Source organism: Legionella taurinensis, assembly GCF_900452865.1.
Classification (GTDB): Bacteria; Pseudomonadota; Gammaproteobacteria; order Legionellales; family Legionellaceae; genus Legionella_C; species Legionella_C taurinensis.
The window spans coordinates 2,299,480-2,414,822 of record NZ_UGOZ01000001.1 but is presented as its reverse complement, the minus strand read 5'-3'; the positions used below and the strand labels follow the sequence as shown (position 1 = coordinate 2,414,822).

Below are 115,343 nucleotides of genomic sequence, written 5' to 3'. Positions count from 1 at the left end.
TACTTTAACGATAAGGCAAAACCACTTATCGATGAAGCGTCTAAAAATAGAATAGTACTCCCTGAACAGCAATCCATCAGTCCCAATAAAATAAATTACCTCAGTCTCTCCGATAAAGCACGAGCACAATTTCTTGAAGAAACCAAAGTGGATCGGTACTTTCTATTCAATGAATCTCAGGATCTTTATCTAACCCGAAAACAAGGTTTATGTGCCTCATTGTTAGTTAAAGGTTACACCTCCAAGCAAATCGCTAAAGAGGTCAATATTTCTCATCGAACGGTAGAAGGGTATTTTCTTAAGATGAAAAATAAACTCGAAGAGTCACTCAAAAGAACATTATCAAAAAATCAGATTATTCAAATATTGCAGCAGGCTGAAATTTGTTAATGACAGTCGTTATGATGGGCAGGGTCCACGGCTCTCGCCCAGTAACTAGCTAGGGCAGAGTCATTTTTGACCATGGAAAGCGCGTTTGTTACGAGACAATATAAAAAACTGAAGAAAAGTACCCGCAGCAATCCTGCAGGAACCAGGATTTCATAGCGCTGAAGATCAATTGGGAAGCAAGTATAACCCTGCAGAAACAAGGAAAATTTGCTTCAATTAATAAAAACGAGCGCTACGCTGAAATTATCAAAAATAAATTCATCCTCTTTAAACACCGTATTGCGACGGAGGCAGAAATCCTTCTAAAGGAAGCAGGCAAACTAAGCCCACTTGGTGGATTTTGTTACCGGGCTCTTTAAATCCAACCCATACAGTGATACAACTTGATCATAATGGTTTCTAACTTGCCAAGTGGTGTATCCATCGAGGCATGCGTTTATGGTTAAGCTTAATGAAAAAAGGAACATTTTTTACGCCCTGTCCTGCGCTTAAGCGAGGCGAGCGTCTTGATAAAAGGAAACACGAAGGCATGCGTCATACCTGCTTCATTTCGCCAGCGGACAGGCGTTATGAATTCATGGGTACCCTCGATGCAGAGGAGGCGCGGCAGCTACACCAGCAAACTGGTTTGGAAAAAACGGGAAAGGTGGAGTTGGGGCGCGGCTCATTTGGACGGGTTCGGTTAGTCCGTGATGAAGACGGCAGGTACCTTGTCATTAAAAAAATGAAAAAGGGCTATGGCGGTGCTCAGTCCAAATTCAATGTCATGGAAATTGCCGAGCTTGAGAATCATTTGATTGAGCACCTGAAGGGCATTGATGGGGTAATCTTTCCCTTGGAGACTTTTCTTGTGAATGATAAAACGGGGAATGAGGTGATTGTCAGCATCATGCCGCTTGCCGATTTGGGCGATGCTGAAGATCTCACGGAACGCCTCTATAAACGAGGACGCGCGGGTTGTCCTTTACCCCACTCTCTGCAGAGTGCACTACTACGCTGCGATTATCAGGCCAATCCCATCAGAGCGTCAAAGACCCCTGTCGTCGGAGTTAATACCGCATCGCCCGACTTTAACATCGTCACGGAATATGAACTGCCTGAGAATCTGATCAAATTATTCAGTGAGCCGCATACAGCCACGTTTTTTAATCCCCATGCCGAAGATCCCTGGATAGAGAGGGGATGTCAGGCAGAAATCAGCTTGACCTCTCATCAAAACCTGCGTTTGAAAACGAGTAATCTGCTGCTCATTTACATTGCCAGGGAATTGACCCGAACCTTATCGACCCTGCACGCACGCGATATTTATCACCGCGATGTACAGCTTAAAAATGTGTTGTTAACCCGCGAGGCAGCGGTGTTGTTAACCGATTTTGGGTGTGCGGTTCATTATGGGTCACAGGATTTTTATAAAAGTTCGGTATTATCGAAACCGCTTGCACCCGAATTATTCCAAAAGGACACCGATCTCGGCGATGTCAATGCCAGCCGCTCCATCGACGCATGGCGCCTGGGGATGCTGTTATCTGCTTTCCTGGAGGGTTCGCAAACACTGGATTATGTGCTGAGGTCCGCCTACCCGGGCAATGTCATTTACTGGGGGGGGGAACTGCATTTTCCAAATGAGTTATCCTCCTTTATGGAGGTGCTTCATCAGCGCATCAAACAGGAACTGCAAAACCTCTTCGTTAATAACAATGTCCCCTTGCTGATGCGTAAAATCATTGCGGGCTTGTTAAATCCCTACCCTGAAAACAGGCTGGGAATAGCGGAAGTCATTCAGTTGTTAAATAAACTGCCCACGATTGAAAAAACCATGGTCAGGGATTTGTTAAACGAATTAAACGGAAGCGAAAGGCCTGTCCCTGCCGAAATGGACACCCAGCCTGCCTTTAACGAAAGTGTCCATTGTCAGGGGCATCATTCCTCTTTCAATGTTTGACAGTACTGCGACTTTTTGGCAGTCTAGGACCCTTCAAGTGATAGGGAGAATGACTGAATGAAAACCGCAACAGGATTAGCAGCCGCCTTATTGGCTTTATCCGCCGAGGCTTCCGATTTGTCTTCCTTTGCGGAGGTGGCTGACGCGGTGAAGCAGGGGAAGGCCTTGAGTTTTGTCACAGCATTAAATGCCTGCGAATCGGATATTCCTTCCGCCGATGTCACTACCGCGATCACGCCGAATGCCGTCATGCTCGTAAATGGTAGCAAAGTGACCGCCTCGGATCGGCATTTTACTTTAAATGATCCTTCTCTGCCGGGCGAAGCCGTGTTTGGCTACAGTAAATTTGAACTCCATGCCAGCGGCACTGCCACGGTCAAAATCACGCTGATGCGTGCTGTCGATTACAGCAAAGTCCGAGAATTTCAAATGCGCTGTGAGCTGGGCAAGGGATTTAAAGTGTTTGTAAAATAAGTCGGCAGTTGGGAAACGGAATGCTGACTCGTTGACGAGAAGGGATGGACGTCAGGGTTTATGTCAGTTGAGTTTATGAACAGGAAGCATCCCCACCCCTGGAGTGGAGATGCTGGCAATCCATTCTAATGGTTTGGTGCAATCTGTACAGCATGATCTTCTGCTGTACGTTTAACAAACTCTCTAAAGAAAGTCCGCGCACTCTTACCGGAGCGATTTGTCAAATCTGCCCAAGGGGTAACATGACCGTTTTGCTGTGGAGCTGCTTCCATTTTCCTATCGCTCTTGATTCGTTCTCTGGCTTCAATCAACTTTTCTTTTGCGCTGAGCAACTGATGCTTAGCGAGTGGATCGCCTGACTGAATGAGTTTATCGAGAGTGTTAATTTCTTTATCAAGCGCGGCTTTTTTCTTGCGACGTTCTGCACTCAACTCGTTATGGATGGAGGCATAATGAGGAATGGTGATGTCATCACGACTGTCATGCCGGCTATTTTTTCGCGTTCTCACGACGATATAGTCTCTATAGGCTTCAGGAATGCTATTAAATGCACTACCGGCATTCATTTCCCATTTAACTAAAGAAACGCCTAATTTTATGAACGGTTTAAGCAACCATCCAGCTATTATTCCACCTGTGGTGTTTGTATGACCATTTTCTGGGTTACCTAGTTCATTCCGCTTTAAACGGAGTTGCCCTACGACAAAATTGGTAATGGAAGAGAACGAACGGCTATTGAACACATTGATGGGTTGCCCCAGTTGATGAAAATGTTTGGCGACCAAAGAGGCTATTCCCGCACCCAATGAATGACCCTTCAGGGTAATGTTTTGTGGTGAAACACCTTGATCCAACAGCCGTTGGACCTGGGCAATGCCATCAGTGACCAAATCGCTTTTTGACTTGGGTTTGCCTTGGCTTTGCCTGACACCGCGAAGATTAAAGCCCACGACATTCGCTTGAAGTGCCTTCGCATCTTTCTGCATCTCAGGAATGATGTCTTCATAACACATTGCATTCCCTACCAGATTGATAATATACCTCTGGTATTTGGGCGCTTTGTTTTGTTGCGTACCGTGTTTTATTTCAAATGTATCCAACTTGGCGTTATCGTGAGTAATGACTGTGTGCTTCTCACAGGTCAATTGATTCTCTACATCATTATAAGTACTCACAGTCCCATCACTTACTGCTACAGAACTAAATTCCCTTTTTTGCGCCGGCAGTACTTGCTCGCCAGCCCATTCACCCAGCAAATGATTCATTCCTAATTTGAGTGTGTCCCACCAAATAATAGGGGGAAAAAGAAGGCGGGCAGCAATAAACTTAGCCCATGTCCAACCACTGTACCGAGGTTTTGGAGCATTATAAGTGGCCATAAGGAAATTCCAGGTTGAATGTAAGTGCTCAGATTGTAAAGAAAAGACATTAAGGGAGTCTTAAATGCACATTACTATTTCATTCCATTTCGCTCGATACGTCTTCACAGGTGAACTGACAAACAATTAGAGCGCATTCCGGTAGCGAATTGTACCCTCAGTGTCGCTGTCCTTTACCTCGTCGGCGGGAGTCATTTGCATCAGGGCCTCTTTAGCCCGCTCAAACAACTTAATTCGCTCAATGATTTCGCGGCAGATACCGGCAGAGCCGCCAAGGCAGGCCTCGCCCTGCAGTTGAAAAAGGGTCTTTAAGCTGTTTTTAAGCCCGTAGTGCTGCAATTGCTGGGGTACGCCTGGAAATTGATCTATGGCCTGTTGCTCTTCAGCGGATAAGGTTTGGTAATGGGTTTTAAACTGCTGAAAAGCCATTCCCCGCCCTAAATCATGGATACTGATGCCGTTGTCCTGTAAATCCTCTAACTCTTCTTCGGTGTATTTCTGTTTGATTTCCTTGATGAAGAGGGGATCCTCAATGACCTGGGCGCTGTGATTTACCAGGAATGCCATGTGGTGAATGGTTTCCGCGCTGATTAATGATGCTGACCGTTGGCTCTCATGAACAAAGCGCTCAATAAACCTGGCGATAACCGCGCTTCGCTGAATGAGTTCACTCATTTCACTGACCGAAAAGGCAGACCGGGGTATATTGTAAAAATTAACCAGTTGGTTATGCTCTTTCACATAGGCGTCAATTTCAGCGAGACTGAAAGCGAATCGTTGACCCAGTGGATTGGCATTTGAAATAAAAAGTTCCCTGGGTGGAATGTCGCTGACCCAATCGGCTTCCGTGGTTTCCTCGTTGGCCACAACCACGGCCTCTCCCTTGTATTGAAGTTCAGGCATTTAAAGACCCCTGATGTGAGCGTATTCAATGATGTTATCATGCTGGTGAAAAATTAACCATAATGGCCCTGGCTGATTAACTCAGCTCAGGCCGGTTTTTAAAATAGCTTAAGGCTTCAGGATTGGCCAATGACTGCAGGTTATTAATGGTTTGACCATGCACCACTTGCCTGACCGCCACTTCGACAATTTTACCGCTCATGGTTCTCGGTATGTCAGGGACTTGAAGAATCACCGCCGGCACGTGGCGGGGAGAGGCATGGTGGCGAATGGTTTGTTTGATTTTAGCCTGCAGTGCCTCATCCAGCGTCAGACCCTCCCTTAATTTGACGAAGAGGACGACGCGCACATCATCTTCCCAAGTCTGGCCAATGACAATGCTGTCGACGACTTCGGGGATGCGTTCGACCTGACGGTAAATTTCTGCGGTACCAATGCGAACACCGCCGGGATTTAATACGGCATCGGAGCGTCCATAAATGATCAACCCGTGGTGCGAGGTTATTTCAGCGAAGTCCCCATGCGCCCAGACATTGTCAAAGCGATCAAAATAGGCATGCCGATAGGCTTTTTTGTCCGCATCGTTCCAAAAATAAATCGGCATGGAGGGGAATGGCCTGGTGCATACCAATTCACCGCGCTCGCCGGTGACGGTTTTCCCGTTTTCGTTGAATACTTCAACCGCCATGCCTAAGCCAATGCATTGCAATTCACCGCGATGAACGGGTAACAGCGGATTGCCCAGAGCAAAGCAGGAGACAATGTCAGTGCCGCCGGAAATGGAGCAAAGTTGTACGTCTGCTTTGATGTACTCATACACAAAATCATAATTTTTCGGCAACAGGGGAGAGCCGGTAGACAGAATCATTTGCAGGGAGGGAAATTGCAAGTGTTGATTGGGCCTGGCATCTGCTTTTTCCACCGCGGATAAAAACTTGGCGCTGGTACCAAAGGCGGTGATCTTTTCCTGCGAAATCAATTCAAACAGGCGGTAGGGGCTGGGGTAGGAAGGCGCTCCTTCATACAAAGTCAGGGTAGCGCCAAGCGCCAGTACTGACACCATCCAGTTCCACATCATCCAGCCGCAGGTGGTGTAAAAACACAGGTTGCTGTTTTCATCGAGATTGCAATGCAGGGCCAATTCTTTCATGTGTTGCAACAACGTTCCGCCTGCGCCATGGACGATGCATTTGGGTTTGCCGGTTGTTCCTGATGAAAAAAGAATATACAAGGGGTGGGCAAAAGGCAGGGAAACAAAGTCACAACGGGCGCTTTCCACTAAAAAATCATCCCAGTTGACAATCGGAACCGGTGTTTCAACGACAGGCTGGCTGCCGATAACAGGGCAGAGGATAACCTGTTTTAGCGAAGGGATTGCATCGCAGACAGCCTTGATTTTATCGGAAGCGTCATGCTGTTTGCCCATGTACTGATGGCCGTCGCTGATGAATAACACCCGCGGTTCCACCTGACCCAGGCGATCGATGGCTGCCTGGGCGCCAAAATCAGGAGAGCAGGACGACCAGATGGCGCCTAAGGAGGCCGTAGCCAGCATGGCAATAATCGTCATGGGCACATTGGGCATGATGGCAGCGACCCGATCCCCGGTTTTGATGCCGGCTTGTTTTAAGCCGGCGGCACAGCGGGCGACGGCATCATAAAGCTGCCGATAACGGATGACTTGCCGTTCCCCCTGTTCATTCAGGCTGACTAACGCAGGATGATCGTCGCGGCGTTGCAGCAGTTTTTCTGCAAAATTAAAGGTTGCGCCCTCAAACCAGCGGGCATCGAGGAATTGCTCGTAGTCATTCACTGTTTGGGTGGCCGGCGTATCAAACGCAAGCCCCAAAAAATCACACAGCGTTGGCCAGAACAGGGCCGGTTCAGTGATGGACCAGTGGTGAAGCGCCTGGTAATCGCTAAAGGGCTGTTGATGCTTTTTTTCGGCAAAGCGCATGAAATGCCACAGGCGGCTTGATTCAGGGTGTTTAGGCTGCCAGACGATGCTGCTCATGTTCGATTTCCTTTCGTAAAGTCCTCAAGGCCAGAAGTAACATGGTACGATACTCCGGGCCTCTCAACCAAATTATTGGCTGCGTGGTTGTTGCTGGGTAATGCAATGGATTCCACCGCCGCCGGCAAAGACATCGAGTGCGTCAATCTGGCTGATACGATGGTTGGGGAAAAGTTCGCTAAAAAGTCGAAAGGCTGCCTTATCCTGCTTTTCATGGCCAAACGCCGGCATGACAATGCCGCCATTCGCTAAATAAAAATTGATGTAGGACAAGGTCAGGCGCTCACCGTTCATCCAGGTGGCCGGGGGTTGCTCCACAGTGTAGACGTCAAGGCGGCGTCCTTGTGCGTCAACCGCTGTTTTTAGCGTTTCCAGATTGTCATGCAGGATGTGATAATTTTCATCATTGCGGTCGTGAGTAATCAGACACAGTACTTTTCCGGGCGCAATAAAACAGGCGATCTCATCCACATGACCATCGGTCTCATCGCCCACAAGGCCTTTGTTGAGCCAAATGGCTTTTTGGGTACCGAGGTATTCATGGAGGTACGATTCGATGTCCTGTTCAGTCAGATGCGGATTGCGGTTGGTGTTGAGCAGGCACTCACGGGTGGTCAGCACCGTCCCTTCGCCATCGACATGAAAAGAGCCGCCTTCCATGACGAAGGGGGCTTTAAATGAACGGGCCGTTGTTGCGTTGATGATGGCGCCGGCAATGCGGTTATCCAGGGTATACTCGTCGTAATTGCCGCCCCAGGCATTGTGAATCCAGTCCACACCGGCCAATTGCTTATTGCCATCCAGCAGGAAAGTCGGTCCGGTATCCCGGGTCCAGGAGTCATTGATGGGTAAAGACATCAATCTTATTTTTTTATCGCAAAGGACCTTTGCCCCGGCTTCATCACCGGGGTTGACAATCATCGTCAGGGGTTCAAAGGCGGCAATGGCATTGGCGACTCTGGCATAGGCGTGACGGGCGCGTTCAAGGCCTATCGTTTCCCAGGTTTGAAGGTGGCAGGGCCAGGCCATCCAGCAACCGGCATGAGGATACCATTCAGGCGGCATCATGAAACCATCATGTTTTGGAGTCGACATAATTATCCTTTGTTTTTATTGCCATCGAGATACGTTTGCTGGGTAAAAATACTGCGTAATTCATTCAAATACAATTGAATGGTCTCATCCGGCAGATCGGTATTCAGTAATTGCTTTTCATAAGACAGCAGCAGTTTTTTAGTGTCAAAATGCGCGTAATTGAGCACGTTGGTCACGGTGTCGCCGCTGACTAAATCTTTGATTTCAAATTGACCATTGCCGTTTAGTTTAACGTCCAGTGAATTGGTATCACCGAAAAGATTATGAAGATTTCCTAAAATTTCCTGATAGGCACCCACCAGGAAAAAGGCAATGGCGTAGGGATTATTGGGATCATAAGGCGGAAGCATCAGGGTAGTATAAATCCAGTCGCGCCCGGTGTATTGCTTTAAGGTGCCGTCAGAGTCACAGGTTAAATCCTGCAGAATGCTGTGCATGCTCGGTTCTTCGTTAAGATGCGAGATCGGTGTCACCGGGAAGATTTGTCCTATAGCCCAGGCATCTGGCATCGATTGGAAGAAAGACAGGTTGCAGAAAATTTTTGCCGCCAACCGTTCATTAATCATTTCCAGCAATTCGCTGTCGGCCGGGGTATTTTCATCGAGCGGCTGTTGTTGAATTTCAAGGCAGATGGCAGTGAACAGTTCTTCGACTTTTGCTTTTTCTTCAAGCGTCATGACCCCGTGTTTGAACATGGAGTGCGCCTCATCGAGCGAATGAGAAGCGTAGTTAAACACTTCGCTTGGCGTGCTGTCGGCAATGGAGAGGTAAGTATTCCAGATGTCGTGGATGACGTGAGAGTCATCGGGAGCAATGCGCGGCAGCGTCGGTTTTGGTTTAATCTGTTCCACATCGGTGATGTTGGTGACCAGCGTGGCATGGTGTGCGGTTAGCGCACGGCCTGATTCGGAAATGATGTGGGGTTCCGGCATGCCGCTTTCTTCGCAGAGATGACGCATGGCTAAAAGGATATTGGTCGCGTATTCCTTAAGACTGTAGTTCATCGAGCAGCCGGTGCTGGAGCGCGTGCCTTCGTAATCCACACTCAGGCCGCCGCCGACGTCGACGGTTTCAATGAAGGCGCCCATTCGCCGTAACTCGACATAATAACGCGCCACCTCCAGCATGCACTGGCGGATATCGAGGATGTTGGCAATCTGTGAGCCCAGATGGCAGTGCATTAATTGCAGGCAATCGAGGTAACCGCGGTCTTTTAATTGATTGACAATGGTTAAGACCTGTTCCGCATTCAAACCGAACTTGGACTTCGCACCGCCGGTGTTTTCCCATTTACCGGCGCCTTTGGTCACCAGGCGGATGCGGATGCCGATCCTTGGGCGAATGCCCATTTTGGCGGATTCCTTCAGAATGGTTTCCAGTTCGGATTGCTTTTCAATCACGATAAAAACCTGATGGCCCATCTGCTGGGCAATTAAGGCGGTACGGATGTAGCAGGCGTCTTTGTAGCCGTTGCAGATGATCGTGGACGGCGTTTCGCCTAACAGGCCGATGACCGCCACCAGTTCGGGTTTGCTGCCGGCCTCAAGTCCGACCTGATGCTCGGGGGCTTTAAGCAGTTCCTTAACCACAGAACATTCCTGATTGACCTTGATGGGATAGACCAGCGTGTAGCGTCCCTGGTAATCAATTTCTTCAATGGCCTGTGTGAATGCTTCATAAATTTTTGCCACGCGATCGTGGAGAATGTCTGTAAAGCGAATCAGCAGCGGCAACTGCAGCCCGGCTCGGTTCGCCGCATTCACAATCGCTTTCAGTTCAACGCCGGTTTCATCCGGGTGTTTACTGATTTCGATGTTACCCTGCTGATTGACTGTGAAATAACCTTCACCCCAATGTGAAATATTATAAAAATTGCTGTCCGTTGAGGTTTGGTGTGTCATCAGGTTAATTCTCCTTTGAAAAAGCCGCGGGGCTTAGCCAGCGCATGGTAAGTGTTCGGTTCACGTTGATTGGGAAAAGGAAACAGACGGCCCCACAAGTCGCGCTGACTGAAATCGAGTTGGGCAACCAGGACGGCCGGCTCATTGCGAGGGGCTTGAACCAGGATCTCGCCCAGCGGATTACTGATGAAACTGCTGCCATAAAATGCCAATTCGTTTTCACAGCCGATGCGGTTCACAGCCACCATAAAGGTATTGGCCATGATTCCCTGAGCCACCATAACTTTTTGCCACATGGGCTGGCTGTCAAATCCAGGGGCTGTGGGTTCGCCGCCGATGGCGGTAGGGTAAACCAAGACCTCTGCACCTTTTAAGCCGTAAATTCTCGATAATTCTGGAAACCATTGATCGTAGCAGGTGGGCAAACCGAAACGATGCCCGGCAATGGCATGAATGGGATAGTCGGAATCACCCGGCTTAAAATAATAATCTTCATGGTATTTTTCACCGCTGGGAATGTGTTGTTTGCGGGTGACGGCAATAAGCTTGCCCTGCTCATTGAAGGCCACCGCGGTATTGTACCCGGCTTGTTCAAACAGTGAGGCGGTAATGCAAACCCCCGCTGTTTTGGCCATCTCGCTGACAAACTGCGCCGTGGGGCCTGTGTGAATGTCTTCCATGTATGGCTTGCCATCCACGTCGTTGCGGGTACAGAAATAAGGCGACAGGGTTAATTCCTGCAGGCAAACCAGTTCGGCGCCTTTTTTGGCTGCCGTGATGATGCCCGAAGCAAGGCGGTCGCGGTGTTCGTCTGGATTTTCATACCATTTTTCCTGCACCAAACCAATTGTCAATGTGTTACTCGTCATCATGTCTCACCGATAGATAGTTCAAAGAGGGGCGGCGTGGGGCGTGAAGCGGGCGCCGGTCGTTTTTGTTGTGTCGTGTTTTATCGTCCAAGCGAGGTATATTAGAATAAAAAAAAAGTTTATTGAATAACCAGTCGGCGTTTTTTGCCTTCAGGTCGTTCACTTTGGCGATAAGCCTGATGAGAGGCGCTGTTTTGTCGCAGGTGTCTTTTTAACAGGGATTGGCTAAAAGAGCATTGGCAACCTTGGACTGATTTTTTCTTGACATGGCTTTGCAAATCATGTCGCCGGCATGGACGATTTTGTAAATGTCGACTCCGGTTTCAATGCCTAATCCGTGCATCAGGTAAAGCACATCTTCGGTGGCCACATTGCCGCTGGCGCCGCGGGCATAAGGGCAGCCGCCGAGGCCGGCGACGGAACTGTCAAAACAGGTAATGCCGCATTGCAGGGAGGTATGGATGTTGGCAATGGCCTGACCGTAGGTATCATGGAAATGCATGGCGATTTGCTTCGCCGGCAGGTGCTTTAGAATCGCCTCAAGCAGCAGAGTGGTTTGTCTGGGGGTTGCTACACCAATGGTGTCACCCAGACTGATTTCATAAATACCCATCTGTGCCAATTCGCGGGCGACGTCCAGCACCTTTTCAGGGGCAATGGCCCCTTCGTAGGGGCAACCCACAACACAGGACACATACCCGCGGATTTTGATTTGATGGGCCTGGGCTAAGGGGATTATCTCGGCAATGCGTGCGAGGCTTTCTGCGATGGAGCAATTGATGTTCCGGCGATTGAATTCTTCGCTGGCTGCGGTAAAGACAGCAATTTCTGTCACTCCCGCCTCGATCGCACGCTGCAGCCCCCGGGTATTGGGAACCAGCGCGGAAAATTGCACGCCGGCGGGTTTATCGATGCCGGCATAGACTTCAAGGTTGTCAGAGAGTTGTGGAATGGCTTTGGGCGAGACAAAACTGGTGGCTTCAATCCGTTTTAAGCCGCTTTGACTGAGTTGGTTAATCAATTCAATTTTTTTTCGTGTCGACACAAAGGTAATTTCATTCTGCAGTCCATCGCGTGGACCTACCTCAACGAGGGTCACTTGGTTTGGGTAGTTCATGCTGATTCCGGTTTTGTAGACATGATGAACTCGGTTCATTTCATTTTGAGTGAAGCGAACCGACCTGTAAATGCCTGATTAATCCTGTAGTGCCAGTAACTGTGCGCCTTCCTGAACCTGGGAACCGACTTCATAATACAATTCCGCCAGGGTGCCGTTTTTCGGTGCATGAATGGTGTGCTCCATTTTCATGGCTTCAAGCACAATCAGGCGCTCGCCTTCTTTTACCTTATCACCCTTGTTTTTAAGAATGGCGACTACCGTGGCGGGCATGGGGGCAGTCAGTTGCCCCTTGGGACCCGCCTGCTGGCCTAAATCGTCCCAATGGTAGGGACTAACAATCACCGGACCGCCGTTGATGTAGCAATACAACTTACCCTGGTAGTGATTAATCCAGGCCGATTGCTGGTGTCTGCCGTCGTCCAATGTTAACCAATCACCATCAAGACCTGCGGTTAACGTCAGGGGCGGCTCGTTTTCCAGAGTCACCTGAAACTGCCTTTCATTTACGGCTTCGATTTTAAGGCAATAGGCCTGCTCGCCTGTCACGTAACGGCAGTACCAGTGGCTGCGTAAATTGGACTGCCAGGCAACACTTTGACGCAGTAAGGGATCCTGATGACCATGCAATTGCAGATAGTCATAGGCGGCAGCCATGAGTAAAGCCTGTTTTTTATCCGGTGCGGTCAGATGAATGGCTTGCTGTTGCAGGAAATCCGTGCTTAGGTTGGCAGCAATGAACGCGTCATTGGCAACAATGGCCTGCAGAAAGGGAATGTTGGTCTTAACGCCACCAATGGCATAATGGCTTAATGCCCGCTGCATGTGTTGAATGGCTTCATCCCGCGTGTTTCCCCAGGTAATTAATTTGGCAATCATGGGGTCGTAATACATGGTAATGCTGGACCCGCAGGTCACACCACTGTCGATACGGATGTTGTTCCCGTCAGGCTCTTTTAGAAAATGAATTTCGCCGATGGAGGGAATAAAACCCTGATGCGGATCTTCCGCATAGATGCGGCATTCCAGCGCATGACCCGAGTGGCGAATGGCGTCCTGAGCTGCTGGAAGGGGGGCGTTGGCGGCAATTTTAATCTGCCATTCCACCAGATCAAAACCGGTGATTTTTTCGGTGACCGGATGTTCCACCTGCAGGCGGGTATTCATTTCCATAAAATAAAAATCGCTGTCGCCATCCACCAGGAATTCAACCGTGCCTGCGCCACGATAATCAATGGAGCGCGCCACCTCACAGGCCGCTGTCGCCAGTCGTTGACGCAAGTCATCATTTAAACGGGGGGCCGGGGCTTCTTCAATGATTTTTTGATGACGCCTTTGAATGGAGCAATCGCGCTCAAAAAGATGGACGACTCCCCCATGATTGTCGGCCATCACCTGCACTTCCACGTGACGCGGGTTTAACACCAGTTTTTCGATGATCATCGTGTCGTCGGCAAAACTGGCCATGGCTTCACGGCGGGCGCCGGCCAGCGCCTGCAGAAAATCAGTGTCCTGATGCACGGCACGCATGCCTTTGCCGCCGCCCCCGCTTGCGGCTTTAAGCAATACCGGAAAGCCAATGCGTCGGGCTTCGTTCAGCAGGTGCGCATCGTTTTGCTCGCTGCCGTGATAGCCCGGCGTCAGGGGCACGGAGGTTTTTTCCAGTAACTGCTTGGCCAGCTGTTTGGATGCCATGGCTTCCATGGCCGAAACACTCGGGCCAATGAACACAATACCGGCCTGTTCGCAGGCACGGGCAAATTGCGGATTTTCTGATAGAAAACCGTAACCGGGATGAATGGCTTCAGCACCCGATGCTTTGGCGGCTTCGATAATGGCATCGATATTTAAATAACTGCTTTTGGCGCTGGCCTCACCCACGCAATAGGCTTTATCCGCGAGACGCACAAACGGGCTGTTTTGATCGGCAAGCGAATAAACGGCAATGGTTTCAATGCCCATTTTTTTAGCGGTTCGAATCACCCGACAGGCAATTTCGCCGCGGTTAGCGATAAGAATTCTGTTAAACATGAAAATCCTTAATTCCAGTTGGGGGTTTCTTTGTTAAGGAAGGCGCGAAGCCCGCGCTGACCTTCCGCAGAAACCCGTTTTTTTGCAATGATTGCAGCTGTTTTTTCGATTAATGCCTCATCGATGGGTTTGCCGTCAACGCAGTCAATCAGTGTTTTGCATTCTGAGACAGCTAGCGGGGCCAGTGTTGTCATCGTTTGGGCATAAGTCAGGGTATAATCCCACAATTGATCCTCATTAATACAATGATGGACCAGATTAAGCTGTTTGGCGCGCTCGGCATCGATCATTTCCGCACTCATGAACAACCATTTGGCCACGCGTGCGCCGACGGCGTTGACGACGTAAGGGCTGATGACCGCGGGGATCAGGCCAAGCTTAACCTCGGAAAAGCAAAAGCGCGCGGATTGTGCTGCGATAGCAATATCACAGGCCGCCACTAAACCGGCACCGCCGCCAAAAGCGGCCCCCTGGACCATGGCGATGGTGGGCTTATTGCTCGTGTAGAGGGTGTTCATCACGCGGGCAAGGACCAGGGCATCCTTGACGTTTTCCTCTTCGGTGTAATGAGCCATTCGCTGCATCCAGTGAGCATCGGCACCGGCTGAAAAATGCTTGCCGTTGGCCTTTAAAATAAGGGCCCGGGTGTCAGGGTTGGCGATGGCCTCATCCAGGGTTTTCTGCAAATCGTGGAGCAGCGTGTCATCGAACGCATTGTGTTTCTCGACGCGGTTTAACGTGATCACCGACACGTGATCCTGGCATTCATGCAACAGGTGGCTCATGGTTTTATCCTTACATGCGAAATACGCCAAAGCGCGTCGCTGAAATGGGGGCATTCAATGCCGCGGACAGACTTAAGCCCAACACCATCCGGGTGTCTTCAGGGGCGATGACCCCGTCATCCCATAAACGGGCGCTGGCATAATAGGGATGGCCCTGCGTTTCATACTGGGCGCGAAGTTCAGCTTTAAAGGCTTCTTCAGCCTCCTCTGACCAGGGGGTGCCTTGTTTGGCATGCTTGTCGCGATTCACCTGCGCCAGCACATTGGCGGCCTGCTCGCCGCCCATGACCGAAATGCGGGCATTGGGCCAGCTCCATAAAAACCTCGGCTCGTAGGCGCGTCCGCACATGGCGTAGTTGCCGGCACCAAAACTGCCGCCGACAAGGACAGTGAATTTGGGCACATTGGCATTGGCAACGGCAGTCACCATTTTGGCCCCATGTTTGGCGATGCCGCCGGCTTCGTATTTGCTGCCTACCATAAAGCCGGTGATGTTCTGTAAAAACAGCAGGGGAATACCGCGCTGGGCACACAGTTCGATAAAATGAGCGCCTTTTAATGCGCTTTCACCGAATAAAATGCCGTTGTTGGCCACAATGCCAATAGGGTAACCATACAGATGGGCAAAACCGCAAACCAGGGTGGTGCCGTACAAGGCTTTGAATTCATCGAATTCGGAGGCATCGACGAGACGGGCAATGATTTCACGGATATCAAAAGGTTTGCGCGGGTCCGCAGGGACGATGCCGTTGAGTTCGTGGGCGGCATACAGGGGTTCGCGACTGTCAATGCGGGCTAACTGCTCCGGCTTTTTGCGATTCAAAAAGGCAATGGCCTGACGCGCCAGAAACAGGGCATGGGCATCGTTTTCAGCGTAATGATCAGCCACACCGGATTGACGGCAATGGACATCGGCGCCGCCCAGTTCTTCGGCGCTGATCACTTCACCGGTCGCCGCTTTGACCAGCGGCGGGCCACCTAAAAAAATGGTGGCTTGATTGCGGACCATGATGGATTCGTCGGCCATGGCCGGGACGTAAGCGCCGCCTGCGGTACACGAACCCATAACCACGGCAATCTGCGGGATGTTTTCGGCAGACAACGTGGCCTGATTATAAAAAATGCGGCCAAAATGATCGCGATCAGGGAACACGTCATCCTGCCGTGGTAAAAAGGCGCCGCCGGAATCCACCAGATAAACGCAGGGCAGGTGGTTGGTGCGTGCGATGTCCTGAGCCCTTAAATGCTTTTTAACCGTAAGCGGATAATAGGTGCCGCCTTTCACGGTGGCATCATTGACCACAATGATGCATTCTGTGCCATTGATTCGTCCAATGCCGGTAATGATGCCGGCCGCGGGGACGACGTCGTCATACACCTGATAGGCTGCAAGCTGCGATAACTCCAGGAACGGGCTGCCGGGATCCAGCAATTGCTGCAGCCTCTCGCGTGGCAACAGCTTGCCATGCTTTAAATGCCTGGCACGCGCCTTGTCATCGCCGCCCCGGGCGATTTGCTCGACAAGACCGCGTAACTGCAAAACCAGGGCGTCCATAGCGGCTGCGTTTTGTTTAAACTCCGTGCTTGCCGTATTAATCTGACTGACAATTTTTGCCATGATAATCCTTAATGAATCAGTATGTTGCTCAATACAATAATTAACCAAAGACACCAGGTCAGCTCAAGCAGATAAGGCATGGGTTTGCCTCGAATCGGACGATAAATGAGTGCTGGGACTGAGGCTAAAAGGATAGGAATCAAGGTCAGCAGAATCACCTTGCGAATCAATAAACCGATGCCGGTGTGACTAAACACGGCGGCGAGCTTGAAATTCACGTAGGCATAAAACATGTCGATATACACAATCAGCAGATGGGCGTATTTGGCAAAGACAATGACCAGAATGCTTAAAGCAAGATAGATAAGACTTTGACGAAGCATGTACATCCTTTGTTATTTTTATTTTGACGATGCCCGCAACCGTCAAACCGATGCGGGCATCATCCAGTGGAGTAGGGCAGCCACTAAACCAGTTCAATGGCCATGGCCGTTGCTTCTCCGCCGCCAATGCAGAGAGCGGCAATGCCGCGGGTCTTCTGGCGTTGTTTCAGCGCATGGATGAGCGTGACTAAAATGCGTGCACCGGATGCGCCAATGGGGTGGCCCAAAGCACAGGCGCCGCCGTGAATATTGACTTTATTGTCATCCAGTTCAAGCTGGGTAATGGCCGCCATGGCGACTACCGCAAAGGCTTCGTTGATTTCAAAAAGGTCAACTTCATTTTTAGTCCAGCCGGCTTTGTTCATGACTTTACGAATCGCATCCACGGGAGCGGTGGTAAACCACTCGGGTGCCTGAGCATGGGTTGCGTGAGCAAGGATTCGGGCCAAGGGCTTTACGCCACGTTTTTTAGCCTGTTCAGCGGTCATGAGGATAAGGCTTGCCGCGCCATCGGAGATGGAACTTGAGTTGGCCGCAGTCACCGTGCCGTCTGCTTTAAACGCCGGACGCAGCGTGGGAATCTTGTTTAATTTGCCAGCATCGGGGCTTTCATCTTTGGATACGGTGACTTCCCCTTTACGGTCTGTGATAGTAACAGGTGCGATTTCGTCAGCAAAGCCATTGTCCTGTTGCGCCTGCAGGGCACGAGTCAATGAACGGGATGCGTAGTCATCCTGCTGAGCCCGGGTAAAACCAAAATGTTCAGCTGTCTGCTCGGCAAAACAACCCATTAACTGGCCGCGCTCATAGGCATCTTCCAACCCATCGAGGAACATGTGATCTTTCAGCTGACCATGGCCAAGACGGTAGCCGGAGCGGGCTTTTTCAAGCAGGTAAGGTGCATTGCTCATGCTTTCCATGCCGCTGGCCAGCACGACATTGGCGGAGCCGGCTTTGATTAAATCATGACCCAGCATCACCGCTTTCATGCCAGAGCCGCACATTTTATTAATGGTGGTTGCCCCCGTGGAATCAGGAATGCCTGCGCCAATGGCGGCTTGGCGTCCAGGCGCCTGCCCGATGCCTGCCTGTAATACGCAGCCGGTGATGACTTCATCAATATCAGAGGGAGAAATGCCAGCCTGTTCGAGTGCTGCACGATGAGCAATGGCCCCTAATTCCGGTGCTGTCAATGCTGACAAAGCGCCCAGCATGTTACCCATGGGGGTGCGTTTGGCAGCAACGATGACGATATCATTCTGATCCATACTCATTTTCCTTTTCCTTATGAAGTTTCTTTAAATAGTTCACGGCCAATTAACATGCGCCGTATCTCGGAGGTACCTGCGCCAATTTCGTACAATTTGGCATCCCGTAACAAACGCCCTGTGGGGTATTCATTAATATAGCCATTCCCGCCCAGAGTTTGAATAGCCTGCAGTGCCATTTGTGTGGCCTTCTCGGCAGTATAAAGGATCACGCCGGCGGCATCGATGCGGTTGACCAACCCCTGATCACAGGCCTTTGCTACGGCATAAAGGTAGGATCGCGAGGCGCTTAATTCCGTGTACATGTCAGCCAGTTTACCCTGAATAAACTGGAATTCGCCAATCGGCTGCCCAAATTGTTTACGCTCATGGACGTAGGGTATGACCACATCCAAACACGCCTGCATGATGCCTACGGGTCCGGCCGCCAGGATGGTCCGCTCATAGTCAAGACCGCTCATCAGCACTTTGGCGCCCTTATTCAGTTCGCCAAGAATATTTTCAGCCGGTACCTGGCAATCTTCAAACACCAGCTCGCAGGTGTTGGAACCGCGCATTCCCAATTTATCGAGTTTTTGCGCCGTTTTGAATCCCTTCATGCCTTTCTCAATCAGAAAGGCGGTAATGCCTTTGCTGCCAGCCTGCTTGTCTGTTTTGGCATAAACCACCAGAACATCGGCATCCGGGCCATTGGTAATCCACATTTTAGTGCCATTGAGAATAAAATGATCACCTTGAGACTGGGCGTGCAACTGCATGCTGACGACATCAGAACCGGAGTTGGACTCACTCATGGCCAGCGCGCCGACAAACTCCCCACTTATAAGTTTAGGCAAATAATGACGCTTTTGCTCGCGGTTGCCGTTCAGATAAATCTGGTTGACGCAGAGGTTGGAATGAGCGCCGTAACTTAAGCCGACCGAGGCTGAGGCGCGCGAAATTTCTTCCATGGCAATGGCGTGAGCCAGATAACCCATGTTCGCCCCGCCGTATTCCTCACTGACCGTAATGCCTAGCAGGCCCATGTCGCCCAGTTTTCGCCAGAGGTGATTGGGAAAGGTGTTTTCCGCGTCAATCTGCGCGGCAATGGGGGCGATTTCATGTTGCGCGAACTGATAAACGCTGTCGCGTAACAGATCATAAGTCTCGCCAAGGGCGTGGTGTAATCCAGTATGCATAGTTGACTTCCTGTTACTTAAACAAATAGGCTAGACTATACCCAATCAAATTCAAGTTGCAACTTCATTTTTAGCAGGCATTGTGCATTAAGGGGCAGGAGTTATGAACAAGCTGGTAATCTGGGGCCATCATGTCGATGAATACAAGGAAATGTTTGATTTAACTGACACGGATCTTCAGGGGAAAATCCTTGAATTTGGCTGCGGCCCCAGTGCCATCAACGCTGAATTGACAGGGAAAGCCAAACAATGCGTCAGCTGCGATCCCCTCTTTAGCCTGGACATGGATACGCTTAATTCCAAAGTGGCGTTGATTTTTGCCGACATGCTTAACAAGGTGACTGAGGAAAAGGAAAAGTTTGATTTCAGCCGTTATGAAAACAATCTCGAAGAACTGGTTGAAAAAAGGCGAAGCGGTCTGTCTGCGTTTTTCGCGGATTACTTGCGAGGCAAAGAAGAAAAACGCTACATCGGCATTACAGAAATCCGGCTGCCTTTTAACGATTTCACCTTCGACTATGCCTTAAGTTCGCATTATCTTTTCGCCGAACTGGAGAATCAAGATGTTGCGTTTCATGCTCAGGCCATTCAGGAACTGGCGCGAGTCGCCAAAGAAGTGCGTATTTTCCCTTTAATTGATCGCCACGGCCAGCCTTCGCCTCTGCTTGGCCCCGTGCTGCTTGAGCTGCAGCAGCACAACTTTGGCGTGGAGGTTCGCAGCGTCAATTATCACCTGCAACCCAGCGGCAATGCCATGCTTCGCGTCTGGGCACAGGAATGCCCTGTTTAACCGACCCGTGCAGGCAATTCAGCCCGAAGCGTTTCGTCTTCGTGGCCTTCCTCCTGCACATCGCCCTCACTGTCTGACAATTGCGCCTGGCATTGCTTTTCCAGTTCAATGAGACTGGTCAGGGTGTCCATGACGTTTTTAAGGGGGGTCCGTTCGTCCGGATTAAAACGAATCATGCCATGCAGCATCTCGTCTAAGGGGGCCGCTATGTCGGAGGGCACGGACATCCCGGTAAACAGCTTAAGCTTTTGTTTCTTACGGTGTTGGTAGTGTTTTTCAAAACTGTCGGCTTTTTTTTCATCGATGTGATCCATGGAACTGTCGCCCCAAAAATCGGCCAGAGCCATGCCCAGTGAAAAAACATCGCCCGCCACACTGATTTTAATTTTAAAGAATGCCTCTGGCGGTAGAAAGGGAAGGCTGCCTTTGATGGTTTTACCCTGGGTTTTACTGCTGGGGCAGGAAAAGGCAAAATCAATTAATTTGACGGTCAGGGGCGAGAGGGAAACCATGATGTTTTCGGGTTTAATATCCCGATGAATACGGCCTTTCGCGTGGAGTTCATTGACGGCTTTGACCATGGCTAACGACAGTTCCAGGTATTCAAGCAGGCTTAATTCAATTTTGCCCTTGATAAGACGCCCTTGCAGTTTAAATAAGTCCATGTCGCCCGCCTTTCGCATGCGCAGGAATCCAAACGCCTTGCTGAATACCGGTTCTTTACACCGTAAAGACTCATCGCCCAGCTGCGTACGCAGCGCTTCTTTATGAATCCGCTTTTCCGGCATCCGGCTTAGGGCAATGCGTTTGATGACTTGTTGCTTTTCCGGCGCCCGTTCCTTAAACGACATGTCATTTTCGCTCTTAATCTTGCCAAGGCTTAACATCACTAACCCATAACTGCCGTTTTCAAACGGTGCATCCAATACCTCCGCATGAATGCAGGTGGCAGTTTTTTCAGTAATGAGCAGCGGGTGCACCAAAAAAATCTCCTCGGTGTTTTCCCCATAAGACAACACGTGTTTCCCAGCGGCGATTTGAGTATCCTCGGCCTGAGTCATTAAATCAAAAAGCAATTTTTTGCCAGCAGCATTGAGTTGGGTGGGATCAATCGTAATCATGGGTATCCTGTTTTTAAGCCAGGGTTTCTGGCGTGGTCTTAAAGGGGGTATTATATTACCTTGTTTTGCCTTCGATTGAATGACTGGAGTTTGATTAAATGTATTCCCTGCTTCGTCCACTGTTGTTTAAACTGGACACTGAGCGTGCGCATGCGCTGGCCCTGCATGCCCTGCATTGGCTGCCTTCCGCTTGTTTTAAAAAACCAAAACCCAGGCCCATTAAGGCCTTAGGTCTTGATTTTCCTCACCCCATTGGCCTGGCGGCTGGGTTTGATAAAAATGGCGAACACCTCGACGCACTGGCTAAACTGGGTTTTTCCTTTATTGAATTGGGCACGGTAACGCCCAGGCCGCAACCGGGTAACCCAGCGCCCCGTCTTTTTCGCCTGCCTAAAGCCAAGGCCATCATTAACCGCATGGGGTTTAATAACCAGGGAGTGGATGCCTTGGTTGGGCATGTTGCCCGGGCGCGCTATCAAGGCATTCTCGGCATCAATATTGGTAAAAATAAAGACACGCCGCTGACACAGGCTGCACAGGATTACCGGTACTGCCTGCAAAAGGTGTTTAAGCAGGCATCCTATGTGACCATTAACATCTCATCCCCCAACACACCCGATTTACGTCTGCTCCAGCGTGGGGATTTTTTTATTGATTTACTGACGCAGTTGACCGACGAACGCAAGCGTCTGGAAGATCAATACCAGCGCAGCGTCCCGCTGCTGGTTAAAGTGTCTCCGGATGAAAGCGACGACGCGTTGAAACAGATGGCTGACGTGGTGGTCAGTCGGGGAATGAATGGCATCATCGCCACTAATACAACATCTGGGCGAGAGGCAGTGGCGTCCCTACCCCATGGTCAGGAAGCAGGCGGCTTAAGCGGGCAGCCCCTGGCTTCGCGTTCGACCGCCTGTTTACGCCTTTTAAACGAAGTGGTCGGCAAAGACGTCTGTTTGATTGGTGTTGGCGGCATCGACAGCGGTGAAATAGCACGGGAAAAGCTGGCGGCGGGCGCTTCATTGCTGCAGGTTTACACTGGCTTGATTTATCAGGGGCCAGGGTTAGTCAGCCGTCTGGCGACCGCCCTGGATGCTTAGGCAGACTGCTACACTTAAGAGGAAGGGGAAAAAGCAAAAGGAGGTTCCCATGACCCGCTATACCAGCAACCCTCAGCCTTATGCCGTTGATCGCAAGGACAAAAGCGACGACAAACCAAAAAGCCGGCTCGACGGCAGTGAAATTGAGGATCGGAAACGTGACAAAGCGGCTTTGGAAAAACGCAACATCAAAACCAAATGAGCTGAATGAGCCCCATGCACCATCGGCATGCAGTAGCTCATCGAGCCTGTGGCTGGGAATAGCCTTGTGGGGCGGCTATACTCATGCACAGCAACGAGGATGCCATCTTGAAACAAAACAGGGATTGTTATGATTGCGTAATCATTGGCGGCGGGCCAGCGGGTTTAACGGCAGCACTCTATTTAGCCCGCTTTCGCCGTGATTTTAAAATTTTTGACAGCGGCGAAAGCCGGGCGGCCCTGATTCCTGTTTCTCATAACTACCCGGCATTTGTAGAGGGGGTAGCGGGCGTCAGGTTACTGGCGTTATTGAAAGCGCAGCTGGCCTGCTATGAAACCACGGTCACAACTGAGAAAGTGAGGCAACTAAAAAAGAAGGACGGGTCATTTGAAGTCTTTACAGACAGTGCCTGCTATCTCGCCAGCACGGTCCTTTTAGCGACCGGGGTTATCGATATCAGCCCTGATTTACCGCATACGGAAAAAGCCATTGCCGAAGGATTATTGCGCTATTGCCCGGTCTGCGATGCCTATGAAGTCAAAAACAAGCGCATTGGTGTGATTGTTCAGGATAGAAAAGGGTTGAACGAAGCCTTGTTTGTGAGGCATTACTCGGACGACGTGCTGGTGCTGACGCAAAAAAACACCGTTCTGACAGACTACGACAAACGGCGCATGAGGCAGGCGGGTATCCGGCTGCTGTCTCAACCTGACATTCATTTGGATTTCAAGCACCGTTCCATTGAGATTCAAGCGGAACCAACCCTCCGTATCGACACCCTCTACGCGGCCCTGGGGACCATTCAGCAGAATAAACTGGCCCTTGATCTCGGTGCGCGTGAAAACAAGGGTGATCTGCTGGTCAACCGGCACCAGGAAACCTCCGTTCCGGGCCTGTATGCAGCAGGGGATATTACGGCCGGTTTAAATCAACTGGTTGTCGCGCAAGGACAGGCAGCCATTGCGGCAACGGATATCCATAACCGCTTGAAAAAAAGGCGCTAATGGCGATAAAACCGTGGAATACTTGGCGCAGGCTCGGGTTTAAGGGTACAATTTGGCTTTTTTAAGGTCAAAAACAGTCCATCTCCATGAATAATCAAGCGCCTGCCAGTTCCAAAGCCTTGTACCGCCGCCTCCTGACTTATGTTAAACCCTACTGGATGGTGTTGGCGCTGGGGATCATTGCAAACATTTTATACTCAGGCATCGATGCCACCTTTACCTACCTTATGCGTCCCTTTCTTGATAAAAGTTTTATCAATGTGGATATGGCTTTTGTTCGGCAAATCCCTTTACTCGTTCTGCTGGGGGTTTTATCACGGGCCGTGGTCAGTTCGCTTGGCAGCTATTGCATGACCTGGGTATCCCGATCCGTCGTGCAGGTCTTAAGGCAGCGGGTGTTTGCTCATATTATCCGTTTGCCGGCGGATTATTACGATGAAGCCACGTCCGGTCAACTTCTATCCAAAATTCTCTACAACGTGGAGCAGGTGGCCCAGGTCAGTGCCGATGCACTCACTGATTTTATCCAAAACGCTTTTTTAGTCGTCGGGCTTTTAACCGTGATGATGGTCATTTGCTGGCAGTTTTCCCTGATGTTCCTGCTCACCGTGCCTTTCGTGGGGCTGATTGTCAATTACACCAACAAGCGGGTCAGGCGTATCAGTCACAGAGTGCAGAAATCCATGGGGGAAGTGACTGAAATTGCCAGTGAAGCGATTGACGGGTACCGGGTGGTGCGTATTTTTGGCGGTGAAGCGTATGAAATGGCCAAATTCAATCGTGCCACCGAAGCCTCGCGGGTCAATGACATGAAAGTGGCCGTCAGCAAGGCCATCAATGTGTCCGGTGTGCAATTTGTGCTGGCGATTGGCATTACTGCCATTCTGTATACAGCCATTCACCTGGCGGCGGTGATCCCCATTTCTGCCGGCTCGTTTGTGGCGATTATCGCGGCCATGCTGCAATTAATCAAGCCGATGAAAACCCTGACCACGCTCAATGCCACCATTCAAAAGGGACTCGCCGGTGCTGAGAGCGTTTTTGCCATGTTAGACAGTCCGGTTGAAACGGAGCAAGGCAGGGCATTGACGTCAAGGGCACAGGGTGAAATACGCTTTGAGAAGGTGGGTTTTGCCTACCGCCAGGGTCAGGTGATTCTCAATAACATCAATCTCCTTATCCCAGCGGGCCAGACTGTGGCGCTGGTGGGACATTCCGGTAGCGGTAAAACCACGTTGGCGAGCCTCCTGCCTCGCTTTTATGAAGTGACTGAAGGGCAGATCTGCCTGGATGGCGAACCCATCCATCAATTGAAGCTGAGCAGCCTGCGTGAGCAGATGGCTCTGGTCAGCCAGCATGTGACTTTATTCAACGACACCCTGGCCAATAACATTGCCTACGGCCGTTTTGATGTGAGCCGTGATGACATTGTGGCGGCAGCCAGACTGGCGTTTGCTGATGAATTTATCCAGCGCCTGCCGGAAGGGTATGACACGCGGGTGGGCGAAAACGGCTTCCTACTTTCAGGCGGACAGCGTCAGCGTCTGGCCATTGCCCGGGCCATTTTAAAAAACGCACCCATTCTCATTCTTGATGAGGCCACTTCCGCGCTCGACAGCCAGTCGGAGCAGGCGATTCAGTCCGCGCTGGAGCATGTTATGAAAAACCGCACCACGCTGGTCATCGCCCATCGCCTGTCCACCATTCAGCGTGCGCACAAAATCGTGGTATTGGATAAAGGTCGTATTGTGGAACAGGGAACCCATCAGGAACTGCTTGAACGCAATGGCCATTATGCGCAACTCTATCGTGCGCAGACCTTGCACCATGCGCACGAAGACAGGGTGACTTAATGCCGGCCATGCTTGAAAAACTATGGTATGGGGGGTACCGAGCCTACTGGTTACTGGTTCCCTTCGCCTGGCTTTATCAAGCTGCCAGTGCCTGCCGCCGCTTTTTTTTGCAACGGTTTCGCCAGCAGCAGTTTCAGGTTCCTGTCATCGTTGTGGGGAATCTTTCCGTCGGGGGCGTGGGTAAAACCCCGTTAGTGATTGCCATAGCCCGGCAATTGCAGGACAAAGGCATCAAAGTCGGCATTGTCAGCCGCGGTTACGGTGCCCGCCTGGCTGCTTTCCCTCATGAAGTGACACCCGACAACACCGCGGCAGAGGTAGGGGATGAGCCCCTGCTTATCCGAGAAAAAACCGGGTGTCCCGTCGTGATTGCCCCGAAACGGGTTGAAGCCGTTCGTTACCTGCTGCAACACCACCACCCGCAGGTGATTGTAAGCGATGACGGGTTGCAGCATTATGCCATGGGTCGCGCCATTGAAATCGCAGTCATCGATGGCCAGCGCGGTCTGGGTAATGGCTGGTGTCTGCCGGCAGGGCCGTTGCGTGAGCCGCCAGGCCGACTCAAGGAAGCCCAGCTGGTGGTCGTTAATCAGGGAAGCTGGCCCAATGCTTACCCCATGACGCTGACGCCCGGCGCCTTAACCCACCTGGTTTCCAGACGGCCCGTTGCAAAAGAGGAACTTACCCTGCCCATCGCCGCCATGGCCGCCATTGGCAACCCGCAGCGCTTTTTTTCAACTCTGCAACAAATGGGCTTGATTTTTCAGCAATATTCTTTCCCTGATCATCACTTTTTTACGGCAAATGAGCTACAATTCTCCGAATCATCGGTCATCATGACTGAAAAGGATGCGGTGAAATGCCATTCCTTCGCAAGGGAAGGCTGGTATGTCTTACCGGTTGAAGCCACCTTACCTGATTTATTCTGGCAAGCCTTGTGGTCACAAGAACAATTAAAAGGGTTAATTTCCACATGAGACACGTTAAATTATATGGATTCCTGCTTCTTGGGTTATTCATGACCGCCGCATTCCCAAGCGACAAGACGGCCGCACCCAAGCCGGAGGAAGCCGCGCCGCCTGAAACGCCGGTGGCCAATATTCTCTCCTTAAGCGCCAAGCAGGCTGACTGGGTGTTTTCCGGCGCCGTGACCAATGAAAGCGGCGATCGCTACAATTATTACTTTGAGTTGCAACGGAATGACCAGCAATTCCATGCCCAGGCGATTTTAGTCGATGCCCAGAGCGGCGAACTGGTGCTGCATGAGCAAAGCGACAGCTTAATTGACGATCCTGAGAGCAGCCAATGGCGGGTAGGCAAGGCGTTTCTGCGCTTTAATGCCATCAATAACAGTTGGATTTTCGGGGTCAAAGGGAAAGACAGAGGGTTTAATTTCAAAGTGGACATGCTGGGGCTTTCCGGCACCAATTATTCCAGGCAACAGGACATCCGCAACGGCATTGAATTGCTGATTAATCAGACGGGTCGTTTAAACGGTCATTTACAAACCGGTGAAAACAATCAGGAGCAGTTCGTCACGGCGAAAAAAGCCTGGTTTAGGCAAGTGTGGGTCAGCAAGCCGCAAACCCTTGGCCATCCCATGACCGCGGTGCTGTGTGAATTCAATGACGGCGGCGGGTTTTACGCGGTCAATCTTAAAGAGGCCGATGCCCTACGCGGTGCAGTGGCTGGTTTTCGAAATGAAGAAGGCACTGCCGTGCCGGTGTCGCAATTTGTGACAGTCAAAAAAGACAAAAGCGGCTTATGGGTTATTCATATTCCTTCGCCGAAGCTGACGTTAACGCTGAAGGACATGCTGGAGCAACTCAATACCGGTCATCAATTGGTCGCCGGTCTGGTGAAAGGGGTAAAGCCTGGTTTTTGCGCCATCAGCCTGCAGGACATCGGGCAAACCCCTGCCTCACTTCCTCAAAAAACGGCTTAGACCCCGTTTTTATCCGGTAGTAACAACGCAAGTCCTGCGGCAATGATTAAGCCGCAGGGTACAATGACCAAGGCCCATTGGTAATCAGCCAGGGTGTAGGTCTCGCGGCTGCCACGCAGAAAATCAAGAAAATACCCCACCAGCGGTTGCAGTAAGGGCGCGGTTAACATGGCCAGGGTATTGGTAAAGCCTGTGCAGGTGGATAAGGTGTTCTGTGGAGCCAACTCATTGGCAATGGAATAAGACAGCATGTAAGCGCCGCAGCAGACACCAATCAAAAACATAAGCCACGCCATGCTCACTGAAGACTGGATGGGCATGAACAGGGCAATGAGTAAAAAGACGGCGGTGGACAGGCAGGAAAACAACATGAGCGGGGTTCGGCGATGAAAATAACCGGCCAGGTAGCCGAAAAGCGGGCAACTCACCGCCGCGCCAAGAAAAACAAAGGCATCAACGAAACTGGCTTCCTTAAGGGTTAAATTCAATTTGATTTGTAAAAACGGAATAGCCCACAATGCCCCAAAAACGGTGATGACAGTAAAGCTTAACCCTACAAACAACCCATTAAACCAGGCTTTGGGCGATTTAAGAATAAAAAGCAGCGGTTTCAGTTGGGCTAAGCGGATGGCTTGCCGAGGTTTCGGTGGAATAAGCTGCCAGCAGCAGAATGCAATGACTATCCCGCCCGTGCCTGCGCAGTTAACAAAAAAACGCCAGCCCCAATGCGTAATGAGCCCCCCAAGGCATATCATGCCGAGCATGGTCATTAAAAAGCCTAAGGTTTCTGAAAGGCCAATCATGAAGGCAAATTGCCGGATTGGGAAATGCTCGCGCAGCAAAAGGGAAAGCCCCACAAAAGCAAAGGAAGAGCCGGCTCCAATCATCAGACGGCTCAAAACCAGTGCCCATAATTGTTCGCTATGAGCAAAAAGAAAGCATCCAAGACTGCAGAGCAGGGCATTGACGGTTAAAAGGAAACGAGGGTTAGCCCGGTCAAAAAGAATGCCGACCGGTATCTGCAGGCTGGTGTAAACATAGTAAAACGAACTGCTCAAGAAACCTGCCATGAGGGCTGATAGTTTCATTTCCACCATGATGGCACCGATGATGACGCCCGATGACAATTGCAGAAAAAATTGAAACAATACAAAGGAAACCCCTACCAGCCAGATTAAAATGCGCCGGGTCGACAGGGAAAGCGGTATACTAAGAGAAGACATTAATCTCAATTCAGATTAAAAAAGTGCTGAATATACCCCCTAACTTGGCATCGAGCAATGTTTACGAGGAAATATGAACTTACGTGATCTGCAGTATTTTGTGGTTTTAGCCAAAACCGAGCATTTTGGCGAAGCCGCAAGGCAATGTTTTGTCAGCCAGCCGACGTTAAGCATGCAGATTAAGAAGCTGGAGGAAGAGTTGGGCGTGCAGTTGTTTGAGCGCGATAACAAGCGGGTGATGCTCACCGATTCTGGACGTTTGCTGCTTGGGCGGGCTAAGGCTATTCTCTCGCAGGTTGCCGAAATGAAAGAGATGGCTAATGCCGCGCGCGATCCCTTCGCTGGTGAATTGCATCTGGGCGCTATTCCTACAGTGGCGCCTTACCTGTTGCCGCTGATTATGCCGGGTATTCAAAGCCATTTCCCGCAATTAAAAATCTGGCTGATTGAGGATAAAACCCATCATTTAGTACAGCGCCTGCAGGAAGGAACGCTCGATGCCGCCATCATGGCTTTGCCAGTGCCCGGGGATTTCGAGCATCACTTGCTTTTCGAAGAACCCTTTTATTTTGCCTGTTCGCCCGATTATCCTTTACCCACCGGACGGCCTGTCCAACTTGAGCAGTTAGCCGGGCAGCCGATCATGCTTCTTGAAGAAGGGCATTGCCTGCGTGAACAGGCCATGTCGATTTGCCAGACCGTCAAAGCAGAAACCACGGTTGATTTTACCGCTACTAGCCTTGAAACCCTGAGGCTTATGGTGCAGGCAGGCCGAGGCGTCACCCTGATGCCCGCTCTGGCGGTGCTGGGTGTTGCCGAGAGCGAATTAAAAATTCTGCCTTTCGCCAACGCCAACGCTTCTCGCCGCATGGCGTTATTCTGGCGCGGCAGTAGCGCCAAACGACGTTGCCTTGCGGCCATGGCTGAGGTGATTCATGACAGAATGACCGCGATCCTGCCGATTGAGCGCCCGTGATTTTTCAAAACACCTGTTGCTGTCTGACGCCTTCTCTTGCTAGAGTGGAAGCTCCCTTTCTTTGCTGATTTTCTATGTCGCAACCTGCTGAAATTAAACATCTTCGCGTTGGCTTTGAGACGGCTGAAACGACCATTACGGCGGTCGATGACATCAGTTTTAATCTAATTCCCGGCGAGACCATGGCTCTGCTTGGCGAGTCAGGTTGCGGTAAATCCTTAACGTCGCTGGCACTTATGCGTCTGTTGCCGCCTTATGGGGTGTATGGTCAGGGCAGCGAGGTGCAGGTGCAGGGCGAGGATTTGCTAAGGCTACCGGAATCCATGATGCGGCAGTTACGGGGACGGCGATTGGCGATCATTTTTCAGGAACCGATGACGGCGTTAAATCCCGTACTGAAAATAGGAGAACAATTGGCTGAAGCCTTGCGGCAAAGTAATAAAAAATGTAACCACGCGTCCTTGCAAAAGCGCATGGTGTCGCTGTTGAAAGAAGTCGAAATTCCAGAACCCGAGTTACGCTTAAACCAATACCCTCATCAATTGTCAGGCGGACAAAAGCAACGGGTTGTCATCGCCATGGCACTGGCTAATCATCCTGAAATCCTGATTGCTGACGAACCCACAACCGCGCTGGATGTCACCATCCAGGCGCAGATCCTGCAATTGCTTAAAAAACTTCAACAGGAGCATCAGATGAGCATGTTGCTCATCACACACGATTTAAGCGTGGTGAAGGCCGTGGCGGATCGTGTGAGTGTGATGTATGCGGGTCAATTGGTTGAACAAGCCACGGTTGATGAGTTTTTTAGCCAGATTAAACACCCTTATTCGCAGCAATTGTTTGCTTCTTTACCGGAGTTTAATAAGCGGGGGCATCGTTTACAGACGATTGCGGGGAGTGTACCGACTCTCGATGCCATGCCCTCTGGCTGCCGTTTTCACCCGCGTTGCGCTCATCGTTTTGCCCCTTGTGATGTCATTGAGCCTGCCCTGCAGGAAGTGGATCAGCGATTGGTGCGTTGCCATCTGTATCCTGAGCACCATGAGCCGCCGCCGCTTCAGGACGTGCAGCAACGCTGGGAAAAACAGACGGTGGCGGACGAGGTGATTCTTCGTGCTGAAAACCTCCGTGTGGACTTTATTCTGGGCAAGCGCCTTTTTCATAAAAGTCAGGTGCTTCATGCCGTGGATAATCTGTCGCTGACCTTGCGCCGTGGTAAAACCCTGGCCTTGGTCGGCGAATCCGGTTGCGGTAAAACAACGGCGAGCCGTGCCTTGTTGCGGCTGTTGCCGATTACTTCAGGCGAAATAGTTTACCGTGATCAGGATATCCGTGCGCTGCGGGGCAAGGCATTACGCGATTACCGTAAAAAGGTGCAGATAGTCTTTCAGGATCCGTTTTCATCCATGAACCCGCGCATGACGGTCGGGGAAATCATCGCGGAGGGCATGCAGGCTCAGGGAATGGCGGCTAAACGAATTGCAGAGAGGCAGCGTTGGCTACTGGAGCGGGTGAATTTGCCGCAGCAGAGCCTCGATCGTTACCCGCATCAATTTTCAGGCGGTCAGCGGCAACGCATCTGCATCGCCCGTGCGTTAGCCACTGAACCTGACGTTGTCATCTGTGACGAGCCGACCAGCGCGCTCGATGTTTCAGTCCAGGCTCAGATTTTAAATCTGCTCAAAGAGTTGCAGCAGGAGTTGGGCATGGCTTATTTGTTTATTACCCATAACATGGCCGTGGTGTCCTACATGGCCGATGACGTCATGGTCATGCGTAAGGGGCGCTGCGTGGAAGAGGGATCCTGCGAAGCGATCTTTAAGCACCCGCAGCAGGCGTATACTCGGCAATTGTTAGCCAGTGTGTTGCAAATTTAAAGTGTTAAGGGGCATTGAACCAGCCACCCGTTTTGCCGGGAATCAGCAATGTGGCAGGTGGTTTTTCACCACGCATTATTTCCTGAAAAACATTCTGCTGTAACGCTCAGAATCGATCATTTCTTAATGCTTTGCAATAAATCGGCGCTTTTGGTGCTGGTATCCGGGCGATGAGACGAGAAAAAACGATTGCGATGCATGCTCATCAACGCGCCATTGTCTATTTTTTTGCCATTAATTTCTAACGTGGACTTTTCTTTTTCCCATTGCTCAACAAGGCCTCGAATGCCATCCAGAGAAGTAATGTCTGACTCTTTAATTTTGGCATGCAGGGCTTTTAAGCTTTCAATCTTGGCCGAGGGATCCAGCATGAGGTGCTGATGCCACTGACCAAGCTCAGCAATCCGTCTGCTTATGGCTTCCATTGCGTCCATTTTTTTGGTTTGGGCCGGTAGAGAAATGGCCTCTATCGCTGAATGAAGTGTATCGGCCTGATCGAGAGGCACAAAGACGCAGTCAAAACGCTGCCCTTGATCCTCGATGGTTTGGAATTGACAGTCAGGCAGCGTGGTTTTAATAAAGGTAAAATCGTTGCAAGGCAAGGATTGCTGACCGACAGTGTATTGAGGAAAACGAATGGCAATGGCTTTATGATTGAATGTGTCAGCGGCCATACGCACTAAAATGTCTGGTTTTCCTAATCGCTCGCGTAAACCCTTTTCATACTCAAAGATTGTTTCATCATTGATTTCCTTACTCTTTTTGTAGCTGTCATCCAGACACATGATCATACGGAATTCAAGATGGGGCTTGATTTCGTCGACAGGGCGCGAATCGACAACCACATTGCCTGAGTTAAAATCAAGCACATGGGTTTCTAATTGATGGATACCGGTGGCATCGCGATAGAATCCGCCGTCTGGATGGTCCCCATTCTGGGCATCGGGCGGCAATCCGTCAGCTTGATTCAGTTCGTTAGGTATGACGCCGGTCATGATATTACGGGGGGCATCATCCAGGGGAGCTAGACGGGAGTTGGTGTCGCCGAGAATAATGGATACGTCACTGCGTGTATTGGTTAACAACGCTTCATATGTTTTTTCGTGACCGTCAGGGAAAGCACTGTAAATACCCCAGGTATTGTGAAAATCAAGGGTTAACCCCTTGTTATCCTTATCTTTAACCGTCACTGAGCGTATTCTCGTTTTACGATCCAGTTGAGTGGACTGTTCTTCAAAACGTTTTTTGGAGTAGCATGTGACCAGTCCGGTGTTAAACTCAGCCTTGATCTCCCAGTCGTCCCCCAGCGCGGCGCGTAAATCCTCGACCACCGACTCACCGGCCTCTTGCAGGAATAGAACCTCCGCCTTGTGTTTTTTTATCCCCTTGGCTAAACCGGTAATAATCCGCTGATGACGTTTGGGTGTGTCTTCTTTAGCATCTTTTGCATGAATACCCGAACACGCTGAAGTCCCAAGAATATTAAGCGATATCATGACCAAGGGTTTTTTGCCCTTACCCAATGGAACCTGGGTCAGAATGGGTAAATGATCCGAGTAAGCAAGGTCCGGATTTTTCTGTACTTCATCAAGTGTTGGGAAAAGCGGATGCAAGCGCGGTGGCATGGTTGCTCTTAAGGTATTAATACGGTAGTTAAAGTATATTAGAATTTAAACCCGGATGATGAATCAATAGTGTAAAATAAGCCCCAAAAAATGAAAATAAAACATCAGGCCGTACCGGGATAGACCGGTACGGCAGGGTAATCAGTGACTGATTAATTGCGTAATGAACGCAGGCAAGTCCTGTAATTTAATGGTGGAAATGGTCTCGCTGTTGCGGGCCTTGTATTCCACCGATTCGTCTTGCAGGTGACGTTCACTGATGACTAAACGGTGCGGAATGCCAATTAAGTCGCTGTCGGCGAACAAAACGCCGGGCCGCTCGTTGCGGTCATCCAGTAAGACATCAACGCCTTTTGCCTTAAATTCCTCGTATAATCTCTCCGCGGTTTCACGAACCTGTTCGGATCGGTTGGCATTGACTGGGATAAGAACCAGTTGGAAAGGGGCCATGGAGGGCGGCCAAATGATGCCGCGTTCGTCATGGTGTTGTTCGATGGCAGCGGCGACCACGCGGGACACGCCAAGCCCGTAACAACCCATGATCATGGTCTGTAATTGCCCTTCTTCATTCAATACCGCTGCTTTCATCGCTTTCGCGTATTTGTCGCCCAACTGGAACACATGACCGACTTCAATGCCGCGGCAGGCACGCAGGCGGCCTTTACCATCGGGACTTAAATCGCCTTCTTTGACGTTGCGCAAATCAAACGTTTCGACCGACGCCGCATCACGCGCCCAGGAGGCATTGAGGTAATGCTTGTCGGCATGATTCGCACCACAGGCAAACGAGGGCAGTGCAAACGCGTGATGATCCACAATGACGGGGATGGATAGATTAATCGGTCCTAAGGATCCAACCGGGGTTTTTAATTGTTGTTTAATGGTTTCATCATCAGCAAAGCGAAGCGGCGATTTAACCAGGGGATGCTTGGCCGCCTTGATTTCATTCAGTTCATCATCGCCCCGTAGCACCAGGGCCACCAACGGATGGTCATGGCCTTCAACAATCAAGGTTTTGACCATTTCTTCCGGTTGAATGCCAAGCAGGGCCGCCACCTCGTCAATGGTCTTTTTGCCCACGGTATCCACCAGCCGAAGGGCTTCCGTGTGCGCATGCCGTACAGGGTCGGGTGTTAAACTGGTCGCTTGTTCGACGTTGGCTGCATAGTCGCTTTGATCACTGTAGAAAATTAAATCTTCACCGGAATCCGCCAGCACCTGGAATTCATGCGACGCGGAGCCGCCAATAGCGCCGGTGTCGGCCTCGACCGCACGGTATTTCAAACCAAGGCGGTCAAAAATTCGGCAATAGGCAAAATACATGTCATCGTATGTCTGTTGCAATGATTCCTGCGTCAGGTGGAATGAATAGGCATCCTTCATGATGAATTCACGCGCGCGCATCACCCCAAATCGCGGCCTGATTTCATCGCGGAATTTGGTTTGAATCTGGTAAAAGTTGACCGGTAACTGCTTGTAAGAACGTAACTCGTTGCGCATGATGTCGGTGATGACTTCTTCGTGTGTCGGGCCATAGCAATAATCCCGGCCGTTGCTGTCTGTCATGGTTAACAGCAGGCCGCCAAAGGTATCCCATCGCCCGGTTTCCTGCCAGAGTTCGGCCGGTTGAATGGCCGGCATCAATACTTCCATGGCCTTGCTGCGATTCATTTCTTCACGCACAATCTGTTCTACCTTGCGCATGACCTTTAAACCAAGCGGCATCCAGGTGTAGAGTCCTGATCCCAGTTTGCGGATGAGGCCGGCTCTAAGCATTAATTGATGAGAGACAATTTCTGCATCGTTCGGGGTTTCCCTTAGGGTGTTTAAATACCATTGCGACACACGCATAGCAACTCCTGATGACGATTAATTTAAAAACGGTCATTATATACTCCCACAGGCAATAACCCTAGCCACGGAGAAAATGAATGAACACCCTACTGCTAATGCAGACTTTTTGCAAGGTGGCAGAATACCGCAGCTTTCATGCGGCGGCCAATGCGCTGGGTATTTCACCGGCGGCAGTCAGTAAACAGATTACCTCGCTCGAAGACGCCCTGGGGGTGACTCTGTTTGAGCGCACCACGCGTAAAGTGGCCTTAACGGTCATCGGGGAAGCGTATTATGCCGAGGCGCAGGCTGTGCTTCTGGCGCTTGAGCAATCAAATAACCTGATTGCCGGATACAAAGCGCAGCCGGAGGGATTACTGCGGGTCATGAGTTCGCGCTATTTTGCTGAGCACATCATTTTACCCCGTATGCCGTCCTTTAGTCAGCAATACCCCAAAGTACGTCTTGATTTGCAGATTGCGGAAGAAGTACCGCATCTGCTTCAGGAAGGTCTGGACGTGGTGTTTGGCATGTCAACCGCCGTGGCCTCCAATGCGGTGCAGAAAAAAATCACCACCACGCGCTATGTGTTGTGCGCTTCACCGCATTACTTACAGCAATACGGTCATCCGAAGCGGATTGATGATTTAAAGCTGCATCGTTTTATTACCCATAAAATGAGGACGCCGAATGGCAGTTGGACTTTTCCGGGTGGCGAAACCGTGGTTTTTGAACCGGCCGTGTACGTTAATGACGCGGCCACCATGGCGGCCTTAGCTGTGAGGGGGATGGGTCTTGCGTTTTTGCATCATTATCAGGTGGCTCAACAGTTGGCAGACGGGCAGTTGCTTGAGGTATTGCCTGAGCAAAGGCTCCCCGTCATTGCGGTCTTTCTTTACTATCATCCGGGCCGCTTTTTACAGCCCAAGATTAAGTCGTGGGTTGAGGCGATGACTCGTGATATTCCTGCGTTTCTCTAGCATGTGCAGTGTCGGCATCGTGAAGTAATTGTTTAATTTTTTCACCAAGAACGGGACCGGATTTGTGGCTGAGCTGCAATAACTCAGTGCCAAAATCGTCAAACTGGACCTGGCCACTTTCCACATCATACACCGCGCCAATCAGAGCGATGCTGTCTTCATCAATCATGCCGCGCAGGATGTCGCTGCGGGTATAGACCTGTTGCAGGGTATTGGCGATGTTTAATGTCGTCACGTGCCTCACAAATTCACCGTTCTGTCCATTTCGTAGTTCGCGGGTAACCGACTCTGCCTCGACAGCGGGTTTGATTTTATCGAGTAATTCCGTGATATGGCCTTTCTTAACGCCATCGCAGGCGGACTGGATTGCCCCGCAGCGGGTATGGCCCAGTACGACAATGAGCTTTGCACCCACGACATTACAGGCGTATTCCATGCTGGCTAAAATATCATTATTAATGACATTGCCGGCAATGCGAATACAGAATAAGTCGCCAAAGCTCATGTCAAAAATGGTTTCCACCGGAACGCGTGAATCAATGCAACCAAGAACAACGGCAATGGGGTGCTGGGTCTTGGCTGTGTATTGGATATCAATCTTGGTGGTACGATGGATGCGGGTATCGCTTAAGAAACGCTGATTACCTTCACGCAACACCACCAGCACTTCGGCGGGAGAAAGGTTGCTTTGTACGTCATAGGTCGTGACATTAATAAAGTCAATGTAATTATGAATGTCGTAATGATCTTTAAAGCCAGTCAAATTCAGGGAGATTTGCTTTAAAGGAGCCTGTTCCTGTTGAAATTCCTTGATGAGTTCAATGATTTCCTTGTCGATGTAAGTGGAATGACGGGCATCAATAATCAATTGTGAATTGCGGGGGATGGAGTCTAATTCGGCAATCAGCGAGGCTTTGTTCAGGAAGCTTATCTGCTGGGGCAGGATAAGGCGGCTGGTGACGCCATTGGGATAAAACTCCTTGACGATGTCAAGGCGTGCCTGGCTGTTGGACTTAAGGATGTAGTAAAGGCTCACTGCCAACCCGATCATGATACCGGCCAACAGATTGAACACCACAATACTGAACACGGTGGCAATAAACGGAATGAATCGATCCATTCCCTGAGCATAAATCTGACGGTAGATGGCCGGCTTGGTTAATTTGTAACCGGTAAAAATCAGAATAACGGCCAGGGATGACAAGGGGATTTTGTTGAGTAATTCAGGGATTAACACGACCGCAAAAAGAAGGAAAAAGCCGTGAAAAATGGTGGACAATTTCGAGCGGGCGCCCGCTTGAATGTTAACCGATGTTCTGACAATAACCGAAGTAACCGGGATGCCGCCCACTAAGCCTGCGACTAAATTTCCTGCGCCCTGGGCAATCAATTCCTGATCCTTGGAGCAATAGCGGTGTTTTTTATCCAGCCTTTCCCCGGCTTTGACGTTCAAAAGACTTTCCAGTGACGCGACGATGGCGATGACAAAGGCATACAGATAAACTTTGGGGTTTTTCCAGGACGCCCAGTCAGGGAAAGTAAACTGACTGAAGAGGTTCGTGTAGCCGTTGGTATGAGGGATGTTCACCAGGTGCGGGTTATCCTGCACCAAGGATGACTGCGTCAGATTGAACAATTCATTGATGAGGATGCCGGCGGCCACCACAATAATCGGTGCGGGTACATTTTGCAGCAACTTAAATTTTGTCTTATCGAAAAAAATCAGGATGGCAAAGGAAATCAGGGAAATCAGACAGGCCCCGTAATTAATGTGATACGACAAGTCGTAAAACGGATTTAAGTTAAAGCCCTCGGTGGTTTCAAGCAGGTGTGCTTTTAATTCAGTCAAGTCCGTGGAGTGGGTAAAGGTTAAGGGCAGTTGTTTGATGATGAGCAGAATACCAATAGCACACAATAAGCCCTGAACGACATTGGACGGCACATAATCCGCGACAAGTCCAGCGCGCAGACCGCCAACGATGATTTGTAAAATCCCGGCTAAGGTCAGGGCCAGGAGAAAGGTATTAAAATCGCCCAGTTGTGAAATGGCGGTCAATACGACAGCGGCCATACCGGCAGCAGGCCCGCTGACGCTCACTTGCGAGCCGCTTAATGAGCCTACGACAATACCGCCGATGATGCCGCTTAAAATACCGGAAAAAAGAGGCGCTCCTGAAGCCAGAGCAATCCCCAGACATAAAGGAACCGCTACTAGAAAGACAACAATCGCTGCAACAAAATCAAATTTGAGATGTCTGCTTTTATACACGCGGAACTTGCGCAGGCCGTTTGTCATTGCTTCAGTCATATGCTTAAACCTCGTCAAATTAACCCAAAATAACCCGAAGTGTATAATTAAAGAACTTTACAGTAAAGAAAAATTTCTTTACATACGAATGACACTTCAATCAACAGGTTACAGGGAAAAGCAACGGTTGTCATGCTTAAAGCGCCGTTTCAATCGCTTCTTCGCTCGGGAGTTCATCATGAGAAAAAACAGCTTCTGTTTCCCTTACCGCGTCAGTGACTAATTCGTTCTCCAGGTGTTTAAACTGCCATAAATCCTGATCCATCAGTTGGCTGGGCTTGATGCTTTGCAGGGCATGCAGAATATTACTGGGTACTTTGGGGTTTTCTTCAGCCAGCTCATCAATCAGTCTGCCTACCCGCTTGCGCATTAAGTTTTCCTGAGAACCGCACAGGTTGCAGGGGATAATGGGGTAAGCCTGCTCTTTGGCAAAGGCAATGATGTCGCGTTCCTGAACATAACAGAGGGGACGGATAACAATGTGTTTTTTATTGTCGCTTAACAATTTGGGCGGCATGGAGCGTGTATCGCCATTGTAAAGAATGGACATCAGCAATGTGCGGATTAAATCATCACGATGATGGCCGAGGGCGATTTTGGTGTAACCCTGCTCTTCTGCGTAACGGTAAATAATTCCTCGCCTTAAACGCGAACACAGTGAACAATAGGTTTTTCCTTCCGGGATTTTTTCCTTGACGATGCTGTATGTGTCACGGGTAAGGATTTCGTGCGGAATGTTTCTGTCGGCGAGCCATTGGCGTAGGCGGCTGTCATCCCAGCCAGGCTGGGCCTGATCAAGCGTAAAAGCAAAGACATCAAATTTATTGTTTGAGCGTTTGCGCAGGGTATGGAGTAGGGTCAGCAGAGTGAAGGAATCTTTACCGCCTGACAGGCAGACCATCACACGATCGCCGCGTTGGATCATATTAAAATCAGCAATAGCCTTGCCTGTGTAATGCAATAATTTTTTTTCAACTTGAGACGGAGTGGAGGACATCATTTAACAACCTAATAATAACTAGTGGTGGGTATCTGGAACCGTTTGCGACGGCGGGAAGCCGGCAACACGCGGAGTGGAGAGCCAGGAATTGATTTCCTCCAGATCATTCACGTTCAGCGTGCCGGCCAGGTACTTAAGCTGCAGCATGGCATTAATCAGATTGTATTGATCCCGGGCTAATTGCTCCTGAGCTTCGAACAGGCGTTGTTGAGCGTTAACAACGTCCACCATGGTCCGTGTTCCTACTTGGAACTGGGCTTCGGTACTTTCCAGCGAATTCTGTTGAGAGATCACAGTCTGGCGGTCAGCCTTCACCTTGCTGATGCCGTCGACAATGGTGTTAAAAGCAATGCGGCTGTTGACTACGACGTCACGGTAAGTCTGCTCCAGTTGTTCACTGGAGGTTTGATAATCGTATTGAGCCTGACGCGTTTGCGATTGAACAAGACCGCCTTGAAAAACAGGAAAATTCAGGGCCAGGGCGACATTGGCCGTCGTTTGGCGTTGCGGCACAAAGAAAGACGTTGAACCGCCGCTGTTGTGGGTTTGAAGGGCATTGCTCTGGATTGCGAGCGTAGGCCAGGCGCCTGCTGCATTGGCGCGGATGTTTTCATGGGCAGCCTGCAAACCGAATTTGGCAGAAAACAGGCGATAATTTTGTTTGAGTCCGGTATCCACCCATTCATCCACATTGTCAGGTTCCGGTCTTATCAAAGGAATACGGCTGTCACGCAGAGGGGCTAAAAATTCGTACACGTGATTGGTTAATTTCCGCAGATTCTCGTTCTGATTTATCTGGTTGTTGCGTGCGGAAATGACTTCGGCGACGGATTGATCGTAAGCAGCTTTCGCTTCATAGACGGAGGTAATGGCGTCGAGACCCACTTTAAACCGTTGCTCTGCCTGCTCAAGCTGGCGTTTGTTAGCGCGCTTTTTGGCTTCAGCAAAATTCAGCGTGTCCTTGGCAAACAGGACATCAAAATAGGCTTTGGCCGTACGTACGATCAGGTCTTGGGCTGCGTCATTAAACGTGGCCTGCGCCGCTTTAACAGACGCTTTGGCCTGCTGCACACGAGACCAGGCCTGGTAATTGAATACCGCCTGGGAGGCTCTTACCGTCCATTGATTGCTGTTAAAGGTTTCCTGAATGCGGGCCACTGTTGTCACATCCTGGACGTTTCGGCCCGTCGTGCCGCCAACAGTTACCTGAGGATACAAGGCGGCGCGTGCCTGTGGAATGGCCTCGCTGCTGGACATGTAAGTACTGTATGCTTCTTTAAAGGTTGGATCATTCTCCAGAGCCTGCTGGTAGATATCCATCAAATCCGTGGCGTGAACGGATTGAGTGATACCGGTAACCAACGTCAAGCATAAAAGTAATTTTTTCTTCATGCGTTCAGCGTCCTAGAAAACAAATTCTTTGGGTTTTAATTTGTCAATTAATGGTGGAAGATTGGTTTCAAACAATAACCGATCCGACCAGTTGCCCTGATGATCCAGCGTGTACAGGCGGCCCTGCATGACCGGAGCCCGGCCAACAATGGCAAAGAGTTTGCCGCCCGGTAACACCTGGAGGCGATGTGTTTCGGTCACCGCGTCAACTGCACCGGTCAGCAGGACAACATCATACGGGGCTTTATCCAGCCAGCCGCGGCTGCCATCGCCGGTGATGAGTTCAACATTATGGCAATGGTATTTTTCGAGTTTTGCACGGGCGTCATTAGTGAAATCGGCATAATAATCCACACTGATGACCTTCTGGCAACGGCGGCTTAACAGTGCTGTCAGGTATCCGGAACCCGTTCCCACTTCCAGGACGGTTTCGTGACCATCCAGGGCTAATGCCTGCAGCAGGGTGCCTTCTTCCAGCGGGGTCATCATATTTTGTCCGTGAGCCAGTGGTATCTGCATATCGGAATACGCGAATTCTTTCATGGCTGGCGGCACGAACTCGTGTCGCGGAAACATGTCAAAAAGATCGAGAATGGCTTCTTCAAGGACATCGCCCGTGCGAAGCTGCTGTTTGACCATATTAATTCGTGCGTTTTGGCTGCTCATCAGTACTTACCATTACCTTAGCTGTTTAGGTTAAAGCGTTGCAGACATTTTAGCAAGAATTGCGACAAGGTGCGATGGTTCAGGTGTCTATTTGAATTATTAAGTAGTTTTTGACATGAGATTAGGGTTTACCCTCCGTTATACTATTTGAAATTGTATGGAAGGCTGCGTCATTATTAATGACCGCAGGGTATGGCAGGGTTGGCCAATGCGGCTATACAGCCTCAGTTCGACGGTTTAAGGTCAGCGCCTTCACCCGCATCCGTGTTGTTTATGAACAAATTCCGCATGATTTCATGGTGAATTTGTCTAAAATTTGCTATCATTTCTCAATTTTTTAAACTTGGGAGAGTGTTGTGCTTGAACAATTTACTGAATACCTGCAATCCGAGCTTGATACGCTAAAAAAAGAAGGGTTGTACAAATCAGAACGTGTGATCAGCAGTCAGCAGCAGGCAGCCGTTGAAGTACAAGACAGAGAAGTCATTAATTTATGTGCCAACAATTACCTGGGGTTGGCCAATCATCCGCAGTTGATAGCCGAAGGTCAAAAGGCCTTGGAAAAATACGGCTACGGCATGGCGTCCGTGCGTTTTATCTGCGGCACCCAAACCCCGCATAAGCAACTTGAGCACGCCATCAGCCGTTTTCTTGGCAAGGAAGACACTATTCTTTATTCCTCCTGTTTTGATGCCAATACCGGGCTGTTTGAAACCCTGCTTGGCCCGGAAGATGCCATTATCAGCGACGCGTTGAATCATGCCAGCATCATTGACGGTATCCGTTTATGCAAGGCCGCCCGCTACCGCTATGAAAACAACGACATGCGCGATCTTGAAGCCAAGCTCATTGAGGCCAAAAATGCACGTTTCCGCCTGATTGCGACGGACGGCGTCTTTTCAATGGATGGCATTATTGCAAATCTGCAGGCCATTTGTGAGCTGGCGGATCGTTACGATGCCATGGTGATGGTCGACGATTCCCATGCCGTCGGTTTCATGGGCGAGACTGGGCGCGGCACTCCGGAGTATTGCGGCGTGGCTGATCGAATCGACATTGTCACCGGTACGCTCGGAAAAGCCCTGGGCGGCGCGTCTGGCGGGTACACCAGCGCGAATGCCGTCATTGTCGACTGGCTGCGTCAGCGTTCGCGGCCTTACCTGTTTTCCAACACCCTGGCGCCAGTCATTGCCGACACGTCCATCAAGGTGCTGGAACTGCTCTCGGCCAATCAGGATTTAGCCAACAGGCTTAAACGTAACGCCCGCTATTTCCGCGACGGAATGAGTCAGCTAGGCTTTACCCTGGTACCCGGCGAACACCCCATTATTCCGGTCATGCTGGGCGATGCTGCCCTGGCGGGTGAAATGGCTGCACGCCTGCTTAAGGAAGGCATTTATGTCGTTGGCTTTTCTTACCCGGTAGTGCCGAAAGGCAAAGCAAGAATCCGCACCCAAATGTCCGCAGCCCATGAAATCGCGCATCTGGATAAAGCCATTGCAGCCTTTGGAAAGGTGGGTAAGGAATTAGGGGTTATTTAATCAGTTTGTGTTGTTAACGCATTAGGTGAAGGTCGATGAAATCATTAGTCAAGGCAAAAAGAGAACCCGGTATCTGGATGGAAGATGTACCCGTGCCGGAGTACGGTGTCAATGACGTATTAATCAAAATTGAAAAAACAGCCATTTGCGGCACCGACATTCATATTTATTCCTGGGATGAATGGGCTCAGGCCACCATCCCTGTCCCCATGACAGTCGGTCATGAATTTTATGGGGTCATTGCGGAAGTCGGTTCAGAAGTGAAGGGCTTGAAAGCGGGGCAGCGTGTCTCGGGTGAAGGCCACATTACCTGCGGCATGTGCCGTAATTGCCGTGCGGGCAAGCGTCACCTTTGCCGCAATACCCTGGGTGTCGGTGTCAATCGTCCCGGGTGTTTTGCCGAATACCTTTCCCTGCCTGCCAGCAACGTGCTGGTTCTGCCGGACAATATTACGGCGGATCAGGCGGCCATTCTCGACCCGTTCGGCAATGCCACCCATTGCGCCCTGGCGTTTGATATGGTTGGCGAAGATGTATTAATCACCGGCGCGGGCCCTATTGGCATTATGGCGGTCGCTATCGCTCGCCACATCGGGGCGCGTCACGTGGTGATTACCGACGTGAATGATCATCGTCTGGAATTAGCCCGCAAAATGGGCGCTACGCGAGCTGTCAATGTGAAATACCAGAACATCAAGGATGTGATGGAGGAGCTTGGCATGACCGAAGGGTTTGATGTCGGCCTTGAAATGTCAGGCAATCCCATGGCTTTAAATGACATGGTTCGCGCCATGAACCATGGCGGTCATGTGGCGATCCTGGGTATACCGCCGCAGGAGACCCCGATTGATTGGAATCAGGTGATTTTTAAAGGCTTGGTGATGAAGGGTATTTATGGTCGTGAAATGTTTGAAACCTGGTACAAGATGATAGCCATGCTGCAAAGCGGTTTGAACATTGCGCCGGTGATTACTCACCACTTCCGTGTTGATCAATACCAGGATGCGTTCCAGATTATGGCGTCAGGCCAATCGGGCAAAGTCATCCTGGACTGGAATTAAGCCATTCACAGGTGTATGGCTTGAGTAATTGAGGTTTTTGGTTTAACGTGCGGGCCAGCGTTTGATAATAAGCGGGGAATGAATGTCGGATTATATTTTTACAATGAATCGGGTCACCAAAGTCGTTGATAACCAGCGGATTATTCTCAAGGACATTTCCTTGAGCTTTTTCCCGGGCGCTAAGATTGGCGTCCTTGGATTAAACGGCTCTGGTAAATCCACCTTGTTGCGCATCATGGCGGGGGTGGATACCCAGTTTAATGGCGAGGCACGGCCAAAACCCGGCACCAAAATTGGTTACTTAGCCCAGGAACCAGAACTTGATTTAACCAAAACCGTGCGCGAAATCGTGGAAGAGGGTGTGGGCGAGATCAAAGAAAAATTGCGTCAATTTGATGAAATCAGCATGCGCTTTGCCGAACCCATGAGCGATGACGAAATGAATGATCTGCTGGCTAAACAAGGCGATTTGCAGAATTACATTGAAACGCACGGCGGCTGGGATTTAGACCGACGTCTTGATGTGGCTGCTGACGCGTTACGCCTGCCGGACTGGAACGCAGTCATCGATAAATTGTCAGGAGGAGAGCGCCGCCGCGTGGCCCTTTGCCGATTGTTGCTATCCAACCCCGACATGCTGCTTCTCGATGAGCCGACCAACCACCTCGACGCGGAAAGCGTGGCCTGGCTTGAGCGTTACCTTGAAGAATTCCCTGGTACGGTCGTGGCCATCACTCACGATCGCTATTTCCTCGATAATGCGGCGGAATGGATTCTTGAGTTGGATAGAGGGGAAGGCATTCCTTACAAAGGCAATTACACCGCCTGGCTTGAGCAGAAAGAAGCTCGTCTGGCGATGGAAGAAAAACAGCAGGCCGCTCATGAGCGCGCCATCAAAGCCGAACTGGAATGGGTTCGCACCTCACCCAAAGGCCGTCATGCTAAAAACAAAGCGCGCCTGGCCCGATTTGAGGAAATGAATTCCAAAGAATTCCAGAAGCGCAACGAAACCAACGAATTGTACATTCCGCCGGGCGAACGCTTGGGCGAACTGGTTATCGAAGCCAACCACGTCCGTAAAGCCTTTGGCGATCGGTTGTTGATTGACGATTTGAATTTCAAACTGCCCAAAGGCGGTATTTTAGGTATCATCGGTCCTAATGGCGCGGGTAAATCCACTTTCTTAAAAATGCTCACCGGCAGAGAAACCCCCGACAGCGGTGAAATCATCGTGGGTGACACGGTGAATCTTGCTTACGTCGATCAGATGCGTGATCACCTCGATGATAACAAGACAGTCTGGGAAGAGATCTCCAATGGTCACGACATCATGCAGATTGGCAGTTTCCAGATGCCGTCGCGTGCCTACGTGGGGCGGTTTAATTTCAAAGGCTCCGACCAGCAGAAAAAAATGTTCCAGCTTTCCGGAGGGGAACGAAATCGGGTGCATTTGGCTAAATTGCTTAAGAGCGGCGGCAACGTGCTTCTGCTTGACGAACCCAGTAACGATTTGGATGTGGAAACCCTGCGCTCACTGGAAGAAGCCATTTTAAATTTCCCGGGATGTGCGATTGTCGTGTCTCACGATCGCTGGTTCCTGGACCGGATCTGCACTCACCTGATGGCGTTCGAAGGGGATTCCCAGGTTGTCTTTTTTGAAGGCAATTACAGCGACTACGAAGCGGACAGAAAGCGCCGCCTGGGCGATGAGGCTGTCAGACCCACCCGTATCAAGTACCGTCGTTTAAGTGCCTGACAGGTGTAATAAGAAAAATTAGTCTAACCGGGCCTGAAAAACAGGCCTGATTCCAAGCGGGAGAATCGTTTACCATGAATAAGTTGTTTTGGGCAGGCCTGTCTGTTGCCTCTGTGGCACTCACCGGGTGCGTGGAAATGGATGAGTCCACTTTGATCACCGATGATAATGGTTATGTGCATCGCACCATTCATTATTTAAGGGATAAGCGCGGCCGTGATTATTTTCCTTTAAAAGCCCCGGCTACCGGCAAAAAACAATTTATTTTTGACCCCAAAGCGTATGCCTGGGCCGCTTATGATGAAGAGGGCAACCGTGTGATGACCGGCGCCGCTTCGGGTGGTCAGGATTTCTGTGAAGACGTGGGTGAGCCTTGCCGTACGGTGACAGGCACTTTCCGGGTTTACAATAAGCGCGGTCTGGAATGCCGTTCCGGTGAATACCCTGTGGACACCAAGGGCGGGGCAAAAATGCCTTATTGCATGTACTTCTACCAAGGCTACACTGTCCATGCGGCGTATGAAGTTCCCTATGGCAACTCCAGCCATGGTTGCGTTCGTGTATTCCCCAGTGCGGCCAAGTGGTTGAATGAGCAATTTATGACTATCGGCACACAGGTTACCATTCTGCCGTATGCCGATGAAGATGAGAAAAAAGTAAATTAAGCCTGAATTTTCAGTCTTAAATCCACCACGTCAGCGTGGATGCGGACCCGTCCAGTCGTAAATGGGATGGGTTGGTTATTCACGTTGACCGTATTATTAAACAGGGTTTTGGAAAAGACCCGGGCGTACAACAATTCCACCGTCGCATTTTTACCAATTCGGTAATCAGCGGCTAATCCGCCAAAGTAAATGGTATCGGACGGAAAATTAATGGTCCGCAGGCGATCCTGCTCAGGCCCGTTATCCTGAATGGCAATGAACGTTAAACCCAGTTTCTCAGACATCTGACGACGCAGTGCGCCGGCAAAAGCCCAGGACGGATCGTATTTCATGACAAAGGTGAAATCAGGACCTATGGGCGGCGGGGCGGCGGTATTGCGTATTTTAGCAAACTGATTCGCATTCCATTCCGTACGAAAAGCCTGCAAACTCACCAGCCACTTGGGATTGAAAATGTGCACGTAATTGATAATGGTCGTCGCCGGCATGCGGAAATTAAATTGCAGGTTGGGATTGACCATGCCATTAAGCAAACTCTCGCCTTTGGTTTTTTGTTTGATCGACGCGTAATAGGCAAGACCAAAGAAATTGGTCTGGTTAATCATGTAATACAGACCGGTGTTATAACCAACCCCAAAACCGGCGGTGCGGTTAATCAGGGTGCTCGATTGGGTGGGGCTAATGGGCAGTGCCCAGTTGGTTTCATTGTTTTTCAGGAAATTGAAGTTCAAGCCGCCGCCTGCATACAGTTTGGGCGTAATGCTGTAAGAGAAACGGGGGCTGACGTCGACATCGGTCATCAGCGTTTCAGTGGAAGCATAGCGGGTAAAGTCACGGGCTCCCCAAACCAGGTTGGAATGGAACGGCTCGGTGATATCCACCGCAAAAACCATTTTACTGTCGACACGCTTGGCAATGCGGCCATAGGGAAGAAGACTGACCCGTTTCGAGTCGCTGCTGCCATTGCCATATTGAAAAGTATTGAAATTTAACACGCTTCCTGAAAAGCGGGCATCGATGTAAAAGCCGCTGCCGCCTATAATGACCTCATTTTTTTTGACTTTGAACAACTCGGCAGGGTTGCTGTAGCTGATGCCGGCAAAATATTGCAACACGTTGGCATGAGCACTGAAACTGGCTAAACAACAAACAGTAATGATTGGATAGCGCATAATGATCTCATAAAAAGGGAAGCGCATTCATCCGGAATGCGCTTCGAGATTACTCTTATTGATTAGGGTTTGGATTGGTGGTTTGAGCAGGCTGAGGCGCCGGGGTGGCGGCATCCGTGGCCGTGTTGGTTGGTGCATTGGTCATGGGCTGTCGCGGCATGGCAATCATCTGCATAATGCCAAGGTCGCCGGTGATTTTACGGCCCACGATCAGGCTCAAGGTCAAAGGCTGATTGAGCTTCTCTTTCTCATTTTGATAAACGACCTGCAAAGGCAGTGTCACTTTCCATTGATTGTCTTTTATCGCGGTCACGGTGGGGGTTCCATCCACCATGCTGCTGACGGTCAGTTTTTCTGTTTTGATGGCATTGAGGTTACCGGATTTTTGCAGGGCATCATTGAAACTTTGCCATCCTTGGTCAGTGAAACAGTTTTTCAGTGCTGACAATTGTGTGTCAATGGTATTGAAATCAAAGTCAAACGCCTGTTCGGCCGCGTTTTCAGCCCACTTGGATACCAGCGCTTCTTCAATGGTGGTGGTCGTCGCTGGAATTTTATAATTGCAGTCCAGATTGGTCGGTGCTACAGCGGCAGACGGTTGCGTCACCGTCACAGGCTGCGTCGTTGTGTTTTGAGTGTTGGGCTGGACCGCTGGTTGCGTCGTGGATTGGGGATAACCCGATGTGGTCGGTTGTGTAGCACCTGGGGTTGTGGGTTGTGGCGTGCCTGACGTGGTTGGTTGCGTGGCCTGTGTCGGCAGTGGCTGTTGAGTTCCCGAGGTGGTCGGCTGGGTAGCGCCCGGAGTAGTCGGTTGCGGGACGCCGGAGCTTGTGGGTTGCGTGATGTTGGTATTGGGTTGGGTCGTCCCTTCAGTGGGTGTATTCGAGCCTTGGACCGGCGTCGTCGTGGTTACGGCAGCCGGATCGGCCGCATTCACGTAATCTGAGGCGCCTAAAATAGTCAGTAATCCTGCACACAGCATGGATTTTTTCATTCGTAACACTCCTTGCATTAATTAAATTCGAGAAGCTGAGCCGCAAGTGCTGCGGCCAATCGGGCCGTTTTTTGTCCCTGATCAAGCGGGGGCGATAATTCGGCTATATCGATACTTACCACTTTGCCAGTTTGCGTAATGTATTTCAACAGGGGTAAAACTTGCCATGGGGTTAAACCCAGGGCCTGAGGCGCACTGACCCCGGGAGCAAAACTTTCGGCAAACACATCAAGACAAACGGTTAAATAAATCGCTTCATGATTCAGCATAAAGTCATCCAGAAAAGCCGTTTGCCAGGCGAAACTGTTTTGATTCATCTGTGCCGCCGTCAGATAGGAAACTTTATACTTATTGGCCAGGCTAAACAAGCTTTCCGTATTCGAGGAGGATTGAATGCCGAGACAGCAATAATCAAAGGAACGTTGTTTTTGCTGACAAAATTCTGCCATTTGCTGAAAGGGCGTGCCCGACGTGCTGCCCTGGTGGGGAAAACGCAAATCAAAATGGGCGTCGAAGTTAATGATGCCCAGCCGGGGGTAACGCTGGCTCAAGCCAAGGTAATGTCCCCAGGCTATTTCATGGCCGCCGCCGAAGACTAAGGTTTTAAAACCCCGTTGATGGCAATGATCAAGCACAGTCGCCAATTCCTCCTGGCCCTGTTCCAGTGCGTCATTGGGAACGATGTCGCCGATGTCGATGAGTGAGGCGGAAAAGTGGCTGGCCAGTTTAGCCAGTTCCTGACGGAGGGATTGGGGGCCGGCGGCTGCTCCCGTGCGTCCAAGATTTCTGCGGATGCCTTCGTCACTGGCAAAACCGGCAATTACCGTACCGGATCCCTCGCCGGGAAGCGGCTGCGACTGGATGTCAATGCAGGTCACGCGCTGAAAAAAGCGTTCGTTGGGTAAACTGTCGTCACGTCCTCGCCAGAGGGATGGGTTGGGGGGTAGATAATGGGAAATGCCGGCTAACATCCTTTCTCCTTAAACGCCGTGTTTCTCCCATCATAACGGGTATGGTTTTTTTTTTAAATTGCGGCTTTAAAAGACGAGGGAGTTCGTGCTTAGCCACACCAGGTCTGGTATCATCTGCAATTTACTTACCTCCGGAGAGGACCATGTTTGTCATTACAGGGGCCAGCAGCGGCATTGGCCGTGCCCTGGCCTGGGAATTGGCCAGTCGTGGCAAATCGGTTTTGGCCATAGGGCGGCGAGAGCAGCAGCTATCCGAAACGGCGCAGTTCTCCTCTCTGATTATCGGTTGCACGGCTGATGTGTCGACCCGTGAGGGCCGTGCCCGTATCGTCGCGGCTTTAAACCAGGCGCCACTGATTGAGGGCCTTGTTCATAATGCCGGCATTATTGATCCGATTATGCCAATGTCGGTCATTGATGAAGCCGCCTGGGAGCAAACCATGGCGACTAACCTCAATGCGCCGCTTTTTCTAAGCCAGGCCTTGTTGCATAAACTTCAGGGCGGACGGGTTTTGCACATTGGCTCAGGCGTGGCTTATTTTCCGGTGAGCGGCTGGGCAGCGTATTGCGTTTCCAAAGCCGGGCTTTCCATGTTAACGCGTTGCTGGCAGCTTGAATGTGAAAAAACGGCTTTTGCGAGCGTCATGCCGGGCATCATTGACACGGACATGCAGCGGCTCATTCGTGAATCGCAATTCATGGAAAGCGACAAAGTCGAATTCTTTAAAAACCTGCATCAGCAGAATCGATTGGTTTCCGTGGAAACAGTCGCTGCGTTTCTTGCCTGGCTGTTGCTTGAAGTCAATCCCCGCACGTATGCCTCACAGGAGTGGGATATTTATGATAAATCCCATCACCCGTCCTGGCTGTTTGCGCCGCATCATGTGCCCGAGTGGGAATAACCATGACCTGCGATACCCTGTTAATGAATGCCACAACGATTAACCCCGCCGGCGAAGAGCAAGCGGCTCAGGCCATTGCCATTGCCGAAGGGCGCATACTCTGGTGCGGTGCGGCAGACACCTTGCCTGCCCACTACCTTAAAGCAAGGCAAGTCGAGGATTGTCAGGGGCAATTGATCACTCCGGGTTTAATCGATTGCCATACCCATCTGGTTTACGCCGGAAATCGTGCAGATGAATTTAAAAAGCGTCTGCAGGGTGCAACCTATGCAGACATTGCAGCAGCCGGCGGCGGTATTGTATCAACGGTTAGGCAAACCCGCGCGGTTTCTGAAATGGAATTGCTTGAACAATCCCTGCCGCGTCTGCAGGTCATGCAGCAGCAGGGAGTGACCACGGTGGAAATCAAGTCCGGTTATGGACTTGATTTGGACAATGAACTGAAAATGCTACGGGTGGCCCGCCGCCTCGGGCAATTGACCGGCGTGCGGGTAAAGACCACGTTTTTAGGCGCCCATGCCGTTCCTGTGGAATACAAAGGGAATGCTCAGGGGTACGTAGATTACCTCCTCAATCGGGTATTGCCTGCGGCAGTGGAGTCGGGTCTGGTGGATGCCGTCGACGTGTTTTGTGAAACCATCGGCTTTACGCTTCAGCAGACTGAACAGATTTTCTTAAAAGCCCAGCAAGTGGGGTTGCCCATTAAATGCCATGCAGAACAATTGTCCCGGCTTGGCGCCAGCCAACTGGCGGCCAGCATGGGCGCGTTGTCCTGTGATCATCTCGAATACCTGGATAACGACGGTGCGGCGGCGCTGGCGCGTCAGGGTACCGTGGCGGTCCTGCTGCCGGGAGCCTACTATTTTCTCGGCGAAAAGAAAGCGCCGCCAGTGGATCTTCTGCGGCAGGCCGGCGTGGGCATGGCGGTGGCCACGGACTGTAACCCGGGCTCGTCGCCGACAACGTCGCTGTTGCTCATGTTAAGCATGGCCTGTCGGTTTTTTTCACTGACGGTGCAGGAGGCTTTGGCTGGCGTGACGCATCAGGCAGCCAAAGCCTTGGGCTTAGCCGATAAAATCGGCAGTATTCAAAGCGGCTTGCAGGCGGATCTGGTGCAATGGTCCGTCAAGGACAGCGCCGTTTTATGTTATCATTTTGGTTCCCCTGTACCGCAACGAACCATGATTGCGGGAACGTGGCTTACCCATTCAACAACGACACAGGAGCTTCAGGCATGAAAAAATTTATTCTTATTGCGTTGTTAGCCGCAGGCACGGCTGGAGCTGCTTCCCCGCACTTGCATGCAGTGACACTGAAAGCGGTGACCATAAAAACTGAAAATACCAAACAGGTCATTGATATCCAGTATCCTCAGGGGTTTGCCAATCCACAGATTAACCAGGCCATTGAGCTTCTCATTCAATCCATCAGGCAATCGTTTGACAAAGCGGATCCGGATGCACAAAATCTGCCCGCGGATGTCCCCGGCAAAGATGGATTAACCATTACCTATAAAGTAATGTTTGACAACCAGCAGGCGGTCAGCGTCCTGTTCAATGTCTCCGCGTATCGTCGTGGCGCGGCTCACCCCAACAATACCGTTCAAACCTTGAATTTCATTAACGGCAAGCCTGTGGTACTGGGTGAATTGTTTAAAGAGAATACCAATGCCCTGCAAAAAATGGCTGACTTTTCTTATGAAGCAATTAAAAAGAAGGCCATTAATGACGATGAGCAGTGGCTAAGAGAAGGCACCAAAGCGACAGTAGAGAATTATAAAAACTGGTATTTCAGTTCAAAGGGTATTTCTATTGCGTTTGATCCTTATCAGGTGGCCGCCTATGTGTATGGACCACAAACAGTTACCATTCCTCGGGCAGTTATTCAAGACGCCCTGCGTTCGGATGTAATTAAAGCGGTGTGGGGTAATTAATGACAACAAATGGTCCGTATATCCGTGCTGATGAAAAAATTGCTGAATTGACTTTGCGCAGCGTCATTCTGGCTATCGTCTTAACGGTGCTTCTGGCGATGTCTAATGCGTATCTTGCATTAAAGTTGGGCATTTTAACGTCGGCATCCATTCCTGCGGCCATTATTTCCATGGGCATTTTGCGTCTGTTTAAAAATGCCACCATTCTGGAAAACAATGCTGTGCAGACGGCCGCTTCGGCTGGCGAGGCGGTGGCGGGGGGCATTGTTTATACCATCCCGGCGTTGATTATTATCCAGTACTGGCAAGGGTTTGATTACCTGACTAATTTTTTTATCGCCGTCTGCGGCGGCATACTCGGTGTGCTGTTTTCAATTCCTCTTCGCCGCGTATTGGTCAATGAGCCGGTCTTGCGATTTCCTGAAGGCCGTGCCATTGCAGAAGTCTTAAAATCATCCGCCGAGCGCTCAGGCATCAAAGACATTTTTATCGGCGGGGCCATTGGCGGCTTGCTGGAACTCTTACAAATCGGCTTCAAAATCATTGCCAGCAGTTGGAGTTTCTGGTTCGTCGCCAAGCGTTCGCTGTTTGGGTTCGGGGCCGGTTTTTCAGCAACAATGATTGGTGCCGGCTACCTGGTAGGGCATGAAATGGCCATTTGTATTTTCCTCGGCGCCATTATTTCCTGGTTGGTGGCTTTACCCATCGCCAGCCAGTTTTATCCCCAGTTCGTGGCGCATCACCCTGCGCAGAAGGCCGCTGTCATGTTGTGGAACAGCGAGATGCGTTACATGGGTATTGGCGCCATGCTGTTTGCAGGCACTTGGACTTTCCTCAAGTTGATTAAGCCTTTGGCGAAAAGCATGCGCATTTCTTTCCGTGCCTTCATGGCTAAAAATCACGCGGAGTCCCAGTTGCCGCGCACGGATCGCGACATCCCCATGCCTTATATTTTAATCGGCATCCTCATTATGGCCGCCGTGCTGTTTTTATTTTTCCAGTTTATTTTTCCTTTGGGAGAAGCGGGTCTTGACAGTGATTTTGCCCCGACACTGGTTTTTGCAGCCGTCATTTATGTCCTAGTCATCGGTTTTTTGTTTTCAGTGATTACCGGGTATTTTTCCGGCATGGTCGGTGTGACGGCGAGTCCCGGGAGTTCAGTGGTGATCGCGGGGATGCTTTTTGCAGCCTGGTTGCTGTTAACCATTGTCAACCATACACTGCCGTTGCCGCTCACTAATGGACAAATTCGCGCGGCGGAAGCCATTACCATCATTATTGGCTCCGTGGTGACAGGCATTGCAGCCATTGCCAATGACAATACTCAGGATTTAAAAGTGGGCCAACTGGTTGGCGCGACGCCCTGGCGGCAACAGGTGATGTTGTTATTGGGGGTGGTGGTTTCGTCATTGGTGATCCCGCCGGTGATGCAAATCCTCTTTGATGTGTATGGCATTGCCGGTGTGATGCCTCATGAAGGCATGGATCCCAGTCAATCTTTGCCGGCGCCCACTGCCGCACTGATGGCCGCGATTACCGAGGCGGTGTTTCGTAACACACTGCCATGGACAATGATGTTTGTCGGTGCCGCCATTATTCTGTCCCTCATCGTCATTAACCGCGTGTTTCGTCTGGAACGGTTTATCCGGATTTCCATTCTGGGCGTAGCGATTGGCATGTATTTACCCATTGCTTCGTCGTTTCCCCTGTTCCTGGGCGGAATGATTGCGTTGTTTGTACGCTGGCAATTAACCCGAAAGGCCTTTGTCGGAGAAGAACGAAGTCAGCGCAAACAAACGGGCGTTCTGATTGCCTGCGGGCTGGTGGCGGGTTCTGCTTTAGTCGATGTGCTTTTAGCCGTTCCATTCTCCATACTCCATACGCCTGATGCCTTAAGTGTCGTCAGCGACGGTTGGCAAAGCTATGGCGTTGTGCTTGGGATGGTGTCAAGCTTGCTGTTGGCCTGGTGGATACAGCATCGGGTTGTCAGAAAAGGCCCTGCTGCAAAAGCAGAATAAAAGATTTGATCATATACTGATAGTAACTTGGGTAAGGACAGCCAGGATAATGACATGGCAAACCGTGGCGAATGGGTTAAACACAATCTGCTGTTAATCATTGGTCTGGTATTGCCAGTCTTGCTGATGGTTGTCTTCATGCTGTCAACCCTGATTCCAACGGTTGTCAGCAATCCGCCCCGTTACGACATGGTTTTCGCCATTCAGGATTATTCCTCCAGTGTTGCGGCGCCCGTCAACGTTAACCTGGTGGTTAAACAGGGGGTTCTGACGGCGCAATACACCAAAAGCCCTAACGTCAATGCCTACGGCTGGAAAAAACTGTACCTGTATGAGGCAAAAACTCAGAAAGTACGCGAACTACCCTTCGCTTTCCCCAGCGACTCAGGAACCATGCAGGGCATGGTGGAGCAACCCGTTGAAGCAACAAAGGGAATGAAACTGGATACGACTCTGGAATCACCCGACGGTTATCAATTGTCTTATCGTGGCCATTCCAATTCAGGCGGGTTATTTGGGCAGCTGCTATGGGGAGGCAGTTACAATAATCAGGCGTGTCTTCGTAAGGGAAGCCAGTGCATTAAACTCATGGGCAATGATAACCGCGGGTATTATTACCCCGGCTATGTGCAGTTTATTGGGTGGGTCATACCATGAACCGTGATGAGGCCTTAGTCGAAATTGTAACGATGGCCAAACGCCATCACTTAACGCCCGAGGAAATAGCCGCTGCATTTAACGCGTCGCCCACTCAGCAAAGGGAAGAAGCCTCCAGTCAACTCCTTAAAAACATGCTCGGTTATTTAGGCGGGATTTTAATTTTTGCCGGGATTTGTATTTTCATCGCCATGAAATGGGCGGACATCACGGTTCCAAGCCGCATCATGCTGACCTTAGGGGTTGGTTTTTGTCTGTTTATCATGGGCATTACCTGCACGCGTTACGCCCACTATGAACGGGCGTCTACCCCCCTGTTCTTGATTGCAGCCTTACTTCAACCCATTGGCATGGCCGTTTTCTTAAGCGAATACGCGAAAGTGGACAATCCATCCAAAGGGGTATTGATTGTCAGCCTGATTTTCATGCTGCAACAGGGGTTGGTTTTTTTAGCCACTAGAAAAACCGTGCTGTTATTCACTACCGTGTTATTCAGCCTGAGTTTTTTCGTGGCCGCTTTTGATTTGCTGGAAGTGCCTTATCGAACAGCCTGGCTGGTGCTCAGTGTCTCGCTGCTTTGCGTCACCTGGGTTATCAATCACTCGCCGTATCAGGCCATTGCGTCCGTGCTGTTTTTTATTGCTTCGCTGGCTTTTTTTACGGTTACGTTCGATATTGTTAGGAATCAGCCCTACGAAATTTTCTATTTGGGATTGACCTGTGCCATGATTTTTCTGGCCATTGCCGCTAAAAACCGCACGCTGTTGGTCATTTCCACCCTGGCGACTTTATTGTACATTGGCTATTTTACCGGTAAGCATTTCCCCGATACCCTGGGTTGGCCTATCACCCTAATTCTTATTGGCGTAATCCTTATCCTCATCAGTTCGATGGTGATTAAGTTAAATCAGAGGTACATCAGCGGTGGAGACAGGTAATTCTTTTACCAGCCATCAAAGGGACGGTGTTTTTTAATCTCGTCCCCTTCGCCGCGATGATAATGGAAACGGGTCACCAGTTCGCCTGATTTTTTGTCCCAGAACGGATGGTAATCCACTCCCGCCAGGCGTTTCCTACCCTGATAAAAATTCAAGCCGCCGCCGCCACGTTTGTAAAATTCAAGCGCAAAACGATAATTTCCCTTTCGCATAGAACTGTATGCGGCCAATGAAAGGGTTAAAAAGGCAGCCGGTGTATAAACGAGGGGGGACAGACCCTCTGTTTTTTCTTCTTGCTTGTCTTGCATGAGGTACTCGATTTAAAAGACGGTATTTTAAACATTTTGCCCGTTAAATTCACCATGAAATGAATAAATGCCTGCAAGTAATCCTTATTGGTTTCATCGCTGGAAGGCCAGGTATATAATTTAAAAATGGAGATTTGGTCGTCAGTAGGCTGATGAAGTTTGATTGTTTGGTGCTGGGTGCTGGAATCATTGGGGTTTCTGTGGCGGCCCATCTGCAGAAGCGGGGACGTGCGGTGGCCTTGGTGGATGTCAAATGTCCAGGCAGTGAAACCTCGTTTGGCAATGCGGGATTAATTCAGCGGGAAGGGGTTTACCCTTATGCCTTTCCCCGCGAGTGGACGCTGCTCGCCAAATATGCCTTTAATCGCTCGCCCGAGGTGCATTATCATTGGCGGGATCTCGCCAAACTCGCTCCCTTTTTGTTCAAGTACTGGTTTTATTCCAAACCTTCCCGCCATGCCGGTATTGCCCGTGATTATGCGACTCTCATTGAGCATAGCGTGAGAGAACATCATGCCCTGGCTGACAGTGCCGGTTGCCGTCACGTATTAAAAAGCGGCGGCTGGCTTAAACTGTTCAGAACGGCCGAACGACAAGACCGCGAAACCCGGTTCAGTGAACACCTCATGGCTGAGTTTGGGGTCCAATTTGACGCCCTGGATGCTGCCGCTCTGCAAGGTCTTGAACCACACCTCAATCCGTCACTACAGGGGGCCTTGCGCTATGGCGGTGCAGAAACAGTCAATGATCCCGCTGCGCTGGTATCAGGCTATGCCGCCTATTTTAAACAATTGGGCGGTCGTTTTTTTCTGGGGGATGCGTTTTCGCTGTCAGAGGGTTGGCAGATGCAGGCAGACGAGGGCATTATCCACGCCGATTCTGTGGTGATTTGTTTAGGTCCCTGGTCGCAACCTTTTTGTGCCCGTTTAGGCTACCGTTTCCCGCTGGCAGTAAAACGAGGCTACCACATGCATTACGCGAAGGAAGAGGGGGCTTTTCTTCATCACCCGGTGCTGGATGTAGAGCGAGGGTATTTGCTTGCTCCCATGACTCGGGGTATTCGTTTGACTACCGGGGCTGAATTTGCCCGCCTGGATGCGCAAAGAACGCCTCGGCAACTGAATGCAGTAGAACCCATTGCCCGCCAACTGTTCCCCATTAAGGACAGGCTGGAAGCATCCCCCTGGATGGGAAGCCGGCCCTGCACACCGGACATGTTGCCAATCATTGGCCCCGCTCCCCGTCATGCCCGGCTGTGGCTCGCGTTTGGCCATGGGCATCATGGCCTGACCTTAGGCCCGGTGACGGGTCGATTGCTGGCTGAAATGCTGACTGGCGAAGAATTACTATTGGACCCGACACCATTCAGCCCGCAACGCTTCGGCAGATACCAATGAATACAAACGCTTATTCTTCGTGTTCCACCACGTGATCCTGCGCCTTGGTCACGTCGCTCTCATGCGCACAATGGGCGCAACAATAATAATTACCGTCCGCTTCCAAGCCGTGGCCGATGATGCGGCAAGAACAATGCGAACACACCGGCGCTAGTTTTTGAATGGCACATTCAAAGGAATCAAACAGATAGCGGGCGCCTTTTTGACGAATCTCAAAGCAATTGTGGTAATGGTTACCGCAAACGATACACTGATCCATGTGTTTCTCCTTGTGGTTATAACGCCGGCGTTTTGACCGCATGAAGGACAAGTTCTTTAAGCTCCTGTTCGCTGTATTGGGTATAATCCTTTTGTATCAGACGAAAGAGTGCGTTTAAGGCTGTTTTATTTAACACTTTATCCAGCATGCCCCAAAATGTGGATGGGGCGATGACGATTAATTTGATACCGTTGTGAACGGTTTCATTGATGTAATGGCCCAATTCCTGGGCAAATTTATTTTTTTCTACCTTTTTGGGATCGCTTCTGAATTCATACGCGCCTCCCACCCCATGCTCGCTTTGATATTGTCCGGAGCGATCGGCAATTAATTCGCTTCGTTTTTCCTGACTTTCCGGATGCACAAACACATCCCTTAAGGTAAAAGTCGTGTTGGAATTCTGCAATTTCAGTGCATAAAAATTAGCTTTCGAGGCATTGGCAATCAGCACCAAAAAATTATCCATGATTATCTCCTGTTTTTTTTCTGTTATTTCTTTTATGATTTTTTAGCGAAATAACAGCCAACCTTCAGGTAACCGCTTGAATGAATGGCCTTTCTTAATAAGACAAAAGCCACACGGGGTGGCTTTTGTGAAGCTCGCCAAGACAGAAAGTCTCGCGTGTTCTTCATTTTAAGTATAGATCACAGGATTGAATTTGTCCAAAAAAAGTACATATTCTTTTGCCAAAAACGGGTTAAAATAGGGTGAAAAAGAGCTAACCATTTGCTTTTATTGCACTCTATTCTCACTATAAAATAAGATGATTTTTCGTTAAAAGGAATTAAGGATGACAGTTGCACAGTTGATGGGTAACCTCAATACCAATCCTGCTTTTATTTATGTGATAGGCCGAACCATCATTTTATTCCTGTCCGGCATTCTCATTATCCGTTACGGTAACAGGCGATATAGTCTGCGCACCACGTTTGATTACCTGCTCATCATTATCCTCGGAGGGATTATCAGCCGGGGCATTAATGGTTCCCCTGCCTTATTATCCACAGTGACCGCGTTATTCACGCTCATTTTGTTACATCGCCTCATTGCAGTGGTGACTTGTCACTCCACTAACCTGGAACGCTTCTTTAAGGGAAGACCGCGCTTATTAATTGAGCAGGGCCAATTGTGTGAAAGAGAATTGCAGCGCATGCACATCACCAGAGAAGATCTCTTAAGTGAATTGCGAAGCCAGCTCCATTCCGATGACCTTAATCAAATCAAACGGGCCTATCTTGAAGGAGGCGGTCGAATTACCTTTGTACGGTTTTAAGGGGCACGCCTTGAACCGGTTATGCATCAAGGCGTGAACCCCGAAAAGGGTTCTATAAGGTCTCTATTGTTTTTTGATGAGCAAGCAGCTTGTCTTTCGCCATTTTGGCCTGGGTGAGCTTTTCCTTTTCCTTGGCAATGATGTCAGCCGGTGCCTTGTCTGCAAAATTGGGATTATTAAGTTTGCTCTCAGCAAGATGAATGTCCTTGTCCAGCTTGGTGATTTCCTTGTGCAGTCGCGACAATTCGGCATTTTTATCAATCAAACCAGCCATAGGGATTAGCAATTCCAGGTTACCGACGACCGCGGAGGCAGACGCAGGGACAGGGTCCTTGTCACTTAAAAAGTGAATGTTCGTCAGTTTGCCTAACGACAAAAGAATGGACGTGTATTTTTCAATTCGACCTTTGACCTTGTCATCGGCATTTTTTAAATGAAGTGAAATTAATTTAGCCGGTGAAATCGACATTTCGCTGCGGATGGTACGAATCGATTGAATGACTTCTTTAAGCCAGTCCAGTTCTGCTTCCAATTCGTCGTTGATGTAGCTTTCCACCACCTGCGGGTATGCGCTCAGCATCAGGCTTTCGCCATTTTCACCGTTTTGACTGATTAATTTGCTGGTGCGCTGCCATATTTCTTCGGTAATAAAAGGCATAATGGGATGCAGCAAACGAAGGATTTGATCCAGAACATGAATTAAGGTACGGCGGGTGCCGCGTTTCATGGCTGCCAAAGCCTGTTCTGCATAGAGGACGGGCTTGGATAATTCCAGATACCAGTCGCAGTATTCGTGCCAGACAAATTCATACAGGGTATTCGCCAGCAGATCGAAACGGAAGGTTTCATAATAGTGATTCGTCTCTGCAATGGTGCGTTGCAGGCGTGACAAAATCCATAAGTCCGCCGGGCTGTATTGAAACGCGCCGTCACCGAGATCAATCTGATCTTCGTCGGTATTCAGCAGCACGTAGCGCGCGGCATTCCATAGTTTATTACAGAAATTACGATACCCTTCCACGCGGCCCATATCAAAACGGACATTACGTCCCGTGGAAGCCAGCGAACAGAAGGTGAAGCGCAGCGCATCGGTGCCGTAGGCGCTTATGCCCTCCGGAAATTCCTTGCGGGTGGCCCTGGCGATTTTATCGCGCAGGGACGGGAGCATCATGTTGGACGTGCGCTTGGCAACCAGGCTTTCCAAATCAATGCCGTCGATGATATCAATCGGATCGAGGACGTTACCCTTGGATTTGGACATTTTCTTGCCTTCGCTGTCGCGAATTAAGCCGGTGATGATCACATCCTTAAAGGGAACTTTGCCGGTGAACTTTAAGCCCATCATGATCATGCGGGCTACCCAGAAGAAAATGATGTCAAATCCGGTGACTAAGACCGAAGTGGGGTAAAATTGTTCAAACTCAGGCGTGCGCTCCGGCCAGCCCAGGGTTGAAAAAGGCCACAGGGCGGAAGAAAACCAGGTATCCAGGACGTCTTCATCCTGTTTCAAGGGCATGGATTCATCGATTTTGTATTTAAAGCGAACATCATTCTCACTGTAACCCACATACACATGACCATGGCTGTCATACCAGGCTGGAATACGGTGCCCCCACCAAAGCTGGCGGCTGATGCACCAGTCTTCGATGTTTTCCATCCACTGGAAGTAGGTTTTATTCCAGGCCTCAGGCACAAAACGGATTTCACCTCGTTTCACGACTTCGATGGCGGGCTCAGCCAGGGGTTTGGTTTTGACATACCATTGATCGGTTAGCAGGGGTTCAATAATGACGCCTGATTTCTCACCGCGCGGAACTTTGAGCTTATGCGGTTCTGTTTTTACTAATAAACCGGCTTCCTGCAAGTCTTTAATGATTTGCTCGCGGGCGACAAAACGGTCCATGCCCTGATAAGCGACTGGCGCATTTTTATTAATGGTGGCTTTGCGGGTGAAAATGTTAATTAAAGGCAGGTCGTGGCGCTTGCCGACTTCATGATCGTTAAAATCATGAGCAGGCGTGATTTTTACACAGCCGCTGCCAAAGTCTTTTTCCACGTAGTCGTCGGCGATAACCGGGATGTCCCGATTGCACAGGGGTAAATGCACGGATTGACCGATTAAGTGACGGTAGCGTTCATCGTCAGGATGAACGGCCACGGCGGCATCTCCCAACAGGGTTTCCGGGCGGGTTGTGGCAACGACTAAGGATTCGTTGGAATTGACCACGGGGTAGCGGATATGCCACAAAAAGCCATCTTCTTCTTCGGAAAGCACCTCGAGATCAGACACGGCAGTGCCCAGTTTGGGATCCCAGTTGACCAAGCGGGTGCCGCGATAAATCAATCCCTCGTCATGCAATTGAATAAATACTTTTTGCACAGCGGCAGACAAGCCTTCGTCCATGGTAAAACGTTCGCGTGTCCAATCCACGGAGGAGCCGATGCGGCGCATTTGCCGGGTAATCTGGCTGCCGGATTCTTCTTTCCATTGCCAGACCTTTTCAAGGAATTGCTCCCGGGTCATGTCTTTGCGGGAAAGGCCCTGACTTTCCAATTGCCGCTCAACCACCAACTGGGTGGAAATGCCGGCGTGATCCGTCCCCGGCTGCCACAGGGTTTTTGCTCCCCGCATGCGTTGATAGCGAGTCAGGGTATCCATCAACGTGTGTTGAAAGCCATGGCCCATGTGCAAACTGCCGGTGACATTGGGCGGAGGCAACATGATGCAATAACTCTTCCCGTCTCCCTGGGGTTTGAAATAATGGTGGCTTTCCCATTTCTCATAGCAAGCCTGCTCGATCGCCTGGGGGGAATACGTCTTATCCATTGCTTTTGCCTGTTACTGATAAAATCATGGATTTTAACATAGTCCATCGGGAAATGAAGACTTAAGGCTACCCATGCTGAGAAGGCAGTGGTATCGTAAACGCCTTTTAAGGATAAAAAGGAAAAGCATGTTTACTCCCTCTGATGCCCAACAGCTGCTCCTCGAGTACTACCGCTTACCTGCCGTCGCCGCCCCGTTGCCCGGTGAGAGTGATTGTAATTTTCATATCAAGACCGATGCAGGGGACGAGTACCTGTTAAAAATATCCAGAGCGGAGGATCAGGAAGCGGTCATCGAGTTACAGAACAGTGCGTTGGCATGCTTGCAGCGTTTTCCACGGCCCTTTGGGTTTCCGCAACTCGTGCCTTTGGCCGCGGGTGAAGAGACGGGCCGTGTGTTTTCGTCTCAGGGCGAACGCTGCCACCTTCGGCTGTTTACGTTTGTTCAAGGCCAACTGTTGGCAAATACACCCTGTTCGACGGCGCTTTTGCATCAGCTGGGGCGTGCGGCCGGGCATTTGACCCAGGCACTTGCGGAGTTCAGGCATCCGGCCGCCGCCCGCCCATTGAAATGGGATTTAAGGCAGGCTGAATGGATTGAAAACGAGGTGCAGGCCATTGACCATCCGGACGATCGGCGACTTGTCTCGGATTTTCTGGCCGAGTTTAAGCGGGATACCGCGCCCCGTTTACCTGATTTACGTCAGAGCATCATTCATGGCGATTTGAACGATTACAACATCGTCGTTCAGTCTCGTCAGATCGGTTTCATTGACTTTGGTGATCTACTGCAAACGGCCACCATCTGCGAATTGGCAATTGCCTTGGCTTACGCGTTGATGCATCGCTCCGATGCGTTGGCGGCGGCCATGGAAATGATTCGCAGCTATCACCGCGTTTTTCCTTTAGAAGAGCGGGAAATGGAAGTTCTTTACTCTCTCGTGGCCATGAGGCTTTGTGTCAGCGTGGTGAATTCGGCTTTGCGCAAAAAGGAACACCCCGACAACGCCTACCTGACGGTGTCAGAACAACCGGCCTGGCACCTGTTAAAACAATGGCGGAGCATCGATCCGCATTGGGCCCTGCTCTGTTTCAGACAGGCGTGCGGTTTTATGGATAAGCACTTATCCGATAAAGAAGCGCTGTTATCGCTTCGCAAAAAAGTCATTGCCGACAATGTCGGTCTGTCTTATCGACAACCCCTGGAAATTGTTCGCGGTGAAGGGGTTTACCTTTATGACGAGACGGGACGGGCCTACCTCGACTGTGTTAATAACGTATGCCATGTGGGCCATTGCCATCCCCGGGTGGTACAGGCTGGCCAGCAGCAAATGGCGGTATTGAATACCAATACGCGGTATCTGCATCGCTACCTGCAGGATTACGCGCAACGCCTGCTGGCCACCTTGCCGTTGCCCCTTGATGTTTGCTTTTTTGTCTCATCCGGGAGTGAAGCCAATGAACTGGCGTTACGGTTGGCCTATAGCCATACACGCAGCCGAAAAACCTGGGTCATTGATCAGGCTTACCACGGCAATACCACCACCTTAATCAACATCAGCCCCTATAAATTCAAGCAGCGAGGAGGAGGGGGAAAACCGGATTGGGTTACTGTTCTCCCCATGCCGGATCCATTGCGCGGTCCCATGAATCCTTTGTTTTCTCTCCCCGTAGAACCGACGGTATTCATTGCCGAGTCCCTGCTCAGTTGCGGCGGACAGATTGAGTTGCCACCCGGCTATCTCGACTCCATTTACTCAGCCATTCGCTCGACAGGCGGGGTGTGCATCGCCGATGAGGTTCAGGTGGGGTTGGGACGGGTGGGTTCCCATGTCTGGGGCTTTGAAACACAGGGTGTGGTACCGGATATCGTGACCATGGGCAAACCCCTGGGCAATGGTCATCCCCTAGGTGCGGTGGTCACTACGCGGGCGATTGCCGCCTCGTTCAATAATGGCATGGAGTATTTCAGTACATTCGGCGGTAATCCGGTCTCTTGCGCCATTGGCCTGTCCGTGCTTGATGTGCTGGAAGAGGAAGGCCTGCAGGCGAAGGCCTGGTCAACCGGCCAGTACTTAAAACATCAATTGCTGGGTCTTAAAAACCGCTATGACTGCATTGCCGACGTACGTGGCCTGGGTCTTTTTTTAGGTGTGGAGCTGACAAAAAACGGCGGTGTGGAACCTGACGGGGAACTCGCGGGGGTGCTTGTGAACCGAATGAAAGATCTCGGCGTGTTATTAAGCCGTGACGGCCCTCATCACAATGTATTAAAAATAAAACCGCCGTTGGTTTTTGGCTGTGCGCAAGCCGATACTCTGGTGGCTACCCTGGATAAGGCCTTAGCCAGTCTGCTTTGAGTTCAAGGCGGCATCGGCCGCCTTGAAGGGAGCTTCTTCTAATGCGGTCTGGCTGCCTGCTCTTCTTCGGTTGCTTCAGCCAGTTCTGTGTCCCGGTCATGCCGATGATCCGCGGCAATGTAGGTGTACATTGTCGGTACCACGAACAAGGTAAAGCAGGTTCCCACAAGCAGACCGGCTGAAATCACCAAACCGATATCAAAGCGACTGACGGCCCCTGCACCGGTAGCGATAAGGAGAGGAAAGACCCCAAACACCATGGCAGCCGTCGTCATCAGAATGGGACGAAGGCGAATGGAGGCGGCTTCTTCCACCGCGGCCCGTCGGTCAAGGCCTTTTTCGCGTTGCAGCTGATTGGCAAAGTCAACAATAAGGATGCCGTGCTTACTGATTAAACCAATTAAGGTAATTAACCCCACCTGCGTGTAAATGTTGATGGACGCGGCTCCCAGATTTAAAGGAATCAAGGCGCCGCAAATCGACATGGGCACGCTGATTAACACGATGAGCGGATCCCTGAAACTTTCATATTGTGCGGCAAGCACCAGGAAAATCACGATAACCGCCAGGAAGAAGGCAAAAATCAGCGCATTCCCTTCCTGAATAAACTGACGCGACTGGCCGCCATAGTCATAAGTAAAGCCACGCGGCAACAATTCATCTGCCTGCTGCTGAAGGTAAGCAATTCCTTGACCCAGGGTTACGCCAGGCATCATTACCCCTTGAATGGTGGCGGAATTGAGCTGTTGGAAGTGGGAGACCGCGTTCGGCTGCGTCACCTCTTTGGCAGTGACCACGGTGGACAGAGGTACCATGTCGCTACTGGCGGTTCGCACATAAATTTCACCGAGCTGTTCCGGGGTGAGGCGGAAACGCCGGTCAAGTTGCGGAATGACTTCATAGCTTCGGCCCTGCAGGTTAAAGTAATTGACATAATTGCCCGACAAGGCACTGGTGAGGCTGCTGCCTATGGCCTGCATATCAAGGCCCAAATCGGATGCCTTGGAGCGGTTAATTTGGAATTCGACTTCCGGTTGGTTAAATTTAAGGCTATTGTCGAGGAAAATAAACAGCCCGCTTTGCCTGGCTTTTTCGATAAGCTGGTTAGAAACATCAAACAGGGTCTGGAAATCATTGGTGGTTTTGATCACGAATTGAATGGGCGTTCCTGAGCCCCCGCCGGGTAGAGGGGGCGGTATCACTGCAAAAGCAGAAAGGCCTGTGACCATGTCGAGTTTTTTCTGCAAGGGTTCTTTCATTTTAAATTGGGTTCCCTTGCGCTCATCCCAGGGCTTTAATACCATCCCCGACATTGGCGTGCTGGCGTTGATGGCAAAATAGTATTCGGTTTCCGGGAAACTTCGATAAATTTTGTTAAATTCATTGGTAAACGCTTCAATGTAGTTGATGGTGGCATACTGAGGCGCTGTTGCAATGACAAAGAAAAAGCCCTGATCTTCTTCCGGCGCTGTTTCTGTGGGCGTCGTGCTGTAGAGGTAAGGAAGCATTAACAGGACTACCGCCGAAAAGACAAGCATGATGCTGCGTGTATTCAGCAAACTGTGGAGACTTCGTTTATACCGATCCTTAAGCTTGGCGAATTTGTCATCGAGAAATCTGACAAAGCGGCTGCTGTTGGTGTCTGCGCTGAGAATCTTGGAGCACATCATGGGACTTAACGTCAGCGCGATAATCCCCGAAATAATAACGGCAGACGCCAAAGTAAAAGCGAATTCCTTAAAAAGCGCGCCCGTCAGTCCACCCATGAAACCAATGGGGGCATACACTGCCGCCAGTGTAATGGTCATGGCGATAACCGGCAGGGCAATTTCGCGCGCGCCGATAAGCGCTGCCTGAAACGGTGTTTTGCCTTCCTCCAGATGCCGGTGCACATTCTCCACCACGACGATGGCATCATCCACCACAAGGCCAATGGCAAGCACAAAAGCAAGCAGGGTCAGCAGATTGATCGAATAGCCCAGCGCCATCATCAGGGTACAGACCCCGATCAACGACAAGGGTATGGTCACCACGGGAATAATCACCGACCGCACAGAGCCTAAGAAAAGAAAAATAACAACAATAACGATTAATGCCGCTTCAATGATGGTGGTGATGACCTCATTAATGGAAGCGCGGATAAAGTCGGTGGCATCATACACAATGGTGCCGGTCAGGGAGGGCGGGAATTCGCGCTGGACCGAAGGAAACAGTTTTCTGACGTCGGTGATCACCGTCAGCGGGTTGGCGGTTGGCGTGGGCGTGATGGCCAGAAAAACGGCCTTTTTCCCGTTAAAGGTTACTGTCGTGTTGTAATCCTGGGAGCCTAAAATGACTTTGCCGATGTCGCGCAGGCGGATAATGGAGTTGTTGTTGCTGCGGACAATCAGGCGGCTGAATTCCTCGGCATTATTCAAATCCGTTTTCGCTGTCATGTTGATGGCCACGTATTCACTCTTGGTGCTGCCGGCTGCAGTTAAGAAGTTGTTGCGGGCAAGTACGGCAGACACATCGGCCGGTGTGATTTTCAAGGCCGCCATTTTGATGGGATCAAGGAATATACGCATGGAGTAAGTTGCCCCCCCCAGCAGTTCGGCCTTGGCCACGCCGTCCACGGTTTCAAGCTGGGGCTGCACGACCCGCACAGCGTAGTCGGTGATCTGCTGCGGTGTCATGGCCGTACTGTCAAGGCTGATGTACATCAGCGGGGTAGAGGTGTCTGAGCTTTTTACAATCACGGGTTGTTGGGATTCGGGGGGTAACTGGTTTAACGTTTGTTGAACCTTGCTCATCACATCGGTAAAAGCGACCTGTGGATCAAAATTGAGTTTGATGGTCAGAGTAATGGTACTGACACTTTGCGTACTGGACGACGTCATGTAGTCAATCCCCTCCGCACTGGCCACTGCGGCTTCAAGCGGGGTGGTGATAAATCCTGCAATCAGGTTGGCATCCGCGCCGGGGTAGGCGGTGGTGATGGTAATCACCGTGTTGTCCATTTTAGGGTACTGACGGATTTGCATGGTCATTATGGAATTAAGACCAAAGAGGAAAATTAACAGACTCACGACAGTGGCTAAAACGGGCCGCTTAATGAAAATATCAGTAAATTTCATAATATACCTGCTGACGATTGCAATGCGCGTGAAGCCCGCACGAAGGCTGCTTCACACAAAACCAGTATTATTGCCCTATGGTGTCAGGATTGCTGACGGCATTGAGCTTGACGCTGTTATTAATCACCACGCGCGTGCCGTTCTGCAGCTTAAGCTCCCCGGAACTGACGACTATATCGCCTGCCTTGACGCCGGAATTAATGACCGTGAAATTACCGGATTGTTCTCCCGTAGTGACAAACACGCGCTTGACATAGAGTTTATCCTTGCCGTTTTCATCCTTTTCGCCTTTGGTGCCTTTTTCAATGAGGTAAACAGAATGACCATACAGGCTGTAAGAAATGGCCGTGGAGGGCAGAACAATAACCTCAGAGATCGCCGGTTGTTCAACCGCGATGGAAGCGAACATCCCGGGGATGAAGACAAAATGCGAAATGTGGTTTTTTAAGTTGTCTTTTGTGCTGCAGGTGACAATGGTTTTCCCGGTGTCAATGTCCTTTGATGTTTTTACCAGCGTGGTCTTTTTCAAATCGCTTAGTGCCTCGGCGGGGCAATTGGGCAATGTCGCCTGAACCAGCACGTTGTGGGTGTTGGGGTCGACTTTGGCGTTGATGGCCGTAATCTTGGCCTGGAAAGCCAGTCCTTCAAATTCTTCCACATTAAACTCAATGCCCTGATTGATGTACAGGCGTTTATAGTATTGCTCAGGCAGATAGAATTGCAGATAAAGGGGATCTAAGGACTGCAGGGTAACAATCGAGGTCTGTCCCGGCGTAATGTATTGGCCGAGGTTCACCTGGCGGATACCGAGTTTACCGGCAAAGGGGGCGGTGATGTGTTTCTGCCGGATTTGCGCCTCGGTTTTTTCCACGTCGGCTTCACTTTGCTCGAGGTTGGCCTTCGCTTCATCCACATTGGAAACGGGAGCGGCCCCTTTTTTATTCAAATCCACCTGACGCTGGTAACTGAGCTGCCGCAGTGCCAGTTGCGCCTTGTTGAATTTAAGGGTTGCCTGGTCCACGCTGTCATCAATGTCGATAAGCTTGCTGCCTTCCGAAACGTATTGTCCGGATTCAAAATGGATTTTAACCACATTTCCAGAGGCTTCCGAGTTGACTTCCACCCCGTTGGTCGCCACGAAATTGCCGACGGCAGGAAGGGTGGGACGCCATTCGCGTTTAACAGCCGTGACAGAGGACACGCTGACTGCAGGGGGTTCATAGGTGGCGAAAAAGCGTTTAATCATGAAATTTTTAAACAGATTAAACGCAACGATGCCTCCGAAAACAATGACGAGGGCAGTGATCATTATGGTCATGCGTTTTTTCATGCGGCGTCCCCTGAAGCTCGATGTTGATTAAGCCTGTGATTGAAGTCATGGCATTACCTGTGGAAACGATCAATTCTCTCCCCGTCAGGAAAAAATGGCAATAGAGAGAAGCCGTTATAATGCGTTTATTCCTGTTTGAACGGCGAAGGTCATGAACATTTAAAAAACCTGTTGACTAAATACAATCCTTTGTTACCATTTGCTCTCCAATCCATGAATGGAGTTACCATGAAGTTAAAGTCATTGCTGTTCGTTTGTTGTTTGGGTTTGTTGTCTTCTGCCTTTGCTCAAAACCGCCATGTTCATCCGCAAGCCAAGCCTGCTGATGTAAAAGCCGTTGCCGGCGCGAAAAACGCGATGGTGCCCGGTTATTGTGAAATTGAGATCATCAATGATAGTTACGACAATCTTTCTGTGTTTGGGCAGTTCGATGATGGCAGTTATATGAACAGCTTCAACATTTACCGTTTTGATGCGCCCCACTACGTGAGTCTGTATTACTATGGTTACTGCCATGCCTGGATGAACCTGTATATCAAGACATTCAGCGGTTATTCTGTTTACGCCGGCTACACGCCAGTCAACAGAACAATCCATGTTGTTCCTTATCTCAAGGACCAAATCAAGGCTGAAGTCAGCGCCAAGTAAGCTGAGGTTCGTATGTTGTATCGGAAAGGCATGATTAATCCAATCGTGCCTTTCTTTTTTTTTAAAGCAGGGGGTTTTATGAAGCGTTCATTTTGGTTGTTACTGGCGTTGCCCGTGCTGAGCTCATGCGGCATAGAAGATGATTATTACATGAATGATTATCGTTATCCGCCGCCGCAGGCCCGTGTGGAAACACCGTATTATTCGGCTCCCTACGAGTCGGGGGCTGGCCATTACCACGGTCATCAAAGCAGTTATCGCCGTTATCATGGACACTATGGCAATAATAATCCCGTCATTGTACAAACGCCGCGCAATTACCGTCCCGGTGGACCTGCCAATGTGCATGGTCATTCCAGTCAGGGACAGCCAGGCGATAACACCCATGGTCACCCGAGCCAAAATCAGGCCGGTAACACCCATGGTCATCCCAGCCAAAATCAGGCCGGTAACACGCATGGTCACCCGGATGAAAGTCAGGGCGGCAACACGCACGGTCACCCAAGCCAGAATCAGGCCGACAATACCCACGGCCACCCCGGTCAGGGTGGTGTGCGCAGTTCCCGCGGCAGGGCGTGGAATCCCTACGGAAGCTATCAGCCGCAAGCCGCAAACACGGCTCAGGGGCAGGCTGGCCAGGCCGTTGTTACCCCTGCAAATGACAATCGGGTAAATACCATTTACGGCCATGACTAGTTCATTGCCGTGTGGTACTCTTTTGTAATTGTAAAGCAATGGAGGAATGGATGTTTAAGACAGCAAAGCAACTGATTCTGGTTTTCTCTGCCGCAATGATTGTCGCCTGTTCTTCGACACCAGGCAGTGAAAGCACTGGCGAATATTTAGACAGCTCGGCATTGACGGCCAAAGTCAAGGCCAGCCTGATTGATGAATTGGGAACCAAAGGCTTTTCCATTCAGGTGAAAACCTTTAAGGATGAAGTGCAGTTGAGCGGGTTTGTTGACAGTCAACGCATCAAACTGCGCGCTGGCCAGATTGCTGACAGCTTAAATGGCGTCAGGCATGTACGAAACGATATCATCGTCAGATAACGGTTGGTGGGGTTTGTCGTAAATTCAGTCTCAAATGAGTGAAAATACTCATGCAGTGGATGAGGCATAGGTGCTTTAAAAAACAGCGGCTATAATAGTCTAATCATTAATATTGAGGACAACGAATGTTTGATAACCAGTTTACTATCGCAGGATTTGATGACGAACTGTGGCAGGCCATCCAGGCGGAAAAACAGCGTCAGGAAGATCACATTGAGCTGATTGCCTCGGAAAATTATGCCAGCCCGCGTGTCCTTGAAGCGCAAGGCTCTGTGCTGACTAACAAATACGCTGAAGGTTATCCGGGCAAACGGTATTATGGCGGGTGCGAATGGGTGGACGTGGCGGAAAATTTAGCCATCACCCGAGCCAGGCAGTTGTTCGGCGCGGATTATGTCAACGTGCAGCCTCATTCCGGTTCTCAGGCCAATGCGGCGGTAATGATGGCGCTGCTTAACCCGGGCGATGTGATTTTAGGCATGTCCCTGCCTGATGGCGGTCATTTGACGCACGGCTCCAAAGTTAATTTTTCCGGCAAACTTTATGAGGCGATCGGTTACGGTGTGGATGCCAATACCGGTTTAATTGATTATGATGCGCTGGAACAGCTCGCGCTGACTCATAAACCCAAAATGATCATTGCCGGTTTTTCGGCCTACTCACGGATTCTTGATTGGGCGCGTTTCAGAGCCATTGCTGACAAGGTCGGGGCATACCTGATGGCCGATGTCGCCCATGTGGCGGGACTCATTGCGGCAGGTCTTTATCCCTCACCCGTTCCGTTTGCCGACGTGGTGACCACGACAACCCATAAAACCCTGCGCGGCCCCCGCGGTGGTATGATTTTAGCCCGTGCCAATGAAGACATTGAAAAGAAACTGAATTCGTCTGTTTTTCCCGGCATGCAGGGTGGCCCCCTGATGCATGTGATTTCGGCCAAGGCGGTTGCATTTGCTGAAGCCTTGCAACCTGAATTCAAAGCGTATCAGGAACAAGTTTTAGCCAATGCCAGAGTCATGGCGGAAGTTCTAACAAGCCGCGGTTATCCTATTGTGTCAGGCGGCACGGAAAACCACCTGCTTCTTGTGAATCTGATTGACAAAGGCATCACGGGCAAAGAGGCCGATGCCGCGTTGGGTCGTGCCAACATCACGGTGAACAAAAACGCAGTCCCTAATGATCCGCGCTCACCGTTTGTGACCAGCGGCCTGCGTTTGGGTACACCGGCAGTAACGACTCGAGGATTTAAAGAAAGGGAAATCAAAGTCTTGTCGGAATGGATTTGTGATATTCTCGACGACATTCAGAATGAAAGCTTGATTTCGCTGGTGAAATCCAAAGTGATTCATTTATGCCATGAATTCCCGGTGTATCGTTAATCATGTATTGTCCATTTTGCCAGGCAGAAGAAACCAAAGTGATCGATTCGCGCCTGATCGCCGAGGGCGCTCAGGTACGAAGGCGGCGTCAGTGTCTCGAGTGTCACGAGCGCTTCACAACCTTTGAGACGGCAGAATTAATCATGCCGCTGATTGTCAAGCGCGATGGGCGGCGTGAACCTTTCAATATCAATAATCTGCGCTCAGGAATGCTCAGGGCACTGGAAAAAAGACCAGTCAGTGTCGATGCGCTGGACGAGGCGGTAGAAAGCATTATGCAGGATATCCGCCGCAGCGGGGAGCGGGAAATCGACTCCCGTCAGGTTGGTGAATGGGTCATGAAACAGCTGTATCGTCTTGATCATGTTGCTTATGTCCGATTTGCTTCCGTGTACAAACGTTTTAAAGACGTCAGTGATTTCAGACAAACCATTGATGAAATGAAAGACGACCACTCGTCATGAGGTAGCTGTGGAAAAACAATCAATAAGCGGTAAGCGGCGTGCCCGTAAATTAGCGGTGCAGGCGTTGTATCAATGGTCCATGTCAGGCCATGAACTCTCGGAAATAGAAACTCAATTCCGTGTGGCGAATAACATGGACAAAGTGGACAGCGATTATTTCTGCCGTCTTTTATACGGCATCCCTGAAAAAATCACCGCGATAGAATCCGGGATTGAGCCTCTATTGGATAGGCCGATTACCACACTAAACCCGGTTGAACTGGCGGTTTTGCGTCTGGGCGCCTTTGAGTTGTTGTATTGCCTCGAAATCCCTTACAAGGTTGTACTGGACGAAGCCATTTCTTTAGCCAGGGAATTTGGCTCCCAGGATGGCCACCGTTATGTCAACGGCGTGCTGAATAATCTGGCACGGCAAGCCAGAGCCATTGAAATTAACGCTGGCAATGAATGAATTTTCCCTCATTGATGTCTATTTTAAACAGCCTGCCATTCAGCGGCCAGAGGTGATAATTGGTATTGGCGACGATGCGGCCTGCATGGAGATTCCTCCCCATTGCCAGTTGCTGGTCAGTACCGATACCCTGGTTGCAGAAGTCCATTTTTTAAGCGAATGGGATGCTTATGATATCGCCTGCAAGGCGGTGATGGTTAACGTCAGCGACATGGCGGCCATGGGAGCGGAACCCTGCTGGATGAGTCTTGCCTTAACGATGCCGTCGCTGGATGAGCGGTGGTTGACGCGTTTTTCTCAGGGGTTTCATGACTCATTAAAACAATACAACATCATGCTGATCGGCGGCGATACCACGCATGGCCCGCTCAGCATGACTTTAACCATTCACGGTTTAGTCGAAAGAGGGAAGGCGGTTAAACGCTCGGGGGCTAAGCCTGGCGATCGGATTTTTGTCAGCGGCCCGCTTGGCGCTGCCGCGCAGGCGGTTGCCTTTTTACACCAGGAGGGCATCGATAGCCAGGATAAGCAGACGATGATGCGCCTCCTGATGCACCCCAGACCCCGTGTCGATCTGGCACCCTTGTTACGAACCTATGCGTCGGCAGCCATTGATATTTCGGATGGGTTAAGTGCGGATTTAAATCACATCTGCACCCAAAGCGGTGTCCGTGCTTTACTTAGTCTGGATGCTATACCCGTGCATCCTTTGGTAGTAAAGTATCAACAGGACAAAGCCATTGATTTTGCTATTGGCGGCGGCGACGATTATGAACTCTGTTTCACCATTCCCAGGGAGAATGAAGCAGGCTTCAGCCAGGCACTGCAGCAAGCGGGCCTTGCCTGTTTCCCCATTGGCGTGATTGAGGAAGGTGAGGGACTCTACACGACAGGCGATGGTCAGCTCAGGGTATTAACGCCCCGCGGCTATAGCCACTTTTAAGGAAAAGCGCATGGATAGAATCGAACTTGGCAATAAAGTCTGGCAGAATCCCGCTTATTTTATCGCTTTTGGCTTCGGCAGCGGTCTTATGCCCGTCGCTCCGGGAACCTGGGGAACGTTGGCGGCCATTCCCGTTTACCTGCTTATCGCCGCATCGCCATTGGGGTTTTATTTAGGGTTTACCGTCCTCGCTTTTATTCTTGGCGTCTGGGTCAGCGACATCGTCTCGAAAGAATTGGGTGTGGAGGACTTTGGCGGCATTGTCTGGGATGAGGTCGTTGGGTTTTTACTCACCATGATCGCCGTTCCTGTGGGAACTTACTGGATTATTGCCGGTTTTTTGTTATTTCGCCTGTTTGATATTGTAAAACCCTGGCCTATCCGGTTTTTTGATGAACGGGTTAAAGGCGGTTTTGGCGTCATGCTCGATGATGCACTGGCGGCCATTCCAGCCTGGCTGGTGATGCAGGCATTCGTTTGGGTATTTAAAGCATGAATGATAATCACAAAGAATTAATCAGTATTGGTTTGACTATCAGTATTGTGCTGTTGGCGCTTTTTATTATTCACCGCTTTATCCCGTCGATTGTCTGGGCAGCGATTATTGCCATCGCCACTTACCCCCTTTACAAGCGGTGGCGCCATTTTTTTGCTTCCCAGGATACCTGGGCTGCCTTGTTGTTTACCACCCTGTTGGCTTTGCTGTTCATCCTGCCTTTAAGCTGGTTAGTCAGTCTGCTGGTGAAGGAATCGCAATTATTCATCAATTACCTCCAGACACTGAACAAAGACGGCGGAGCCGCGCCGGGCATGCTAAAGCAAATTCCAATCATTGGCAATGAATTGACCACTTACTGGAATGACAACATCGGTAAGCCGGGGAGTGTCCGAAACCTGCTGTCCAACATGCACCTGTCCTTGACTCCCGCGAGTTATTACATCAAACAAATCGGCATCAATCTGGCGCATCGTGGTTTTCAGGTGGGTTTTACCCTGTTGACTTTGTTTTTCTTTTTCCGTGATGGTGACACGCTGTATAAACAGATCAGCCAGATTGGCGAATACTGTCTGGGGGCGCGCTGGTTTCGTTTCTCAGCCCGTCTGCCGTCCGCGCTTAGGGGAACAGTCAACGGGACTATCGTCGTGGGTTTGGGTGTTGGTGTTTTAATGGGCATCTGTTACGAACTGGTTGATTTCCCGGCCCCCACGCTCATTGGATTTGTTACCGCACTTGCGGCGATGATCCCTTTTGTAGCCCCTGTGGTTTTTGTCGTGGTCGCTCTGGTTTTGATTGCCAGCGGCAGCATGGTCAGCGCCATCATTGTGCTGGTTTGGGGCACCCTTGTCATGTTTGTCGCAGACCATTTTGTTAAACCGGTACTCATTGGCGGTGCGATAGAACTTCCCTTTCTGGCGGTTCTCTTTGGCATCCTTGGCGGAGTCGAAACCTTAGGCCTGCTGGGATTGTTTATCGGACCGATGATCATGGTGTTGTTTATTACTCTGTGGCAGGAACCCCAGGCCTTGCACGCGCGTAATGCAGGACCAGAATTAGCGGACAAGCCCTTGTAATTTACACGCCAACCCCCATGTAGGGTGTAGAGAAAGGGGGCGAATGCTTCTGCGTTCAATGGTTTCAAGAGGTAAATATGAATAAAGATTGGCCCACACGCGACCGGGACATGCACATTGCGCAACAAATCATGGAACAATATGCCAATGAGCAGAACAGCGATTCCTTAGGATTGTTTGAGTTGGTCGTTAATCAGGAAGAGAAACGAATGAATTTTCGCTTGTCTGCCTGGGTATTAACCTTAGCTGAACATTTTAAGTCCCTTTATGGCGACACGCAGGGGGATTTTGTGACTCGTCAGGTCATTACACGCTGTTTGACGCAAGGTCAGACTGTGCATTAAGGCTGACAGGATGCTGCCCTGGCATCCTGTCAGTGGGATATTGCCTGATTGGCTGGGCCAGGACCCTGTTAAAAAAAGCTCATGTATTTCTGATAATCACTCTTGAAAGCCTCGCTTGCTGCGTAGTCTGTGATTGCCCGGTTAATTTGGTTTAACAAAACCGAATTGTTGCGGTTAACGGCCACGCCCAAACCAAAACCATAAGCAAACGGTTTACCTAAGGCCGTCAGGGTGCCGGAGGATTGGCTTTGCCAGTAGAGGGCCGTGGGTGCGTCCATTAAAGCCAATTCAATGTCGCCATCATGAAGGGCGACAATCACATCATCCAGATTATCATAGAGGGCAATTTGGGGATTGCTGATAAGACTGGCCAGGACATCCGGGAATACCGTTCCTCCCTCCACGCCAATTTTACGATTCTTGAATAAGGCAATTTCAAAGGGTTCCTTCGCCAGTTCCGTGCGGCCTAGAAAACGTGATTCACTGATGAGGTAGGGGATGGAAAAATTCACTTGGGTCAAGCGCTCGGAAGTGATAATAATGGAGCCCACAGCCGCCTCGGCCTGCCCGCTTTCGACGGCATCCAGTAAGCGGTTAAAGGGCATGGGTTTGTATTGACAGGTTCGATTGATTCGCTGACAAATGTTTTCCATCATGGCAATGTCAAAACCGTACAATTGCGAATTGGCTCCGCGAAGAACAAAAGGCGGAGAAAAATTATCCACGGCGACCACCAAAGGAGGGCCTGCCGAGTGAACAGGCAATGCCAGCAGCAGCAATAAAGCAAGTAGTAATCGGGCCATCATCTGTTTCAACTCCGTTGACTCATCCTGTAGTCAGTATAGCGTTATCTTAAAGGCTGTACCATGTGAAAACGCATGCAAAAATAACGCCGCAACGGGAGGGCGCGGAAAAGGCTTCAGCGATAAAGCGGTTCTGGTAAAAAATCGTGACGCGCTGACTAATCGCATCGCATGACCCGGCATTCATCTTGTCGGAGGCTTGCAATAAATTTCCTGCTTTACAGCTTGATTTTTGACGGGGAGATTTTGTAAATTGTTGTTTGATTTACAATAATCTTTTTTCGCTGACATGCAAAGCGAACTGCAACTGACATCAAGGAATTTATGCTAAAACCAAACCGTGAAGCTTACCTGAATCTTTGCACGCAATTTTATGATTTAAGCCGACCTTCTCCCCCGGAGAAGGCCTATCAATTTTACCGCTCCTATGTGAAAGAAGCGAAAGGGCTTATTCTCGAGCCGATGTGTGGTTCCGGACGCTTTTTACTGCCTCTCATAGAAGAAGGATTCAATGTCCATGGTTTTGATGCCAGCGAACACATGGTGACCGCGTTAAATGCCAAGGCACAGATGAAAAACCTCGAACCGTTTGTGTGGATGGATTTTGTCGAGACCTTGTCGCGCCCGACCCAATACAACCTCATTTTTATTCCCGCGGGTTCCTTTGGATTGATTACACCGATTGATAAAATTGAACGGTCACTCAAAACCCTCTACGAGCATCTCGAAGACAAGGGCATTTTACTGTTTGAAGTCGAAACCTCGTTTTCCCTGCCGCCTTTGGGCATCTGGCGCGGCTCCATTTGGGAAAGACCCGATGGCAACTCAATCATTGCCAGCCAACTGGTCACTCTGAACAATTCCATCTGCCATGCCGTTGGACGTTATGAATTGGTGGAAATGAATTCCATTACCCATACTGAAATCGAAGAATTTAAACTCAGGCTTTATGATAATCCCTCCATTTTGATTGAGATTTTAAGGCAGGTTGGCTTTAAAAAAATTAAACTAATGAAAGCCTACGATCGCAATGAAAAACCGGGTCAAGAGGATGCGTCTATCCTTTTTGAATGTCGAAAATAGCCAGGAGGCAGAGGCGATGGAAAGCGCGCAGGAACGTCAGATGTTTGTGAATTTGCCGGTTAAGGATTTGTCCAGAACCATTCACTTTTTCAAGCAGCTGGGATTTGAATTCAATCCTCAATTCAGTGATGAAAAGGCAACCTGCATGGTGATTGGCAAGCATAATTTTGCCATGCTTCTGACGGAGCCCTTTTTCAAGGGATTTACGCCCCACCACGAGATAGCCGATGCAGCACGGAGCAAGGAAGTCCTGGTGGCGGTGTCCTTAGAGAGCCGTGAAGCGGTAGACACCATGATGAAACAGGCGATCGCCGCTGGCGGTAAAGAGTATCGTCCCAGGCAGGACATGGGATGGATGTACGGTTGTGCCTTTCAGGACATTGATGGCCATGTGTGGGAACCCTTCTACATGGACATGAACGCCATGCCGGACCCCATGAAAAAGCCGGATTGAGCGTGGAGGCCGATCGCGCGCTTTCCTGCGGCATTCCCCAATCGCTGCAGCACAGGACGGCTTTATTTGAACGGCATTTTGCCTCGCTCAATCACCCTCTGCGTGCCGCGGTATGCAAATTGCTGGTCGTTAGCGATTATGCCTGTCATCAGCTGGATACCTTGACGCAGTTATTAAAAACGGACGAGGGCATGAACGCCCTTTCCTGTGAGGACTATCATCGGTTGGCCAATGAATTGCTGACGCAGGCAAGGCCGGCGTCGTTTTCACGGCAGCTTCGCCAGTTCCGCCACCGGCATTTTCTGCGTCTCCTGCTTCGCGAGTACGCCGGTTTTGCGACTACCGCAAACACCATGGCCAGTTGGTCTCATTGTGCTGATGCGCTTATTTTAACCACCCTGCGGTTTTGCCATCAGGACTTGGTGGAACGGTACGGCATGCCCTGCGATGCCGGAGGCAATCCTGTCTGTCTCTATACGATTGCCATGGGTAAATTAGGCGGGCAGGAACTCAATTATTCTTCCGACATCGATTTGATTTTTGCCTACTCCGCGGCCGGCCATACCCAGGGCCCGCAATCAATCAGTAATCAGCAGTACTTCACCAAAATCGTGCAGATGTTCATGCAATTGTTTCAGGAACCCACGCCTGAGGGATTCGTGTTTCGTGTGGATTTGCGTCTGCGGCCCAACGGTGAAAGCGGGGCATTGGTCAGTTCCTTGACGGCGCTTGAAACCTATTATCAGGAGCAGGGACGGGATTGGGAGCGCTATGCCATGGCTAAAGCGCGCGTTATCTGTGCACCGGAAGACGAACCACCAGCCTGGTTTGAGCGGCTGATAGTCCCTTTTGTTTATCGCCGCTATGTGGATTTTTCCGTGATTGAATCCTTGCGCAGCATGAAGGCTTTGATTGAGAGGGAAATTCAATTGAACCCCAGACTGAATGACATTAAACGGGGCCTTGGGGGAATACGCGAAATTGAATTTGTGATTCAGAATATCCAGTTGATTCGCGGCGGACGCCTCCCACCTCTGCGCCAACCCAATGCGCTGAACGCATTGGACGCGTTGCGGCGCTGCAAGTTGTTGCCGCGTACCGGTATTTTACGGGAAGCCTATCTTTTTTTACGCAAACTGGAAAATTGTCTGCAAAGCGAGAATGATCAACAAACCCATGCCTTACCGACTAATCCGGTTAAACAGGATCAAATCGCCCTGGCCATGGAGTATGAAAGTTACGATGAACTGCTGAATCGTCTGCATCAATTCCAACGGATTGTCAGTACCACCTTTCATACTGCCATGGGCAAGGGCGATGCGTATGAAGATCGGGAACGCCTGTTAAGCCATCAGTTGACCAGCCTTTGGCAGGGGCATGTGGAAAGCGCGATGGCGGTGAATCTGTTGTCCAGTTTAGGCTATCGCAATGCAGAACGCTGCTATCAGATGATCCATGCCTTTCGTCATGCGCCGCGATGCCGGCGTCTCAATCAGGCTGCACGCATGCGGCTTGATCGTTTTATGGTGCTGCTTCTGCAGGAATTAACCCAGGTTCCTGATGCCGAGTCGGTTTTATTGCAGGTCATGCACCTTCTCGAAAACATTGTAGGCCGCAGCGCTTACCTTGCGCTGCTGGCTGAAAATCCGCAGGCGTTGAAGGAGTTGCTCCACTGGTTTGCAGAAAGCCCGTTTATTACTTCCCTGCTGGTGAATTATCCTTTCTTAATGGAAGTGCTGTTGGATAAAGAACGCAATTGGCGTGCGCCCAGCCGCAATCAATTGGCTCAGCAACTTCAAAATCAATTAAGCCACGTCAGTGAAATTGACCTTCAGGAGGATGTTTTACGTCAATTTAAATTAACACAATGGCTGTTGGCAGCCCGTGCGGAAATGGATGGTCGCATGGATGGGGTTAAGGCCGGCCGCTTTTTAGCCGATGTGGCGGAAGTGATTGTGATCCAGGTGATTAATCACGCCTGTCGCGAGTTGAGCCTTCGTTACCCTGAAATGGCCGGGATCACCCATCGATTTGATGTAATTGCCTACGGTAAACTGGGCAGCATGGAAATGAATTACAATTCCGATCTCGACTTGGTTTTTGTTCATGATGTTCCCTTTGAACAGGAGGGACTGGTTAATCGCCTGTCGCAAAAAATCATCCACATGTTAACGACGCGGTCACAGTTCGGTATTCTTTATGCCGTGGATACCCGTCTGAGACCTTCGGGTTCTGCCGGTTTGCTGGTAAGTCCTTTGACAGCTTTTCTGGAGTATCAACGCAGACAGGCCTGGACTTGGGAACATCAGGCGCTGGTTCGATGCCGCCTGCTCTATGGTAACAGAAAAAGCCGCCACGCGTTTCTGCAATTGAAAAAAGACATCCTGTTATTGCCGCGTGAATGGCAGAAAACAGCAGAGGAAGTGCAGACCATGCGCGAAAAGATGAGCCGCAATCTGGCGAAAGTGGAAGGAAGGGACATTAAACACGCCCGGGGCGGGCTTATTGATTTGGAGTTTCTGGTGCAATTTTTAGTGTTATGCAGCACCGAATGTTCCTTAGCCCGCTACACCAACACCTTGCAGCTTCTTCAGCAACTGGCCATTGCTAAAAAAATAACCCCTAGTCGATTTAACCGGCTGAAAGAGGCGTACAAAACCTACCACAAATGGTTGCACCATCAAATGCTGGGATTGCACGCTGACCATAAAGGCTTGTCAGGCCATCAGCGTCACGTCCGGGACATCAGCGCTGCGATTTATCGATTGAGCCGGGATTAACTCCTTGATTTTACAAACAGGATTTAATACTGGCGCACCATGACGCAGTTTTCAGGGTGATTTATAGAAGTTTTTTGAACAAATAGTTTATAATATGCCTCTTGTGTTGGTATAAAGAGCGAATATTATGAGCGTTTCATCCCACATTTCTGATTTATTAAGTCTCGATAAAGCCAGTCGCTGTGAACAGCTTTTGTCAACAGTGACGCAGTTACATTCAGACGAATTAATGGATTGTTTCTCGTTTTTTATGGGCAATGATCCAATAAGGAAATCCGATTTAACCCCTTATCAGGCGACCAAACCGTTTGTGTTGGTTGGCACGTCCATTTTTGGGGCGATTGCCATTGCCTGCCATTTGGGCGAACAGTTGAGTGCGCCTCCACAAGTCGTTATTGTTGACTTAAGTCATCAGGTGGTTAAAAGCTGGGATTTGATTAAATCCTATTTTATGACCAGCGCAGAAACCAACCCTGAACTGGCGGTGAAAGGGTTTTGGGACCTGTTACAGACGAATCGACCCAATGAGTTTTCCATGGATGGCGATTCAGACGATTTACGTGCTTTCTTGCTGGGGCTGATTGAGCAATACGGGCTTGTGCGTTTTAAGCAACTCGTCATTGAAGCGGTGATTCTTAAACAAAGTTGGGGGCATGAAGCAACGTTTCAGCAGATACGGGACGTTTATAAGGATATGGATATTGTGGCTTACCCTTCCAATATTATTCATTGCATCCACGATTTAAAAACCCAAAAAGACGTGGCTCGCTGCGTTAACCTGTTACAGCCCGTGCTGTCCATTCAGACGAATTTACAGCAGGGCGAACCCACACAACTGCACTTAATGAAGGACAATTCCGTCAGAAGCATTATGAGAACGTTAGGTCCCGGCCCTTTTCTTAAAGACATCGATCAACTTGCCTTTGAAGGCGAATTTTTAGCGCCCAGTCTAAGCGCGTCTGCCATGGTAATAAAACCCGGCAGCGTCCCTGGGATGTGGTTCGCTCAATCGTTGAAAAAGGAAGAAGGTGTGAAAGCCGAAACCGGTTATGCCTCAGTGATGACAAGTTTTCTACACTAAAGACCAGGGAGCGATGGCTCCCTGTTACAGGACAATTGCAGTCTCGGGATTAATCAATACTCTGCATACAAATCATAATCATCACTGTCAACAATGGTGACGTCGACAAGGTTTCCGGTTTTCATGGATTCATCAAAGGGCAGGTAAACAAGGCCGTCAATTTCAGGTGCGTCGCTTTTGCTGCGGGCGATGATTTGATCGTCTTCGATGCTGTCGATAAGGACGGTCTGGCGAGTGCCAATTTTGGCGGCCAGTTTTTCACGGCTGATTTCAGCCTGAACCTGCATGAAGCGGTGATAACGTTCTTCTTTAATCTCATCGGGTATCGGCTGAGGCAACTGATTGGCTGCTGCGCCTTCAACGGGAGAGTACTGGAAACAGCCTACGCGATCCAGCTGCGCCTCTTTAAGAAAATCAAGCAGCTCCTCGAACTCTTCCTCTGTTTCACCCGGGAAACCAACAATGAAGGTGGATCGCAACGTAATGTCCGGGCAAATTTCCCGCCATTTTTTAATGCGGGCCAAGGTGTTTTCACTGCTGGCCGGGCGTTTCATGGCTTTTAAAACCCGCGTGCTGGCGTGCTGCAAGGGGATATCGAGGTAAGGGAGAATCAGCCCGTCACGCATCAGGGGAATGATGTCATCGACGTGGGGGTAAGGGTAAACATAATGCAGGCGAACCCACAACCCCAGCTCACCCAATTGCTGGCACAGATCATAAAAACGGGTCTGCACCGTTTGGCCCTGCCATTCGATTTCCTGGTAACGGGTATCGACGCCATAAGCGCTGGTGTCCTGAGAAATCACCAGCAATTCCTGAACGCCGGCGTCTTTGAGGCGTTTGGCTTCGGATAAAACCTGAGCCAGGGGGTAGCTTTGCAATTTGCCGCGCATGGTCGGGATGATGCAGAAGGTGCATTTCTGATTGCAGCCTTCTGAAATTTTTAAATAGGCGTAATGACGTGGGGTTAATTTAATGCCTTGCGGAGGCACCAATTGGGTAAAAGGATCCGCGGGCGGCGGCAAGTGACGATGGACAGCACGCACCACGTCTTCATAAGCATGCGCGCCGCTGATGTGAAGCACATCGGGGCAGGCTTCACGAATTAAATCCGCTTTGGCGCCCAGACAGCCCGTAACAATCACCCGGCCATTTTCAGCCATGGCTTCTTTAATGGTATCCAGCGATTCCGTCACGGCGGCATCGATAAAACCGCAGGTATTGACGACCACAACACCCGCGTCTTCGTAAGTGGAAACCAGATCATAGCCCTGGGCCCGTAGCTGGGTGATGATACGCTCAGAGTCCACTAAGGCTTTTGGACAACCCAGACTGACAAAACCCACGCGATGATTCATGCTTATTCCTCAATACTGTAGCGGCGGGTTGCCTTTTCCCAAGGCAACCTGATAGGCAATTGGCTAACTGTAAAAAAAGTGGGCTAATTATACGCTTGTAGAGGGTAATTTGTCTAATTCTAAATGCTAATTCGTGCCTGTCGTGATCTGTTGCAATTGCTGTAAAAAACGTTGCGGTGATTGTTCGCCGACCAATTGCAGGTTCGTTAATTCTTTTCCATGAGGGTTGAAAAAGACAAAGGTAGGCGGCGCCACCACACCAAATTTTTTCATCAGCAATTGATCCGCCTGGTTGTTGGCGGTTACATCAGCTTTTAAAATAATGAATTGTTTGAGTTTACTGGTGACCGCCGGATCCTTGAACGTGGTGTTTTCCATGATTTTGCAGGAGGCACACCAATCCGCATAGAAATCGATCATGACCGGTTTGCCCTGTGCCTTGCTCACCGCCAACTCGACGTCATTGATGTTTTTGACCAGGGTGACGGGGGCGGCGGCATGACTGGCTGTCGTCATGTGAAAGCGTGCCAGGGGTTGCAGGGGGTTGGTTTCACCCATGCTGGCGCCGATTAAAATCAGTAGGCCGTAAACCAAAAGGAGGATACCCAGCGCTTTATGAAATTGTGCGGTTTTGGTTTCAGCCGGAAGAAAGGCACCGATGAAGACGCCGCAGAATACCAGCAGAGCCGCCCAAAGGCTCATGCTGACGGCAGCCGGGATAATGCGGCTTACGAGATAAATAGCGACAGCAAGCAGCATGACGCCAAAAAAGGATTTAACGGCATTCATCCAGCTGCCGGCTTTGGGAAGCCACTTTCCCGCTGAGGTGCCGATAACCAGTAACGGGGTGCCCATGCCAAGGCCTAAGAAAAACAAGGCCAGACTGCCTAAGGTGACATTGCCGGTGTGGGCGATGTAACCCAGGGCGCCAATCAGAGGGGCCGTGACGCAGGGTGAAAGGATGAGGGTGGACAGGCAGCCCATGATGGCCGCGCCCAGGTAATGGCCGCTGCTCTGATTGCGGCTGACCTTAGCCAGGGCCGCCTGCCAGCTTACCGGGAGTTTTAATTCAAAAAAACCAAACATGGAGAGGGCTAAAAGCACAAACACCAGGCTGAACAGAATAATAATGGGCGGTGCCTGCATGGCAATCTGCAAGTTGCTGCCTAAAACAGCCACAACGGCGCCCACGGCGGCATAGGTTACCGCCATGCTTAAGACATAACTTAAGGACAACAGAAAGGCTTTGCGCGTGGTCATGGAGCCGCTGTGGCCGACAATGATCCCTGAAAGAACCGGCACCATGGGTAATACGCAGGGGGTAAACGAAAGCAATAAGCCAAAGCTGAAGAAACTTAAGATGATCATGGTCCAATGGGCATTGTCAAACAATCCCTGCGTCTCATCGGGCTTCAGAGGGGCCGGCTCTGCCGTTGTAACGTCCGATTCCAGGGTGGTACCCACGAGCGCCAGCTGTGGATCAATGGTTAATTTGATTGCCTGTGTTTCCGGCGGATAACAGAACCCGTCATCGGCACAGCCCTGGTAATGGAGGGTCAGCAGCGATTCACCTGCTTCCTTGCCGAGAATAGCGATGGGCAGGGTGATTGTGTCGCGGTAAACGCGGTAGGTGCGGCCCTGTTTGTCGGTTTTGCTCAAGGCCTCTGGAAAACGCAGGGTCCCGATATGAACATTGCTGTCCGGGCTTTCGTCGAGTTTGATGCGATCGGCGTAGAGAAAATAACCGGGTTCTATCTGCCAGGTGACGGCAAATGTATTGGGGTCGACGGTTTTTACGGAAACCTTAAACACCTCCGCAGCCGGGGGAGGGGCGGCGTGGCCGTTTAAAAAGGCCAAGGCCAGAGCCAGAGCCACAAACAAAGCCCACTTCTTCATGCAATACCTGTTAATTACTCTCTATAGTTGCATTGTAGAACCAGGCTTGAGAAAACCAAAATTTTTTTTTAAAAACCCCTTGAAACTAAATTTACCGTCCCCATATGCCTGACATCGGTATTCATTGTCAGGCATTGAATGCCCGAATCAGAGAATTCTGACTATTGATAGTGATGAATAAATAACCAGGAGAAAACAAGTATGAAAATTCGTCCGTTACACGATCGCGTTGTTGTCCGTCGTATGGAAGAAGAAAAAACATCAGCCGGCGGGATTTTAATTCCAGACAGCGCCACTGAAAAACCCATGCGCGGTGAAGTCATTGCCGTCGGTGCTGGAAAAGTGTTAGACAACGGTGATGTTCGTGCCCTGGCTGTTAAAGTCGGCGATACGGTTTTGTTTGGTAAATATTCTGGTACTGAAGTGAAAGTAGCGGGTCAGGAATTGGTTGTGATGCGTGAAGACGACATCATGGGTGTGATTGAGAAGTAATCTAACGAATCGAAGGAGATAGTAAGAATGGCTAAAGAATTACGTTTTGGCGACAGTGCTCGCCAGGAAATGCTCGCTGGTGTCAATGCTCTGGCAGACGCCGTACAAGTCACGATGGGTCCTCGCGGCCGTAATGTGGTCCTTGAAAAATCATTTGGTGCTCCCACTGTCACGAAAGACGGTGTTTCCGTTGCCAAAGAAATCGAACTGGAATCCCGTTTCAGAAACATGGGTGCACAGATGGTTAAAGAAGTGGCTTCCAAAACTTCCGATACCGCAGGGGATGGTACAACGACAGCGACTGTGCTGGCTCGTGCTATTCTGGTGGAAGGCCACAAAGCCGTTGCTGCCGGCATGAACCCCATGGATTTAAAGCGCGGTATCGACAAAGCGGTCATTGCGATCACTAAAGAACTGCAATCCATGTCCAAGCCCTGCAAAGACGGTAAAGCCATTGCTCAGGTTGGTACTATTTCTGCCAACTCTGATGAAGCAATCGGTTCCATCATTGCTGAAGCCATGGAAAAAGTGGGTAAAGAAGGTGTTATCACTGTCGAAGACGGTAACAGCCTGGAGAACGAACTGTCTGTGGTTGAAGGGATGCAGTTTGACCGCGGTTACATTTCTCCTTACTTCATCAACAACCAGCAAAACATGAGTGCTGAGCTTGAGCACCCATTCATCCTCCTGGTTGACAAGAAAATTTCAAGCATTCGCGACATGCTGTCTGTTCTGGAAGGCGTTGCCAAATCCGGCCGTCCTTTACTGATCATTGCAGAAGACGTTGAAGGCGAAGCCCTGGCTACTCTGGTTGTCAACAACATGCGCGGCATTGTCAAAGTCTGTGCGGTTAAAGCCCCTGGTTTTGGCGATCGACGTAAAGCCATGCTTCAGGATATTGCTATTCTGACCAATGGTCAGGTCATTTCTGAAGAAGTGGGCAAGAACCTTGAAGGCGCTTCTTTAGACGATCTGGGTACTGCGAAACGCGTTGTAGTGACTAAAGAAACCACAACGATCATTGATGGCGAAGGCAAAGAAAAAGACATCAACGAACGCATTGCTCAAATCCGTGCGCAAATGGAAGAGACAACCTCTGACTACGATCGTGAAAAACTGCAAGAGCGCGTAGCCAAACTGGCTGGCGGTGTTGCTGTGATCAAAGTCGGTGCTGCAACTGAAGTTGAAATGAAAGAGAAGAAAGCCCGCGTTGAAGATGCTCTGCATGCAACCCGTGCGGCTGTTGAAGAAGGTATCGTTGCCGGTGGTGGTGTTGCCTTAATCCGTGCTCAAAAAGCCCTGGATAATCTCAAAGGCGATAATGCGGATCAGGAAATGGGTATCAACATCCTGCGTCGCGCCATCGAATCACCTCTGCGACAAATTGTTGCCAACGCAGGTTACGAGTCTTCTGTTATCGTCAACAAAGTAGCAGAAAACAAAGGCAACTTTGGTTTCAACGCAGCCACTGGCCAATACGGCGACATGGTTGAAATGGGTATTCTTGATCCAACCAAAGTAACCCGTACAGCACTGCAAAATGCATCGTCTGTTGCGAGCCTGATGCTCACGACCGAGTGCATGGTGGCTGAACTGCCTAAGAAAGAAGAAAGCGCTGGTGCCGGCGACATGGGCGGCATGGGCGGTATGGGCGGCATGGGCATGATGTAATCTGCTCCTGTTCCCGTAAAAAACCCGCCGAATGGCGGGTTTTTTATTTACACCAATTGCCTTTTTTTCTCTGCTTCCCACTGTTTGAGCGGTGACAATTCCGGTTTGGCCATGGCCGATACGGGTAAATAAAAGGTCTGTTCTAAAAGGTATTGCCCACTTAATGCGGCATGAGACACCTGATCGGTAAACACAACCCAGGTACTTAAGGCTGGGAAATCAAAGCGTATTTTTTCCACACTTTGCTGGTATTGATCATCGCGTTTCATGCGATCATGCAATTGCAATTGATAATGATCATAAGCAGAGCGCAGGGTTTTGGTGGTTTTTACCCCTTTCAGGATCAGCGCTTTCAGGTAGTTGTAATTGGGGATGCGTGGGGAAAAACGCGCCATGACTGCAGGAAAAGGTTCACCCAGGTGCCAGACACGTGGCAGACCGGAGGGATTGATGTTGCAAAAGACCCGCAAAATACGCTGCCCGTAGACGGGTGAAGCGGAGAAAGAGTCGACATGCAGGCGGGTATCATCCTTGCGTTTACTGTAAGCCCGCCCCTCAATTTCCGCCGGCCGGTAACTCGTTCTCCCCCACAGCAGATGCGAACGGTAAGGGGGGAACAGGGTTTCTATCAATTCCCTCGCAAACAGGGCATAGCCGCGCATAAAAGCGGTCAGCCTGTTTGACAGGTCCGGGTTAACATGCTGCTGATTGAAGGCGCCCAATGCCTGGGTTTTAAAATTAAAGCTGACATTTTTATGCTTACTGTCAAGGATGGTGTCGGATAACAAATCCTGCTCAAGACCCTCGTTGGAACTGTAAAAACAGCGTGGCAGAAAAACAACCTGACCGGATTCCAGAGCTGCCAGGGCCTGAGCCAGGGTTGAGGCATCTGACTGGCTTAAATCCGGGTTCTCAACAGTAAAAAGCGGTTGTACCATGGTATTCTCTTTCAATAAAAACTCATCGATTCTAGCAAGTATTCGTGCTATTTTGAAAAGGATAAGTGACACTCAGGCAATCATAGTTTAAACCAATCAATTCCATATAAACGATTGATTTTAAAAATCGTTATTTTTCGACTATGGTAAAAGCATAACCGATGAGGAGGTGTGAACATGAGTATAGCGAAAGAATTATCCATCATTTTAGCCGATACCTATGCCCTGTATCTGAAAACGCAAAATTACCACTGGCATGTGCGCGGCCCGCAATTTAAATCCCTGCATGGCCTGTTTGAAACGCAATACACCGAATTGGCGGAGGCTGTCGATGAGGTTGCGGAGCGATTATTAATAACCGGCAATAAAGCGCCGGCGACCTTTAAAGAGTTTGAAAGCTTAAAACGCATCAAGGACGGCGATTCAAGCCTGGATGCCAATCAGATGGTGATCGAATTGGCTCAAGATCACAGTACGCTGGTGAAAGACTTGAATCGCGCGCTGGCCCTTGCCCAGGAGCAGAATGATGAGGGGACGGCGACGTTGCTTGGGGATCGTATCGCCGCGCATGAAAAAGCGCACTGGATGCTGGCCGCTTCTGCGGAGCGTTAATCAGCCGGATAAGAATAATACCAACAGACGTTCTGCTGATTTTCCAATCGGCAGAACGCAGGCAGGCCATGAGTTGTGATTCACATTCTTTTTTCTTTAAGCTTGTTTGCAAGCGCTGTCTTGCTTTTTGTTATCCAACCCATGGTGGCAAAAATGCTGCTCCCAGTGTATGGCGGTACGCCAGCCGTGTGGACAGTCTGCATGCTTTTTTTTCAATTTCTCTTGTTAATCGCCTACGGGTATGCTTGGGTTCTCAGTTATTTTTGCGGTAGGCACTGGCGGTTTGTGCATGCCGGTGTAGTGGCGATTGCCCTGTTTTTTCTGCCGTTAACGCTCATTCCCACCCATGCCGCTGACGCGCCTGATCTGGGTATTCTGCGTGATTTGATTGGTCAACTGGGCTTGCCCCTGTTGATGGTCGCGGCTTCTGCACCCCTTTTGCAGTTTGCCTACAGCTTAAGTCGCGGCAAACAGGCGCATGATCCCTATTTTTTATACGTGGCCAGCAACATCGGCAGCCTGTCGGCGCTTTTAAGCTACCCCTGGCTGATTGAGCGATGGATTGGGCTGAAACAGCAATTCGTGTATTGGAATTATTTATTCGGGGGCTACTGCTTTCTATTGGCAGTTATTTTATGCCTGCCTTACCGCCAACCCGCATTGAATGGCCATCATCCATCAGAGCCAGTTGCCTGGCAAACCAAGGCCTTATGGATAGGCTATAGCTTTATTCCCTGCAGCCTGATGCTGGGTGTTACTTTTTATATTTCGACCGACATTGCATCCACGCCCCTGTTCTGGGTCATTCCACTCGCCTTGTACCTGCTCTCGTTTGTCATTACGTTTGCGCAAAAACCCATGATTTCGCAGGATTGGTTGGTTCGTAACAGTTTATTGTTTATTATTTTCCCAGTTATCGGGTTTATTTTTGGTGCTAACCTGCTGTCCGCCTGGCAGTTGATTGCTTTTCATTTAGCCTGTTTTATGATGTTCGCGCTCTTGTGCCATGGCGAACTGGTGCGGTTGCGGCCTGCGGCTCACCGCCTCACCAGCTTTTATTTCTGCCTGGCGTTGGGCGGGGTGCTGGCGGGCCTGTTTAATGGGCTGTTGGCGCCGCGACTGTTCAATGGCGCTTACGAGTACCCTATCACGTTTGTTTTTGCCACACTCTGCATTCCATTAGCGGTCAGCCGGCGTTTTACCTGGATGCCCTTTGCCCTGGTCTTTGTTCTGACAGCCAATTATTTTTTGAGCGCCTACCCCTGGTATGCCTGGATCCGGGCTAATCGGGTGGTGGAGATAGGGGTGCTGGTGGCCATTCTTTTAAATGGTAAAGAAAAAATCAATTTGTTTGCGAGCCTCGCAGTGTTGTTTCTTTTTCTATTCAGCCCTTGGTTTAAACTGTTGCCGGCGTTGGATTTGCAGCGTAATTTCTATGGCGTGAAGCAGGTGACGTTTATGTCAGGCGTCTATGCGCTGTTAAGCCAGAGTACAGTGCATGGTTTCCAGTCTCCGGGCGCCTTAAGCGTGAGCAGTGGTTCGATGGCTTATTATGCGCCGGTGCAGCCCGTGCTTAAAGCCCTGCAGGCCAGGGAACCTTCATTACAGACCCTTCTGGTCGGTCTTGGGACGGGCATGTTGACTTGTCAGTTCAGACCCAGTGATGCAGTGGATATCATTGACATCGATGCACAGGTGATTGGCATTGCCAAGGATACCCGTTATTTCACCTACCTGAGGGATTGTCCGCCCCGCATTTTCCTGAGCGAAGGCGACGGGCGGCGAGTTCTTGGGCAAAAAGCGGATCATCAGGCTGATTTAGTGATCATCGATGCTTTTTCATCCGATGCAATCCCGACCCACCTGCTGACCCGGGAAGCCTTTTTATTGTATCAGCGGAAGCTCCATAAAGAGGGAGTTATTCTGGTGAATATCAGCAATCGTCACTTAAGGCTTCTACCGGTATTAAACGGCATAGGCAGGGCGCTTGATTTAATTGTGCTGCATGCCCTTTATCCCGGGGATGCGAAAGCAGGGAAATTTCCTGCCGAATGGGTCTTGCTGACGGCCAACGAACCGTTGGCCCGGTCCTTGATGGACCGGGACGGCTGGCGTTTTGTCACCGAGAATGAAAGCATCCTGTGGACAGACAATTACTCAAACATCGTGTCATTGTTGAAATGGTGATCCGAATCCCGTTTAAACAGGCCGGCTAAGGTTTTTTTCTCCGTCTTTTCCTTGCTTTTAAGCACCATGAAATAGGCATTCACATAGTCAGGAAGGGTGTGATTGGCTTGATAAAAGGTGTCTTTTCCAGTGTAGGCACCCGTTAAAAAGTCAATCTGGTAGAGATTATCGGCAAAGGCACCGCCGGTGTCAGCCATGATGCCCATGCGGCTAATGTCGTTACCCCGTTTATCGCGGTATTGAATCAGCAGCAATTTTCCAAGGCCGAATTGCGCCAGATCGGCCGCAAACGTCACCTCGTAATTGACCGTGATCTTGTGATCAGCGTCTTTACCGTACCCTTTCACTCCGTCCACTTCTTTAAAATACCAGTAACGCTCCTGATCCTCGGGTTTCTTCACCGTATTGTAGGGAATGTTGTTGTTGCGGTGCACGTTAAAATAACGGGGTTTGCCATTGCCAAAGTCAGCCACGAGGGTGCCTTGCAGCAGGGCGGCTTCGAGATCCGTACGGCTGACATACGCAAGAACCGGTACGTTTTTATCTTTTAAGGCCCCGGCAAGAATGGCTTGCTTACCGTATTGAAAACGGGTCAACTTGGGTTTGGCATTGGCCTCTTCCAGGGACAGGTATTGCTCATCGGCAGGAAGCCCGTGGATGGCATAAGGGGTTAATGGCGTGGGTTTGGCTGAAGCTTTGGCGAGATGCACATAATACTCTGTCATGACAATCTGATTGTCAGGGATGCCGCGCAATTTGGCTTTACTGCGGTAACGGCGGGCATGCTTCACATCAGGCAACCAGCGGACAAATTCAAACTGTTTCTTAACGAACTCAGGATCATTGAGTTCAGCCTGATGTTTGCAGATGAAAACCAGGGTGGCTTTGATTCGCCACATGGGAATCGGTAAAACCTGGCCCTCATGCAGCACCTGCGGATCGTAACTGGGGTCGTGGTTTAGGTAGGCCAGCGTCTGCTTGGCGGTTTCACAGAGGGCTTTGCCATCGACCTGATAATGACTTTGGGTTGAGGGTGCTTCTTCCACAAAATGGGGGGCGGCAAAAACGGGCGAAACAAACAGACAGCTTAAAGCCATGGTCCTTAAATTCATTGTGTGCGGGCTCCTGAATGAATGCAATGCTTGCCATCATACCAGCAAATTAATACCATGGACAAAAAACGGTGGTTTACCTTGGATGTAACTTCGCCTATAGTGGACTATAAGACCGCAGTTTGATCAACTTGAGAGAGTTTGATGAACTATATAAAACCATTATATGTGCAGGTCCTTCTTGGTATTCTTCTCGGCATCATCCTTGGCTTTTGCCTGCCGGAAACCGCCTCATCCCTTAAACCCTTATCGGATGCCTTCATTAAACTCATCAAAATGCTCATTGCGCCCATCATTTTTTTATCGTTGGTCTCAGGCATTGCGGCGATGAATAACTTAGAGACGGTCGGCAAAATCGGGGGGGCTGCCCTGGTGTATTTTATTATCACCACGGCGTTTGCCCTGGTGGTGGGACTGCTTGTGGGCGATCTGGTTCAACCCGGCGCCGGGTTGAACATCGATCCGGCCACGCTGGATGTCAAAACCGCAGAACCCTATCTCGGTAAAGCCACGACGGCGGCTACTCCCAGTGACTTTTTATTAAACATTATCCCTCAAACCTTCCTCAGTGCGTTTGTCGATGGGGAAATTCTGCAGGTATTGCTGGTGGCGATGTTGTTTGCCATTGGTTTAATCCTGGTGGGAAAAGAGGGACGCATCGTGTTGGACGGCGTGCAGGTGCTTGCGCGGATTTTTTTTAAAATCATTCATCTGGTGATGCACCTGGCTCCCATCGCCGCGTTTGCTGCCATGGCCTTTACCATCGGAAAATACGGCTTGAAACCCTTGCTTAACATGATGGGGCTGCTGCTTTGTTTTTACGTGACCTGTCTGGTGTTTGTGGTGGGTATTCTAGGCCTCATTCTAAAGCTTTATTGTCAGATGAGTGTGTTTAAACTGTTAGCCTACATCAAAACTGAATTGTTAATCGTCCTTGGCACCTCGTCTTCCGAAACCGTGCTGCCCAATCTTCTCGAAAAACTGGAAAAACTGGGCTGCAAAAAATCAACCGTGGGTCTGGTCCTGCCCCTGGGGTATTCGTTTAATCTTGACGGGACGGCCATTTACCTGACACTCGCCGCACTGTTCATTGCCCAGGCGACCAATACCGATTTAAGCGTCTGGCAGCAACTGTCGCTGCTTGCGGTGATGATTGTCAGTTCCAAGGGGGCCGCCGGTGTGGCTGGTAGCGGCTTTATCGTGTTAGCCAGCTCATTGGCGGCTGTCGGACACGTGCCGGTGGCTGGAATTGTCCTTATTCTGGGAATTGACCGTTTTATGTCCGATGGGCGTGCACTGACCAATGTCATTGGCAACAGCATTTCCACGTTAATCATTGCCAAATGGCAGGGGACACTGGATGAAAAAAGGGCCCGGGAAGTATTAGACAGTGTCACGCTGCAAAAGAATATTCAGGTCAGCATGGAATAACCTATACTCAAATTATTGAGAACAATGGAGAAGGTCATGGCATTGTCACAAGAGGCTGATCTGGAGCGATTCAGCTTACTGGAACAATTGGCTTCTGAATCCAGGCATGAACACGCTTTGCGCGCACTTCTTGCTGCTCCAACAACCCATCCTTTGCTGCGGCAATACTTTACTCTGCAACGCGAAAGGAAAAAAATAGAAAATGATTTTTTTGCCTTGCCACAACGGGATAGTCAGAAAGCGGCGTATGAAAAAAAACTCAACCAGGTTAAAGAGAAAATGGACGGTTTGTTTTCGCGTTTTGAAAACCAGGAGGCTGTTTTAGTGCACGTGTTGAAAGCCCATCTGCTAATCGATGCAAGTGCCAGGACCGATGGCTCCTGGGTATTGAATGCGGCTGAAGGTGATTTTGATTATAAAAAGAAAGCATTACCCATACTGCAAACATTAAAAGAAAGGGACATAGGCGTGGCTTATCGTCTGGAAGGCGAGCTATTAAATGAAGAAGCGGATAAGAGGAAAAACTTCCAACTTGGCGCCCAATTCAATGACAGCACGGCCAAAGTATTCGCCGGCTATGATTACCTTGCCTACATCAAAGACGAAGCCCTGTCAGATAAAGCGTATAATTACCCTGGCGGTGTTCCGCCGGATACGTTGCTGAGTGATCTTAAGCAGGAAATTACCAAGGGCAATCCCATCGCCGTGGTGAAGGAGCTGACCTACCTTGATAACGTCGTGAATGCGTTGAAGGATTTGGATCCTGAGCGCGTGGAGAAAAACAAGGGGACCTTCAATCAGGGGTTTTATGATAAAAAATTACAGGAAATAATCAGTAGTGCAGAAAAAATTGTCAGCGATGAAAAATTATCTGCTACGTTTAAGGCGATTAAGAAGGCCCTTGCTTCCTATAATTACGATGAAGTAAGAAAACAGAAAGCGATTTTGGCAGACCAGTTGCAGGCATTTAACCGCCAGGAGATGGATCGGGTAACAACAACCCTGCAGCAAGCCCATACTGAGCCTTTGGTTAAAGATAAATTTAAAAATAATGTTCATGTACTGCATAATTACTATACCGAAGAGATCGATCGCATTCAGCAAAAGGGCGGGAAAAAATTATCCAAAGGGGATCAGAAAAACATTGAAACATTGCGGATTGCACAAAATGAATTGATGGACAATTACGAATTAAAGACGGGGCAACACCAATTTATGTCCAATCATGTTGCAGCCACGGAAACGGCACTGGCAAGGCTGTCGCACTCCAATCCGATCATTAGACGAATTGAGGCTCTCTTTTCGGCCTTCAAACCCATGGAACTGGGCAAGAGCCGTCAGGCTTTCCGCGAACGCTTTGCGTCAATGAAAGAGCGTTTGCATGCTCTACAGGAAGACAATAAGTCGCCTGAGTCATCGATTCATCCCTGATTGACGGATTATCATTGAAAAAACAAAATGAGTTAAATATTTTCATCGAGGGTTTTTTTTGATATATTTGGTCAAAATTTCCAAATAAAAACCAAAATGCCAAAAAACACCTTGTTTAATTTTATTACCTTCCTGAAACAAAACAACCCAACCACTGACCAAGAATTTGTCTTAAAGAAGAACAGTAATAGCACAGACTATTATCTTATCCCCTTGACCATGACAGAGAAAATCAACGTGGCATGCGGGCAGGGATTGCTGTTACTCACGGAGCATCACATCAGCGTGTATGCCAATGAAAGCAAGGACAACCCCAATTTGAGTCAATACCACTACACGGCGTATCTTGATGACGAAAAGGGCGTTAAGTACTGTTTGCATGTTTATTTTGATGGTCATAATCAATTGACCAGGAATCCGACTCTGGAAAAGTATTTACCGGATACTGGCAGTGAACCCATCGATATCACGGCACAGGAAAAGCAGTTCACCGCATTGGCGATGCAATGGACCTATCCGATCATTAATGGTTTAAAAAAGCAGCAGTATGATCGTACTAGTGCATTGCGTGAGAAATACGACAGTCACATGGCTGTTCTGGAGAAAGCCTTATTTAGTGATCAGATGAAGTCAAAAGAAACGCAATACCTCGTCGATGCGGCATTCGAATTATCGACCCAGCTGCTCTTGTTGGTCAAAAGCAAAGCCCTGTCGAAAGAACATCGTTTCCTTGACGTTATGAAAAAAGCGTTGAAGGAACCGATAAAGCCGTCTTTGCAAACAATGAAATCGGAAGTCCCCGACGTGGAAGTGGATGAAATGACCGATTCGCCAGGCGATCCGGAGATGTTTTTGCCGCGAGTGAGCCATAATGCCTCGCGCAAGGGTGAGCAAGCCCCTTCTGTAAGCCATTTAAACGCTTTTGCAACAATCCAGGATCACTGGCGAGCATTAAATGATAACGACGCCATACCGCAACAAATTAAAAAAGTAGAAGCCTTATTGCAGCTTATTGCCGAATTCAATCTCATTCATGGTGATCAGGTTGACTGGACCTGCTTAAAGGCGCTTGAAGAGTTGAGAGTGAAGGTCTTTTCAAAAGGCGACGTACTCTTTAAACGGTTGGTCATCGGCGAGCAGTTTGATTTAGCCAAAGACATGCCCTCCTTTTACCACCGTTTAACGCCGGCTTACCTCGCCCTGGCTCTGCAATTGGAAAAAGAAGCGCTTCTGGACTTTGTGGTGTCTCATGCTGATATGGATGTCAGTCATCAGGCCATCACTGTCGGTAAACAAACGTTTTCGTCCGCGATGCATGCCTGCATCGCCTTAAGCAGCCATAAAAACATGAGCGCTTGTTTTTCGCGCCTGATTAAAGAGGGGCATTCACTGCTTGAGGTGGATGAGCAGGGCAAGCCGGTTATCCTGCCTGTTTTAATTGACAATGCTCATCCGCTTAAGCAATCCTTGCTTGCTAACCGCGACAAGACCCTTGATTCACTGCCCTTCCTGAAATCGATGGTTTCCCTGTTGGAAAACTATTTGAAGAACGGTAAGGTAGAAAGCACAGAAAAAATGCTAATCCTCGGTGTCATTGAGAAACTCACCAAGGACATCCAACTGTGGCAAAACATGAAGTTAACACCGAGTTTGAAAAAACTTCGTACGAATATCTCGGCGTTTGAACAGTTGGATAAGAATGAAGTACTCCTTAAGCTGAAAAAAGACTCAACCATAATCTCCTTACTGGCCCAGCTGGATATGGCTTCCCAACTTCTTCTACAGCGCTTAAAACCGAATCAATTAACTGCCAGTGTACATCAGGCCTCTCGATGGGAAGAGGGATTTAAACAATTAGTGAATCAGGTGGATTTCAGCCAGTTAAATTATGAGTCATTTAGGAAGGAAGTCATTTCCCTGCTTAAGAATACGTTATCGATTATCCAGAAAAAGGATGAGGCCTTGCTTTTAACTGAGCAGCTTAAAAGAACCCGAATACCGACCAAAGCCGCGAGAAGGGACAGTGCCCGATGCCAAAAGTTGTCTCAGGAAATCAGGGAACTCAGTAAATCAAATCCGTTCGCAAAATCCTTGCCTGTTTTTGAAGAGCAGTCGCCTTTGAATCGTATCATGGAAATACAAAAATCCCTTAATGAATGCACATCCCTGATGAGTAAAATGATGGAATTTATAAACAGCGATGCATTCAACCCGCGTACTTTTGAAAATGCCAACGATACAAAGGAAACGCAAAGTGAGGCGGATGAATTTGCTGATTTGGTTTTTTCAGTGGATGAAGAAGACGAATCGGAGAAAGCGAGCCATGTCCCGGGATTGAATTAATCAGAGAAAAAAGGCAGGAATCCTCTTTTACACTGAAGCCTAGGGCGAATTTTTCAGAATGAATGAAATTTGCCCGCCGCGTTCTAAAATGGCTTCTTTGATTTGATTGAGCTTCTGGGTGCCATGCTGCAGCCGCAGGGCCTGTTCAATGTCGTTACGCGTGATGCGGCAGCAGCGCAAATTTTTTTGGACAAAGCGGCCGTTTTTAATCAGGCAGACTTTTTCACCCTTGATGTATTTGCCGATGCGATGGTTTCTGTACGTGAGAAAAGCTAAAAAGCGATGGATGATGACAATCAGGGCACAGGCAATCATGGAGGGCAACATTGGAATATTGTTGACAATGGCTTCACCAAGAATCGCCCCCAGGATAATAAAAATAATAAAATCCAGCGCCGAATGCTGCCCAAATAAACGGGAAGACGTGGTGCGAAACAATAAAATGGCATAGAGGGTAATGATGATCGCCCGAATGTAGAGTCCATAATCCAGAAGGTCTTCCCAACCAAACAGTGTTTCCATTGTTTTCCCTGTGCTGATGAACGAATAGGGTGAGGTTATGTTAAGTTTAGTTGATCTCTGAGGAACAGAAAGCGACCTTGTGTGTAAGCAATTTTCAAACTGTATTATTTAATTGTACAATTGCGGCATTTTACCCCTTGTGATCATCCCATGCCGTTTTCTTTTATTACGCATCAATCCGCGCCTTTAAGCGAAGGACAATCCATCAATAGCCCTGAATTTAATCCTTTTTTACACGGCACCACCACGCAGGCGCTGGTGATGATGTCAAAAACCAAGTGGATGCTGATGCCTCCACTTGACTTACTGGAGCAGCATGGCCTGGCCCCGCTGTCGGGTGAATTGTCAAAAGGCGGATTAAACCATGCACAGGCTCGAGGCCAACCATCATTTGGTCGCTTAGGTGCTCCACAACACGCTTATTCTTTGGAATGCATTACTACAGACTATGCCAATAAGGGAGAAGTCCCATCGACGGACCTTGCCAGCTGGGACTTGCACAGTGTGACTGACGAAGCCCCGCAAACGCTCTATTGTAATATCAATCTGCTGTTAATCCATGCTGCCCGTTACCGGCAATTGGGCGGGGATGTAAACAAGATAAAGAGCGATAAAATAATCTCTGAATTGAATGCCGCAATTAATCTTTTTTACCTGTATTTAATCCTGGGTAAATACCTTGTGCCGAACCCCGAGGTCGCTGAAATGGCTAAAAAGGGTGGCTTGTATTCAATGAACAATCCGATTGATAGAGCCATTCAAACCCATTTCTCTGCAGAAAAACTCATTGAACAGCTCATTACGCTGAACCTTAATCTTGAAGCGGTATATACGAATCCAAATCAGGAGAATCTTGACCACGTCGTGCGCCTGCTGTCGATCCCACATCCCTCCGGCCCATCCACGTCCCTTTCGCTTGTCTGCCGGCCAGACTTAAAAAAGGAAGAGAATGAGGATGAAAAGGAAAAGGGAAATGAGTTAACGGCACAACAGGTTAATAAATATTTAGTCAGCAACCAGGGTACCTGGTCGGTGAGTTACCTGATTTGGTTTTACCTGACGGGTCACTACCATCCTGCCCAATTTCTTCAACATGAGAACCTTCTTTTAGGTCATATCCAGTTGCTTCGTGAGCGCGGCGCCACTCTGAAAAAACTACTAACCGAATCGCTTGCCCCTCTTCAATTCAATGAAGAAGAACAAGCCCTGTTCAAGCAGCCGTTTCCCATAATTCTGGTGGCGGCCAACGATGAAAAAATGACGCCGTTCAGTGATCATTTTCATGAATACCGCGCATCAAAACCCTTGTGTCTGGGGGCGGACATTACCATGGTGGCGACTGATACACCGATCCATCAAGCGCAGTTGCAGCATTATTTCGCTCAAGAAAACTTAGCTATCGAGGTGATTTTGTTCTCCCAACTCCATGACATTCGACGTCAGTTGCCGGGCTATGCTGACCAACAGAAGCCGAAAAACGTGCAGAAGACAGCGGTGGATGTTGCTCCGGCTCCTGTGACTGCCAAAAAATCAGACCATTACACGGTGGCTTTGCAGGGGATGGTCAATAAAATTAACCGCCATGCCTTCCAATGCCATGGTGGCGGCATCAAGATCAAGGAGAAGGTTTATGCGAAATCGGCCTACGTCATTGAAGCATTTTTAGCAAGCTTTCTCACCGGGGATAATTTACATTTATCGTTCCAGATTTATGAACAGTGCATGGCCACTATCCGCGATGAATTAGAACATAAGCGCGTGACAACCTGGGGCTTTTTTGGCATAGGTCGACGCGATCAAACCACGGTGGATTTGTACAAGGACTTGTACAACGAAGCTGTCGAAGCCCTGACAGCATAGAGAGGGCTTAAACCTCTGCCAGATTGCCCTTGGTTTCAAGCCAGGTTTTGCGGTCGGCGGCGCGTTTTTTTGCCAGCATCATGTCCATCAAGGACATGGTGGCTTCTTCGTCTTCCAGGGTTAATTGCACCAGACGGCGTGTGTCAGGATCCATGGTGGTTTCGCGAAGCTGAATGGGATTCATTTCGCCTAAGCCTTTAAAACGTTGGACATTGGGTTTGCCTTTGTTGTTTTTACCCAGATGGGCCAGGATTTTTTCTTTTTCTTCATCATCCAGGGCATAGTGCACGGTTTTTCCCTGATCAATGCGATAGAGCGGCGGCATGGCGACATAGACATGTCCTGCTTCCACCAGAGGTTTAAAATGACGCAGGAAAAGGGCGCAGATTAAGGTAGCGATGTGGGCGCCGTCGGAATCGGCATCGGCAAGAATGCAGATTTTGCCATAACGAAGGCCGGTTAAATCATCGGAGCCGGGATCCACGCCAATGGCGACGGAAATATCGTGAATTTCCTGAGAGGCCAGGACCTGACTGGATTCCACTTCCCAGGAGTTGAGAATCTTGCCGCGCAGGGGCAGAATTGCCTGATAATCTTTGTTGCGCGCCTGCTTGGCAGAACCGCCGGCGGAATCCCCTTCAACTAAAAACAATTCGGCCTGGCTTAAATCCTGCTGCAGGCAATCAGCCAGTTTCCCGGGCAGGGCAGGGCCCTGACTGACGCGTTTACGCGCCACTTGCTTAGCTTGCTTTAAGCGTTTATGGGCGCGCTCAATGGCTAAAGCAGCAATTTGCTCGCCCTGGCTGCGATGCTGGTTTAGCCAGAGGGCGAAGGCATCGCGGACCACGTTGCTGACAAAGGCGGCGGTTTGACGGGAACTTAAACGCTCCTTGGTTTGTCCGGCAAATTGCGGCTCTTTCATTTTGATGGACAAAACGTACTGGCAGGGTTCCCACAAATCATCGGCTGTGAGCTTAACGCCTCGAGGTAAAAGATTGCGAAGCTCGCAAAAGGCAGCCATGGCATCAAAGAGGCCGGAACGAAGGCCATTGACATGAGTACCGCCCTGGGCTGTGGGAATTAAATTGACGTAGCTTTCACTCAGGCTGGCTGAGGCTGTATCGAGACACCAGGCCAAGGCCCAATCCACGGTGCCTTCGTCGCTGCTGAATTCGCCGGTAAAGGGCTCCTCGGGAAAATACTCAGCCGGCAGGGCCTGGGTTAAATAATCAGTAAGGCCCTTTTCATAACACCAGTGCGTTTCTTCTTTGGTGGCCTGATTAATAAAGGTCATCGACAGCCCGGAGCACAGAACGGCCTTGGCACGCAGGACGTGCATTAACTGTTTGACTGAAATGCGCGTGGTGTCAAAATACTTGGCATTGGGCCAGAAACGAATGATGGTGCCGGTATCCCGTTTTTTAGTGGTACCGATTTCATTGAGTTCCTGCTGTTTGTCGCCATTGGCAAAGGTCATGTAATAGACAATACCATTGCGTTTAATGGTGACTTCGACTCGTTCCGAAAGGGCATTGACTACGGAGACGCCCACCCCGTGCAAACCACCGGAAAAGCTGTAATTCTTGTCAGAAAATTTACCGCCCGCATGCAGCCGGGTCATAATAACCTCTACCCCGCTTAAGCCCAGTTGCGGATGTAAATCCACAGGCATGCCGCGGCCATTGTCTTCAACCTGAACGGAGCCGTCTTCAAAAAGGGTAACGATAATGGACGTGGCATGTCCGGCAATGACTTCATCAACACTGTTATCGATGACTTCCTGAGCCAGATGATTGGGACGAGAAGTATCCGTGTACATACCTGGGCGGCGTTGTACCGGTTCCAGACCGCTTAAAACTTCAATCGCTTCAGCTGTGTAATTTTCAGTCATTGTCCATCACTTCAGGGTTCATTTAACTTGCTATTTTACCATAAAAAAGGTGATTTAGGGTCAACACTCACACAACCCGTGACGCCTCGCCGCCTCTTATCCTCCTCTCTGCCGCACGAACTCTGGCTTCCCGCCTTCGCGGGAAGGTGAAATTACTCAACCACAATCGGAGGGAATTTGTCGGCGTAATTGAGCGGTTTTTTTGCCAGAGCGATGGCGGCCTGCATGGCGGTTTTGGTGAATAATTGACCCGTTTCGCTGGCTTGCAGGGCGATAGGTGAGCCGGCATCAGCTAAGTGTCGAATCTCGCTGTTTAAAGGCAGTTGACCTAACAGGGGGATATTGAATTTTTCGCTTAATTCCTGGGCGCCGCCCTCGCCAAAAATGGCTTCCTGATGGCCGCAGGCACTGCAACGGTGCAGGGACATGTTTTCCACCAGGCCCAACACGTCAATGGCGGTTTTTTCAAACATTTTTATCGCTTTTTGCGCATCCAGCGTGGCAATCGCCTGCGGTGTGGTGACCACGATGGCAGCGGTGAGGGGAATTTTCTGAACCAGACTTAATTGAATATCGCCCGTGCCTGGCGGTAAATCAATGAAGAGATAATCGAGCTCATCCCAGGCGGTGATATCCAGCATTTGCAGCAGGGATTTGGCAAGCATGGGGCCTCGCCAGATTAATGCCTCCTCACTGTCAGTCAGGTAACCGATGGACATGGCCTGAAGACCGTGGGCGCTGACCGGGACGTAGCGTTCGTCCTTGATGGCCACGTCATGGTGTCCACCCAGCATCATGGGGATGCTGGGACCATAAATGTCGGCATCGAGAATACCCACACGTGCGCCGGCACGGGCCAGGGCGGCAGCGAGATTCACTGCCACGGTGGATTTACCCACTCCTCCTTTACCGGATGCAATGGCGATGGTGTTTTTGACGCCGCGTAACCCCCGTCCGGGTAATTGGGTGCGGTGTGCGCGAATAAAAGAATCAAGACCTGTCTCAATCACGGTATCGGGAAAAACCCGGGCTAGCTCCTGATTGATTTTTAACAACAGGGCGTCTTGAAGGGGCTGGATTGGAAAGCCGGCAGTCAGCGCAATGCTTAATTTGGACTGCTCAGGGACAATATCCGCAGCAAAACCGAGTTGTTCCAGACTCTGTCCGGAAAAAGGATCAATTAAGGGCGCAAGGGTGGTGATGACCGTGTCGTGAATATTCATAATGAACAATAACCGATTAAAACGGGTGATAATAACTTACCTTTCGCTATTCGCAAACGTCAAGGCGGAAAAATGCGGCTTGACGGCAAGCGGATTGTAGTGAACTATGGATACCTTTTCATTAAGTGGCGAAACCCGGTGCGCAGACTGGCTGTCTTGAAAATTACAGGTTCGTTGCTTATCCATTCGTTACAGTGAGTATGAAAATGAGTCAGTCCAAGGCTAAATTGAGCCTCTTTAAACTGGTCATGATGACGGTAGTGGCGATTGACAGTTTGAAAAACCTACCGACCAATGCGCAATACGGTTCTGAATTGATTATGTTCTACCTGCTCGCCACCCTTACTTTTTTTATCCCATCAGCGCTGGTCACTGCCGAATTGGCCACTGCCTGGCCTGCGACCGGCGGGATTTATGTCTGGGTAAGAGAGGCGTTCGGCAAAGGCGCTGCCTTTCTCATCGTCTGGATGCAATGGTTGATGGCCATGTCGTGGTATCCGGCCATTTTGTCGTTTATCAGCGCGACGCTGGCTTATCTTATTTCCGCCGAACTGGCAGTTAATTCCGTGTATATTTTTTTCTCCATCCAGTTGCTGCACTGGGGGGCGATTCTGGTGGTCAGTAAGGGCTTAACGGTATCGAGCCGCTTAAGTACCCTAAGCGCTGTCATTGGCGTAATTATCCCCATGCTGTTTTTTATCGCCTTAGCCATTGGTTGGGTGGCGAGCGGCCATTCGTCCGAAATCGACGGGCTGTCCTTTAGCGGCGGTTCCCTTGCGCTGTCCGATAAACTCCGTCTGTACATTACGCTGCTGTACAGTTTAATGGGGATGGAGATTATTGCAGCGCATGCCGGTGATGTGCGTGATCCGCAAACCAATTTTCCGCGCGCCCTGCTGATTTCTGCGGGTATTATTCTGGCGACGGTTATTCCAGCGTCACTCGCCATCGCCATGGTGGTGCCGGCGAAGAAGATTAGTTTAATCTCCGGGGTCATTGATGCCTATACCGCTTTTTTGAAGGCGTTTGATTTGACCTGGCTTAAGCCGATCGTTATTCTGGCGGTTGCTCTAGGCAGTTTTGGTATTTTCTTTACCTGGTTTTTAGCCAGCTCCCGCTGCTTGCTACTGGCCGCTCAGGATGGTTCGCTTCCGACTTTTTTACAAAAGACAAATCGCGAACACATGCCCATTCGGTTACTGGTCCTGCAGGGGGTGTTGTTCAGTGTGTTGTCCTTTGCCTTTGTTTTTCTTCCCTCCGTCAATAGTGCATTCTGGTTGTTTTCCGCGGCCGCGGCACAATGTGCTCTGCTGTATTATGTCGTTATTTTCATGACGGCGTTGCGTTTAAGGTACTGCCATACGCAGCGCCCCAGGCCCTTTCGTGTCGGTCGAAAACCCTGGGTGATGCCTCTGGTTATCGGAGTAGGAAGTCTGAGCTGCCTGATGGCTTTTGCTTTTGGTTTTATCCCGCCCTCGGAGATGGACGCCCGACAGATCCTGCAATACGAGCTTTGGCTTGTTGGTCTGCTCGTGGGCGGATTGGCGGTTGGCGGACTAATCTATCAATGGTCGCAACGGCGTCTTTCAGTTCCGTGGCGGCTTGCTGTTCAGGAGCCGATCAGGCAGGCAGGGGCTGCGGTTGAAAATCCCAGTTGAGCCAGTGACCGCTGGCCAGGTAATAAACGCCGCAACGAATCGGCCGTTTTTCCTCCTGCAGGAGGAGTGAGGCATACGTGTTAACCTGTTTGCGGTGCGCCTCACGGGCCAGATCGTCATCGCTGCCTGTCTTAAAGTCAATAATCCAGCGGCAGCCATCCGCGATAAAGGTTCGGTCGAGAATGTAGGTTCGGATGCGGCCCTGTTCTCTGGCAAGGAGCTCGTATTCGTTTTTTTCCCCGGTATGGGCTTTGCAAATCCAGTGGGCGATGGTGTCTTCTTCAAATACCAGACGAATCTGTTGCCGAAGCCGGTCCAGGGCGTCCTGGCATTGCTCTTTGGTTAGTCCCGACAGCAGCAGCTGGTTTTCCATGTACACCCAGGGCAGTTCGTCCATGGTTTGCGGATGGGCAGTACACACCCATTGCAGCAGCTCGTGTGCGGCAATGCCGAGTTGCCTTGCATGGGAACTGGTTTCAGGAAATTGAATTTCATTTCGTTCCTTTTTTTCTTCCGGGGCCGCCTGTTCATAATAATGGCGGGGTAAGCGGGTGAGGGCCGGCGGCGGTTTAACGACTGATTCACGGGGAGATTCGTCCTCCTGAACATTGAACGCCTGTGCCTTAAGCAATGCCCTGAACGTGGATTTACGGCTGTCGTTTTCTTGATTGTCCAGCAAATGCAGGCGTTTTTTAGCGCGAGTGGCGGCTACGTACAATAGGCGTTGCAATTCGTAGTCGTCCTTTTCCGCATCGAGGTAAGCCAGGTAATTATACAAGCGGCATTCTTTTTTATAAGCGGCGCGTAAAGGCGAGAGAAGAACCAGGTTCTTGGGCTCGCTTGGCAGCGTGAGCCATCGCAGCAAAGGCTGATCGGAATTGACTGCTTTACTGCCAAGACCGGGAAGAATGACGCTGTCGAACTCCAATCCTTTGGATTTATGGATGGTCATGATTTGCAGACGCGAGGGACTCGCCTGCTCGGAATACAATTGTTTCATCGCCGTTTTAAAGCGGCCCATGTCCACAAGTTGCCCCTGTTCACTGTGACTCTCCAGCAGACACCAGAACTGTTCAAGGTCCTTTCTTTGATTGTCATTCAGTAGGCGATCGGCATGCAGGCGTTTTGCAGTCGCGCGAATCCAGTCAACCAATGACTGCTGGTGGCGGTTTTCCAGGGCGTCCGTCAGTACCTGACTCACAAAGCGGGCGCGAAGCAGTCCTTCTTCACTGAGTTGCGGTAATTCATGAAGATGCTGCAAGGCGTAGTAAATTGATTTTTTGCGGTCATGGTTAGCCAGATGGTACAAATCGGCTATGGGTAAGCCGCACCATGGGCTTCGCAACAGGGCTAACCAGGCGATGCGATCGGCAGGGTAGAGCAGGGCTTTGGTCAGCGAGGCGATATCCTGAATATGAGGTAAGGCTGTTAATTGTTGAATCTCCACGCCCTGAAAAGGGATGTTTTTGCGGGAGAGCAGGCTTACGATTTCTTTTAACTGGCTGCGGGAACGCACCAGAATGGCGATATCTGCGTCGGGATAGACTGAACGCTCGTGCTCAATCAATTGCAGCAGCGTGTTTGCTTCCTGTTCGCGGTTGGCGCATTGCCAGGCGGTGATGGTGCTGTCTTCCCCCGCGGCATGAACAGACGTTGATGGATGAAAGGACACCGCGCCGGATTCCATGTCATCCAGGGCTGGGAAAATGGATTGAAAACGGGCGTTCACCCAGTTGACAAGGGTGGCTGACGAACGGAAATTGCAGCTTAATTCCAGTGGAGTCAGCTTGATTGCCCCAATGCCCTGATGTTTGGCTTTAATGAATAATCCGACCTCCGCCTGCCTGAAGCGGTAAATGGATTGCATGGGGTCGCCCACCAAAAACAGGGTTTTACCCTCATCCGGTTGCCACCCCTGCGTGAGTTTTTCAAGCAGCCGGTATTGTTGAATGGAGGTATCCTGGAATTCATCCACCAGCAGGTGGTGGATTGCATTGTCCAGATGCAGGGTCAAATCCGTGGGATTGTCTTCATCGCCTAAGGCCAAAAGGCTCTGCTCGGTAATGGCGGTAAAATCACAGGCATTGGCTTCTTTAAAAAGCAGTTGCAGGTGAGCGGCCAAAAGCGGCAACAGGGTCATCAAGGCCTGAAGAACCTCCCATTGCTCCCGATCATACTGCGGCGGCGGAAGGTTCGCGACCCGCACCAGTGCCTCGCGAAAGTCAGGAAAGTCCTGCAGGGCCTCAAGCAAGGCTTTACTTCTTTCTTTAAGCTCACGGTAAAGCACGGCATCGACCGTGCTTTTTTGCAGACCGACGTGGTGATCAAATCCCTGGCGTAACTGATGGTCCGATTTTAACAAAACCCCAGCCAGCGCTGCCGCCTGATGGTTGTTCATTTGCTCAAAGGAATACCACTCGTGAAGCGGGTAGCGGGGCGAATGCGGGTTGCTTTCCGCTTGGGCTAATTGTTGACAAAGACGGCATAATTCATCTGCCAGTTCAGAAGGAATACTTCGGATTAATCGCTGCAGGGCATGGGCTTCGATCAAGGCTAACCCCTGTTCATACCCAGCCCTATCCTGTGTTTTGGCGCTGAAGAGAATCTCAAGCCATTGATCGCGCTTTTCGAGAAGCCCGCTTAACAGCTCATACAAGCGATCCTGACGGTTATCGAGGTGCTGCAAGAGAATCGTAAGGCATGGGTTCAGCGACTCATCCGCCAAGGCATGTTCTGTGCAGGCACGTGCGGCCTGTTCGTAATAACGCTGTGGCTGCTCCGTGATCGTGGCATAGGGGAATTGCTTTTCGGGCAGCGGGATGGCCTGCGTGATACTCTGGCACAGGGCATCAATGGTCATGATGCGCAAACGCTGCGGGTGTTTTAAGAGTTGCCAGCCAAGCGTCTTATCGTGCTGCAACGCCGCTCCTGCCAGTGCAAACGTCTGCTGTTGATGGGGTGATTGAGGAGGAATGTTGTCAGCGACCTGCTGGATCGCCCTGAGAATGCGCTCGCGCATTTCGCTGGCGGCCTTGCGGGTGAAGGTGAGTGCGATAATCTGTTCCGGTGCATTCACTGTGCTGAGCAGCCGCAGAAAACGCTGCGTCAAAATTTCAGTTTTGCCAGACCCTGCCGGGGCCTGGACAATGAATGACTGCGTGGGATCAATCGCCAGACTGCGTTGCCGACTGTCTTTAAGCATGGGACTCAACCCACCATGATTTCACGGGCGGCAGGGCGCAGATTGTAATTGGAACTCATGCAATGACCGTAGGCACCGGTATTGGCGATAAGTAAAATGTCGTTTTCTTCGGTGTGCGGAAAGGGACGATCATAGCCCAGCGTATCGCTCGATTCGCAAATCGGGCCCACCACATGGGCAAACCCTGTTTTTTCCTCATGAAGACGGCTTAAATTGACAATTTCATGGTAGGCGCCGTACAGGGCAGGCCGTACCAGAGAATTCATGCCGGTTTCAATGCCGATAAAACGCACTTTGCCTTTTTCCTTGCATTGCGTCACTTTAGCCAGAATGGCGCCGCTGTCAGCGACTAAAAAGCGTCCCGGCTCAAGCCAGAAAGACAAATGGTTAAAGCGCGATTTAACGGCCTGTAACGAAGAATCCAGGGCGGCAAGGTCAAAGGGCTGTTGTCCCGGTTTTTCGGCAATGCCGATGCCGCCGCCCAGGTTAATGATTTGCACATCCGGGAATTGACTGATTAATTCAGTCAGCATCAAGGCCGTGGTCTGCCAGAGTTCAGTGGTTAAAATACCGCTGCCAGAATGGGAATGCAGACCCACCACCTTGATTTGATGCGTTTTGACCAATTCCACTGCCGCAGAGAGATCGCTTTGCGGAATACCGAATTTGGATTCGTTGCCGGCGGTGGACACGAATTTATGATGACCGGCGCCGCTGCCTGGGTCAATGCGCAGAATAACGGATTTCTTCTTAAACAGTTCAGGCCAGTTTTGCAGGGGATAGAGGCTGTCTACCGTGACATGGCATTGGAGTTTAAAGGCAAACTCGTATTCGAAGCGGGGGGCGAAATTGGGAGTAAATAGAATCCGGTTGGGGTCTATTTCAGGAAACAAAGCCATTAAACACTGAAGTTCGTTAATCGATACGCATTCAAAGCCTAAGCCTTTGTCGTAAAAAGTCCGCAACACATCCGGATGCGGGTTGGCCTTCATGGCATAAAAGAGAGTGTCAATGGATTGCATCCCCGTTAATTCATCGGCCCGGGAAGCCAAGGTCGGGCGATGATAGACATAACAGGGGGAATCGGTCTGGGCGATTTGCAGTAATTGCTCGCGCTCCGTTTCCCACCAGGGGGCAGGGCGAAGGGAAGGCTCGCCGAATTCCTCGTGCCAGCTTTTGGAATAGTAAAAGCTCTGCGGGTTGCTTTCAATCAGCAGATTATGCAGCTTCTGGCGCAGCTTTTCAGCCTGTGATTCGTCCACCACGAAAGTTAAGTTCAAATCATTGGAGGCCAGGGACATGAGGTAAATCTGTTTGGCTTCAAAGACTTCAAGCGTCGGACCTAATTGCGGCAATACCGTACGGATGTGATGACCCACAAGACTGACCGCGCTGCAGGGTTCAATGAGACGGGCGCGGCCAAAACAGTTCAAGTCATTGATCAAGGCATCGAGTGTGCGACGATCCTGCAGTTTGGCGTTGCTGTCTAAAGACAGGGTGACGTTGAATTCAGAGGAGGACAGTAAATCCACCGAAAAGCCGTGTTTTTTAAAGGCGGTAAACACATCGGCCAAGAAACCGACCTGTTGCCACATGTTCAGGGTGTCGATGGAGATGAGGATGATGCTGTGCTTGACCTCAATGGCTTTAATGGGCGGCGCATTATCATCGCTCTCCTTGGAAATGCGCGTGCCGGAATGTTCGGGCATGCGGGTGTACTTCACCACCATGGGAATGCCGGCTTTGCGTACCGGCGGCAGGCAATTGGGATGCAGCACCTTGGCACCCATGGAGGCAATTTCCTGTGCCTCGTCGTAGTTTAACTGTTTCAGCAGGCGGGCATGAGGTAACTGGTGGGGATTGGCGGTGTAAATCCCGGGCACATCCGTCCAGATTTCACACAGGCTCGCTTCGAGAATGGCAGCCAGCAGGGCCGCGGAAGTGTCGGAGCCGCCACGGCCAAGCAGGACGGTATCGCCCTGTTCATTGGCCGCAAAAAAGCCCTGGGTAATGATGGCTTGCGCGCCCGTATCACGCAGCCGCTGGCTAAGGGCGGGATTCGGGAGGCTGTCGCAGCGTGCAGCGAGGTAATTGATGGAATCTCCCCCGGCAATCGGTGTGGAGATCAACGCTTCTTTCACATCAAACCACTGGCATCGAATGCCCCTGTTGTTAAGAAAAGCATGACCCAGACGCGTCATCATGATTTCACCAAGGCTCATAATCTGCGCTTTGGTTTTTGCCGGCGCTTCTCTGAGCAGGGCTACGCCTGTCAACAGTTGGTCCAGCTGTGTGAGTTCGCCTGCCAGCAGCTCATCCGGGACCTCCAGCGCTTTTGCCAGCTCATAGTGGCTGTTACAGATATCCCTGTAGATGGTCTGGTGCTGATTCAGCAACGCGGCGTGGGTGGCCTGTTCCAGCTTGTTCGATATCTGCGTCATGGCGGAGCAGACAATGACCGGCTGAGCACCCTGGTCAATGTGATGCCTGGTAATTTTTGCGATATTGTCCCAGGTTTGCCGGGATGAGACGCTGGTACCGCCAAATTTGGTGATGAGCTGTTGCATAAAATACCCGCACAAAAAAAGAACACGTTAACATGGACTGGACGTTGAATACAAGGGAACAGCGAACGATTGATGATGTCAAATTGTCAATCTGTATATAAGCTGCTCACAGTGGGCTTTGAATGGCTACTATCTGATTCTATTGATAAATTTTTCTCTAATTTCATTTGAAAAGACGTTTAATTCATTTATCATCATCTTGATTTATAACATTTGGGTGCATTTAAAAAAGTAAGGAGTGTGTAGTGAAAGGTATGCAAAAACCCATGAAATCGATTCTTAGTGCTGCCATTCTCAGTGCAATGGCTACCGGAGCTCATGCTGCGGGCTTTTCGCTGTACACAGAAAGCAGCGCAGCGGCTACAGGTAACTTCGCTGCAGGTATCGCTGCCGAAGGTTACGATGCATCGATTGGCTGGTATAACCCTGCGGGGCTTGTGTTGATTCGCGATCAACAGGCTGTTTTTGGCGGCGTTGGTGTATTTCCCGGTGCCAAGTTAAGCGGTAATACAACGTTTGCTACGGTGATTGCCCCCGGATTAACGTCCACTTACAGGCAATCATTCAGTGACATCAAGGGCGAAGTTGACGCGTTGGTTCCTTCTTTCCACTATGCACTGCCTTTAGGCGAAAACGCGACTTTTGGCGTCAGCGTCACGTCTCCTTATGGTCTGGCTACAGACTGGAGCACGTTTTACCCCACGCGTTACGCGGCCACGTTCACGGAGTTGATCACAACCAATATCTCTCCACAAATCGGCGGCAGAATCACTGAACATTTCGCTCTGGGTGCCGGGGTTGACCTGCAATATGCCCGCGTGAAATTCAACAGCATTATCGGTGCACCGGCTTTCCTGCAGTTCATCGGCGCAAACCCCATGCTGTTTGATTCTTATTCTTACAACAAAGGCGATTCATTTGGTACCGGTTTCCACGTCGGTGCGTTGGCCATGTTCAATGAAAACAACACGCGCATTGGTTTGAACTACCAATCCGTCATGCATCATGAATTCCATGGTTACAGCACGTTGACCGGACGTCTGGCTTCTGGCCCGGCCCTGGATAACCATAATGCCTCCTTCACCAGCGACATTCTTTTCAGTAATCCGATTGAGCTGCCCGATGTGGTTACTCTGTCAGGCTTCCATCATCTGAATGATAAAGTCGATTTACTGGCGTCTGTGGTTTACACCGGATGGCATACTGTAAGAAACATTCAATTGAATAACGTCGCAGCCTTCTCTCTGGCACTGGAAAGACAAGTACTGGTCAATTCCACGTCCACTGAGAATTACGACAATGCCTGGCGTTTTGCAGTCGGTGCAAACTACCACGTCAATGATGTCTTCATGATTCGTGTGGGTGGCGGTTATGACGAGACACCAACGCAGGATGCATTCCGTACCATTCGTTTACCGGATGCGGATCGTTGGGCCTTGTCTGTGGGTGCTCATTATCAATGGCGTCCTAATCTGGGTGTGGATGTGGGGTATACCCATCTGTTTGCTGATGATGTGCTCATTAACAAAACAGTCATAGCCGGTCCTGGCAGCACCTTCAACGTCAATGCCACAGGTAAAGCCCGTGCCGATCTCCTGGGCGCGCAGCTGGTGTGGATGATTGATCAACCTGCTCCTGTTCCAGCCGGAAAATAACTCGGCGGAATAAAAAAGCCACGCATTGCGTGGCTTTTTTTTCTTTTAAATAACTCAGTTTTTGTCTTCGGTAATGATGACTTCGCCCGCATTAACTACGGTAATGGTAAAGCCGTTGGCGCTGAGCTTCTTCGGCGTGATATCACCTGTGCTCATGTTCATTTTAAGCCAACCCACTTCAACCGGGTTTGAGGTGTCGGTACCCATTTTGATTAAAGCACCGCATTGCTTTTGGCTATCGACATAAGGGGCACAAGCGAGTTGAACCAAAGACCACAACAGACTCTTTTTAGTCTTTTTAGGTGTGGGGTAGGGGGATTGTACAGTGCCATTGATAAACGCATTGGATTGATAATTCGTTTGGTTATCGGTCGTCAGATGGCTCGGGGCAGCAAAGGCGATTGCGGTGGTTAAGCCTAAGGTTATTGCCGCTACACCTTTTAATAAAGCATTCACATTTCACTCCTTAGTTGATGAAGTTGTTAATATACAACCAGTTATCGGTTGATTGAGTACTCCAAAACCAACCAACCGATGACACTATAGGCGAAGCGTGCGTGGGACTCAAGCTTTATAGGCGGTTAACTAATCGGGCAAAATCTTTGGCAAAATAGGAAATCAGCAAATCAGCCCCCGCCCGTTTAATGGCCATCAAGCTTTCAAGCATGGCCGCCTCTTCCTGAATTAACCCGTGTTGAGCCGCCATTTTCAACATGGAATACTCACCGCTGACCTGGTAGGCACAAAGCGGTATTTCCGGGTAATGCTGCTTTAACAGGTGAATAATATCGAGGTAATTCATCGCCGGTTTAACCATCAGCAGGTCGGCGCCTTCCTCTATATCAAGCGCGGCTTCGCGCAGGGCTTCTGCCGAATTGGCCGGGTTCATCTGATAGGTTTTACGATCGCCAAATTTCGGAGCGCCCTCAGCCGCTTCACGGAAAGGCCCATAAAAACTCGAACTGTATTTGACAGCGTAACTCAAAATCGCCGTATCCTGATACCCTTCGCTGTCCAAGGCTTCACGAATGGCTAAAACCATGCCGTCGGTCATGCTGCTTGGTGCCACCCAATCGGCACCGGCTCTGGCGTGGCTGACTGCCTGTTGGCCGAGTAAATACAGGGTCTCGTCATTATCAATCTGCTCGCCGTGCACCACACCGCAGTGGCCATGATCCGTGTATTCGCAAAAACAGACGTCGGTGATCACCAGCATGTCGGGATGACTCTGTTTAATGCTCTGAACGGCGCGCTGAATAATGCCGTCGTCCTTAAGCGAGTCGCTGCCTCGGGCATCCTTGTGGGCTGGAAGACCAAACAGAAGAACGGCGGGCAGACCAAGCGCGCTTAAGCTGTCGAGTTCTTCGGTCAGTGCATGCAGGGGCAGTTGAAATTGGCCGGGCATGCTTTTTATTTCTTTTTTTTGCGGCAGGGTTTCACTGATAAACAGCGGGGCAATGAATTGCCTGGGATGCAGACGGGTTTCCTGCAGCATGTCACGCACTGCGGGCGTTTTTCTTAACCGTTTAAGCCTTAAGGGTAAATGATAAGCTGGGGTAGTCATTCTGAATCCTTTTGATGAGTGTAAAGAAGATCAACACCGCTGCTGCCGCTTAAGCTGGCGCTGACTTGAATACTGAAAAATTTATTTAACAGGTATTTAAGGGTTAACAAATTATTGCTTCCTTGCGAAAAGCCCATGTTATAGCTTAAGTACAGGCGATTAGATAATGATTTTCCAACGACAAAGGACGTCGTGTCCGTTGATTCATTCGTTTTACGATTGTATTCCGTATTATTTTCCACATTGACATCAAAGCCAAGGTTATTTTTCAATTGTTCAAGAAGTTGTGTGCCTTTGCTGCCGGAATCCAGATTCATGGATGAAATGGCGGCAAGCAGAAGCTGTCCTCCCGATTTATTGGCCTGACTTGCGGGCTTGCCCAGGAGGAGCATGGACAGAATGTCAGCCTGTGAGAGGTTGGAGGGAATGGAGAAAAGCTGCGTTTTTGGCCGGTTTAAATGGCCGCTGACCTCGATGCCGACCGTGGTTTTGCTGCCGAAATCATAGGATTGCAGGTTTTCCGTATTGAAATCAAACAATCGATTAGAGCCTGCAAAAGACGCGCTGGCATTATTAAATTGACGAATAGCGCGCACTTTCATGTCGGGATTGTCAATCAGGCTGCCGGTGTAGATGAGCTGACCCTGTTGAATCAGTAAATCCTGGCCATAAGCATGGTATTTTCCATCCCGAACCGTCAATTCGCCGGTTGCCCGCATCGGGCCTTCAGGCAGCTGGCGCAGTTGCAGGCTGCCATCCAGGTAACCTTTTAAGCCCTTGATGTCGATTGCCACATCCTGCCCCATGTCCAGACGCACGTTGCTGTCGATATGCAATGGGTTAGGTTCGGGTTGTTTTTGCCCGGCGAAGACCACATCACTCGATAAACTGGCGCTGCTATCGAAAGTATGCGGTTTGATACTGGCTTTAGGAACGAGCAGTTCGCCGCTTAAGGCATAGGAGGATGGTTTAAAATCAAACGTGAGTTTAGGCGATAATTCCATTTGGTATTCATCCAGATTAAGGACCTGGACATGGTCGCCGTTAAAATGGAGCGAGCCGGTGAAATGCGGTGCAAATTGCCCCTGACCTTTGACGTGCAGCGGTTGATTATTGCTGAACAGGGCGCCTTCAATAACCCATCGTTGTTCATGGGTTTCCATGGTCAGTTCAATGGGATCAAGATGGATCCCCAATTTCGGTAACGCAACCCGGCCATGACTTAAGGCCAATTTGCCCTTCACAATCGGACGATGCAAGGGGCCGCTGGCCTGCAAATGAGCCTGCAACTGGCCGGCGGGTTCACTCAGGGCACTGCTCACCTCCTTTAAAAAATCCAGGGAGTTGATGTTGATGGTCAACTCACTGTCAAGCGTCTGTTGCCGGGTGATGAGCTGCGCCCACTGAAATTGCGGTAAAGTGAGTTTGAAGGCGGCGTTTTTATTCGCATCAATCTTAAACTGGCCTTTGGCTTTCAGTTCATGCCCCGTCAATTCCGCCCGTAACTCCCCGCCTTTAAACGCCAGTGGTTGAAGTGCAGGATCCTGGTAATGTCCTTCACCCATTGTGACAACCAGCCGGCCGCTGTCGGCCTTGTTCAGTTCCGCCGTCAGCGACAGGGTGGAGGTCAAATCCTTCAGCGCGGGGTGCAGTACGGCGGGATTGGGTAGGGTGGCCTTGACCTGCCAGTTGGATAAGGGGGAGCCATTGAGGCTCAGGCGATTGTTAGCCAGAAGGAGCGTCGCGTTCAGCCCCTGGTGTTGATAATTGGCCGTCAGTTTGAGCGGTTCGGCATTGTATTGTGCGGTAAGCGAACCGGTTGCTTCCAAGGAGTTAAGGGTATTGCCCATAAAAGAAGCGTCGGCTTTGAGGTGCTGAATCAACAAATCACTGGCGCTTTCGGCCAGTGATCGGGCAGTCAGGTTGCCCTGGATTTTAGGGCTGCGCTGCGTGTCATAACCCCCGCTAAACTGCACCTGATGATGAGGGAAAGTAAGGACTCCTTTCGCGTCAAGC

Annotated in this window: 93 protein-coding genes (2 of these 93 only partly in view); 50 read left to right on the top strand and 43 right to left on the bottom strand. The window is 50.1% G+C overall.

Annotated elements, in window-relative coordinates; all coding sequences use genetic code 11:
* The 3 genes from DYE45_RS10950 to DYE45_RS10940 all read left to right on the top strand — a co-directional run.
* On the top strand, positions 1-390 hold the end of the coding sequence (locus DYE45_RS10950; RefSeq protein ID WP_108290545.1) for a LuxR C-terminal-related transcriptional regulator. The gene continues 438 nt to the left of window position 1, outside the view; the window shows 390 of its 828 coding nt (coding positions 439-828); its start codon lies beyond the left edge, outside the window; its stop codon occupies positions 388-390.
* A gap of 451 nt (positions 391-841) precedes the next feature.
* Entirely contained in the window at positions 842-2,332 is a 1,491-nt protein-coding gene (locus DYE45_RS10945) for a protein kinase domain-containing protein (RefSeq protein ID WP_160160730.1), read from the top strand.
* 57 nt (positions 2,333-2,389) lie between these two features.
* Complete coding sequence (locus tag DYE45_RS10940) at positions 2,390-2,806, top strand: VirK family protein (RefSeq protein WP_108290541.1); 417 nt, start codon at positions 2,390-2,392, stop codon at positions 2,804-2,806.
* Between the two features lie 125 nt (positions 2,807-2,931).
* Here DYE45_RS10940 and DYE45_RS10935 read toward each other — a convergent pair whose 3' ends face one another.
* From DYE45_RS10935 to DYE45_RS10875, 13 genes are all read right to left on the bottom strand, one after another.
* Complete coding sequence (locus tag DYE45_RS10935; RefSeq protein ID WP_108290539.1) at positions 2,932-4,185, bottom strand: alpha/beta fold hydrolase; 1,254 nt, start codon at positions 4,183-4,185, stop codon at positions 2,932-2,934.
* A 126-nt stretch (positions 4,186-4,311) separates the two neighbouring features.
* Positions 4,312-5,088, bottom strand: a complete 777-nt coding sequence (locus DYE45_RS10930; RefSeq protein WP_108290537.1) for a hypothetical protein — start codon at positions 5,086-5,088, stop codon at positions 4,312-4,314.
* 76 nt (positions 5,089-5,164) lie between these two features.
* Entirely contained in the window at positions 5,165-7,102 is a 1,938-nt protein-coding gene (locus DYE45_RS10925; protein WP_115300904.1) for an acetoacetate--CoA ligase, read from the bottom strand.
* Positions 7,103-7,174: 72 nt separating this feature from the next.
* Positions 7,175-8,197 carry an agmatine deiminase family protein gene (locus tag DYE45_RS10920; protein WP_115300903.1) on the bottom strand — a complete coding sequence of 341 codons (1,023 nt, stop codon included), beginning with the start codon at positions 8,195-8,197 and terminating at the stop codon, positions 7,175-7,177.
* Positions 8,198-8,199: 2 nt separating this feature from the next.
* Complete coding sequence (gene speA, locus DYE45_RS10915; protein WP_108290531.1) at positions 8,200-10,098, bottom strand: biosynthetic arginine decarboxylase; 1,899 nt, start codon at positions 10,096-10,098, stop codon at positions 8,200-8,202.
* A complete protein-coding gene (locus tag DYE45_RS10910) occupies positions 10,098-10,967 on the bottom strand; it encodes a carbon-nitrogen hydrolase (protein WP_108290529.1) in 870 nt (289 codons plus the stop codon). Before DYE45_RS10910 ends, speA begins: the two co-directional genes overlap by 1 nt.
* Before the next feature lie 211 nt (positions 10,968-11,178).
* Positions 11,179-12,084, bottom strand: coding sequence for a hydroxymethylglutaryl-CoA lyase (locus tag DYE45_RS10905; RefSeq protein ID WP_108290755.1), 906 nt, complete (start codon positions 12,082-12,084; stop codon positions 11,179-11,181).
* A 78-nt stretch (positions 12,085-12,162) separates the two neighbouring features.
* A complete protein-coding gene (locus tag DYE45_RS10900; RefSeq protein WP_115300902.1) occupies positions 12,163-14,115 on the bottom strand; it encodes an acetyl-CoA carboxylase biotin carboxylase subunit in 1,953 nt (650 codons plus the stop codon).
* 8 nt (positions 14,116-14,123) lie between these two features.
* On the bottom strand, positions 14,124-14,900 hold the full coding sequence (locus tag DYE45_RS10895; RefSeq protein WP_108290525.1) for an enoyl-CoA hydratase-related protein: 777 nt from the start codon (positions 14,898-14,900) through the stop codon (positions 14,124-14,126).
* 10 nt (positions 14,901-14,910) lie between these two features.
* Entirely contained in the window at positions 14,911-16,518 is a 1,608-nt protein-coding gene (locus tag DYE45_RS10890) for a carboxyl transferase domain-containing protein (RefSeq protein ID WP_108290523.1), read from the bottom strand.
* An 8-nt stretch (positions 16,519-16,526) separates the two neighbouring features.
* Positions 16,527-16,841 carry a hypothetical protein gene (locus DYE45_RS10885; protein WP_058531116.1) on the bottom strand — a complete coding sequence of 105 codons (315 nt, stop codon included), beginning with the start codon at positions 16,839-16,841 and terminating at the stop codon, positions 16,527-16,529.
* 83 nt (positions 16,842-16,924) lie between these two features.
* Complete coding sequence (locus DYE45_RS10880; protein WP_108290521.1) at positions 16,925-18,109, bottom strand: thiolase family protein; 1,185 nt, start codon at positions 18,107-18,109, stop codon at positions 16,925-16,927.
* A gap of 17 nt (positions 18,110-18,126) precedes the next feature.
* Complete coding sequence (locus DYE45_RS10875; RefSeq protein WP_108290519.1) at positions 18,127-19,287, bottom strand: isovaleryl-CoA dehydrogenase; 1,161 nt, start codon at positions 19,285-19,287, stop codon at positions 18,127-18,129.
* A 103-nt stretch (positions 19,288-19,390) separates the two neighbouring features.
* Between DYE45_RS10875 and DYE45_RS10870 the strand changes: the two genes are divergently transcribed.
* Entirely contained in the window at positions 19,391-20,077 is a 687-nt protein-coding gene (locus DYE45_RS10870; protein ID WP_108290517.1) for a hypothetical protein, read from the top strand.
* Here DYE45_RS10870 and DYE45_RS10865 read toward each other — a convergent pair.
* Complete coding sequence (locus DYE45_RS10865) at positions 20,074-21,198, bottom strand: protein kinase domain-containing protein (protein WP_108290515.1); 1,125 nt, start codon at positions 21,196-21,198, stop codon at positions 20,074-20,076. The genes DYE45_RS10870 and DYE45_RS10865 overlap by 4 nt on opposite strands.
* Before the next feature lie 98 nt (positions 21,199-21,296).
* On the opposite strand from DYE45_RS10865, the gene DYE45_RS10860 reads away from it, so the two are divergent.
* The 6 genes from DYE45_RS10860 to DYE45_RS10840 all read left to right on the top strand — a co-directional run bounded on the left by DYE45_RS10860 (position 21,297) and on the right by DYE45_RS10840 (position 27,299).
* Positions 21,297-22,295, top strand: a complete 999-nt coding sequence (locus tag DYE45_RS10860; RefSeq protein ID WP_108290513.1) for a quinone-dependent dihydroorotate dehydrogenase — start codon at positions 21,297-21,299, stop codon at positions 22,293-22,295.
* Positions 22,296-22,344: 49 nt separating this feature from the next.
* Entirely contained in the window at positions 22,345-22,497 is a 153-nt protein-coding gene (locus tag DYE45_RS14720) for a hypothetical protein (RefSeq protein ID WP_160160729.1), read from the top strand.
* Between the two features lie 107 nt (positions 22,498-22,604).
* Positions 22,605-23,501: an NAD(P)/FAD-dependent oxidoreductase gene (locus tag DYE45_RS10855; RefSeq protein WP_160160728.1), complete on the top strand. Its 897-nt coding sequence runs from the start codon at positions 22,605-22,607 to the stop codon at positions 23,499-23,501.
* Between the two features lie 86 nt (positions 23,502-23,587).
* Positions 23,588-25,354 (top strand): lipid A export permease/ATP-binding protein MsbA, encoded by a 1,767-nt coding sequence (gene msbA, locus DYE45_RS10850; protein ID WP_108290509.1) that lies wholly within the window; start codon positions 23,588-23,590, stop codon positions 25,352-25,354.
* Positions 25,354-26,331, top strand: a complete 978-nt coding sequence (gene lpxK, locus DYE45_RS10845) for a tetraacyldisaccharide 4'-kinase (RefSeq protein WP_108290507.1) — start codon at positions 25,354-25,356, stop codon at positions 26,329-26,331. Before msbA ends, lpxK begins: the two co-directional genes overlap by 1 nt.
* Positions 26,328-27,299, top strand: coding sequence for a hypothetical protein (locus DYE45_RS10840; RefSeq protein WP_108290505.1), 972 nt, complete (start codon positions 26,328-26,330; stop codon positions 27,297-27,299). The genes lpxK and DYE45_RS10840 overlap by 4 nt, the downstream gene beginning before the upstream one ends.
* Here DYE45_RS10840 and DYE45_RS10835 read toward each other — a convergent pair.
* The gene (locus tag DYE45_RS10835; RefSeq protein WP_115300900.1) at positions 27,296-28,522 is read right to left on the bottom strand and encodes an MFS transporter; all 1,227 of its coding nucleotides are present in this window, start codon (positions 28,520-28,522) and stop codon (positions 27,296-27,298) included. The two genes, DYE45_RS10840 and DYE45_RS10835, sit on opposite strands and share 4 nt — an antisense overlap.
* A gap of 73 nt (positions 28,523-28,595) precedes the next feature.
* On the opposite strand from DYE45_RS10835, the gene DYE45_RS10830 reads away from it, so the two are divergent.
* Both DYE45_RS10830 and DYE45_RS10825 read left to right on the top strand, forming a co-directional pair.
* Positions 28,596-29,498 (top strand): LysR substrate-binding domain-containing protein, encoded by a 903-nt coding sequence (locus tag DYE45_RS10830; RefSeq protein ID WP_115300899.1) that lies wholly within the window; start codon positions 28,596-28,598, stop codon positions 29,496-29,498.
* A 74-nt stretch (positions 29,499-29,572) separates the two neighbouring features.
* Positions 29,573-31,378 (top strand): ABC transporter ATP-binding protein, encoded by a 1,806-nt coding sequence (locus DYE45_RS10825; protein WP_108290499.1) that lies wholly within the window; start codon positions 29,573-29,575, stop codon positions 31,376-31,378.
* A gap of 116 nt (positions 31,379-31,494) precedes the next feature.
* Here the strand turns inward: DYE45_RS10825 and DYE45_RS10820 are convergent, their stop codons facing one another.
* Together DYE45_RS10820 and DYE45_RS10815 are read right to left on the bottom strand one after the other, a co-directional pair.
* Positions 31,495-33,003: an endonuclease/exonuclease/phosphatase family protein gene (locus DYE45_RS10820; RefSeq protein WP_115300898.1), complete on the bottom strand. Its 1,509-nt coding sequence runs from the start codon at positions 33,001-33,003 to the stop codon at positions 31,495-31,497.
* A gap of 141 nt (positions 33,004-33,144) precedes the next feature.
* Complete coding sequence (locus DYE45_RS10815; RefSeq protein WP_108290495.1) at positions 33,145-34,854, bottom strand: proline--tRNA ligase; 1,710 nt, start codon at positions 34,852-34,854, stop codon at positions 33,145-33,147.
* Positions 34,855-34,934: 80 nt separating this feature from the next.
* Between DYE45_RS10815 and DYE45_RS10810 the strand changes: the two genes are divergently transcribed.
* Positions 34,935-35,816: a LysR family transcriptional regulator gene (locus DYE45_RS10810; protein ID WP_108290493.1), complete on the top strand. Its 882-nt coding sequence runs from the start codon at positions 34,935-34,937 to the stop codon at positions 35,814-35,816.
* Here the strand turns inward: DYE45_RS10810 and DYE45_RS10805 are convergent.
* The 4 genes from DYE45_RS10805 to DYE45_RS10790 form a co-directional block, all read right to left on the bottom strand.
* Entirely contained in the window at positions 35,767-38,124 is a 2,358-nt protein-coding gene (locus DYE45_RS10805) for a bifunctional SulP family inorganic anion transporter/carbonic anhydrase (RefSeq protein WP_108290491.1), read from the bottom strand. The genes DYE45_RS10810 and DYE45_RS10805 overlap by 50 nt on opposite strands.
* Before the next feature lie 136 nt (positions 38,125-38,260).
* Entirely contained in the window at positions 38,261-39,121 is an 861-nt protein-coding gene (gene ttcA / locus DYE45_RS10800) for a tRNA 2-thiocytidine(32) synthetase TtcA (protein WP_108290753.1), read from the bottom strand.
* A 21-nt stretch (positions 39,122-39,142) separates the two neighbouring features.
* Positions 39,143-40,516 (bottom strand): TolC family outer membrane protein, encoded by a 1,374-nt coding sequence (locus tag DYE45_RS10795; RefSeq protein ID WP_115300897.1) that lies wholly within the window; start codon positions 40,514-40,516, stop codon positions 39,143-39,145.
* Between the two features lie 12 nt (positions 40,517-40,528).
* Complete coding sequence (locus DYE45_RS10790; RefSeq protein WP_115300896.1) at positions 40,529-41,182, bottom strand: protein-L-isoaspartate O-methyltransferase family protein; 654 nt, start codon at positions 41,180-41,182, stop codon at positions 40,529-40,531.
* Between the two features lie 356 nt (positions 41,183-41,538).
* Here DYE45_RS10790 and DYE45_RS10785 point away from each other — a divergent pair, with 356 nt between their 5' ends.
* The 4 genes from DYE45_RS10785 to DYE45_RS10770 all read left to right on the top strand — a co-directional run bounded on the left by DYE45_RS10785 (position 41,539) and on the right by DYE45_RS10770 (position 46,205).
* Positions 41,539-42,723: a glycine C-acetyltransferase gene (locus DYE45_RS10785; RefSeq protein WP_108290485.1), complete on the top strand. Its 1,185-nt coding sequence runs from the start codon at positions 41,539-41,541 to the stop codon at positions 42,721-42,723.
* 35 nt (positions 42,724-42,758) lie between these two features.
* Positions 42,759-43,784 carry an L-threonine 3-dehydrogenase gene (gene tdh, locus DYE45_RS10780; protein ID WP_115300895.1) on the top strand — a complete coding sequence of 342 codons (1,026 nt, stop codon included), beginning with the start codon at positions 42,759-42,761 and terminating at the stop codon, positions 43,782-43,784.
* Positions 43,785-43,866: 82 nt separating this feature from the next.
* Positions 43,867-45,540: an energy-dependent translational throttle protein EttA gene (ettA, locus tag DYE45_RS10775; protein ID WP_108290481.1), complete on the top strand. Its 1,674-nt coding sequence runs from the start codon at positions 43,867-43,869 to the stop codon at positions 45,538-45,540.
* Positions 45,541-45,614: 74 nt separating this feature from the next.
* Positions 45,615-46,205, top strand: a complete 591-nt coding sequence (locus tag DYE45_RS10770) for a L,D-transpeptidase (protein WP_108290479.1) — start codon at positions 45,615-45,617, stop codon at positions 46,203-46,205.
* On the opposite strand, the gene DYE45_RS10765 is transcribed toward DYE45_RS10770, so the two are convergent.
* Genes DYE45_RS10765 through hutG form a run of 3 tightly spaced genes read right to left on the bottom strand, consistent with a single transcriptional unit; the run spans position 46,202 to position 49,342 of the window.
* A complete protein-coding gene (locus DYE45_RS10765; RefSeq protein WP_108290477.1) occupies positions 46,202-47,377 on the bottom strand; it encodes an OmpP1/FadL family transporter in 1,176 nt (391 codons plus the stop codon). The genes DYE45_RS10770 and DYE45_RS10765 overlap by 4 nt on opposite strands.
* A 55-nt stretch (positions 47,378-47,432) precedes the next feature.
* Positions 47,433-48,371 (bottom strand): DotI/IcmL/TraM family protein, encoded by a 939-nt coding sequence (locus tag DYE45_RS10760; protein ID WP_242602621.1) that lies wholly within the window; start codon positions 48,369-48,371, stop codon positions 47,433-47,435.
* Between the two features lie 17 nt (positions 48,372-48,388).
* Complete coding sequence (hutG, locus tag DYE45_RS10755; RefSeq protein ID WP_108290475.1) at positions 48,389-49,342, bottom strand: formimidoylglutamase; 954 nt, start codon at positions 49,340-49,342, stop codon at positions 48,389-48,391.
* Positions 49,343-49,485: 143 nt separating this feature from the next.
* Here hutG and DYE45_RS10750 point away from each other — a divergent pair, with 143 nt between their 5' ends.
* The 6 genes from DYE45_RS10750 to DYE45_RS10725 are packed head-to-tail and all read left to right on the top strand — an operon-like array spanning position 49,486 to position 55,790.
* Positions 49,486-50,244 (top strand): SDR family NAD(P)-dependent oxidoreductase, encoded by a 759-nt coding sequence (locus DYE45_RS10750; protein ID WP_108290473.1) that lies wholly within the window; start codon positions 49,486-49,488, stop codon positions 50,242-50,244.
* A 2-nt stretch (positions 50,245-50,246) separates the two neighbouring features.
* Entirely contained in the window at positions 50,247-51,482 is a 1,236-nt protein-coding gene (hutI, locus tag DYE45_RS10745; RefSeq protein ID WP_115300894.1) for an imidazolonepropionase, read from the top strand.
* Positions 51,479-52,177: an RsiV family protein gene (locus tag DYE45_RS10740; protein WP_160160727.1), complete on the top strand. Its 699-nt coding sequence runs from the start codon at positions 51,479-51,481 to the stop codon at positions 52,175-52,177. The genes hutI and DYE45_RS10740 overlap by 4 nt, the downstream gene beginning before the upstream one ends.
* Positions 52,177-54,195, top strand: coding sequence for an OPT family oligopeptide transporter (locus DYE45_RS10735; RefSeq protein ID WP_108290467.1), 2,019 nt, complete (start codon positions 52,177-52,179; stop codon positions 54,193-54,195). The genes DYE45_RS10740 and DYE45_RS10735 overlap by 1 nt, the downstream gene beginning before the upstream one ends.
* Positions 54,196-54,249: 54 nt before the next feature.
* Positions 54,250-54,852 carry a hypothetical protein gene (locus tag DYE45_RS10730; RefSeq protein WP_108290465.1) on the top strand — a complete coding sequence of 201 codons (603 nt, stop codon included), beginning with the start codon at positions 54,250-54,252 and terminating at the stop codon, positions 54,850-54,852.
* Complete coding sequence (locus tag DYE45_RS10725) at positions 54,849-55,790, top strand: DUF2157 domain-containing protein (RefSeq protein WP_108290463.1); 942 nt, start codon at positions 54,849-54,851, stop codon at positions 55,788-55,790. The genes DYE45_RS10730 and DYE45_RS10725 overlap by 4 nt, the downstream gene beginning before the upstream one ends.
* 5 nt (positions 55,791-55,795) lie before the next feature.
* Here the strand turns inward: DYE45_RS10725 and DYE45_RS10720 are convergent, their stop codons facing one another.
* Positions 55,796-56,098, bottom strand: coding sequence for a hypothetical protein (locus DYE45_RS10720; protein WP_108290461.1), 303 nt, complete (start codon positions 56,096-56,098; stop codon positions 55,796-55,798).
* A 152-nt stretch (positions 56,099-56,250) separates the two neighbouring features.
* Here DYE45_RS10720 and DYE45_RS10715 point away from each other — a divergent pair, with 152 nt between their 5' ends.
* On the top strand, positions 56,251-57,495 hold the full coding sequence (locus DYE45_RS10715) for an NAD(P)/FAD-dependent oxidoreductase (RefSeq protein WP_115300893.1): 1,245 nt from the start codon (positions 56,251-56,253) through the stop codon (positions 57,493-57,495).
* Between the two features lie 10 nt (positions 57,496-57,505).
* Here DYE45_RS10715 and DYE45_RS10710 read toward each other — a convergent pair whose 3' ends face one another.
* Positions 57,506-57,754, bottom strand: a complete 249-nt coding sequence (locus DYE45_RS10710; protein WP_108290457.1) for a metallothionein — start codon at positions 57,752-57,754, stop codon at positions 57,506-57,508.
* 16 nt (positions 57,755-57,770) lie between these two features.
* Positions 57,771-58,220 carry a host attachment protein gene (locus DYE45_RS10705; RefSeq protein WP_108290455.1) on the bottom strand — a complete coding sequence of 150 codons (450 nt, stop codon included), beginning with the start codon at positions 58,218-58,220 and terminating at the stop codon, positions 57,771-57,773.
* A gap of 325 nt (positions 58,221-58,545) precedes the next feature.
* On the opposite strand from DYE45_RS10705, the gene DYE45_RS10700 reads away from it, so the two are divergent.
* The gene (locus DYE45_RS10700; RefSeq protein ID WP_108290453.1) at positions 58,546-59,028 is read left to right on the top strand and encodes a DUF421 domain-containing protein; all 483 of its coding nucleotides are present in this window, start codon (positions 58,546-58,548) and stop codon (positions 59,026-59,028) included.
* A gap of 52 nt (positions 59,029-59,080) precedes the next feature.
* Here DYE45_RS10700 and DYE45_RS10695 read toward each other — a convergent pair whose 3' ends face one another.
* Positions 59,081-61,855, bottom strand: a complete 2,775-nt coding sequence (locus DYE45_RS10695; protein WP_108290451.1) for a valine--tRNA ligase — start codon at positions 61,853-61,855, stop codon at positions 59,081-59,083.
* Between the two features lie 127 nt (positions 61,856-61,982).
* Between DYE45_RS10695 and DYE45_RS10690 the strand changes: the two genes are divergently transcribed.
* Positions 61,983-64,214, top strand: coding sequence for an aminotransferase class III-fold pyridoxal phosphate-dependent enzyme (locus tag DYE45_RS10690; RefSeq protein ID WP_160160726.1), 2,232 nt, complete (start codon positions 61,983-61,985; stop codon positions 64,212-64,214).
* 38 nt (positions 64,215-64,252) lie between these two features.
* Here DYE45_RS10690 and DYE45_RS10685 read toward each other — a convergent pair whose 3' ends face one another.
* Both DYE45_RS10685 and DYE45_RS10680 read right to left on the bottom strand, forming a co-directional pair.
* Positions 64,253-67,330, bottom strand: a complete 3,078-nt coding sequence (locus tag DYE45_RS10685) for an efflux RND transporter permease subunit (protein WP_108290447.1) — start codon at positions 67,328-67,330, stop codon at positions 64,253-64,255.
* Between the two features lie 67 nt (positions 67,331-67,397).
* Entirely contained in the window at positions 67,398-68,660 is a 1,263-nt protein-coding gene (locus DYE45_RS10680; RefSeq protein ID WP_108290445.1) for an efflux RND transporter periplasmic adaptor subunit, read from the bottom strand.
* Between the two features lie 228 nt (positions 68,661-68,888).
* Between DYE45_RS10680 and DYE45_RS10675 the strand changes: the two genes are divergently transcribed.
* From DYE45_RS10675 to DYE45_RS10630, 10 genes are all read left to right on the top strand, one after another.
* Positions 68,889-69,308 (top strand): hypothetical protein, encoded by a 420-nt coding sequence (locus DYE45_RS10675; RefSeq protein WP_108290749.1) that lies wholly within the window; start codon positions 68,889-68,891, stop codon positions 69,306-69,308.
* A gap of 78 nt (positions 69,309-69,386) precedes the next feature.
* Positions 69,387-70,004, top strand: a complete 618-nt coding sequence (locus tag DYE45_RS10670; RefSeq protein ID WP_133138138.1) for a hypothetical protein — start codon at positions 69,387-69,389, stop codon at positions 70,002-70,004.
* A 50-nt stretch (positions 70,005-70,054) separates the two neighbouring features.
* Positions 70,055-70,360, top strand: coding sequence for a BON domain-containing protein (locus DYE45_RS10665; protein WP_108290441.1), 306 nt, complete (start codon positions 70,055-70,057; stop codon positions 70,358-70,360).
* A gap of 125 nt (positions 70,361-70,485) precedes the next feature.
* Positions 70,486-71,739 (top strand): serine hydroxymethyltransferase, encoded by a 1,254-nt coding sequence (gene glyA / locus DYE45_RS10660; protein ID WP_115300892.1) that lies wholly within the window; start codon positions 70,486-70,488, stop codon positions 71,737-71,739.
* 2 nt (positions 71,740-71,741) lie between these two features.
* A complete protein-coding gene (nrdR, locus tag DYE45_RS10655) occupies positions 71,742-72,203 on the top strand; it encodes a transcriptional regulator NrdR (RefSeq protein WP_058531164.1) in 462 nt (153 codons plus the stop codon).
* A gap of 7 nt (positions 72,204-72,210) precedes the next feature.
* A complete protein-coding gene (gene nusB, locus DYE45_RS10650) occupies positions 72,211-72,654 on the top strand; it encodes a transcription antitermination factor NusB (RefSeq protein WP_108290437.1) in 444 nt (147 codons plus the stop codon).
* The gene (gene thiL, locus DYE45_RS10645; protein ID WP_108290435.1) at positions 72,647-73,597 is read left to right on the top strand and encodes a thiamine-phosphate kinase; all 951 of its coding nucleotides are present in this window, start codon (positions 72,647-72,649) and stop codon (positions 73,595-73,597) included. Before nusB ends, thiL begins: the two co-directional genes overlap by 8 nt.
* Positions 73,598-73,607: 10 nt before the next feature.
* Positions 73,608-74,093: a phosphatidylglycerophosphatase A family protein gene (locus DYE45_RS10640; RefSeq protein WP_108290433.1), complete on the top strand. Its 486-nt coding sequence runs from the start codon at positions 73,608-73,610 to the stop codon at positions 74,091-74,093.
* The gene (locus tag DYE45_RS10635) at positions 74,090-75,169 is read left to right on the top strand and encodes an AI-2E family transporter (protein ID WP_108290431.1); all 1,080 of its coding nucleotides are present in this window, start codon (positions 74,090-74,092) and stop codon (positions 75,167-75,169) included. Before DYE45_RS10640 ends, DYE45_RS10635 begins: the two co-directional genes overlap by 4 nt.
* Positions 75,170-75,246: 77 nt before the next feature.
* A complete protein-coding gene (locus DYE45_RS10630; RefSeq protein ID WP_108290429.1) occupies positions 75,247-75,513 on the top strand; it encodes a hypothetical protein in 267 nt (88 codons plus the stop codon).
* 68 nt (positions 75,514-75,581) lie between these two features.
* On the opposite strand, the gene DYE45_RS10625 is transcribed toward DYE45_RS10630, so the two are convergent.
* Positions 75,582-76,319: a transporter substrate-binding domain-containing protein gene (locus tag DYE45_RS10625; RefSeq protein WP_108290427.1), complete on the bottom strand. Its 738-nt coding sequence runs from the start codon at positions 76,317-76,319 to the stop codon at positions 75,582-75,584.
* Between the two features lie 321 nt (positions 76,320-76,640).
* On the opposite strand from DYE45_RS10625, the gene DYE45_RS10620 reads away from it, so the two are divergent.
* The 4 genes from DYE45_RS10620 to DYE45_RS10605 all read left to right on the top strand — a co-directional run bounded on the left by DYE45_RS10620 (position 76,641) and on the right by DYE45_RS10605 (position 81,714).
* Positions 76,641-77,399, top strand: coding sequence for a class I SAM-dependent methyltransferase (locus tag DYE45_RS10620; protein WP_108290425.1), 759 nt, complete (start codon positions 76,641-76,643; stop codon positions 77,397-77,399).
* The gene (locus DYE45_RS10615; protein WP_218563732.1) at positions 77,368-77,853 is read left to right on the top strand and encodes a VOC family protein; all 486 of its coding nucleotides are present in this window, start codon (positions 77,368-77,370) and stop codon (positions 77,851-77,853) included. The genes DYE45_RS10620 and DYE45_RS10615 overlap by 32 nt, the downstream gene beginning before the upstream one ends.
* 2 nt (positions 77,854-77,855) lie before the next feature.
* Positions 77,856-80,633, top strand: a complete 2,778-nt coding sequence (glnE, locus tag DYE45_RS10610) for a bifunctional [glutamate--ammonia ligase]-adenylyl-L-tyrosine phosphorylase/[glutamate--ammonia-ligase] adenylyltransferase (protein ID WP_108290747.1) — start codon at positions 77,856-77,858, stop codon at positions 80,631-80,633.
* 127 nt (positions 80,634-80,760) lie between these two features.
* Positions 80,761-81,714, top strand: coding sequence for a hypothetical protein (locus DYE45_RS10605; protein WP_108290421.1), 954 nt, complete (start codon positions 80,761-80,763; stop codon positions 81,712-81,714).
* A 53-nt stretch (positions 81,715-81,767) separates the two neighbouring features.
* Here the strand turns inward: DYE45_RS10605 and rimO are convergent, their stop codons facing one another.
* On the bottom strand, positions 81,768-83,072 hold the full coding sequence (rimO, locus tag DYE45_RS10600) for a 30S ribosomal protein S12 methylthiotransferase RimO (protein WP_108290419.1): 1,305 nt from the start codon (positions 83,070-83,072) through the stop codon (positions 81,768-81,770).
* 126 nt (positions 83,073-83,198) lie between these two features.
* The gene (gene dsbD / locus DYE45_RS10595) at positions 83,199-84,968 is read right to left on the bottom strand and encodes a protein-disulfide reductase DsbD (protein WP_115300890.1); all 1,770 of its coding nucleotides are present in this window, start codon (positions 84,966-84,968) and stop codon (positions 83,199-83,201) included.
* Between the two features lie 201 nt (positions 84,969-85,169).
* Between dsbD and groES the strand changes: the two genes are divergently transcribed.
* Positions 85,170-85,460 (top strand): co-chaperone GroES, encoded by a 291-nt coding sequence (gene groES, locus DYE45_RS10590; protein ID WP_058525296.1) that lies wholly within the window; start codon positions 85,170-85,172, stop codon positions 85,458-85,460.
* 27 nt (positions 85,461-85,487) lie between these two features.
* Positions 85,488-87,131, top strand: a complete 1,644-nt coding sequence (gene groL, locus DYE45_RS10585) for a chaperonin GroEL (protein WP_108290415.1) — start codon at positions 85,488-85,490, stop codon at positions 87,129-87,131.
* A 47-nt stretch (positions 87,132-87,178) separates the two neighbouring features.
* On the opposite strand, the gene kdoO is transcribed toward groL, so the two are convergent.
* On the bottom strand, positions 87,179-88,069 hold the full coding sequence (gene kdoO, locus DYE45_RS10580) for a Kdo hydroxylase KdoO (protein WP_108290413.1): 891 nt from the start codon (positions 88,067-88,069) through the stop codon (positions 87,179-87,181).
* 177 nt (positions 88,070-88,246) lie between these two features.
* Here kdoO and DYE45_RS10575 point away from each other — a divergent pair, with 177 nt between their 5' ends.
* Positions 88,247-88,681 carry a Dps family protein gene (locus DYE45_RS10575; RefSeq protein WP_108290411.1) on the top strand — a complete coding sequence of 145 codons (435 nt, stop codon included), beginning with the start codon at positions 88,247-88,249 and terminating at the stop codon, positions 88,679-88,681.
* A 75-nt stretch (positions 88,682-88,756) separates the two neighbouring features.
* Positions 88,757-90,868, top strand: coding sequence for a spermidine synthase (locus DYE45_RS10570; RefSeq protein WP_108290409.1), 2,112 nt, complete (start codon positions 88,757-88,759; stop codon positions 90,866-90,868).
* Here DYE45_RS10570 and DYE45_RS10565 read toward each other — a convergent pair.
* Positions 90,835-91,980, bottom strand: coding sequence for a hypothetical protein (locus tag DYE45_RS10565; RefSeq protein ID WP_242602623.1), 1,146 nt, complete (start codon positions 91,978-91,980; stop codon positions 90,835-90,837). The genes DYE45_RS10570 and DYE45_RS10565 overlap by 34 nt on opposite strands.
* Before the next feature lie 144 nt (positions 91,981-92,124).
* Here DYE45_RS10565 and dctA point away from each other — a divergent pair, with 144 nt between their 5' ends.
* The 3 genes from dctA to DYE45_RS10550 all read left to right on the top strand — a co-directional run bounded on the left by dctA (position 92,125) and on the right by DYE45_RS10550 (position 97,185).
* Entirely contained in the window at positions 92,125-93,411 is a 1,287-nt protein-coding gene (gene dctA / locus DYE45_RS10560; RefSeq protein ID WP_108290407.1) for a C4-dicarboxylate transporter DctA, read from the top strand.
* A 36-nt stretch (positions 93,412-93,447) separates the two neighbouring features.
* On the top strand, positions 93,448-94,842 hold the full coding sequence (locus tag DYE45_RS10555; RefSeq protein ID WP_115300889.1) for a hypothetical protein: 1,395 nt from the start codon (positions 93,448-93,450) through the stop codon (positions 94,840-94,842).
* 96 nt (positions 94,843-94,938) lie between these two features.
* Positions 94,939-97,185 carry a hypothetical protein gene (locus tag DYE45_RS10550; RefSeq protein WP_115300888.1) on the top strand — a complete coding sequence of 749 codons (2,247 nt, stop codon included), beginning with the start codon at positions 94,939-94,941 and terminating at the stop codon, positions 97,183-97,185.
* A 39-nt stretch (positions 97,186-97,224) separates the two neighbouring features.
* On the opposite strand, the gene DYE45_RS10545 is transcribed toward DYE45_RS10550, so the two are convergent.
* Positions 97,225-97,707 carry a DUF421 domain-containing protein gene (locus tag DYE45_RS10545; protein WP_108290401.1) on the bottom strand — a complete coding sequence of 161 codons (483 nt, stop codon included), beginning with the start codon at positions 97,705-97,707 and terminating at the stop codon, positions 97,225-97,227.
* A 150-nt stretch (positions 97,708-97,857) separates the two neighbouring features.
* Between DYE45_RS10545 and DYE45_RS10540 the strand changes: the two genes are divergently transcribed.
* On the top strand, positions 97,858-99,567 hold the full coding sequence (locus DYE45_RS10540; protein WP_115300887.1) for a hypothetical protein: 1,710 nt from the start codon (positions 97,858-97,860) through the stop codon (positions 99,565-99,567).
* A 7-nt stretch (positions 99,568-99,574) separates the two neighbouring features.
* On the opposite strand, the gene parE is transcribed toward DYE45_RS10540, so the two are convergent.
* Both parE and apbC read right to left on the bottom strand, forming a co-directional pair.
* Complete coding sequence (gene parE / locus DYE45_RS10535; protein ID WP_108290395.1) at positions 99,575-101,458, bottom strand: DNA topoisomerase IV subunit B; 1,884 nt, start codon at positions 101,456-101,458, stop codon at positions 99,575-99,577.
* A 152-nt stretch (positions 101,459-101,610) separates the two neighbouring features.
* On the bottom strand, positions 101,611-102,681 hold the full coding sequence (gene apbC / locus DYE45_RS10530) for an iron-sulfur cluster carrier protein ApbC (protein ID WP_115300886.1): 1,071 nt from the start codon (positions 102,679-102,681) through the stop codon (positions 101,611-101,613).
* Between the two features lie 206 nt (positions 102,682-102,887).
* On the opposite strand from apbC, the gene DYE45_RS10525 reads away from it, so the two are divergent.
* Entirely contained in the window at positions 102,888-104,339 is a 1,452-nt protein-coding gene (locus DYE45_RS10525) for an amino acid permease (RefSeq protein WP_160160725.1), read from the top strand.
* On the opposite strand, the gene DYE45_RS10520 is transcribed toward DYE45_RS10525, so the two are convergent.
* Together DYE45_RS10520 and DYE45_RS10515 are read right to left on the bottom strand one after the other, a co-directional pair.
* Complete coding sequence (locus tag DYE45_RS10520) at positions 104,302-107,541, bottom strand: UvrD-helicase domain-containing protein (protein ID WP_115300885.1); 3,240 nt, start codon at positions 107,539-107,541, stop codon at positions 104,302-104,304. The genes DYE45_RS10525 and DYE45_RS10520 overlap by 38 nt on opposite strands.
* Before the next feature lie 5 nt (positions 107,542-107,546).
* Positions 107,547-110,108 carry a bifunctional aspartate kinase/diaminopimelate decarboxylase gene (locus DYE45_RS10515; RefSeq protein ID WP_108290387.1) on the bottom strand — a complete coding sequence of 854 codons (2,562 nt, stop codon included), beginning with the start codon at positions 110,106-110,108 and terminating at the stop codon, positions 107,547-107,549.
* A gap of 245 nt (positions 110,109-110,353) precedes the next feature.
* On the opposite strand from DYE45_RS10515, the gene DYE45_RS10510 reads away from it, so the two are divergent.
* The gene (locus DYE45_RS10510; protein ID WP_165481663.1) at positions 110,354-111,763 is read left to right on the top strand and encodes an OmpP1/FadL family transporter; all 1,410 of its coding nucleotides are present in this window, start codon (positions 110,354-110,356) and stop codon (positions 111,761-111,763) included.
* Between the two features lie 54 nt (positions 111,764-111,817).
* Here DYE45_RS10510 and DYE45_RS10505 read toward each other — a convergent pair whose 3' ends face one another.
* The 3 genes from DYE45_RS10505 to DYE45_RS10495 all read right to left on the bottom strand — a co-directional run.
* Positions 111,818-112,219, bottom strand: a complete 402-nt coding sequence (locus DYE45_RS10505; RefSeq protein ID WP_108290385.1) for a hypothetical protein — start codon at positions 112,217-112,219, stop codon at positions 111,818-111,820.
* A 115-nt stretch (positions 112,220-112,334) separates the two neighbouring features.
* Positions 112,335-113,327, bottom strand: a complete 993-nt coding sequence (hemB, locus tag DYE45_RS10500) for a porphobilinogen synthase (RefSeq protein WP_108290383.1) — start codon at positions 113,325-113,327, stop codon at positions 112,335-112,337.
* A protein-coding gene (locus DYE45_RS10495; protein ID WP_115300884.1) for a translocation/assembly module TamB domain-containing protein crosses the window boundary here: on the bottom strand, positions 113,324-115,343 show its 3' portion. 932 nt of this gene lie beyond the right edge of the window; only the last 2,020 of its 2,952 coding nucleotides appear in the window; the start codon falls outside the window, past its right edge; the stop codon is at positions 113,324-113,326. Before DYE45_RS10495 ends, hemB begins: the two co-directional genes overlap by 4 nt.

Bases quoted from the DNA above. Each gene is read 5' to 3' on its own strand.
- DYE45_RS10890 (WP_108290523.1), bottom strand. From the start codon at position 16,518: ATGGCAAAAATTGTCAGTCAGATTAATACGGCAAGCACGGAGTTTAAA.
- DYE45_RS10895 (WP_108290525.1), bottom strand. From the start codon at position 14,900: ATGAGCCACCTGTTGCATGAATGCCAGGATCACGTGTCGGTGATCACG.
- DYE45_RS10740 (WP_160160727.1), top strand. From the start codon at position 51,479: ATGAAAAAATTTATTCTTATTGCGTTGTTAGCCGCAGGCACGGCTGGA.
- DYE45_RS10630 (WP_108290429.1), top strand. From the start codon at position 75,247: ATGAATAAAGATTGGCCCACACGCGACCGGGACATGCACATTGCGCAA.
- kdoO (WP_108290413.1), bottom strand. From the start codon at position 88,069: ATGGTACAACCGCTTTTTACTGTTGAGAACCCGGATTTAAGCCAGTCA.
- DYE45_RS10695 (WP_108290451.1), bottom strand. From the start codon at position 61,855: ATGGATAAGACGTATTCCCCCCAGGCGATCGAGCAGGCTTGCTATGAG.
- DYE45_RS10555 (WP_115300889.1), top strand. From the start codon at position 93,448: ATGGCATTGTCACAAGAGGCTGATCTGGAGCGATTCAGCTTACTGGAA.
- DYE45_RS10715 (WP_115300893.1), top strand. From the start codon at position 56,251: ATGAAGTTTGATTGTTTGGTGCTGGGTGCTGGAATCATTGGGGTTTCT.
- speA (WP_108290531.1), bottom strand. From the start codon at position 10,098: ATGACACACCAAACCTCAACGGACAGCAATTTTTATAATATTTCACAT.
- parE (WP_108290395.1), bottom strand. From the start codon at position 101,458: ATGACTGAAAATTACACAGCTGAAGCGATTGAAGTTTTAAGCGGTCTG.
- DYE45_RS10735 (WP_108290467.1), top strand. From the start codon at position 52,177: ATGACAACAAATGGTCCGTATATCCGTGCTGATGAAAAAATTGCTGAA.
- DYE45_RS10925 (WP_115300904.1), bottom strand. From the start codon at position 7,102: ATGAGCAGCATCGTCTGGCAGCCTAAACACCCTGAATCAAGCCGCCTG.
- rimO (WP_108290419.1), bottom strand. From the start codon at position 83,072: ATGAATCATCGCGTGGGTTTTGTCAGTCTGGGTTGTCCAAAAGCCTTA.
- DYE45_RS10820 (WP_115300898.1), bottom strand. From the start codon at position 33,003: ATGCCACCGCGCTTGCATCCGCTTTTCCCAACACTTGATGAAGTACAG.
- DYE45_RS10810 (WP_108290493.1), top strand. From the start codon at position 34,935: ATGAACACCCTACTGCTAATGCAGACTTTTTGCAAGGTGGCAGAATAC.
- DYE45_RS10720 (WP_108290461.1), bottom strand. From the start codon at position 56,098: ATGCAAGACAAGCAAGAAGAAAAAACAGAGGGTCTGTCCCCCCTCGTT.
- DYE45_RS10635 (WP_108290431.1), top strand. From the start codon at position 74,090: ATGAATGATAATCACAAAGAATTAATCAGTATTGGTTTGACTATCAGT.
- DYE45_RS10830 (WP_115300899.1), top strand. From the start codon at position 28,596: ATGAACTTACGTGATCTGCAGTATTTTGTGGTTTTAGCCAAAACCGAG.
- hutG (WP_108290475.1), bottom strand. From the start codon at position 49,342: ATGTTAGCCGGCATTTCCCATTATCTACCCCCCAACCCATCCCTCTGG.
- DYE45_RS10690 (WP_160160726.1), top strand. From the start codon at position 61,983: ATGTTTACTCCCTCTGATGCCCAACAGCTGCTCCTCGAGTACTACCGC.
- DYE45_RS10705 (WP_108290455.1), bottom strand. From the start codon at position 58,220: ATGGATAATTTTTTGGTGCTGATTGCCAATGCCTCGAAAGCTAATTTT.
- DYE45_RS10935 (WP_108290539.1), bottom strand. From the start codon at position 4,185: ATGGCCACTTATAATGCTCCAAAACCTCGGTACAGTGGTTGGACATGG.
- msbA (WP_108290509.1), top strand. From the start codon at position 23,588: ATGAATAATCAAGCGCCTGCCAGTTCCAAAGCCTTGTACCGCCGCCTC.
- DYE45_RS10770 (WP_108290479.1), top strand. From the start codon at position 45,615: ATGAATAAGTTGTTTTGGGCAGGCCTGTCTGTTGCCTCTGTGGCACTC.
- DYE45_RS10865 (WP_108290515.1), bottom strand. From the start codon at position 21,198: ATGATTACGATTGATCCCACCCAACTCAATGCTGCTGGCAAAAAATTG.
- DYE45_RS10930 (WP_108290537.1), bottom strand. From the start codon at position 5,088: ATGCCTGAACTTCAATACAAGGGAGAGGCCGTGGTTGTGGCCAACGAG.
- DYE45_RS10940 (WP_108290541.1), top strand. From the start codon at position 2,390: ATGAAAACCGCAACAGGATTAGCAGCCGCCTTATTGGCTTTATCCGCC.
- DYE45_RS10685 (WP_108290447.1), bottom strand. From the start codon at position 67,330: ATGAAATTTACTGATATTTTCATTAAGCGGCCCGTTTTAGCCACTGTC.
- DYE45_RS10815 (WP_108290495.1), bottom strand. From the start codon at position 34,854: ATGCGTGTGTCGCAATGGTATTTAAACACCCTAAGGGAAACCCCGAAC.
- DYE45_RS10920 (WP_115300903.1), bottom strand. From the start codon at position 8,197: ATGTCGACTCCAAAACATGATGGTTTCATGATGCCGCCTGAATGGTAT.
- groL (WP_108290415.1), top strand. From the start codon at position 85,488: ATGGCTAAAGAATTACGTTTTGGCGACAGTGCTCGCCAGGAAATGCTC.
- DYE45_RS10900 (WP_115300902.1), bottom strand. From the start codon at position 14,115: ATGTTTAACAGAATTCTTATCGCTAACCGCGGCGAAATTGCCTGTCGG.
- DYE45_RS14720 (WP_160160729.1), top strand. From the start codon at position 22,345: ATGACCCGCTATACCAGCAACCCTCAGCCTTATGCCGTTGATCGCAAG.
- DYE45_RS10880 (WP_108290521.1), bottom strand. From the start codon at position 18,109: ATGGATCAGAATGATATCGTCATCGTTGCTGCCAAACGCACCCCCATG.
- DYE45_RS10675 (WP_108290749.1), top strand. From the start codon at position 68,889: ATGAAGTTAAAGTCATTGCTGTTCGTTTGTTGTTTGGGTTTGTTGTCT.
- DYE45_RS10870 (WP_108290517.1), top strand. From the start codon at position 19,391: ATGAACAAGCTGGTAATCTGGGGCCATCATGTCGATGAATACAAGGAA.
- DYE45_RS10795 (WP_115300897.1), bottom strand. From the start codon at position 40,516: ATGAAGAAAAAATTACTTTTATGCTTGACGTTGGTTACCGGTATCACT.
- DYE45_RS10875 (WP_108290519.1), bottom strand. From the start codon at position 19,287: ATGCATACTGGATTACACCACGCCCTTGGCGAGACTTATGATCTGTTA.
- DYE45_RS10620 (WP_108290425.1), top strand. From the start codon at position 76,641: ATGCTAAAACCAAACCGTGAAGCTTACCTGAATCTTTGCACGCAATTT.
- DYE45_RS10545 (WP_108290401.1), bottom strand. From the start codon at position 97,707: ATGGAAACACTGTTTGGTTGGGAAGACCTTCTGGATTATGGACTCTAC.
- DYE45_RS10710 (WP_108290457.1), bottom strand. From the start codon at position 57,754: ATGGATCAGTGTATCGTTTGCGGTAACCATTACCACAATTGCTTTGAG.
- DYE45_RS10765 (WP_108290477.1), bottom strand. From the start codon at position 47,377: ATGCGCTATCCAATCATTACTGTTTGTTGTTTAGCCAGTTTCAGTGCT.
- DYE45_RS10825 (WP_108290499.1), top strand. From the start codon at position 29,573: ATGTCGCAACCTGCTGAAATTAAACATCTTCGCGTTGGCTTTGAGACG.
- DYE45_RS10790 (WP_115300896.1), bottom strand. From the start codon at position 41,182: ATGAGCAGCCAAAACGCACGAATTAATATGGTCAAACAGCAGCTTCGC.
- dctA (WP_108290407.1), top strand. From the start codon at position 92,125: ATGAACTATATAAAACCATTATATGTGCAGGTCCTTCTTGGTATTCTT.
- DYE45_RS10670 (WP_133138138.1), top strand. From the start codon at position 69,387: ATGAAGCGTTCATTTTGGTTGTTACTGGCGTTGCCCGTGCTGAGCTCA.
- DYE45_RS10575 (WP_108290411.1), top strand. From the start codon at position 88,247: ATGAGTATAGCGAAAGAATTATCCATCATTTTAGCCGATACCTATGCC.
- DYE45_RS10860 (WP_108290513.1), top strand. From the start codon at position 21,297: ATGTATTCCCTGCTTCGTCCACTGTTGTTTAAACTGGACACTGAGCGT.
- DYE45_RS10945 (WP_160160730.1), top strand. From the start codon at position 842: ATGAAAAAAGGAACATTTTTTACGCCCTGTCCTGCGCTTAAGCGAGGC.
- nrdR (WP_058531164.1), top strand. From the start codon at position 71,742: ATGTATTGTCCATTTTGCCAGGCAGAAGAAACCAAAGTGATCGATTCG.
- DYE45_RS10515 (WP_108290387.1), bottom strand. From the start codon at position 110,108: ATGCAACAGCTCATCACCAAATTTGGCGGTACCAGCGTCTCATCCCGG.
- DYE45_RS10905 (WP_108290755.1), bottom strand. From the start codon at position 12,084: ATGAACTACCCAAACCAAGTGACCCTCGTTGAGGTAGGTCCACGCGAT.
- DYE45_RS10835 (WP_115300900.1), bottom strand. From the start codon at position 28,522: ATGTCTTCTCTTAGTATACCGCTTTCCCTGTCGACCCGGCGCATTTTA.
- DYE45_RS10910 (WP_108290529.1), bottom strand. From the start codon at position 10,967: ATGACGAGTAACACATTGACAATTGGTTTGGTGCAGGAAAAATGGTAT.
- lpxK (WP_108290507.1), top strand. From the start codon at position 25,354: ATGCCGGCCATGCTTGAAAAACTATGGTATGGGGGGTACCGAGCCTAC.
- DYE45_RS10760 (WP_242602621.1), bottom strand. From the start codon at position 48,371: ATGAAAAAATCCATGCTGTGTGCAGGATTACTGACTATTTTAGGCGCC.
- DYE45_RS10550 (WP_115300888.1), top strand. From the start codon at position 94,939: ATGCCAAAAAACACCTTGTTTAATTTTATTACCTTCCTGAAACAAAAC.
- DYE45_RS10700 (WP_108290453.1), top strand. From the start codon at position 58,546: ATGACAGTTGCACAGTTGATGGGTAACCTCAATACCAATCCTGCTTTT.
- thiL (WP_108290435.1), top strand. From the start codon at position 72,647: ATGAATGAATTTTCCCTCATTGATGTCTATTTTAAACAGCCTGCCATT.
- dsbD (WP_115300890.1), bottom strand. From the start codon at position 84,968: ATGAAGAAGTGGGCTTTGTTTGTGGCTCTGGCTCTGGCCTTGGCCTTT.
- DYE45_RS10750 (WP_108290473.1), top strand. From the start codon at position 49,486: ATGTTTGTCATTACAGGGGCCAGCAGCGGCATTGGCCGTGCCCTGGCC.
- ttcA (WP_108290753.1), bottom strand. From the start codon at position 39,121: ATGTCCTCCACTCCGTCTCAAGTTGAAAAAAAATTATTGCATTACACA.
- DYE45_RS10885 (WP_058531116.1), bottom strand. From the start codon at position 16,841: ATGCTTCGTCAAAGTCTTATCTATCTTGCTTTAAGCATTCTGGTCATT.
- DYE45_RS10805 (WP_108290491.1), bottom strand. From the start codon at position 38,124: ATGACTGAAGCAATGACAAACGGCCTGCGCAAGTTCCGCGTGTATAAA.
- DYE45_RS10730 (WP_108290465.1), top strand. From the start codon at position 54,250: ATGGCAAACCGTGGCGAATGGGTTAAACACAATCTGCTGTTAATCATT.
- apbC (WP_115300886.1), bottom strand. From the start codon at position 102,681: ATGAATATTCACGACACGGTCATCACCACCCTTGCGCCCTTAATTGAT.
- hutI (WP_115300894.1), top strand. From the start codon at position 50,247: ATGACCTGCGATACCCTGTTAATGAATGCCACAACGATTAACCCCGCC.
- DYE45_RS10525 (WP_160160725.1), top strand. From the start codon at position 102,888: ATGAGTCAGTCCAAGGCTAAATTGAGCCTCTTTAAACTGGTCATGATG.
- DYE45_RS10840 (WP_108290505.1), top strand. From the start codon at position 26,328: ATGAGACACGTTAAATTATATGGATTCCTGCTTCTTGGGTTATTCATG.
- DYE45_RS10565 (WP_242602623.1), bottom strand. From the start codon at position 91,980: ATGAATTTAAGGACCATGGCTTTAAGCTGTCTGTTTGTTTCGCCCGTT.
- DYE45_RS10640 (WP_108290433.1), top strand. From the start codon at position 73,608: ATGGATAGAATCGAACTTGGCAATAAAGTCTGGCAGAATCCCGCTTAT.
- DYE45_RS10520 (WP_115300885.1), bottom strand. From the start codon at position 107,541: ATGCTTAAAGACAGTCGGCAACGCAGTCTGGCGATTGATCCCACGCAG.
- DYE45_RS10615 (WP_218563732.1), top strand. From the start codon at position 77,368: ATGCGTCTATCCTTTTTGAATGTCGAAAATAGCCAGGAGGCAGAGGCG.
- ettA (WP_108290481.1), top strand. From the start codon at position 43,867: ATGTCGGATTATATTTTTACAATGAATCGGGTCACCAAAGTCGTTGAT.
- tdh (WP_115300895.1), top strand. From the start codon at position 42,759: ATGAAATCATTAGTCAAGGCAAAAAGAGAACCCGGTATCTGGATGGAA.
- DYE45_RS10725 (WP_108290463.1), top strand. From the start codon at position 54,849: ATGAACCGTGATGAGGCCTTAGTCGAAATTGTAACGATGGCCAAACGC.
- DYE45_RS10540 (WP_115300887.1), top strand. From the start codon at position 97,858: ATGCCGTTTTCTTTTATTACGCATCAATCCGCGCCTTTAAGCGAAGGA.
- DYE45_RS10625 (WP_108290427.1), bottom strand. From the start codon at position 76,319: ATGATGGCCCGATTACTACTTGCTTTATTGCTGCTGCTGGCATTGCCT.
- groES (WP_058525296.1), top strand. From the start codon at position 85,170: ATGAAAATTCGTCCGTTACACGATCGCGTTGTTGTCCGTCGTATGGAA.
- DYE45_RS10680 (WP_108290445.1), bottom strand. From the start codon at position 68,660: ATGAAAAAACGCATGACCATAATGATCACTGCCCTCGTCATTGTTTTC.
- glyA (WP_115300892.1), top strand. From the start codon at position 70,486: ATGTTTGATAACCAGTTTACTATCGCAGGATTTGATGACGAACTGTGG.
- DYE45_RS10605 (WP_108290421.1), top strand. From the start codon at position 80,761: ATGAGCGTTTCATCCCACATTTCTGATTTATTAAGTCTCGATAAAGCC.
- hemB (WP_108290383.1), bottom strand. From the start codon at position 113,327: ATGACTACCCCAGCTTATCATTTACCCTTAAGGCTTAAACGGTTAAGA.
- DYE45_RS10665 (WP_108290441.1), top strand. From the start codon at position 70,055: ATGTTTAAGACAGCAAAGCAACTGATTCTGGTTTTCTCTGCCGCAATG.